Below are 113539 nucleotides of genomic sequence, written 5' to 3'. Positions count from 1 at the left end.
TACGAGCGGCGAGTCCCCGGAAGCGATCGCGGCCTCCGCCGTCGCCGCCACGCCGCTCGGGCGGTTCAGCACGCCCCAAGAAGTCGCTGACCTGGTGATGTTCCTGACCAGTGACCACGCGGCGAACATCACCGGCGCGGACATGACCATCGACGCCGGAATGATCAACACGGTTCGGTGAGGGTCTGACGGGCGCACGCTCCGCCTGAGCGGGAGCTGCTCACCGCCGATGCAGGATCCCTGATGACAGCGTTGACGCGGTCAGGTGTTTGTAGCCGACACTGTCGAAGTAGACCAGAAGCTCGTGGTCGTCTCGGCTCAGCATCTGTCCCTCTCCCCAGAGGCGATGGCGCACCGGAATCCCACCGGTGACCGAGGGACGGGAAGGTACCGTCGGTTTCGAGAACTGATCGTTGTCGCAGTTCTCGCAGGGAGGGGTATAGCTCTCGCCGAAATACGCGAGAAGTTCCGCCCGACGGCATCGCGTACTCTCCGCGTACTCTCGGGCGGCGTTGAGACGGCTGGACAGCACGGCTTGCCGCCGTTGATCCAGCGCCACCAGTTGATCGGTCAGATCGACGGGACGGGGTAGATCCTGCTCAGGCTCGACAACGCGCTGGTGACCAGATCCTGCAAGTCTGACGAATCCCAGCTCACTCAGTTCGTTGACCACGCGGTCGACAGCGTGCGCATGCACCTCGGAAGACTCGACCAGATCTGCAACTGCAACCTGCCCGCCGGCGTTCTCGATTGCATCGACGACCCGATGAAGTGTCTCTTCGCCCAGGTGCGTGCGCGCCGCGAGGCTTCGGGGTATCCGAATGGTCCGCGGGTCGTGCACCAGGATCGCAGCAGCCGGCTCTCCGTCCCGGCCGGCTCGCCCGATCTCCTGGTAATAGTCGTCGATGCTTGCAGGGACGCCCGCATGCACCACGGTCCGGATATCAGACTTGTCGATTCCCAGGCCGAACGCGCTGGTGGCGACCACGACATCCAGCCGTCCCGAGAAGAATCTGTCCTGAACGTCCGCCCTGGCGCCGGCAGCCAGACCGGCGTGGTACGGAGCCGTCCGGAAGTCGTCGAGCCGGAGCCTGTCGGCGAGCGACTCGCATCGTGCGTGAGTGAGCGCGTAGACCAGGGCAGGAGTCTCTTGCTGGATCACCACGTCGACGCAACGATCGTCGACAGCGCGGGCCTCCGGCTTGCTGGGCTGGGTCTGCCGCATGGCGAGCGATATGTTCGGTCGGTCGAAATCGGCGACCACTACTTCCGGGGACCGCATTCCCAGGCGGCGCGTGATGTCCGCCTGCACGGGCGGCGACGCCGTCGCCGTCAAAGCGAGGATCGTCGGTCGGCCGAGTTCGGCGATCGCGTCGACCAGCCTCAGGTACTCGGGCCTGAACTCCTGGCCCCACTCGCTCACGAGATGCGCCTCGTCGACGACGAACAGGCCGACGTCACGTGCGCCGGTACGTACCGCATCGCGCGTCTCGGAGTTCGTGAGTTGCTCAGGTCCGATGAGGAGAAAATCGAGGTCTCCCCTGGCCAGATGCGTAAGGGTGTCCTGACGCTCGTGCGCCCTCTGAGAGGAGTTCAGCAGCTCGGCTCCGATAGGCCGCGGCGCTCCGTAGCGGCGTCCGGCGATCGACCTGATCTGGTCGCGCTGCAAGGCGATCAGCGGCGAGATCACCAGCGTGAGACCGCCGAGAGAGAGGCCTGCGACTTGGTAGATGGCGCTCTTTCCGCTGCCTGTCGGCAGCACGGCCAGCGTGTCACGGCCCGCAACGACCGCATCGACCGCCTGTTTCTGGGAAGGCCGCAAACTGAAGTCGAACAGCGCGCTCGCTACCGCGGCAGGCGTGAGGCTTGGGCCGGACATACCTCGAAGATACCCAGGGAGTGGTTCGTGACGCTGTGACCTGCATCGATGATCACGCATCCGACCGCCCCGAGGAGAAGTCATTCTGTCGTGTTCGACGATCAGATCTACATCTATCTGGATCGAGGGAAAGAAAGAACCGGAATCGGTCGGGTGTGATCGAGCTGGGCCCCCGGACCGACTTACGCGTCGGGGTCGGCGAGGTGCACGGCGGCTTCCTCAGCAGACGCTCCCGCGCCATCCACTCCGACGTCGTGCGCGTCCAGCTCGCCGTCGATATCGCTGTCAGCGACGAGCCGGCCGGCTCGCGCATCGCCGACCTCGTCATCCCTCAGCTCTCCGTCAGTGTCGGATACATCGCCGAGGTTGTCCCACTCTTCCTCGCTCCCGGAATCAGGCAGTTCGCGAGCCAGCAGACGGTCCAGGCTCTCGCCCTCCGCCTCCTCGCGCGGCGTGGTTCCCCAATCATCCACCGCCCATGGGCGCTCGGGCGGCGACAATCCCTCGTCCAGTGGATCATCAGGTCCGCCGGTATCCAGGGTGTCCAGCTCGTCGAGCTGCTCGAACACGTCGTCGTCAACCTCGTCAGGGTCCACGTCATCCTCCCTGGTGTCGGCCCGGCCGGACATCCGAAGCCGTAACCGGACCAATTCCTGTGTCTTGCCGGCTTGTTCTTCCGATCAACGCCTCGGCTCCTCGACGGACATGTCCGCATCGGCAGCCGAATCTACATGCCCGCCCTTCGACCGGGAATCGTCGTCACCGACGCCGTCCGGACAGCCACCGTCAGCAATGATTGACAGGATCAGCACCCGAAGCCCTATATGTCGGTTTCTTGCCGTTTGTCGAAGTTATCAGCGTGCTCACGCCGGAGTGTGGCGAGGCCTAACGTGCCGTCCTTATGGTCATCCGCACGCCCGCGGCGGGCACACGGTCGCCAACGAGAGGGAGGCAGCGAACAGCATGGATCCAGAACAGACGTATCGAATCCATATCCACAGCGACGAATTTCAGTTCGAGAGCGAGATCCACGCCACCCGGATAGATCGGGAAGACGGATGGACGGTGTTCTGGCGCGGAAATGATGTCTTCCTGCGCATCCGAGACGAGCACATCGTGAGTCTCGAGCATCTGGTGTAGTCGGCTCGGGCATCAGGCCGACGCCAAGGTTTGCGCTGTTGACGCGCTTCCCTGGCCTCCCCGCTGTGTACCGTGGGGTCTCCCTGGTGCGACGCCGGCACTCGGCCCACGCGAGCTTAGCTGCCCTCTCACCAGTCGTAGCAGGGCGCTCGTCGTGTGGCTGCCGAAGCTCTGGACGTTGAAGCATCGATCGGTAACAGGCAGACCGGAATCGAGAGCGTGAGCCGACGGGACATGACCCGTTGCTCTCTCAGCGAACTGTGCCCGCACGGCAGTGACCGCACAGCACGAGAGGAAGCCACGATGACGAGATCTGACCTGTCGCAGCTACACCGGAGGACTCCGGAGGAGCACCTACGGCGCTCCGACCCCGTCCTGCGCGGGATCATCGACGGGATCGTGCGCGATGGCAACCAACCAGCACTGCGACCCGATCCGACGGCGCCACCCGATCCGAACATGCCGACGGATCGCTACGGCGTGCTCGTGCGCGCGATCGTCAGCCAGAACATTTCCAACAGCGCATCGCGCTCGATCTATCGAAGACTGACTGATCGCTTCGATGGGCACCCGCCGACACCGCGGGAGCTTCTCGACGACGATCCCGGCAAGCTGTGCCAGGCAGTAGGCCTGTCGAGAGCGAAGACGGCGTCCCTGCGCTCGCTCGCCGAGCACATCGATTCCGGCGACCTCGACCTCGAACGGCTGCACGAACTGCCCGACGACGACGTGATCGCGCAGCTCTCGGCCGTGAAGGGCATCGGCACCTGGACCGCCGACATGTTCCTGATGTTCCACCTCAACCGGCCGGACGTGCTGCCCGTCGGCGACCTCGGGCTCCGTCACGCCGTCGAGAAGGCGTACGGGTTGTCAGGACCGCCGGGCCCCGCCGAGATGGAGCGGATCGCGGAGCCGTGGCGTCCCCACCGGACGCTGGCGTGCCTCTACCTCTGGCAGGTGGCGGAGGCAACGCCGCAGGTCTAGATGCCCAGCGCGGACATCGGCTGACCCCACCCCTCGCGTCGTCACTCACCAGCCCTCACTCGCACACCGGAGACTCAGATGCATGGATCGAACAGCCCACCCGTCCCGATCGAGGTCCAGGTGACCGGTGTCCACAGCGACGCTTTCGTGGCCGAGGTATCGGAGCGCACGCGAGCCGCCCTGCGCCACGCCGGCCGACCGGTCCTGCACGCCCGCGTACGCATCACCCGGGACGGCGACCCCGAGCGGCCGATCGTCGCTCAGGCCAACATCGATCTCGACGGCCGTCTCGTTCGCGTGCAGGTACACGGCGGGACCGACCGGGACGCGCTCGCACGCCTCGAGGAACGCCTGCGCAACCGCCTGCAGCACGTGAGCCGGACCGCCGGGACCTGGGAGGACCGCCGCGGGCGAAGCGCGCCCTCGATGGCCGGGCCGCCGCCCGGCGACGAGCAGACCGAGTGGCGCCATGGCGACCTGCCGACCCGCCGCGGGCCCTCCTACCCGCGCCCGCCGGCCGAGCGGCAGATCATCCGGCACAAGTCCTTCTCCGTCGCCGAGTCGGAGATCGACGAGGCCGCGTTCGACATGGACTCGCTGGACTACGACTTTCACTTGTTCACCGAACTGGGGACCGGCCAGGACAGCGTCCTGTACCGCGGCGGCCCCACCGGCTACCGGATCGCCCAGGTGGAGCCGCACCCGGAGTCACTGGCTCCCCATGCGCTGGAGGTCACCGTGAGCACACAACCGGCGGCCGACCTCTCGACCGACGAAGCCATCGAACGCATGGCCGCACTCGATCTGCCGTTCCTGTTCTACCTCGACCGGGAGCGCGGCCGGGGCGCGCTGCTCTACCACCGCTACGACGGCCACTACGGCCTCATATCCCCCGCCGACAGCGAATGAGTCAGCAGCGCCGGGTGGGCGACTTGCGGGTTCGAGGGTGAAGGCCGTCGGGTACCTCGGCGGTATGAGTGCCCCCGAGCGGTTTCCTGCCACCGCAATCGTCACCGGTTCCGACTCCGGAATCGGCCGCGCTGTGGCTGTGGCGCTCGCCGCGGGTGGCTGCGACGTCGGTATCACCTTTCATTCGCACGACGCAGCGGCGCGGAGCACCGCCGAGCAGGTCCGTGCCCACGGACGCAAGGCCGAGATCCGTCGGCTGGACTTCGGCGTGTTGCCGGGCGCCGCTGACGTCATCGACGACCTCGCCGACGCGCTCGGCGGCCTGGATGTGCTGGTCAACAGCGCGGGCACGGGCACAAGCACCCCGTTCCTGGACACCGACTACGACGCCTGGCGGGAGGTGCTCGCAACCGATCTCGACGGTGCGTTCCTCTGCATGCAACGGGCTGCCCGCCGGATGATCGCCGCGGGGCGCGGCGGCCGGATCGTGAACATCACGAGCGTCCACGAGTTCCAGCCCCGCGTCGCCGCCGGCGCTTACGGTGCCGCGAAGGCCGGGCTCGGGCTGCTCACGAAGGTAGCCGCGCTGGAGCTTGCCGAGCACGGCATCACGGTCAACGCGGTTGCGCCGGGCGAGGTCGCGACCCGGATGACCGGGCAGGAGGCGACGGACCCGCACTCGGTCGACCGCCCCGGAGTGCCGCTGGGTCGCCCCGCGGACGCGCGCGAGATCGCCGCGGTCGTCGCATTCCTCGCGTCACCCGGCGCCTCGTACGTGACCGGTGCCTCGTGGCCCGTGGACGGCGGAATGCTGCTGATGGGACCGACAGCGGGTTCCGACCTCACCTCGAACGACTGGCGCCCGTCCTCGTGCTCCCATCCGTAGACACGTCGAGCTGAACGCGGGGTACCGGCGGCCGCCCGGCCGCCGGTACCGCGATCGGATCAGGCTCGGCGCTACGTCCGGTACCGGAACAGGATCCGGCCCCGGTTCAGGTCGTACGGGCTGAGCTCGACGAGAACCCGGTCGAGCAACACGATCTTGATGTAGTGCTTCCGGATCTTCCCGCTGATGTGCGCGAGCACCTTGTGCCCGTTCTCGAGCTCCACCCTGAAGGTGGCGTTGGGCAGGCAGTCGACGACGGTGCCCTCGACCTCGATCGCTCCTGTTGTCTTCGTCATACGCCACGCACCATTTCCAGGGCGCCGTTCACGCGCTGCGCGCCGATGCCCTCGAACAGCGCCGTCGCCGCGCTGTTGCGCTCGTCCACCTCGGCCGACGCCGCCTCGACCCCGCCGCGGTGCAGCGCACCCAGCACCTCTGCCAGCATCGCCCGGGCGATGCCGCGGCGGCGCAGACCCTCGCGAACCGCGACCAACCCGATCCGCGCGTGGCGACGGCGCGCCACCACCCGGACCAGCCCCACGTACCGATCGGCGGCCTCGGCCACCGCGAACTTCGACGGGTCCATGGGAGCCCCGTCCGGCCGGGCCAGCACCTCGACCGGCATCGAGTCCCAGCCCACGCCGGCGTCGACCTCGGCGCGGACCGCCTCGTACACCTCGCGCAGCGCGGGCTCCCGCGCTGCACCGAGGCCCAGGATCGTCACGTCCGGCGGCGCCGGCGTGGTGTCGAGCCCGGTGACCAGCGGGTCGGTGGCGACGAGGTACTCCCGTTCCCGGCGCCGGACGGTGAGGCCTGCCCGCTCCCAGCGGGCCGTCAGATCGTGGTCGGCCTCGTCGACCATCGTGTACAGCGGGCTCGGCAGGTCCGCCAGCATCGCGGTGGCGAGCCGGTCGAAGACCGCGCTGTGCCACGTGTCGATGCTGAGGAAGACCCGGCCGTCGGGTCGGCGGGATGCCTCGCCGTGGCCGATCACCTGGTCGTCCTCCACGGCCCGCCACTGCAGGTCGTCCCCCCGGGTGATCACCGCGTGCGTGCCGACGGTGGGGGGTGCGCCCGCGCTGAAATGCACGGATTCCATAGGTTTGCCCTCTCAGAAGTGCCTGGTGGGAGGCGCTCCTGGCGACACCTACGTCAATCGCCCGATCGAGACAGAGGGGGGAGCACCCACGTGCGTACAACGAGCATGGGTCTCACCTCCAACGGTCGGGTCGCGATCGCCCGCACGGTATCAGTGCGGGCGCCCTCGCCCGCCACCGATTTTCCGGAGCGAGTTTCCGGGAGCGCGAGCGGTCCCGCACGGCCCGGAAGTCGTGGAGCGTGCTTGCGGCCGGCGCCGACCGGGTGACGAGCACGGTCCAGCGGTGCCAGGAGGTTCCACCGACGGACGTGATGTCGGCAGCCGTGCAGGCCCTGGTCGATGAGGGCGTGAGCGAGTTCGGCCGCCTCGACATGGTGTGCGCCAACGCCGACATCGCCGGGATCGCGGAGAACACCTGGACCATGACCGAGGACGAGTGGAGCGAGATGATCGCGGTCGACCTCACCGGGGTGTGGAAGACCGTGAAAGCGGCCGCGCACCCGCGATGATCGAGGCAGGTAACGGGGGCCCGATCGTCATCACCAGCTCGGCGCGAGACATGAAGGGCGTGGCCGGAATCGCGCACTACGTCGCGGCGAAGCGCAGCGTCGTCGGTCTGATGCGCAGCCTCGCCAACGAGCTGGCCCCGCATTCCATCCGGGTCAACACCGTGCATCCCACGCGCGTCGACACACCGATGACCGCAAACGACGTCACCCACGCAGGCGATGTCTGCCGCCGCTTACTTGGTCAACATGCTGAACGCGCTGCCGGTCGAGATGGTCGAGCCGATGGACATCTCCGATGCCATCGTGTGGCTCGCCTCCGAGGAAGCCCGCGACGTCACGGGCGTGTCACTGCCGGTGAACGCCGGGTTCGTGCAGTGGTGACCACATCAACTCCGCCGACGTGGCCGGCAGATTCATACGACCAGCCTGGTTTCTCGCTGTTCCGCATGGATTCCGGCCCGTCGCCGCAGATTTCCTCGACAATGGCGCCATGCCCTCGTACTCCTTCAGCCTGGCTCAGATGAACCACTTCGTGGCGACGGCTCGGTCGGGGACCATGACACAGGCCGCCGACCGTTGCGGAGTCTCCGAGCCTGCACTCTCCGTCTCCATCCGTCGCCTCGAGCACCTGCTGGCGACTGACCTGTTCACACGTCATGCGGGCGCAGGCGTTGAGCTCACAGACACGGGTAGAGCTCTGCTACCCCTTGCCGAAGAACTGATTGCCGGTGCGGACCGAGTCAACAACTTCGCCGCCGAGCGGCACGGCACGGCCTCACTCCGGGTGGGCTGCACAGGTTCGATCTACCCATTCATCGTGCCCATGCTTCAGGCCGATGACCGCAGAATGCCGCTCGCCCACTACCGAAGGCTCGAACCGGTGGTCGCCAAGGATGAGGATCTCCGTCAGATGGTGGCCGGCGGGCGGATCGACATGTGGATCGGAATGAGCGCCGACCCTGATCCCGCAGCGCAGTCCGAAACGTTCCACCGGGCCATCTCCCTCGCTCCCTACGTGATCGGCAGCGCCCGCACGCTGCGCGGTCACGGCAGCACGATCAGGATGCGCGACGTGGCGCAGCACAGGATCTGCGTCCTCGAAGAGCCTGTCAGCGTCGAGTACGTCTCGCGGCTCTTCCGCGAGCACGGGCAGCGCGTGCCGCCCCTCGTGAAGCTTCAGACGTGGGAGTCGTTGCGTTCCGTAGCGGCTGCCGGGCCTGAACTCGGCATCCTCAGCATCCCTGCTCCGCCCGTGTCGATCTCCGGCGTCCAACTGGTGATCCGCCGGATCGCGGAACCGGTCGCCGACATCCACCTCGGGGTCTTCGCACATCCGGGGCGGGCGTCCGGACCCGTGGTCCACCGCGTTGCCGACCTCTGCCGACGCGCGATGCTGGCGAGTCTGGCCGCGGTCCCGGAACTGCGGGTGAGGTGACCGCCGCCACCTCACCCGATCACCGATCACAACCCGGTAGTCGGCGGGGTCCTTCACCCATACGCCCACGTTGTTGACTCCGCCCTTGTCACCGCTGCGCGCATACGCAAGGTCCCCGAGCCGAACGGTCCGCAGGTCCGGGGCCGCAGCGGGCGTCCCCGGTGATCTCGTCGCAGTAGTACCCCGGGACCCCGGAGAGGTACACGCTCGCCAGGTGCGCGCCGATGTTGTAGCGCTCCAACGGCTCGGCCTCGTCCGCCACGGTGATGACTCGCAGGACGGCGGTCGCCTCCCACTGCGAGCTCGGGTGATCCGCGGGCACCCCGAACCTGGTGATGTCGTAGCGGACTTCGGTGCCGGCAAGGAAATCCGCGAGCTGGCTCTCGACGAACGCCGTCTTCTCCGCTACCTGCAGTCCCGTGCGATAGGCCGTCGAGGTCGACTGATATCCGAGGCCGGAGAAGACGGACGTCGTCCAGGGTGTCGAACCCGGAGAAGTTGCCACCGACCGCCTGCGGCCCACACTCGGCGATGTGCGCCGCGGCCAGGGCGCCGGCCAGCTTGTCCCACTCGTCGTCCCGTCAGCCGTGGAACCACGCCGCGGAACCGACGACCAGAGAGGCGTCCGCGACCCGACCGGTGACGACGATCTGAGCGCCTTCGGCCAGCGCCTTCGCGATGCCTCAGCCGCCGAGATAGGCGTCCACCGAGATCGGGTCAAGTACGTCGGCCAGCGCGCGCCACCGGTCGGCCTCGTATCCTGAAAACCACATAATGCCATAAGCCCAGGTTACGAAGTGGCGTGTGATGCACACGTCCCTGCAGCTCGCCACGATCGCGCCACGGCCAGGCGGGGCGGTCGATCCCGGCTACTTCACTTATCGCACATCGAGCTCGCATGAACACTTATCACAACCTGCCGACGCCGAGCAGAAGGTAAGATCAGCGCCAAGCGCCACGGCCAGGAGGATCACTCAGCATGTTCGAAAGCACGGTCCGGACGCTCTCGGAAGAACTGAACAGCGTCGACCGAATCCTTGACGGGCTCACGAGCGAAGAGTGGGCTACTTCGACGAGATTGATACCCGTCGACGAGGAACTGGCGCACTGGACGATCCTCGAGCTGGCCGGACATCTCGAGTTCGCCATGAATATGGTCGACACGCTGATCGATGGCGAGATCGACGAGGAGCCACAACTGGATCCAGCCGGTTTCTTCCTGGTCCGACGGTCCGAGGTTGCTCCTATTGCCTATCAGCATGCCTACCAGACCGTCGGAGGCAGGAGCGCGGACCAGATGCGCGAAAGCTTCTCGGCAACCTGCGCCGCGACAGTGAAACGAGTAGAGGCCACGAGCCCCGATCTCGTCGGGCCGGCATTCTTCGGACCCATGCGCCTCGACGACTTCCTGGTGACGAGGGTGGTGGAGGCGGTGGTTCACGGACTCGACCTGACTCAAGCGCTCGGGCGGGAGCCGGTAGCTACTTCTGCCGGAATCGAAGCGACCGCCGCCGTCCTGGACCAGTTGCTCGCTCGGCGCTCCGCCGGGCAACGCCCCGCTGACCTGTCGGACGATTGGAAGTGGGTCGAAGCCGCTGCGGGCAGGGTCCCGCATGGTGATCAGCGGCTGCCTCTCCTCGGTTAGATCGTCACCTTTCCTGCTCGGCGGCCAGCTGGATGGCCACGTCGATGATCATGTCTTCCTGCCCGCCGACGTAGCCCAGCTCGCCGCAGCGCCGCAGGATCTCGTGCGTCGGCACCTTGTACCGCTCCCCCGCCCGCTCGGCGTGCAGCAGGAACGAGGAGTACACCCCCGCCCAGCCCTGCACGATCGCGTTGCGGTCCAGCTTCGGCCAGCGGCGCAGGTAGGGACGCACGACCTCCTCCGCGGCATCGAGCAGCGCACCGACATCGAGCCCTGTGTCCACCCCCAGCCGGTCGAACACAGCCGCCAGCACCTCCGTCGGCGAGTTGCCCGAACCCGCGCCGAGCGCGCACAGCGAACCGTCGATGTAGCGGACACCCGCCTCGTACGCCAACACCGAGTTCGCCACGCCGAGTGAGAGGTTCTGGTGGCCGTGGTAGCCGACCCACGCCTCGTCGCCGATCTCCGCGATCAGCGCCTCGAACCGCGCCGTGGCCTCGTGCATGAGCAGCGCACCCGCGGAGTCGGTGACGTAGACGGTCTGGCAGCCGGCGTCAACCATGATCCGGGCCTGCTTCGCCAGGGCCTCCGGCGGCGTCCGGTGCGCCATCATCAGGAATCCGACGGTCTCCATCCCCAGTTCCCGGGCCACCCCGAAATGCTGCGGCGACACGTCGGCCTCGGTGCAGTGAGTCGCGACCCGCACCATCCGCGCACCGGCGTCATGCGCCCGGCGCAGGTCGTCGGCGGTCCCGATGCCCGGGACGAGGAGCACCGCGATCATCGCCTGCCGGGCTTCCTCCCGCGCCGCGGCGATCAACGCCATCTCGTCGGTGTGCGAGAAGCCGTAGTTGAACGACGACCCGCCGACCCCGTCGCCGTGCGAGACCTCGATGACCTCGACACCGGCCCGGTCCAGCGCCCGGACGGTGTCGCGCACCTGCGTCTCGGTGAACTGGTGTGCCATGGCGTGGCTGCCGTCGCGCAGCGTCGTGTCGGTGATCCGCACGTCGTGCCGGAGTGCGGGCCGTTCGGTTCCGGTGGTGCCGCTCATGTCAGGACCGTCCCTTCGCGGCCGCCATCAGCTCGCCCACCTGGGCGGCCGCGGCGGTCATGATGTCGAGATTGCCGGCGTAGTCGGGCAGGTAGTCGCCGTTGCCCTTGACCTCGAGGAAGATCGCCACACGGGCCAGTGGGCCGTCCGGGCCGTCCCAGCCGGCCTGCGGGTCGTCGAACTGCGGCTCGGCCCGGAGCGTGTAGCCGGGCACGTACTCCTGCACCGCGTCGACCATCTCGTGGATCGACGCCGTGATCGCGTTCCGATCGGCGTCCGGGGAGATCGCGCAGAACACGGTGTCGCGCATGATCATCGGCGGCTCGACCGGGTTGAGGATGATCACGGCCTTGCCTCGGCGGGCGCCACCGACCTCCTCGACCGCCCGCGCGGTGGTCTGCGTGAACTCGTCGATGTTCGCCCGGGTGCCGGGGCCGGCGCTGCGGGAGGCGACCGAGGCGACGATCTCCGCGTACGGGACCGGGGTGGTCCGGGAGACGGCGTGCACCATCGGGATCGTCGCCTGGCCACCGCACGTGATCATCGAGACGTTCGGCGCGTCCAGGTGCGCCGCGCCGTTCACCGGCGGGGACACCATCGGCCCCACGTGCGCGGGCGTGAGGTCGACGGCCTGGATCCCCGCCTCGGCGTACCGCGGGGCGTTGGTGACATGCGCCCTCGCGGAGGTCGCCTCGAACACAAGCTGCGGGAGCGGGTCCTGCCGCAGCAGCCAGTCGACCCCCTCGGCCGACGCCGCGACGCCCTGCGCGCGGGCCCGGGCCAGGCCGTCGGACTCCACCACCCCGACGACGTACGCGACCTCGATCGCCCGGCTGCGCTGCAGCTTGGCGAGCAGGTCCGTGCCGATGTTCCCGGGGCCGACGATCGCCGCCGTCACCGTCGAACTCACCTCAACCATGCGCGGACCTTCGCACCGGTTCCGGGCGACGATGAAGCCGTGCGTTCCATTCAGCGAAACGGCGGACCGAGCTCCGTCCTCGGCCGTGCACTGACGCTGCTGACGGCGTTCCACCCCGGCGACGGCGACCTGAGCCTCGCCGAGCTGTGCCGGCGCACCGGGGTCAGCAAACCGACCGCGCACCGGCTCCTGCAGGAGCTGACCGCGTGGGACATCGTCGAGCGCACGGCGCGCGGCTACCGCCTGGGCATGCGCCTGTTCGAGCTCGGACAGCTCGCGCCCGGCCAGCGCAGCCTCCGCGAGACCGCGGCCCCGTTCCTCGCCGACCTCTTCGAGGCCACGCACGAGACCGTCCACCTCGCCGTTCCCGACGACACCGAGGTCGTGTACGTCCACAAGATCGACGGCCGCCACGGGCCCACCGTCGCTTCCCGCATCGGGGGGCGAATGCCCGCCTACTGCACCGGCGTGGGCAAGGCGCTGCTCGCGTTCGCCCCGCCCGGACGGCTCGCGGCCGTCGTCGCCGCGGGCCTTCCCCGGCGGACGCCGCGCACGATCATCGCCCCCGGCCTGCTGGAGAAGGAGCTCGCCCGGGTGCGCGAACGCGGCGTGGCCGAGGAGCACGAGGAGTCGACCGTCGGGATCGCCTGCGTCGCGGCACCCGTCCTCGACGCCGATGGCACGGCCGTGGCGGCCGTGTCGATCACGGGTTGGGCCAACCGCCTCGACACCACGCGGCTCGCACCCGCGGTGCGGACGGCGGTGCTGGGAATCTCCCGGTCACTCATGCCCGATCGGACGGCCCCGCTCGGTTGATCATGCCGGAACGTCGGGCAGGCGCGGCACCGCAATGAGGCTGCGCCGGGTCTGCAACCTGCGACTCACGATCGCGGCACTGTCCGACACGGCTCGGCCCAGGTCGCCCAGCCGCGACGGGGCGAAGGTGGAGGTGGGCCCGGCGATCGACAGCGCTCCGGCGGGCTGCCCGTCCGCACCGATGACCGCCGCCGCCACCGACGTACGCCCCGGCTGGAACGACCGGCACACGAGGTAGCCGCGGACGCGCGCGTGCGCGAACTCCTCCGCGAGAGCGCCCATATCGGGCAGGGAGATCTGCTCCTGCTTGCATACGCGACGAATCCGCAGGTCGGCGTCCTGCGGGTCGAGCGCCGCCAACGCGCTCCTGCCGCACCCGGACATGAACGCCGGCGCCCGCATGCCGACCCGGTTCGACATCGTGACCCGTCTGGGCCCCGACTCACGATGCACGTAGACGATCCATCCCTCGACGATCTGCCCCACGTGCAGCTCCTGGCCCGCGCTGCGCTGCAGGGCCGCAGTGCTGCCCTCGACCGCGTCGACGAGGCCGGTACGGTCGATGATGAGCCCGCCGAGCTCCAGCAAGAAGGGACCGAGGCGGTACCCGGCGCGGGGCACCACCTCCAGCAAACCCTCCGCCACCAGGGTCCGGCACAGCAGGTGGACGGTCGACCGCGGAAGCCCGGTGCGTTCCGCCAACGAGCGCAGTGACAGCACGTCCAACGTCGGGCGGAACGCCCGGAGGATCAGAGCCGCCTTTCCGACAGATGCGCTCATGACCGGAGTCTGCGTCGGGTCCCGAATCGTGTCCAGGCACAGTGTCCAGCACAGTTGGACACACTCCTGGCTGACTCGAATCAGACAGATCAGGATCCCTGGCCATGAGCCGCGTCTTCCAGGTGCAGGCCGGCAGCCCCGCCTCACGGTCGCGCCGGCCGGGACCATCACCGCCTTCGGAGCGGTCACCGCGGAGCGAGCGATCCGACGATTCCGCGAATCGGGGCCGGATCGTCGCGGGGTATCTGTCCCCGCATCCGCCCCACCTCGTCTACGCCGAGAACCCGCCGCAGAACGAGCCGCGGTCGCGCGGGGGCTGGGACGTGATGCGCTGGGGGTACGAGGAGTTGCGCCGCCGCATGAGCACACGGGCCCGGCCCGATGTCCTCATCGTGCACGCGCCCCACTGGATCACGATGGTGGGGCACCACGTGAACTGCGTGCCCAATCCCCGTGGGATCTCGGTCGAGCCGATCTTCCCCCACCTGTTCCGCTACCACTACGACTTCCGGACCGACGTCGAGCTTGCCGAGGCGATCGTCCACGAGGCCGACGACCTCGGGCTCGTCACGAGCGCGATGCGCGAGCCGGACGTCCGCGTCGACTACGCGACCATCGGGGCCCTGCACCTCGTCAACCCCGCGTGGGACATCCCGGTCGTGTCGCTCTCCGCGAACAACAACCCGTACTTCTACTCCGACGCCTCCCTCGACGAGATGGAGATACTGGGCGAGGCGACTCGCCGAGCCGTGGAGCGCACCGGACGCCGGGCGGTGCTCTTGGCCTCGAACTCGCTCTCGCACCTGCACTGGGACGTCGAGCCGGACCTGCCCGAGGACATGTCCCGTGAGCACCCGTACAATCAGCACCAGTACGAGTGGGACATGCGGCTCCTGCAGGCGGTCCGGGAGGGCCCCACGAGCCGGCTGCGCGCCCTGATCGGCGAGCACATCGAGCAGACGGAGTCGGAGACGAAGGCAGGCAGCCTCACCTGGCTGCTCTCCGCCATGGGCTGGCCCGAGGTCGCAGGCGACGTGCTGGCCTACGGCACGATCATCGGTACGGGGAACGCCGTCGTCGAGTGGATGCCCCGTGGCTGACGAACTGGTCGCGGCCGCGATCGTGCCGGGGATGCCGCACCTGCTGGCGACCACCGACGCGGCCCCGAGCTGGTCACGGCTGGCAGCGGCGGTGCGGACGACCGGGGACCGGATCCGGGCCGCGGGCGCCGAGGTCGTCGTGATGGTGTCGACGCAGTGGTTCACCGTGCTCGGCCACCAGGTGCAGCTCGACCCGCACCTGGTCGGCGAGCACTGCGACGAGAACTGGTACCGCTACCCGTTCGGGCGCCAACGCTACGACCTGCGGGTCGACACCGAATTCACGAGCACGTGGGCGGACGAGATCGACCGCGCCGGCCTGCAGTCCAGACGGACGCACTACGACGGCTTCCCGGTCGACACCGGGACGATGACGGCGATGAACCTGCTCAACCCGGAGCATCGGCTGCGGCTCGCGCTGGTGTCGTGCAACCTCTACGCAGGCCCCGAGGCGATGTCGACCGTCGGCGCTGCCGCCACCGCCGCCGCGCGCAGGCACGGCAGGCGTGTCGCCGTGGTCGCGGTGACAGGGTTGTCCTCCGCGCTGATCCAGCGCTGGATCTCCCCCGCCGAGGACCACGTCGCCCAACCCGGCCACGAGGAGTGGGACCGCCGGATGCTCGACCTCGTCGTCGCCGGCAAGCAGACGGAGGCGCTGGCGCAGCGTGCGGAATACGCCGCTCAGGCGCAGGCCGACAGTCAGTTCCGGGCCTACCCGTTCCTGACAGGCGCCGGGCTCGAACAGCTCGGAACAGGAGAGCTGCTCGCCTACGGACCGATATGGGGCACCGGCGCGGCGGTCGTGAAGTGGACGCAGGAGGAATGATGGCTCGGACTGCTGTGGGTTTCATCGAGGCCGAGGGCTTTGTGCCGGTCTTCGACGCGGTCGATGCGATGACGAAGTCGACGGAGGTCGACGTCCGCGGCGTCGTCCGACTCGGCGGCGGCCTCGTCGCCGTCGCCGTGTCCGGTGACCTCGCCACCGTCGAGGAGGCCGTGGAGATCGGTGAGGAGACGGCCCGGGCCATCTCAGGACGAGGCGTGAAGTCCGTCGTGTTCGCCAGCCCGGCCGAGCCGATCGTCGCGCTCGCCGGTGACATCACTCTGATCGGAAGCTGAGGACCAGAGCATGCCAACCTCCGAGCGCGCCATCGGGATCATCGAGACCCGCGGCGTCGTCGCCCTGACCGCCGGTATCGAGGCGATGATGAAGACCGCCGACGTCCGCACCATCGCCGTCGAGCGGGTGAGCAGCGGCTATCTGGCCGCGGCGGTGCAGGGCACGCTCGCAGCGGTGCGCTCCGCCGTCGACGCAGGCGCCGCCGCCGTGAAGCAGTACGGGGAGCTCCGTGCCGCCCAGGTCTACCCCAAGCCGCACCAACAGGCCGGCGCTTTGCTCGAGGGCGCCCCGAACCAGCGCCTGCGCACCGCGATCGCAGCACTCGAGCCGGGCGCGACGCCGTGATGCTCGGCACGGTGGTGGGCCGGGTGTGGGCCGACCGTCAGCTGCCGGGCCTCAACGGCCGCCGGCTTGTCCTCGTCGCGGTGATCGGGTCCGACCGCCGGGAGGTGGCGATCGACCTCGTGGACGCCGCTCCCGGCGTGGCCGTGCTGGTCGCGACGGACGAGGCGGCAGCAGCAGCGGCCGGTGACCCCACCGTCGACGCCGCGGTCGTCGCGCTGGTCGACAACTGGGACGCGGAGCGGTGAGCGGGCCGGGCAACGGGCCGGCCGAGGCGCAGGTCCCCGTCACCTCGGCGCCGGACGCGCCGGTCTCCCGGCGCCGCCACGCGCTCCGCCGGACCCGCGGACCATCGGTCACCACGCTCGTGCTCGACGTCGGCGGGGTGGTGATCCCGACGTTGTTCGAGACCGTGACCACGCGCGGCCTGCCCAGCGGCCCGTTCTCGACGTCCGCGGCGCCGGACCCGGAGTATCCGCTGGTGGAGAACGGCCGGCTGGCCGAACGCGACTACTGGGACCGGCTCGCGGAACGGCGGCCGGACCTCGACATCGGGGCACTCTGGCGCAGCTGTTCCGTGGTCCGTGCGGAGATGACCAGCCTGGTCGAGCGAATCGACGGACGGGTCCGGCTTGCCGCGTTCACCAACGACATGGCGCACTGGTTCGGCGCCGACTGGGAGGCGAAGTTCCCGATCATGCGCTGGTTCGACACGATCGTCGAGGCTGCCGCGCTCGGCGTGTTCAAGCCCGAGCCGGAGGCGTTCCGGATGGCAGCGGACGCCCTCGGCGAGGACCCGCGGCGCTGCCTGTTCGTCGACGACCTCGCGGCCAACCTGGGCGGCGCTGCGGCGGTCGGGATGCGCACGGAGCTGTTCGACGTGCGGGACCCGGCCGGGTCGATGGACCGCATCGCGGCCGCGCTGGCCCTGCCTCCGCTCCAGCGGCCCCGCCGCGTCTTCGCGCTGTCGCAGGAGCAGGGTTGAACGCCGACCTGGGGCTGCAGCGACTCGCTGAGCTCGGCCTCTCGCTGCCGGAGCTGCGCGCGAAGGCCGGCAACTACCTCGGGTGGGTGCGGTCGGGGGACCTGCTGTTCCTGTCGGGCCAGGGTGCTGACGGGTGGACCGGCCGCGTCGGGGAGACGCTCACCGTCGAGCAGGGCTACCAGGCCGCGCGGTCCTGCGGCCTGAACCTCCTTGCGCAGGTGCGCGACGCGGTGGGAGGGCTCGCGGCGGTGCGGCAGGTCGTGCAGGTGCGGGGGTTCGTGTGCTGCACGGACGACCTGCAGGAGATCCCGCAGGTCGTGAACGGCGCATCGGACCTGTTCGTCGCGGTGTTCGGGGAGCGGGGCCGGCACGCCCGCACCGCGCTCGGGGTGCGAGCCCTTCCCCTCGGGTTCGCTGTCGAGATCGACATGGTGGTCCAGCTCGGGTGACCGAGTCGCGACCGGGGAAGGCTGAGGCATGACCACTCCTACGCCCACGTCGGGCTCGCTGACCGTCCACCTGGTCCGCCACGGCCAGACCGCGAGCTACGCGCAGGACGCCGGGCTCACGGAGCTCGGCCGCAAGCAGGCGACGGACCGGGGCACGGCACTGGGCGCCGCGGTGGCCGACGGCGAGCACGTCACGTTCGGTTTCGCCCCGACGCTCCGCGCCCGCGAGACGGCGGAGTTGCTCCGCACGGCTCTACTCGAGCAGACGGCGGAGCGCGGGATCGCGCTCACCGGCACCGAGATCCGGGTCGAGCCCGGATACCGCAACCTCCAGGTGTGGGCGGACGGACGGCCTGCCGACCCGACCCAGGCCCGGCGGCGGGCCGCCGAGCTCGCCGGCGGGCCCGGAGTCCCGCCCGGGTGGGTCACCGAGGCCGCGCGGTTCTGGAACACCCACGAGACAGGTGACGCGATGGGGTTCTGGCTGTCCACGCCGCTGCTCTGGCACGAGCCCCCGGCGTCTGTCGTCCACCGGCTCATCCGCACCAGCGTCGACCGCGTCGTGGACGGCACCGATCGGCGGCTCGTGATCGGCTCCCACTCGGGTTGCCTGCGCGCGATGGTGATGTGGGCCGCCGGAGTGGATCCCGGCGAGCCCGGCAACGGCGAGGATGTGGTCCTCAGGGTGGCCGCGGGCAGCGACGTCGTGAGCGTGGCCTACGCCGAGCTGCAGTGGGAAGCCCGGGTGCCGGCCGCCCCGCTCGACTGGTCCCCGGGCTGCTAGCACCGCGAGCTAGTCGAGGATGGTGACCACGCCGGTGTGGCCGTCGACGCGCACGCGCTGACCGGTCTTGATCGCGGCGACGGCGTTGCCGGTGCCGACGACTGCGGGCATGCCGTACTCGCGGCAGACGATCGCGGTGTGGCTCATGATCCCACCGACATCGGACACCGTCGCCACGATCCGCGTGAAGATCGGCGCCCAGGCGGGCGAGGTCGCCGGGCACACCAGCACCTCCCCCGGCTCGACCGAGCCCAGCTCGCTGACGTGCCGCAGGACCCGGGCGGGGCCCTCGGCGACACCGGGCGACGCCCCGAGCCCACGCAGGGTCGCAGGCCCGTCGCCGTCGCCGTCGGCCAGCCAGTCCGCCACCGCGGAGGTCGTGATGCCCCAGAGCATCACCGTGAAGGGCTCGTTGATCTCGGCGGGCGGCGGTCCGAGCGCCGGAGGGGGCTCCCAGGCCTCCAGGGCCGTGAAGATCCGCCTGCGCTCCGCGACGGTCGGGCGCCAGTAGCTCGCACCCCGCGACTGCGTGCCGACCGACCATCCGATGACCGTGTCGTAGATCAGCTCGCTGACCTCGGTGCGCCGCAGGAAGAACATGTCCTCGGGCTCGTCGAGAGCGCCCATCGCGGCGAGCGCACGCGACAGCTCCTTCGACTTCGCCCAGAACGCCGCCCACATCCAGTGCTCGATGTAGAGCACGTGCTCCTCGATGTAGGTGAACACCAGACGGGCCAGCTCGACGGCCTGGTCGAATCCGGCGTGGTCCTCGAACGACAGGAGCTCGCGGTACTCACCCGTGATCCGGTCGCGCTCACGCAGCACGCCTGCCGTGTCGCGATCGATGTCCTCGCCGGCACGCAGCCGCCGCAGGTACTCGCGCACGGAGACGAGCGGGATATTCGGATCGTCCGCCCACGTGTCGTACGTGTGGTAGCCACCGGGGTGACCAGGGTCGGTGTTGATGACGAACCACGGGTCCGCGGTGGTCTGCCAGTCCGCGACCCAGGCCGCACCGGCCGGGTGGTCGGCGAGCGAGGCGAACAGCTCGGCGGCCGTGCTGTCGGCCAGCACCGCGTCACCGATGCCGAGTCGCTGGGCCTCCTTGGCGAGCCTGCGCAGCTCGTCGTCGGGCCGGTAGAGGTCGACGCGCAGGCCGCCGACCATGCGTGCGATCGACTGGTCGCCGATGCCGGGGAAAGCGGTCTTGCACAGCTGGAAGAAGTTCAGGTAGGCGGCGTAACCGATGTTGAGCAGCTCGAAGTGGTACTGGTACGTCTCGTACATCGACAGCACGAGCCGTTCGAAATCGCGAATCAACCGGTAGCCCGCCGAGTGCCCCACGTGCTCGTGGATCGTCTCGATCGGTTCGAGATCCGGGAGCGGGGCGAAGGTCAGGGAGCGGATCTCGGCGAGTTTCGCCGAGACCTTCTCCTTCCACTCCTCGTAGATCGCATCCCAGTTCTCGTAGTAGTGGCTCGCCCGGCTCGCGAACTCGCCGGCGCGTTCGGCGATCTGTTCCGGCGGCGCCGGCACCGGCGTGACATAGAGACGCCCGTTCAGGATGCGCTGGTCGACGCCGAACGCCGGCGGCATCGAGAAAACACGGGTGTTGAAGGCACCGAGCGCCTGCCACCAGCACTCGCACATGATTTCGTCGTACGGGTGAATGACCTCGGGATGGTGCAGACGGTCGGCGAACCAGAACCGCTCCTCGTCCTGCTGCTGCCGATCGGCCGAGAACAGGTGATACCAGTTGTACATCCGCTCCCAGCCCTCTGCGCCCTCGGGCGTCGGAATCGTGAACGGACTGGGGAACTTCGCATCTGCCATGTCGCGCTCCTGAGTCGGGGGAACAGCAGGCGGACCGGCCACGAGGAGTGGGCCGCCGGAGATCGGGAATGTGGTGGGTCAGGCCCGGCGGACGGACTCGGGAACCAGGTGCGAGAGGATCGAGTCGATCACCGATCCCTCGCGGGTGGCCCGGCCCGGCGACGTGCGCGACCAGACGGTCTCCGGTCGCGACTGCACGAGGTAGACGTTCTCCGGGCCCTCGCCGGAGCCGATCGCGAACTCGCCGTCCTGGGGAACGCCGAAGTGGCGCTCCACCAGCTTCGCAAGCCGCAGAAGCTCGGTGAGCTCCTCCTCGGTCACCGACGGGGCCTCGCGCAGCTCCGGCTCGACCTCCGCGCCCGTGGTGCCTTGACCGCAAGCGGCTCGCACGAGCTGAACGTCCTTCACGGCCAGGTCCCGCCGGACGATTTCGCCGGTGACCTTGTCGAGGTAGAAGCGGTCGGGGGTCACCGAGCCCGACACGAGCGGCTCGCCGAGCCCCCAGACCGACTCGCACACGACCTTCGAGCGGTCGCCGTTCTCGGGGTTGAGAGTCATGAAGACACCTGCGGCACGGGCAGGCACCATGAGCTGCACGACCACGGCCATCGAGGCTCCGGCGCCGCTCAGCCCGGCCTCGCGGCGATAGTCCATCGCTCGCGCGGTGAACAGGCTCGCCCAGCAGTCCCGGATGCGGTCGATCAGCTCTGCCTCGCCGCTCACCCATAGGTAGGTGTCGTGCTCCCCCGCAAAGCTGTGGTCCGCCGAGTCCTCCGCGGCCGAGCTGGAACGCACCGCGACCGCAGCGCCGTTGCCCAGCTCCGCGTACGCCTCGGCGACCGCGCCGGTCAGTGTGTCTCCGAGCTCAACCCCCCGGATGAGCTCGCGGACCTCGACGCCGACGGCCTCGAGGTCCGCGGCCTCGGCGTCGGGCGGCACGCCGCCCGCCAGGGTGTCGATCTTCGCCAGGAGGTCGGCGCCGACGGCCGCACGGAAGGCCGCTGTCGAGACCACGAACGCGGGCGGCACCCGAACCCCTGCCTCGGTCAGCCGGGCCAGGCCCGCGCCCTTCCCGCCGAGCAGGTCGCTGCCCGCGGCATCGGAGCGGTGGATCCAGACGATGTGCGGGGCGCTCACGTGCGGCTCCTTGGAGGAATGTGCGGGCAGGCCATGCGCGTGGTCACGGCTGGTGGATCTCGATGCAGACGTTGGTGGGCCTGCTGTAGAAGTCGACGGCCGCGTGGCCGCCCTCGCGGCCCACGCCCGATCGGCCGTTGCCGCCGAACGGGCTGCGAAGGTCGCGCAACCACCACGAGTTGACCCAGGCGAGGCCGACGTCGAGGCGCGGGGCCACCCTGTGGGCGCGGTCGACGTCACCGGTCCAGACGGTGGCGGCGAGCCCGTACGCGGTGTCGTTCGCAAGCGCCACCGCCTCGTCCTCGGTGTCGAACGGCGCCACGTGGCAGACCGGCCCGAACACCTCCTCCGTCGTCACCTGGGCGTGCTGGTCCAGCCCGGTCCAGATCGTCGGCGCGAAGTACGCCCCTTCGTCCAGCGCGTCACCGAAGGAGAGCGGGCCGCCGCCGGAGTGAACGGTGGCGCCCTCCTTGACCGCGATGTCGCAGTAGGACTGCACCTTCTCCCGGTGCTCACGGGAGATCAGCGGCCCCAGGCTGGTCCGCGGGTCCTCCGGACGGCCCGCCACCAGGTCAGCTGCGTGCTCCGCCAGGCCGGCGACGAACTCGTCGAAGATCGGCCGCTCGACGTAGACCCGCTCGGTGCACAGGCACACCTGGCCTGCGTTGGTGAACACCGATCCGGCGGTGCCACGGACGGCGCGGTCGAGGTCGGTGTCGGCGAAGACCAGCGCGGCGTTCTTCCCGCCGAGCTCGAAGGAGACCGGGGTGAGGTTCGGGGCGGCGGCAGCCATGATCGCCGACCCGGTCGCGGACTCTCCGGTGAACGTGATCGCGTCGACGCCGGGGTGGGTCGTCAGGAACTCACCGGCGGACGCAGGCCCGAGCCCGTGCACGACGTTGTAGACGCCGTCCGGGATGCCCGCGTCGACGATCACCTCGGCCAGCAGGGTCGCCGACGACGGGGTGAACTCCGACGGCTTCACGACGACCGTGTCGCCGGCCGCGAGCGCGGGCGCGACCTTCCACGTGAGCAGCAGCAGCGGCAGGTTCCACGGGACGATGACGGCCACGACGCCGACCGGTTTGCGGTAGGCGTAGTTGAGGGCGCGGCGGCCGTCGGCGGTCTCGGTGGAGTAGCTGTCCTGGTTCCCGGCGCCGTAGAGGAAGTCGGCCCCGTGGTCGAAGTTCGCGGAGGCACGGGCGACGTCGAGGCTGCGTGCCAGTGCGAGCGGCTTGCCCGTGTCACGCACCTCGGCGGCGACGAACTCGTCGGCCCTCTCCTCGATCAGGCGGGCCACCTTCCGCAGGAGTGCGGAACGCTCCGCGGGCCGGGTGCGGCCCCATGGGCCGGCCAGCGCGTCACCCGCCGCCCGCACGGCCGCGTCGACCACGGAACGGTCCGCTTCGTGGACCTCGGCGACGACGCTTCCGTCGACCGGGCTCGTCCTCACGAACGTCCGTACACCGTCGACGGTGCGGCCGGCGATCACGTTGAGCAGCGCAGGAGGGTTGGCCATGGATTCTCCGATTGCCGCCGACCCCTGAGGCCGGCGGGCGGTCATGGTTCGCTCTGGAGGCCCGCCCTGTGGACGGGTGCGGTGGGGTACAGATCAGCAGCCACGGAGTCGCCGGTCCAGGCTGGTGTCTTGCACTGCTGGACACCGGTAGCTCCCGGTGTCCGGGCCGTCGCGCTCACGTGCACTCGACGAACGGCTGCGACCGCACGTGGCCGTCATCGTCGACCGATTCGCCGACGTCACACACGGCCTGACCCCGCATTCCGGACAACTGGGAGGCCTCGTCGTGAGCCTCGGATTCTACGCCCCGGGACTTCTCGAGCCCCGCCTCGCGAAGGCGCTCACGGTGAGCGCGCGATCAGCAGGGGTTCGCGACGAGGAAGCTCTTACGCCAGGAGAGCGGATAACCTGAGGTGGGCCGTGCCGAACGAGGACGACGACCTCGTCTCCCGCACGCCGGGCGTGAGCGCTTCGACGATGTCCTGGCGAGTCGCCGTCGACCACGCGGTCGAAGTCCAGGCCCGCTGCTCATGGTCCGCCCGGCGCGACCGGACGCGGGCGGCGGCCGCTGGGCACTACGGAGCCGCAGCCGTCGTGTCAGGCATCGTTCCGCAGTCCGTCGTCGACCGGGGTGTCTTCGGCGACCAGTTCGAGGCCGGATCGGCGGGCCTGCTCGACCAGGAGCGTCGCGAAGTCCTCGGTGGTGTGTCCGGCTCCGATCGCGGCCGTGACGAGATCCGCGGCAGTGGCCGCGATCGGCATCGACACGCCGTGCTCCCGCGCTGCGGCGAGGCCGAGATCGAAGTCCTTGCGCAGCAGCGGGTTGGTGAAGGTCGGGGTGAAGTCGAGACCGACCATCGCAGGCGTCTTGTACCGGCTGAAGACGGAGCCCATCACCGAGTCGTTGAGGAAGCCGAGGAAGGCGGCACGGCTCACCCCGCCCTTCTCCGCGAGCACCGTGATCTCGGCGAGAGCCTGTATGACGACGCCCAGGTAGACGTTGTGCGCGATCTTGACCAGCCGGGCGGCCTCACCGTCACCGACGTAGGTCGCTCCACGGCCCAGCACGGCGAAGAGGGGTTCGACCTCGTCGAACAGGTCACGCGGGCCCGACACGGCGAAGGTCAGCCGCCCCGCGGAGACGACGGCCGGGTTCCCGCTGACAGGCGCCGCCAGGAAGCCTGTGCCGCGTCCGGATGCCGCGGCGCGGGCGGTCGCTGAGGCGTCCACGGACACGGTCGACGAGTCGACGACGATCCGCGGTGCCTTCACGGGGTCCGTGAGGAGGCCGTCGGGCCCGGTCAGGACGGCCGCGAGGTCGGCCGAGGCGGAGACCACCACGAAGACGACGTCGCGATCGGCGAGGTCGGCCGGGCGATCCACGACCTCGGCGCCGAGGTCCGCCAGCGGCTCGGCCTTGGCGCGGGTCCGATTGAAGACCGCGAGATCGTGGCCTGCACCGACCAGCCGGCGGGCGAGCGCGAACCCCATCCGACCGGTTCCGATCCATCCCACGCGCACCGCGGCGCGATCTTGCGGGTCACCCATGTTCATTCCTCCGATGTGACGGCAATCGATTGCACGTGGGGCGCCCCAGCGTCGCCGAGCAAGTGGCGAGCACGCGGTGACGTCACGGGTGGCTGGTGCCGACAAGAACCGTGCGCCGCAGGACGCCCGTCCAGCACTTCACCACGAGTGAGGTGCCCGGAACAAGCGATCGAACGCTGGCATTCGCCCGTCGCGGATGCCGGCCGGCCTCGTGTCCGAACTGCGAGATCCCGTACGCCCTGCGCTCCGCCAGCCGCTGCTGCTCGCGACGAGCATCCTCGCCCGGACGGACCGGGAGGTCTCGGACTCGCGGCTCGACCAGAGCAGATCGAGCAGACCGGTGACGTCCCGGAGTTCTTGCCTCGACGGCGCGTTCCACCGGCTACCGGAGGCTGCGGCCACGTCCACTCTCGTGCTGGAACGAGCCCACCATCCCGCCGGATGCAATCGATTGCATCCATTTCCGCTGGGCGCGCCGATTTCCTCGAATAAGCATGTCCAACTGTGCTGGACAATGGCATTTTTTCTGCGAAGAATTGGACGGCAATGGTTTGCGAAGCGGCAGATGGTCGGGGAAGACTCGCCCGCATGACCATCCCCATCAAGAAGCCCAGGGAGGCCCGTTCGCCGTCCGCAGCCGGGCCGGTAGCCCTCGCCGCGGCACTCCGGGGCCTATTGCAGGAAGAAGCGGCCGACCACGACCGCGAGCGCCGGCTGTCGGACCGGACGGTTGCGGCGCTGCGGGATTCGGGCCTGCTCCGCCTCACGGTCCCCCGCGCGCTGGGCGGCCACGAGGTCGACATGCGGACGCTGCTCGACGTCGCCGTCGAGCTCGGCAGGGGCTGCACGTCGACGTCGTGGGTCACCTCGGTCGTGAGCACCGGGAACTACCTCATCGGACTGTTTCCCGAGGAGACGCGAAAGGACGTCTGGGGCACGAACCCCGACGTGTGCGCGATCGGTGTCCTCACCCCGACCGCGCAGGTCGAGCCCGCGGAAGGCGGCGTGCAGGTCACCGGCAAGTGGGCCTACTCGTCCGGCTCCCAGATCGCCGACTGGGCCATGCTCGGGATCCCCTACGGGGGCACCGCCGAGGCACCCGAGATCAGTTTCGCGCTCATGCCGATGAGCGAACTGACGGTCCAGGACACATGGCATGTGATGGGCATGCGGGGCACCGCGAGCAACACGGTGTGCGCCGAGAACGTCTTCGTTCCCGAACGACGGCTGTTGAGTGTGCAGGCCGCGATGGGAGAGGCGTTCGCCGACCAGTTCCCCGACGAGCCGCTCTACCAGACCAACCTCGCGGGCATCCTCGTGATGGTCCTGCTCGGCTCGCAGCTCGGCGCGGTTCGCACCGCTCTCGACTACGTCCGCGAGAAGGCTCCGCAGCGCTCGATAAGCGCCACCTTCTACCCGAACCAGTCGGAGTCGGTGGCGTTCCAGATGGATCTCGCCGAGGCTGCCAACAAGATCGACACCGCCGATCTGCTGCTCCACCGACTCGCGGGCGTCCTCGACGACCACGCGCAGCGGGGTGAGCGGATCGACCTGGAACTGCGCGCCCGCAACCGGGTCGACGGCGCCACCGCGAGCCAGCTCGTCAAGGAGGCGATGGACCTCCTCGTGTCGGCCCACGGCACCTCGGCATTCGCCGACTCCAACCCGCTCCAGCGCATCTTCCGCGATCTCAACGTGGCAAGCCGGCACGCCGGCACTGGTGTTCGCGTCCCGCGGGAGCTCTACGGCAAGGCGATGCTCGGCAAGAACCCCTTCGAGATCACGTTCCTTCTGTGAGGCGGACATGGCCATGATCGACGTCCACGCCCACTACTTCCCTCCGACGTTCATCGACGCGTTCGCCCGGCACGGGAGCGGGCGCCGCGCCTGGCCGGAGCACCCGCGGGAACTCGACGCCCGGATCAAAGACCTGGACGCGGCCCAGCTGGACCACCAGGTGCTCGGGCTCGGACACAACCAGCCCTACTTCGAGGACGTCGGAGCGTCGCAGACGGTGGCGCGCCTCGCCAACGATCTCTACGCGGAGGTCACCACGCAGTGGTCGGGCCGGCTCGCCGCGTTCGGCGCGATCCCGCTGCCCCACGTGGACGAGGCCATGGCGGAGGCCGTGCGTTGCCTCGATGTCCTGGGGTTCGCCGGCATCGGCATCGGCACGACCGCACTCGGCCGTCCGTTGAGCGACCCGGCGTTCGAACCGCTGTGGGCCGAGCTCGACCGCCGGCACACCGCCGTCTTCGTCCACCCCGTCGGCACACCGGACACACTGACCCCGGGGATGGACGCCTACATGCTCGGGCCGAAGTTCGGCGGCCCGCAGGAAGCGGGGCTGGCCACAGCCCACCTGGTGATCTCCGGCGTCACCCGCCGCTTCCCCGGCATCGAGTGGATCATCGCGCCGATGGGAGGCACCCTCCCCTACGTCTGGCGACGCTTCGAGGAGATCAGCGAAAGCCTCGGCCAGGACGAGTGGCTCGCGGGTGATCCCGGTGGTGAGCTGCGCAAGCTGCACTACGACACGACGTTGACCGATGACCCCGACGTCTACCGGTTCATGATCGACAAGCTCGGGGCCGATCGCCTCGTGCTCGGCACCGACGCCCCCCGCGTCACGGCCACGGACTGGATCGCCCGGGTCAGGGCCGTACCGGGCTTCGACACTGCCGAAATGGACGGGGTGCTCGGCGGCAACGCCCGTTCGGTACTCCGACTCTGAGCGCTCCGCGCAAATTTTCGGCCGGCCCAACGCCGCGCAAGCGCGGGCCGGTGCGGATTCGGCAGGAACATCCATCGAGCTGGGAGCAGAATTGCCAGTGACAGACGCCCCTGCGAAAGCAAAGGCGCTCTACGACGCCCGCCGCAGCAAAGTTCCGATTCCGCCGTTCACCGACGCGGAGCCGGCACTCGACATGGCCGACGGCTACGCGATCCAGCAGGAACTCGTCTCCCTGCTGCTCGCCGACGGTGACCGGGTGATCGGCCACAAGGTCGGCCTGACCTCGAAGCCGATGCAGGAACTGATCGGCGTCGACTCGCCCGACTACGGACCGGTCCTTGCCTCCGCGCTGTACCTCGACGGCGACACGATCCCGCGCGCGGAGTTCATCGCGCCACGGATCGAGGCGGAGATCGTCTTCGTACTCGGGGAGCGGCTCAGAGGGCCCTGTGTGACGGTGACGGCCGCGCGGGCGGCGATCGCGGGTGCCGTCGCGGGCGTGGAGATCGTCGACTCGCGAATCGTGGACTGGCGGATCCGCCTGGCCGACACGATCGCCGATCTGGCGTCACAGGGTGCAGTGGCGGTCTCCAGCAAGATCGTGCCACTCGACGGGTTCGACGCCCGTTTCCTCGGCGTGACGCTCACCCGCAACGGTGAGGTCGTCGACACCGGTGCGGGAGCGGCGGCGCTCGGCGACCCGGTGGCGGTCGTCGCCTGGCTGGCCAACGTCCTGTGTGAGCAGGGCATCGCGCTCGAGCCAGGGCAACTGATCATGACCGGTGGCCTGCACGCGGCGGTTGAGATGAACGAAGGCGACGTCTTCCGGGCCGAGTTCGACCGCTTGGGCCCGATCACCGTCTGCGTCGGAAGGACGAGCGCGTGAGCTCCGAAGGGACGGCCCCTGACGTCGACGAGCTGGCCCGACGGCTCAGGAAGGCGACCGCCGACCGAACGTCGATCGGCCGGATCTCCGCCGACGTGCCGGGATTCGACCTCGCCACCTCCTACGCCGTTCAGCGGCGGCTGCGGCACAGCGCCGGTCCGCAGGTCGGCTGGAAGCTCGGTCTGACCAGCCGGGCGAAACAGGTCCAGGTCGGTGTCGACGAGCCCATCCACGGCTTCCTCACCGGCGCGCATGCCCTGGACATCGGTCAGCCCCTCGACACTTCGGCATTCATCCAGCCACGTTGCGAGGCCGAGTTGGTCTTCGTCATGGGCCGCGACATCAGTGGTCCGCACGTCACAGCGGCGGACGTGCTCGGGGCGACGTCAGGTGTGGCGGTCGGCATCGAGGTGCTCGACTCGCGCTTCCACGACTACCGGTTCACGACGCCCGATGTCGTCGCGGACAACGCCTCGGCCGCGAGGTTCGTCGTCGGGGCTCCGGTGGCCGTCGGGGGGATCGATCTGCGTCTCGCAGGAGTCGTGCTCGAGAAGAACGGCGACGTGATCGCCACCGCATCTGGTGCGGCGTCACTCGGCCACCCTGCGGCGGCGGTCGCATGGCTCGTCCGCGCACTCTCGGACGACGACGAAGGGCTGCAGGGCGGAGACATCGTCCTCTCCGGCGGGTTGACCGCCGCTACCCCGGTGGCCGCGGGCGACGTGGTCGTCGCGACCGTCGACCGCGTCGGCACCGTCTCGCTCGCCTGTCGTTGATCCGTCCTCCGCAGTCGCCGTTGTCCACAACCGATCCTGATGAGGCGATCCGTGCCACCCGATACCCCCACCGTCCTTCAGGTGCTGGCCATCTGCGGGAGTTTGCGCAGCGGCTCCTACAACGCCGGCCTCGTCCGTGAGCTCCTCGTGGCGGCGCCGGCGTCGATGTCGATCGACGTGCTCGACGGCATCGATCGGCTCCCCCTCGTCAACAACGACCTCGTCGTCGACGGGGCCCCACCGGAATCGGTTCTGCGACTCGACGATCGAATCCGCAGTGCGGACACCGTGATCATCGCCTCGCCGGAGTACTGCTACGGGATCCCGGCTCCGTTGAAGAACCTTCTGGACTGGATCGCGTCCCCACCCCACGTCAACTGCTTCCGGTTCAAACCCGTCGGGCTCATCGGCGCCTCGATCGGAGTGCACGGCACGTTGCGCGCTCAGCTCGCCCTGCGTCAGACACTGCTCTTCCTCGAGGCTGCCGTGCTGGCGAAGCCCGAGGTCTACATCGCCGATGCGGCCGCGAAGTACGACGGCGAGCTCGTCGACCAGAAGACCAAGGAGCTACTGCGGTTGTTCCTCGGCAACCTCGAGGAGTTCGCGCGGGCGACCCTGTCACGTCGCCTCGACCCGAATTCTCGCGAGTTCCTCTTCACCTGAACCGAGATGGGACCACCCATGTCCACCTCTGGCAGGCACCCGTGCGCGGCCTCGCCTCAGGGTGCTGGGGCCGGGCGTACTTCGGGATCGTCCATCCGCTGGCGGCTCGGTGAGGGCTCACCTGTGACACCCCACATGTCGGTTCACAGATCATGCGTCTGTGAATCCCGGCCTCACCAGCATTTCCGTGAGTCGCCGTTCCCGGTGATGATCCCGGCCGGCGCGCGGGTGCGGCGGTACTGCCCCTTGCACTCGGAAGACGCGGCTGATGCCGAACGATCCTGATCTGCCATTTGCCAATCGATCACATAAATATTTCCAGCGATACCGGACATCGCGCCTGGACATTTTCCAGTGACGCCCGCAGAATCGACTTATGAGCGCGTCCGTCGGGAAGGCAGCACGGATTCTTCGGGCATTTCGCCCGACGTTGGACGTGCTCTCCGTACGCTCGCTCGCGGAACGCACGGGGCTACCGCGATCCACCGTCCATCTGCTGTGCCGGACTCTCGTGGCGGAAGGCCTGCTGGAGGCGGTCCCCCGCGCCGGCTACCGGCTGGGGCCACTGCTGCTCGAACTCGGCGGCCTGATCATCGACCGTACCGGGCTCGTCGACGCGGTCGAGGGCAGCACCGCCGCCCTGCAGCGCACCCCGGGACAGGAACTGCATGTCGGACAGCTCGTCGAGGGCTGGGTCATCTACCTGCACCGGGAGTCCGGCCCCACCAGGGTCAGCATGACGAACCGGGTGGGCATGCGGGCTCCGGCGTTCATGTCCGGGTGCGGCAGGAGTGCGCTGGCCGCGCTCGACCCGGAGGACGCCGACATGCGCGTGCGGCGGGTCTGCAGGCAGGAGCAGATCTCGCTCCCCGACATGGCGGCGCTCGCGGACGAGTTCGCCGGGGCGCGCATCCACGGCTACCTCGTGTGCCGGTCGTTCCAGCCGGGGCGCACGTCGGTGGCGGCGGCGGTCCTCGGCGCCGACGGCCAGCCCGCCGGAGCGTTGTCGATAGCCGGGCCGAACTCCACGTTCGCCCCGGCGCGCGTGGCGGGCCTGGGCCGCGCCGTGGCGGATGCCGCAGAGATCGCGAGCCGCAGGCTGCAGACGCGCAGCTCCGTGGCCGGGCAGCGGGTACCGACCCCGGACGCGCCGGCCGCCCCGCTGCGTATGGTCGCAGGCTGACACGGCAGGCCTACTGATCTTCGTCGAACGGCCCGCTCGGGCGTGCCGGGAGATGGCACGGGCCCGAATTGCAAAAAAAGCCGAATGCCGTTCGTCTGTATCAGGGCGGGACGGAACCCCGGCCGGGCGGCGCCGCAGAGGCCCTGACCACAAGCACGGGGGCGAGAATCAGCGATCGATTGCGGCGTTCTGGCGCGTTGAGAATGTCCACCAGAAGGCGTGCCGCCTCCTGCCCGAGCTCGTACTGTGAGATTCGAATCGTGGTCATCGGCGGAGCGACCCGATCCATGAAGGGCGTGTCATCGAAGCCCACCACACTCACGTCCGCCGGACAGCTCAGCCCGCGATCCCGCAGAGCGTCGAAACAGCCGAGTCCGATGAGGTCGTTGCCTGCCAGTACCGCCGTGAACCGGCGCCGCGCGTCGAGCAACTCGCCGAGCGCGTACCGCCCGGCCTCCGCCGACCACGCCACGCAATGCGCGACCCGATCCGGCCCCGCCGGGAGCCCGAGGTCCTTCATGCTCTCCACGAACGCCCGCTTCCGGTGCAGGCCGGTGGAGAACTCCTGCGGACCCGCGACGTAGACGATCTCGCGATGGCCCAGTTCGTAGAGATGGGTGAGCGCGAGGACCGTGCCGTGCGCGTCGTCGGACGTGACTGCCGGGACGTCCGTGCGCGCGAGCCGCCGGTTCACCAGCACGAGCGGGGTCGACGTCCGGTACATCTCCTCGATCAGCGGGTGGTCGAGGCGGGCGGTCGCGAAGATGTAGCCGTCGACCGACCGCTGCCGAAACGACTCGATGGCGGCCGATTCGCGCTCGGCGTCGCCGTCGGTGTTGGCGATCCACACGCTGTATCCCAGGTCGCGCAGCACGTCCTCGGCGCCGCGAACCATCGGCGGGAAGATCGGGTTGGTCAGATCGGGCAGGAGCATCCCCACCGCCGACGACCGCTCGGTCCGCAGGGTTCGCGCGCTGACGTTGTGCGTGTATCCGAGCGCCTGTGCAGCCGCGAGCACCTTGCCGAGCGTCGTATCGCTGACCAGGTGGCGCGAGGACTCGCTGAGGGCGCGGGAGGCAGTGCCGACATGGACCCCGGCGCGCTCCGCCACGTCCTTCAGGGTGGGCCGCTGCACCACAGCACACTAGCCGGGGTTCGCCTACACCTACGGCGGTCGTCGTCGGGCGCCCACCGGACCGGAGGGCGATCACGCGAGCCGGCTGCGATGGACCCATCTCAACAGGTCGGGCGCGGCCAGTTCGGCCGCCCGAGCCGCGTACTCCCGCAGATCGTCGTCAGCGAGCACACCCCTCCACTGCCCACTCACGCCGCGGTTGAAGAACCGCCTCTCATCCCGCCAGATGGCCAGGCCGGACTCCGGGACGAGCCGGCCGGCGTTCGCTTGCATCTCCTCGAACGTCGCCGCCCGCTCCAGCGACGGCCACGCCGACTCCGGCACGGTGATGTCGAGGCGCTGAGCCAGGCGACGCATCTCGCCAGGCAGGTCGGCCTTGAGATCGTCGTAGTGCACCAGGATCACATTGGCCGAGTCACGCGCGTCCCAGAACGTGGCGAGGTGATGAAGGGTGAGGCGCAAGCTGGGACCGCTGTCCGCCACCGGGGTGTCGTCCAGAATCCAACGCCGGAACCCATCACGCTCGGATTCCTCCTGCGACGCCGACAGGTAGGCGGAGATCTCGTCCGTGGCCGGGCAGCCGGTCGCCGCCTCCCGAGCCCGCTGGACCGCCCGTGGGTCCATGTTGGCCGTGAAGTTGCCGAACGAGATGCCGACGTCCCGCGGGTCGCGGCCGACGCACACATAGGACACCCGGGCGTCGAACGGCAACCCGTCCAGCGGCGTGTGCGACTTGATGAACCGGCGGTGTCGCTGTGTTTCCAGATCGTTGACCATCGACGCATGCGGCTGCATGAGCGAGTCGAGCCACGGCGACAGCTCGTCGAGGCCCCTGCCGAACTCCGGTGTTCCCAGCACCAGCAACGCGCAGATCGTCTGCATCCAGGTGGTGCCGCTCCTTACCGGCGTGCTGATCACGATGTCGCCGTCGCGGAACGCGAAGCCGTCCCAGCGTGCGCTGTCCCAGAGGACGTTCTGGTATCGCCGCACATCACTCCTTTCCACGCTCCGAGCCGCGGCACGGGATGGGACCGCGGCAGGCTGACAAACCTGGAAATCACGAGGTCTCGCGGAGTGGGGCCAGTTTGTTCGGTGCGCGGATGATGTCGACGCGGGAGATGCGGTCGCCGTCGAGCGTCAGGGAGATGACGAAGTCGCAGTCGTCGCCCTGGAGGACAGCGAGGCCGGGTGCGCCGTTGACCATCACCGGGGCGGGTTGGCGCTCGGCTTTGAGGAATCTCGCCATGCCGACCAACATTCGTGCGACCCGGCCCGCTCCGTGTACGGGTCGCCGTGCCGCGCGGACCTGCCCGCCGCCGTCGCTGGTCAGTCGCACGTCGGGGTCGAGCATCGTCATGAGGGTGGGCAGGTCGCCGCCGATGGAGGCGCACCGGAACGCGGCCACCACCGCCTCGTGGGTGCCCCGGTCGACCTCCAGGCGGGGAGTGCCGGCCGCGACGCGCTTGCGGGCGCGGGCGGCGAGTTGCCGCACCGCGGCGGGGCTGCGCCCGACCACTCGCGCGACCTCGGTGAACTCCATGTCGAACAGGTCGTGCAGCACCCAGGCGGTGCGCTCGGGCGGGCTGAGCGTCTCCAGCATCACCATCAGCGCGAAGCTGACGCGGTCATCGAGGGTGACCCGCTCGGCCGGATCGGCCGGCAGCGGTGAATCGACCCACGGTTCGGGCAGCCATGGCCCGACGTAGGTCTCGCGACGGACCCGGGCGGAGCGCAGGGTGTCCAGCGCGCGGCGCGCCACGACAACGGTGCCCCAAGCCTCGATGTCCTTGATCGGTGTGTCGGCGTCCGCGGTGACCAGGCGCAACCAGCAGTCGGACACCACGTCCTCGGCTTCGGCATGGCTGCCGGTCACCGCGTAGGCAATCCGCACCAGCCGCGGCCGAGCCCGGGTATACGCGGCCGCCAGCTCCGCCTCATCGGTCACGACCGGCTCCCGACCGTGGTCCCCACCGCCGCTCTCTGCATTCCCAGCGTCACCGCCTCATCCCTCTCGGTGCCCCGACCGGTGCGGGATCCTCCGCACGCGTGATGAAGACGAGATAGAGCGCCGGCATGTGACGATCGAGAGAGTGTCGGGCCCCACATTTCACCGGCCCAGCTCTGATCGTCCTCATTCCGGGAATGAATCAGAGAAAACCGACGATCCCGCCGACGCCATCGGATCAGCCACGAAGCTGCTTCCGAGAGGTGACGTTGAGCTTGGCGAAGATCTTGTGCAGATGCCACTCGACGGTGCGCGGACTGATGAAGAGCCGGGCGCCGATCTCGGGATTCGAAAGGCCCTTGCCGGCAAGCTGGGCGATCTGCCTCTCTTGGCCGGTGAGCAGGCTACTGACCGGGTCAGCACCGGAACGTGGCTGCTCGCCGGTCGCCGACAGCTCGCGGGCGGCCCGCTGGGCGAACGCCTCGATCTCCATCTCGGTGAACATTTCATGAGCGGTTCGCAGCCGTTCGCGTGCGTCGCCGCGGCGGCCTTTCCGGCGGAGCCACTCACCGTAGACGAGATTGGCGCGGGCGAGTTGGACGGTGATACGGCAGCGGGCGAGCCGATCAATGGCCTCCTGATAGAGATTGTCGGCTTCGTGACCGTCGCTGAGGAGGGCACTGCATCGGGCCTCGATCCCGAGCGCCCATTCCGTATCGCTGGCGCGGGTACGTTCACAGAGTCGTCGCAGGGCATCAACGGCGAGCTCGGACCGGCCGCTACGGGCGCCTGCCTCGACCAGTTCGCTGAGGGACCAGCTGAGCAGCCCGAGATCGTCGTGGGCGCAAGCTTGTTGAGCGGCGACCAGCGCGGCCGGATATCGGCCGAGACCGTTGTGCAGGACAGCGGTCGCGTACTCGCACAGGGTTATCCCCCTCCCCTCGCCCCTGCCGGTGGCGTGCTGAACGCCGGCCTCGATCAGCTCCACCGTCTGGGCCTCCCGCCCGCGCCAGGCGGCGAGCATCAGCGACGACGACCTGAGGGAGGAGATGCCGGTTGCCTCTGTGATGGCGTCGGACTCCTCGATCAGCGTCGATGCTGCAGTCAACTCTCCGGCATGCACATGGACGGCGGCACGGTAGGTGAGCGCGATGGGCAGAACCTTGAGCGCGCCGACGCCGCGTGCGAGGCGGACATGGTGAGTGGCCAGCGCATGCCAGGTCTCGTCGTCACAGATGTCCTGCGCAACAAGGCACGCCAGCCACAGCCAGCGGCCGTTCTCCTCCTCGTGGGCCCGGTCGCGGCGAAACGCGTGCAGCGCTCGTCTGAGCATGGGCAGGCCTGCGGCGTAGCCCTCTGCGTACCGCATCGCGAGGCCGTCGAGAAGCAGGTCGAGCGGCCGAGGTGGCGACGACGGCGGAGGCGCAGCGAGCGCGGCTTCGGCCGCTTCGATCACCCCGGGCCCGCTGTTGGTACGACCGGCATAGATCGCTGCGGCGAGCGCTTCGAGATAGGTCTCACGGGCCTGCCGGGCGTCGAGTGGTGACAGGCGTACGGCCGCGTCGAGCAGCAACGGCGGTGCGTCGCTCCCGCGGTTGCGGGCGAATGCGATCTGGGCGCGCACCCGCTCCAGCCGCGCACGCTGGAGTTCGTCGAGCGAGCCCAACTCCGCGGTCGCGAGCAGCCCGCTCGCGGTGCACGGTGCGCCTGCCTCCAGCTTGGCCTGTGCCGCTGCAAGTGCACGCGCGCTCCGGCGCGCCGGGTCCGGTGTCAGTTGGGTCGCTCGCTCCAGAAACGCGGCGGCCGCTGCGACCCCGCCGCGACCCTGCGCCCGATGGGCCAAGCGTTCGAGTTCCGCGGCGACGTCCTCAACGGGCTCGTATGCGGCCTGTGCGGCGTGCCAGGCGCGCCGATCGGGGTCGACCTCGGGATCGGTTGCCGCCGCCAGCGCCCGGTGTGCGCTCTGCCGGTCCTCCGGCGACGCTGCCCGGTAGATCGCCGAACGCACGAGGGGATGGCGAAACCGCACCCGTGAACCGATCTCGACCAGCCCTGCCGCCGCTGCCGGCGCCGCCGCCTCTCCCCCGATCCCGAGGCGCTCGGCCGCCCGCCAGACCAGCACCGGATCACCGACGGGCTCCGCCGCGGCGATCAGCAGAAGCCCCCGCGTCCCTGACGGGAGCAGCGCAAGCTGCCGGCGATAACTCTCCTCGAGCCGAACCGGGAGCGCAGACCCGTCGGGAAGCCCGAAACTCCCTGCCAAGGTCGACGTGAACCCCCGAGACACTTCCAGCAGCGCCAGCGGATTGCCCTGCGTCTCGGCGACGATCCGGTCGAGCACCTGCTCGTCGACCGGACCGGGGAGTGCGGAGCGCAGCAACTCACGCGCGTCATCGGGAGGTAGCCCGGTCACGGTCAGCTCCGGCAGGCCCGCCAGCTCTGCCACGTCATCAGACCCCCGCGCCGCGAACACCAGGGCCACCGATTCCGCCGAGAGACGGCGCGCGGCGAACGTCAAGGCCTGCACGGAAGCTTGATCGAACCACTGCGCGTCATCAACCAGACAGACCAGCGGCTGCTCCTGGGCGACCTCGGCCAACAGGCCGAGCAGCGCCAGCCCGACCAGGAAGCGATCCGGTGCGGGACCACCCATCATCCCGATCGCTCTGCACAGCGCATCGCGCTGATGAGCCGGTAGCCGCTCGACTCGTCCCAGCACAGGCGCACACAGCTGGTGCAACCCGGCAAACGCCAGCTCCATCTCCGACTGGACGCCCGTGACGCGCTCCACCCGACATCCCGTTGCGCGCTCGGTCACGTACTCCAGCAGGGCCGTCTTGCCCACTCCTGGCTCGCCACGCACCACCAAGGCCCGGCTCTCACCCGCCCGAACAGCGGCCAGCAGCCGGTCGAAGACGTCGCGCTCGCTGCGCCGGTCCCGCAGCACGAGGCACCACCGCCACTCGTCAATTCACTGACGGGCCCAACCCGGCAGAAGCAGACATGAGCAACTGAAGCGGTCGTCACGCTACTCTGATCCGTTCGAGCGCCCTGCCGAGAACTCCAGGCGCGCGTTGGCGGTGAGGGCTGCCTGCCAACCCGGCAAGATCGTTATCCGCTCCCAGCCCACGGCCCGGCACATGATCGTTCCCAGATCCGGGTTTCGGCCCCCACGAGGGCGCACAGCCGCATCTCGCGGCGATCTTGAAGCGTTGATCGTTCCGAGATCAGGGTTCCCGCCCTCAGGAGGGCTGATCGGCCACACTCGCGGCGATCACTGGACGAGCGGTCCGTTCGTGCGGACCTATCGCGCGGGCGTGCCGCTCGTTGGAACCCCTTCGTTGGAACTGGAGCCGTGCTGTCGCGACCCTGCGTTCCGGGCTCGCTCCAGGGCGTTGGTCTCCTCGATCGGGTCGGGGGTGAGGAGCGAGCCGGAGGGTGGCCTACCGCCCACATCGAGTTGGTTCATCCGTTTGGGCACGGGTGCGCCCTGGTAGGTCAGGGGGACGGGTTTGCCGTTGCGGTTGGTGCCCGCGAGTGGTTGGTGGATCTCGATGAATTCACCGTGGGGAAGTCTGCGGATGATTCCGGTGGCGATGCCGTGCTGCAGGACGGCGCGGTCGTCGCGTTGGAGCCCGAGACAGATCCGGTAGGTGAGGTAGTAGGCGATGGGCGGGAGGATGAGGAGCCCGATGCGGCCTGCCCAGATGGTGGCGTTGAGGGAGATGTTGAAGTAGAAGGCGATCTGGTCGTTGCTGCCGCTGAGGGTGAGGACGGCGTAGAAGGAGACGGCCATGGCGCCCAAGGCGGTGCGGACGGGTGCGTCTCGGGGGCGTTGCAGCAGGTGGTGGTGGGCGTGGTCCTTGGCCAGTCTGCGCTCGAGCCAGGGATAGGCGGCGGCGATGAGATAGAAGACGGGGAGGAAGGCGGGGCCTGCCCAGAATGTGGGTGGGATGGTGTGGCCGGCGATGTGGACGTCCCAGGGTGGGAAGATTCGGGTCATTCCGTCGAGGTAGAGGAAGAACCAGTCGGGGGCAGCGCCGGATGAGACGTGTACGGGGTTGTAGGGCCCGTAGTTCCAGATCGGGTTGATCTGGAATATGCCGGCCATGATGGCGAGAACGCCGGTGGTCAGCATCCCGAACGCGGCGGTCCTCGCGGCGAATGTCGGGAGGGCTCGGACGCCGACGATGTTGTTCTCGGTGTGCTGCACCGCGCGCTTGTCACCGGCACTGGTTCTGGTGGTGGTGCCGGGGAATTGCGGGGAGCGCCGGCGCCAGGCGAGTCCGAGGTGCAGGGCGGTCAGGGCCAGCAGGATGGCGGGCAGCAGGGCGATGTGGATGAGGTAGAGGCGGGGGATGATCTCGGTGCCGGGGAATTCGCCGCCGAACAGGGCCCAGTGGGTCCAGGTGCCGATCACCGGGATCGACAGCGTGAGCGCGGAGGCGATGCGCAGGCCGGTGGTGCCGAGCAGGTCGTCGGGTAGGGAGTAGCCGGTGAAACCGGCGAAGCTGCCGGTGAGCAGTAGCAGGATGCCGATCACCCAGTTGGCTTCCCGTGGTCTGCGGAACGCGCCGGTGAAGAAGGTGCGCAGCAGGTGGGCGATCATCGCGGCGATGAACAGGTGGGATGCCCAGTGGTGGATCTGCCGGATGAACAGTCCACCGCGCACGTCGAAGGACAGCCGGAGTGTGCTCTCGTAGGCCTTCGACATGGTCACGCCGCGGAGGTTGTCGTAGCGGCCGTTGTAGGTGACGGTCTGCATCGAGGGATCGAAGAACAGCGCCAGATAGACACCCGACAGGAGCAGGACCAGGAAGCTGTAGAACGCGATCTCGCCGAGCATGAACGACCAATGCGTCGGAAAGACCCGATTGGCCACCCTCCGCAACCCGACCGCCACACGATAACGCTCATCGAGACGATCCAGGCTTCGTGACAGCTGTGTGGGCGCGCCGCTGGACGGCTCCGCAGGAGTCGTTGCACTCATGATTTCTTGGTCCCTGACAATGCCTACGTCAATGATCTCCGAGGGGCGCGACCGGAGTTGTATTGCGCGTGTCCGAGCCGCTGTCGAGTTGCGCTATCCATCGTCGTGTGTGATACGGCCAGGGTCCCTGTGTAAGTCCCCGGTCGGCACCCGGGTCGGCCACGGGACCCCGGTCCGGTCAGACCTCGGCGAGGGGCACTCGCTCATCGGCGAGCCGGCCGGGATCCACGGCCGTTCCGGATCGGATGAGGTGCTCGACGTCCTCGGTGACGTCCCAGACGTTGACGTTCATGCCGGCGCGAACGCGCCCGTCGGACAACCAGAACGCGATGAACTCGCGGGTGCCCAGGTCGCCGCGTACGACGACCTTGTCGTAGTCACCGGGTAGAGCGTGGCCCGTGTACTCCATCCCGAGGTCGTACTGGTCGGTGAAGAAGTACGGCAGCCGGTCGTAGACGACGTCCTGGCCGAGCATGGCACGGGCGGCGGCCGGCCCGGTGTGCAGCGCGGTGGCCCAGTGCTCCACACGCACGCGTCGGCCGATCGTCGGATGGTCGATGTTGGCGATGTCGCCGACGGCGTAGATGTGCGGGTCGCTGGTACGCAACCGCGAGTCGACCAGCACACCGTTGTCGATCATCAGCCCGGCACGTTCCGCGAGCTCGACGGACGGAATCACCCCGATGCCGACGAGAACGACGTCGGCCGGCACGGTCTCCCCGCTCGACAGCGCCACGCCGGACACCCGCCCACGGTCGCCCACGATCTCGCGGACCCCGTTTCCGAGGCGGAGGTCGACGGCGTGCGCCCTGTGCAGGTCGGCGAACACAGCGCCCATCTCGTCGCCGAGAACCTGACGCAACGGCTGGTCGGCACGCTCGACGAGGGTGACGGCACAGCCCCGTTGGCGGGCCGCTGCCGTCACCTCGAGCCCGATCCACCCCGCCCCGATCACGACCACTCGCGTTCCAGCGACCAGGGTGGCGCTCAGCGCGTCGGAGTCATCGATCGTGCGCAGGTAGGCGACGCCGGCCAGGTCGGCACCGGGCACGTCGAGTCGTCGCGGGACGGCGCCGGTGGCGAGCAGCAGTTCGTCGTAGTGCAATCTGTGGCCGCCGGCCAGCATGACGTCCTGGCTCGCCGTGTCGATGTCCTCGACTCGGCACCCGGGCCGCAGTTCGATCCTCTGCTTGTCGTACCAGGCAGGCTGGTGCACGAAGGCCGTTTCGCGTTCCTGTGTGCCGAGCAGATAGCCCTTCGACAGCGGTGGCCGCTCGTACGGGGGATGCTTCTCCTCCCCGAGAAGCACCACGCGGCCGGTGAACCCGTCGGCGCGTAGGGTTTCCGCCGCCTTCGCCCCGGCCAGTCCTGCTCCGGCGATCACGAATGTCCGGTCGTCAGTCACGTGTCAGCTCCTGGTAATCGGTCACAACCCGGCGGTCATCGGATGGATTGCTCCGGCGGATCGCGCGAAGAATCCGTGCTGCCTTTCCTGTGGACGCGCACATGAGTGGGGAGTGTGCGACCGGGTTCCAGATGTGTCGCGGTTCGTGTCCAGTCCTATGGGACTCGCTGCTGGATGCTCCGGGTTCTACCGATCAGGATCGCTGCCCATGAACTGGGTCTTCCATGTGCGGGCGGGCAGTCCTGTATCGCTGTGTGCAGCATGATGGCGCTGCGGGCTCATACTCGGGGTGGTCCCGAGGTTCTGGTGTACGAATCTGCGCCACTGCCGATCCCGGGAAATGGCGAGGTGCTGATCGCCGTCCACGCGGCGGCGATCACGTTCGATGAACTGACCTGGCCCGAGACGTGGGCCTCCGGCGATACCGACCGGACTCCCGTCATCCCGTCCCACGAGTTCTCCGGCGTCGTGGCCGAGATCGGCCACGGTGTCACCGGGTTCTCGGCCGGTGACGAGGTCTACGGACTGGTTCCGTTCGACCGGGACGGCGCCGCAGCGGAGTACGTCAGCCTGCCGGCAGGATGCGTGACCGGCCGGCCTCGCACGGCGTCGCACGTCGTCGCGGCGGCCGCCGTGCTTCCTGCGCTGACCGCGTGGGAGGCCGTCGTCGAACATGCGGCCGTTCAACCGGGACATCGCGTGATGGTGCACGGAGGGGCCGGCGGCGTCGGCTCCTTCCTCACCCAACTCGCGGCGGCGCTGGGAGCCGACGTCACATGCACGGTGCACACGGCTTCCGACGTGGGACACGTACTCGCCCTGGGTGCCGACCGCGCTATCAACACCGAACAGGAACCACTCGACGCGGAGACCGGTGCCTACGACGTCGTCATCGACGCCACGGGCCGGGACGTACCGGAAGCCCTGTTCGCAGCGCTCCGCCGTAACGGGCGCCTGATCACCCTCCAGGAGCCCCCGTCGCAGGAGATGGCCGACAAGCACGGCGTCACAGCCCTCTTCTTCATCGTGACGCCGGAACAGCACCGGCTGACCTGGATAGCGAACATGATCGACACCGGCGCGCTGAAAGTGAGCGTCGCCGCGACGTTTCCCCTGGCCGAGGGCCGAGCCGCCTACAAGAGCGGCGCCACCCGGAGACGCCACCGGGGTAAGACCGTGCTGATCGTCCGGGACTGACCGGTGCATCTCACGCAAAGGAGAGAGAAATGGCTGCTGTCAGCAACATGATGGAGAAGGATCTGCTGGAGGTTGTTCCGCCGTTCATCGTTCAGGGTTCCTCCGCGATGATCCGGCTGCTCGAACTGCCGCCAGGGGACCCTGGTCTCGCCCCGCACCGTCACTCCGGGCCTGTTTTCGGCTACATGCTCGAGGGAGAGATGCTCTTCGAGCTCGAGGGTGAGGCGCCGTATCCGATCACAGCGGGAGAGGCCTTCTGGGAACCGGGCGGCGAGGTCATCCACTACACGGTCGCCAACCTGCTCGCAGACAGGACGAGTCGATTCGTCGTGGTCATGCTGTGCGCTCCTGGAGTCGAGATGATCACGCTGGTCGACGACGAGGAACTGGCAGCCAAGGCACCGGAACGGATTCCCGCACTGCCGCGCTAGTTCTCGGGTGGCGACTGGTCCGGATGACCGACCATCGGCCGCTGCCGACCACCACAGGCGCGAGCGCACAACGGCGGGTCAGCCGGAACGGGTGCCCTCCTGCGCCGGCCGCGGGGCCGCAGTGTCCAGGGGCACGGCGGCCGACCGCACGAGTCCGAGCTGCACGACCTGACGGCCGCCCACGGCGTCGAGGATCCAGTCGATCGCCGTGCGCACGCGGTTGCCGGGCATGCTGAGCAGGTGATACCCCCGGGCGACGGTTTTCGCCGGCAGCCCGGAGATCGGGATTCGCAAGGGGTTGGCGGCAGCCTGCGTGCCACCGAGATCCACCACGAAGCCCAGGTCGTGGTGCTTGTACCTGCGTATTCGCCCGTAGCCGAGCGACGCCGCGACGTTGCGCCCCGCGAGCTTGCCCTGGCGAGTGGCGTGCTGCGCGGTCATCGCCGTCACCTGGCCCGGCCGCGTGAGGTCGGGCACCGCGGCGGCGTCCCCACAAGCGAAGACGTCGGGGTGCCCGGGCACCACGAGCGTCGGCTCCACCACCAGCCTGCCCTTGTGCGTCTCGAGGCCGCTCTCCTCGACCAGCGGGTCGGGGCGTACGCCCACGCACCAGGCGATGGTGCGCGTCGGCACGAACTCTCCGGTGGTGAGGAGCACCCCGTCCCTCGTGGCCTCCCGCACCGAGGTCTCGGTATGGATCTCGACGCCGCGCTCCCGCAGCACCCGGTCGGCCGCGCGGGACAGCCGCGGATCCAGCTCGGGGAGCACCTTCGGCGCGAGGTCGAGCAACAGCCAACGCACCTTCTGGTGCCGCAGGTGGGGATGGCCGGCCCGGATCGCGTCGGTGAAGAGCGGCCCGTGGGCCGCCACCTCGGTACCCGTGTACCCCGCGCCCACCACCACGAACGTGCACCGAGCGGTCCGCTCGTCGGCGTCGTCGGTGGAGTCGGCCAGCTCGAACTGCCGGACGACGTGATCACGCAGGTAGAGCGCTTCGGCCACACCGCGGAAGCCATGGGCGTGCTCGGCGACACCGGGGATCGGCAGCAGCTTGTTCACGCTGCCCACCGCGAGGATCAGGCGGTCGTAGCCGATGCTGTGTGAGCCGCCCTCGGGATCGGTGTAGGAGACAGTGCGCTCGGTGAGCGACACCGAAGCCACGTCCCCGAGCACCAGTCTCACCCCACGCAGCGTGTCGGGGATCGGCACGGTGATCCGCCGCGGATCGAGGATCCCCGCAGCCACCTCGGGCAGCAGCGGCAGGTAGAGGAAGTAGTCCACGGGGTTCACCAGCACGATCTCCACGCCGGAGCCCGGCGGCAGCGCTCTGGTGAGCGAGCGCGCCGCGTCGTATCCGGCGAAGCCCGCACCGACGATCACCACGCGCGAGCGGTTCACCGAGGACGCGCGCCCGTCGGACGACTCCGGCGGTTGGGTGGGCCAGATCTGCGTTCCGGACAATTCCCGTCTCCTTCGCCCTGCTCTTGTCAGGGGTATGACGAGATCGATCGACTGCCTGTGACAATGTGGCCGCATGATTATCTTCACCGGGCCGCGGAATCTGTCACATCACGGGCGTCCGGTCTCGTCTACACGCCGTGAGCGTGGCCTCCGTCAGGGATCGCCATGATCGGGCTGAAATCTAGCCCTCTGCGCAGGACCCCGACGACTCGCTTCATGAGCCACATCAACAAGGAGAAGCAGTGCCGGACGTTTTTGTTCATTGGTAGCGGGTTCGCGGGTGCAGGTGCGGTCGCGAGTAGCCGCGGAGAGGCAGCGCTGCGCGGGACCACGCTCGTGTTGCCGGTAGAGCCGACCAGTTCGAGACTCGCAAGGTGGAGCCGCAGATGGGGCCATCGGGAAACGAGGGGCCACCGCGGGACGGGGTCATCCGGACTCCGGACCGGCGTCTGCGGGTGTTCGTCAGTTCCACGCTGGGCGAGCTGGCGGATGAGCGGCAGGCGGTCTCGCACGCCATCTCGGCGCTGCGGCTGACACCGGTGACGTTCGAGGCGGGGGCGCGGCCATATCCACCGCGGGACTTGTACCAGGCGTACCTGGCGCAAAGCGATGTGTTCGTCGGGGTGTACGGGCAGCGGTACGGGTGGATCGGGCCGGGCATGGAGGTCTCGGGGCTGGAGGAGGAGTTCGAACTGTCGAGGTCATTGCCCCGGCTGCTGTATGTCAAGGCGCCCGCGCCGGACCGCGATCCGCGCCTCACCGATTTGCTGGCCCGCATCACGGAGGACGGCACAGCGTCCTACCGTCACTTCCGCACACCGGCGGAGCTGGGTCGGCTGGTGCGCGACGACCTGGCGATGCTGCTGAGCGAGCGGTTCGCCGCCGCACGCCCCTCGGCGACGGCCATGGCGCTTCCGCGCACTCCCGGGCCGCGCCCATTGCCGGTGGACGTGACCTCGCTGGTCGGACGAGAACAGGCCATCGAGGAAGTAGCCGATCTGGCCGGGCGCGCCGACGTGCGATTGGTGACCCTCACCGGGTTGGGTGGGATCGGCAAGACCCGGCTGGCGGTGGCGGTGGGCGAGCGACTGGCTGACCGCTTCGAGGCGGGCACCGCGTTCGTTCCCCTGGCGGCGATCACCCAGCCCGAGCTGGTACTGACAACCGTTGCCCGGGCGGTGGGGGCTGAGCTGGCGGGCACGGGCTCGCCGATGGAGACCCTGGTCGAGTACTTCGACGACGGCCGGTGGCTGCTCATCCTCGACAACCTCGAGCAGGTGGTCGACGCCGCTCGCGACATCGACGCGCTGCTGACCCGCTGTCGTGGCGTGGTGATCCTGGCGACCAGCCGAACGGAGCTGGGGCTGCGGGCGGAGCGGGTGTACCCGGTCCAGCCGCTGCGGCTGCCCGCTGATCCCGCCGGCGGGCTGGTGGCGGAGCTTGCGGCCTCGCCGGCGGTGGCGCTGTTCGTGGACAGGGCTCGCGCGGTGCGCCCCGGCTTCGCTCTCACCACGAGCAACGCGGCGGCGGTGGCGGAGATCTGCAGGCGGCTGGAGGGGCTGCCGCTGGCGATCGAGCTGGCGGCCGCCCGCACACGGCTGCTCGACCCGGACGCGCTGCTCGGCCGGCTTGCCAGGTCGCTGGACGCGCTGGGAGTGGGCGCGGTGGACATGCCCGAGCGGCAGCGCACCCTGCGAGCCACGGTGGAGTGGAGCGTGGGGCTGCTGGAGGATGCCGAGCGGTCGCTGCTGGAGGTCGCGGCGGTATTCGTCGACGGCTGGACCGTCGAGGCCGCTGCCCAGGTAGCCGGCCTGGATGAGGACCAGGCGCTGGAACGGTCCGAGGCACTGGCCCGCCACAGCCTGATCCACCTCGCCCCCGCCGGCGACGGCCCCCGGCCGCGGATGCTGGAGACCATCCGTGCGTTCGTGGCCGAACAGTTGGCGGCCCGGCCTGACGCCGCCGAGATCCGCTCGCGGCACGCCGGCTATTACCGGGAGCTGGCCGAGCAGGCCGACCGGCAGTTGCGCGGCGCCGGCCTGCGCGGGGGGTTCGAGCGCCTGGACGTCGAGGAAGGCAATCTGGCCGCCGCCGTGCGCTGGTACCTCGACCACGACACCGGGCCGCTTCCCCACATGTTCCGGGTCCTCTGGCTCTTCTGGTTCCTGCGGGACCATCTCGGCGAGGCCCACTCCTGGGTCGACCAGTTGCTGCCCACCGCTGACTCCTTCGACCTCCAGGCCCAGGTTGAACTGGCGTCGACGGCCGCAGCGACCGGCGTCGAGGTCGGCGACGACGAAGCGGCGCTGGCGGCCCGCGAGCGTCTGGCGCCGCTGCTCGACGGGATCGGGGACCCTTACCTCCGCGCTGTGTCCCAACTGGTCATGGCATGGACCTCGGGGGTCGTCGGCGACTTCGACGGCGCCCTACGGGGCGCGTTGGTCTCCCTGAAGCAGCTCCGTGGCCAGGACGAGCCGTTCTGGACAGCGCTGGCCGCCTGCACCGCCGGTTTCGTGGAGGTGACCGTCGGCCGCCACGACGACGCCCTGGGCCACCTGACCGAGATGCGCGACCTGGCGGAGCGGCTCGACAACCCCTGGCTCGCCGCCGTCTCCCGGGTGTATCTGGGCACCATGGCCGTCGCACAAGGCAGACCGGAGGAGGCCAGGGCGCAGATGGATGAGGCGCTGGAGCTGAGCCTGGCGGCCCACAGCACTCGCGGCCTCACTCTGTGCCTGGCCGCGTTCGCCCGGCTGGCGTTCGTGGAGGGTGACCCCCGAAAGGGCGGCACTTCTGGCGGGGGCAGTCGAGGGCCTGCGCCGCCGGGTCGGCCTGCGGGCCTTGCCGCTGCCGCTGCTCCGGCAAGACGAAGCCGAGTTGGTCGCCCAGGTCCGCCAGGCACTGGGCGCGGACCGGTTCAGCCGACCGTACGACGCCGGCTCCCGGCTCAGCCAGCAGGAGGCGGTGGCCGCCGTCCGCGACTGGCGCAGCGCCGGCACCGCGGCGCCCTGATCCGTAGCCGCAGCATGCAGCCGACAACACCGTGTCTGGGGCCGCGCACGTAGTCCCCGGTCAGGGAAGGTAGAGCCGAACGATGTGATAGTCCGCAGCGCTCCCACGCTCGGGGTGGAACTCGAAGTTCGCGGACACCAACCCGGTTGCACCGCTCAGCCGGCCCGTGCCCTCGACCTGCCAGTTCACTGCACCGCGCAACGTGCCCTCCTCGGCAGAGGGTTCGATGACCCCCGCACCGACCGTGGTCAGCCGAAGGCCGGCACCGTCGAAGATGATCTCGCCGTCCTCTACGAAGGTGGTCTCACCGGTGATCGTGACGCGGGTTTCGTAGGACGCCTCGGTCGGCACCCAGGAGCTGTCACCCTCGAGCAGGGTTATCGAGCCCGGACCCGATTTCACGGTCGAAGTGGGTGGGTCTCCCGACGGCGGCGTTGCCTGCGTTTCGAACCTCAGGCGCAGGATTTGTCGTCGCATGCTGTGCTCCTTGCACGGATTCGGGGTGTTCCACGACGTGCGTCTGCGCCGGCGGAAAGCTTCGGCGCGGGTGTCCCCCGCAGACCACTTGTCCGATCCGGCCGGCAGCTGCGCTACCTCACGTCAGCTCGTTGACGGCGTATTCGGGGCGCGCGCCGTCGAGGGCCTGGGCGATCTGGTCGACGGCTGCGTGGCTCATCGCGCGCCGCACGTCATCGACCCCCGAGCCCAGATGCGGGGTGAAGAGGGTGTGCGGGTGCTTGAGCAGGGTCGGGTCGATGCGACCGGGGCGGTCGGCGCGGGCCCAGTCCTCCACGGCGAAGACGTCGGCCGCGTAACCGCCGAGCCGTCCCGATTCGAGCGCATCGGCCACGGCAGCCTCGTCGACCACGGATCCACGGCTGATGTTCACCAGATACGCCCCGGTCCGCATCCGGGCGAGTGCGCTTCTGCCGAGCAGGCCTGCGGTGTCATCTCGGAGCGGAAGCAGCGGCAACACCACATGGCTCGCAGCGAGAAGCTCATCCAGCGACGCCCGCCGGACGTCCAGTTCGGCCTCGCGCTCGGGCGTCAGCGGCCGGACGTCGTGATAGAGCACGCCGGCGTCGAACGCGCGCAACCTCCGTGCCAGCGCCTGTCCGATCGCACCCATGCCGATCATTCCGACCGTCGACCCGGCCAGGCCGGATCCGTACAGCTCTGGTCGCCAGCCACAGAATGCGCCACTGCGGACGTGCCTGTCGCCGGCGGCCACGTGGCGCATCAACCCGATGATGAGCCCGACGCAGAGCTCTGCCGTCGGTGCGGTGAGCTGGTGGGGCAGCGCGGTCAGCCACACACCGTGCCGGGTGCAGGCGGCGCCGTCGAAGTTGTCGTACCCCTTCAGCGTCGCGCTGATGACCCGCAGGCGGGGACAGCGATCGAGAAGGTCATCGTCCACGCGGTCGGTCATGCACGCGAGCAGGCCGTCGGCATCGCGCGCGCGAGCCAGCACCTCGTCACGGGACAACACGGTGCGACTGGCCACCGGCACCGGCGTGGAGAACTGATGCAGGTGATCGATGACATCGTCATGGACCCAGTGGGTGATCACGACCCGGGGTTTGCTGCTGGCCACGCCCTTCACAGTTCATCTCTCGCGCCGGACCTTCTCCTGATCCGCGACGAACGTTGGCTTACGGCAGCGTTAATCGGCGGTGCCGCAGACGCGACCGTGAGGACGGTCGCCGCGGACCGAGGCGGCTCATCCCCCGCTTCCGTCAGGACGTCACGGGCGAGGTCTGGCGCCAGAACGAGAGGATCTCCGCGGCTGTCGGCGCCGGCGTCTCGAGCGGAGGGAGGTGCCCGGCGTTCTCGATCTCGGCGGTCCGGACGTGCGGGAGCCCCGCCGCGGTCGCTGCTGCCCGGGCCGGTGTCCACATCGGATCCCGGTCTCCGGCGATCAGCAGGACCGGTGCGGAGATCCGCTGGAGGCGTTCGGTGAGATCCGGCCGTTGGAGCATCATCGCGCGCATCACGCGCTGCATCCCGGTTCGATCGTTCGCGCGGAACGTGTCGCGGACCATGGCGACGGAATCTGCATCCGCGTCCGGACCGAGGAGGGCGGCGACGACCGCGCCGGTGAGTGGACGAGGGCCGACGGCCCGGTAGGCCGCGGTCAGTAGGGCGATCCGGCGCCGCTCGGCCGGCGGTAGTGGCGTCGGCGGTGCACCGATCGTCACCAGGCTTCGCGCCGGATACCGGGAGGCGTACGCGTAGCCGACGTGCCCGCCCCACGCGTTGCCGACCCAGTCGACGTCCGGCCCGAGACCGAGGGTGCCGAGAACGAGCGCGGCGGCGTCGGCGCAGTCGTCGAACGTGAACCGGCGGGGTGGCAGGCCGCCCCGCCCGTGCCCGGGGCCGTCGACCAGCACGAGTGTGCGATGGGCTGCCAAGGTGTCGCGGACGCGGTCCCACTGATGTGAATCCAGGAACAGGCTGTGCCACAGCAGCGCAGCCGGCCCGCCCCCGACGACCTCCGCATGCACGGTGCCGATGCCCGTGTCGACCTGCACGTCTCCTCCAGATACTTCGGAATCCGATGCTTCGGATTCCGGAGTATCGTGCTCGATCGTGGGATCGTCAACCCGGCCACTGCCGACCGACCGCCTGGCGGTGGGGCAGCTCCTCGTCCGCCTCCTCCAGCGCTTCCGGCGGGAGGTCCTCGCGGTGGCGGCCGAGAACGGTGTCACCGATATGCGGGACGCGCACCTGCACATCTTCGGGAACGTCGGCGTGGACGGCGTCCGCCTCACGACGCTGGCCCGCCGGGCACAGCTGAGCCTCGCGGCCTGTGCCGAACTGGTCGACGACCTCCAGCGCAAGGGCTACCTCGAGCGTCGCCGCGACCCTGCCGACGGACGCGCCAAGCTGATCTTCCCCACGGTCCGCGGGCGGGAGGTCCTTGCACTGGCCGGGAAGAGGGTCGCCGAGATCGAGACGGCGTGGGGTGACCACGTCGGCCCTGAGGAGTTCGACAACGCGATGCGCGTGCTGGATCGGCTGGTCAGCGCCCTCGACGAGGAACAAGGCGGGCGGGACGCATAACGCGTTCCGACGTGGTCCGTGGACGCAGGCGAAGAGCGCACCTTCCGTAAAACGTCAGGGCGCGGTCCAGCGATAGACCTGGCCGTCGCGCAGTTCGTAGGTCGCCGGTGCGGTCAGGTGTGGCTGTGCTGTCAGTCGGGCCATCACCGTGGTGCGGCCGCGGAGTGCGACGCCGTCCTGAGTCCAGTGCAGGTAGGGATGCAGCAACAAGCGCACCGTCGGCCAGTCCTGACGCTCTGCAGCGGCGAGCACGGCGAGCACGACCTGGTCCACGACGACATTCCTACATGGCCATCGAGGGGATCAACCCGGATTCGTTCGGCCCGCCGCGTGAAACGCGGCCGCGGGTCAGTGCCCGCTCGGTAGCCGGAACTCGAGCGGGCCCGTCAGCGCGTGCAACTCGGATGCCTCCCCGTCGATGCTGACGACGCACGGGGCGGGCATCTCGCCTCCGCCGAGCGTGCCTCCGATCTCGACCCAACCGACGACCAGCATCCGTTCGCCCTCGGGTGTCACGCATTCCAGTGGATAGCCCTGCACCTGCATGATCGATTCGCCTCCCTGTTGTCGAGCAAGCCGGCGATCGATTCGTCACCCGGCTCGGCATACCAGGCGCGAACTGGTCGACAGCCGTCACGCGGCCCTCCTGACGGGCGCGGGTACAGCGAAACGCCGAGGATAGGCGAGTTCAGCTCACCGGGCAGGAACGCGGCTTTCCCGAACTCGACGGTGACCCGCCTCGGCGCCGTTGTCCACGCCGTCGAACAATGCTGCGGCCCGCAAAGCCGTGGCCGAGGCCCAGCGCCCGGTGCTGAGCAGCCCCAGGGCAAGGATCCCGACGCCGAGCCCGAGCACCAACCACCACACTCCGTGCTCCGCGCTGATGAACGCCGTCCCGCCACGGGCCGAGGCCGATCCCACGATGGTTCCGGAGATCGCGACGCCCAAGGTCGTGCCCGTCTGTCGGCCGGCGGAGGCCAACGAGGTGGCCACCCCGGACATCGAGCGGGGCATTCCGGAGACCGCCGTGTTGGTGATCGGCGGGTTGACGGTGGCGAGGAACACGCCGAACAGCAGATAGATCGCAAGCACGGCCGGCAGCGGAGTGTCCGGTACGAGCCAGATCGACGCGCCGCCGCCGAACGCCAGCGCGACCCCGGAGATCACCAGCGGCAGTCGAGAGCCACGCGAGCCGACGAGTCGGCCGATGAATGGCGACAACACCACGACCAGCACCCCGACCGGGAGCAGGCACAGCCCGGCCGTCAGCGCCGACATGCCGCGCACGTCCTGCAGATACTGGGTGGTCACGAACAGGAACGCGCTGAACCCGCACAACGCAAAGAGCGCCATCAGGATCGCCGAACTGAACGGCACGCTGCGAAACAGGCGTAGCTCCAGCAGCGGGTCGATACGGCGCGGTTCATAACCGAGGATGCCCAGCGCGCTGAGCACCGCGATGGCGAGTAGACCGAGGATCACCGGCGAGGTCCAGCCCAGCCTGGTCGACTCGATGATCGCGTAGACGACGCCGCTCAGCATGAGGATCATCAGGATCTGGCCCACCGGGTCGAACCGGCGCGCGCGGGCGGCACAGGATTCGGGCACGAACAGCGCGGTGCACGCGATCGCGGCTGCCACGATCGGCACGTTGATCCAGAAGACGGAGCGCCAGCCGAGGCCGTCGACCATGGCGCCGCCGAGGATCGGACCCAGCGCCAGCGCCAGCCCGGATACGGAGCCGAACACGCCGATGGCCCTGGCCCGCTCGGCCGGATCCGGGAACGTGGTGGCGACGATCGCCATCGCCACCGGGTTGAGCATCGTTCCACCGACGGCCTGCAGCGCACGCGCCGCGATCAGCCAGTCGATGCTCGGCGCCAGGCCGCACAGCAAGGAGCCGAGCCCGAACGCAGCGAGTCCGACCTGGAGGATCCTCCGGCGGCCGACCCGGTCGGCGATGGACCCTGCCAGCACCAGGAAGCCGGCCAGCACCAGCGTGTAGGCGTCGACCGTCCACTGCAGCCCGGACACCGAGGCGCGTAGATCGTGACGAATCGCCGGCAGCGCGACGTTGACGATGGAGATGTCCATGACCACGACGATCACGCTGGCGCAACAGATCGCGAGAACCAGGAATCGTCGGCGTCGGCCGAGATCGCCGGCAGTGGTCCACTGCAGCAGTGAAGCAATCATGATTGACGACGCTAAGATTTAGAGCGTGCTCGAAGTCAAGCCACAGACGGCACCCGAGCCCGCTCGCTCCGACTCCCAGTCGGGCCTGAGCATCGCCGAGGCCGCGCGCCGCACAGGGGTCAGCGTGCACACCCTGCGCTACTACGAACGTGCCGGCTTGGTGGTCACGACCATCGACCGCACCGACGGCGGCTGGCGGCGCTACCACCAGCTCGACCTCGACTGGATCGTCGTCTGCACCAAGCTGCGGGCCACCGGTATGCCCATCAAGGCGATCCGTCGCTACGCCCAGCTCGTATCCGCTGGGCACGGCAACGAGCAGGAACGACTCGCCCTCATGGAAGCCCACCGTGCCGACGTGATCGCCAAGCTCGCTGAGATACAGGAAAACCTCAAGGTCATCGACCACAAGATCGACGTCTACCGAGGCCGGCTCGCCGCAGGCGACGCCGACCAACTATGGGCGCCCAACCGCCAAGCGGCTGCGCGCTGAGCGATCCCTGCCTGAATGGCCGCTCGACGCCGGCCGTGCGAGGCCGCCCGCACGCGCCGCGTCGAGATCCTCAGCCTGCGCTGACCGGCGCGTCAGCGGAGCGGAGCCGGGCGTTCTCGGCCCGCAGTTGCTCCAGCTCCGCCACCAGCGGAGCCACGACGTCCCGTAGCTCCTCGGCGGTGTACCGGGGCGTGATGTGCTGCGGGCAGTTCCAGTCGAATGCCGCCACCGTCACCACCACGACCCGTTCCACGACCGCGCGGTAACCAGGCACGGTCACCCGCGCTGTGAGCTCGGGGTCGGCGTCGGCATCGATGATCCGCGCGGTGCCGAGCAGCTTGATACGCATTTGCCGGGCGTGGTCCATGGCGATGATCGCCACCCGCGCCTCCCCTGCCGGATCAAGGTTGCCGGTGCTCACGTACTGGCGGTTGCCGCGGAAGTCGGCCCAGGCGATGGTCCGCTCGTCGAGCACCTGCAGGAACCCGGGCGGCCCTCCACGGAACTGCACGTACGGCCAGCCGGTCTCGCCGACCGTCGCGAGGTGGAACCCGTCGCGGGTCTGCAGGAACTCCACCTCGTCCGGCCCGAGCCGGTCCCGCGGGTCGGCAGCGGTGAGCAGGCGGTCCGCCCTGCCGCCGTATCGGGCCTGCGCGGCGCGGACGGCCCGCGTGAACAGCAACTCGGCGAACTTGAGGGCCATCATCGCTCCCCTGTAACCTCTAAACGTCTAGTCAGAGGTTAGGAACGCGGCCCTCGCCTGTCAAGTGGTTGAAAGGACCGTGCCGGGCTACCGCTGTCGGCGGTAGCGCACGGTGCGGTTGTTCAGTGGCTGCAGCTTGCGGGCGTTGCCTTTGGGGAACAGGTCCTCGAAGCCGTGGACGGTGGCGTCGGTGACGGCGTGGTGCTGGCGCAGGATGAGCCAGGAGACGCCCTCGGTGTAGGGGGCGGTGGTGAGTGAGCCGGTGTAGCGGAATGTGGACAGGTCGGCGGGCAGTGAGTTCTTCAGGTTGACGGTGATGTCGCGGTCGGTGCCGCACTCCTGGGGAAGGGTGTGCAGGACCGCGTCCTGGGGGGTGCCGCCGCGCCCGCCGTGGGTGAGGAACAGGGCGATGACGAGGGTCTGGCCCTGTGGTCCGCGGTGCACGTAGTGCTGTTCGAGGGAGTAGTGGTGGCCGTCCAGGACGTGCTCGGAGCGGGTGTGGAAGTGGAACTGCAGCAGCTCGTAGCGCGCGCCGGCGAGGTGGATGGCGGCGGTGTCGGCGGGGACGTCGGCTTGGATGGTTTCCTCGGGGCCGCGGATGGTGCAGCCGGCGGGGTTGTTCATGTCGTGTCGGACGTAGTGGACGTGCAGTTTGACGTGGTCGGGGTAGTCGACGACGAGTGCGGGGAGCTTCGGGTCATCGACGGCGGATCGGGACCGGATGGCGATCGGGCTCTGGTGGGCTGGGGTGGCCATCGCCGGTGTGGACGTTGCCACCACCGCCGCCGCAGCCACGACGGGCACGCCGATCAGGAAGGACCGTCGGGAGTGGGTCACGTAGTTCCTCCAGCTTTTCGAGGCTCGCCCGGGTTCGTCTCCGAGCGCTGCCCATTCGATTCGCAACTCGGATGGCCGCGGCAGGGTGGGCCGCGAGCAGGGTGCAAGCGGTCCGCGTCCGCAGGTATCGCAGCGTGAGTACGCCCACGATCTCGGCGAACCGGGCCACAGCCGTGGGCGCGGTGGATCAAGCGAAGAAGGCAGTCTGATCCGGCAGTCGGGCAGCGAATCGAGCCACGTGCGTCGCGGCGCCGACGAGGACGCAGCCGGAGGCGCCAGAGCGTCTACGGATGGACTGCAGGGGCGGTATCAGCGGTGGACGTGCCGGATCTCGGATTTGCGCGTAGAACGTCCTTCTGCCGACGCAGTCGCCGTATCTGCTCAATCTTCATTGATGTCATCCGCGCACACCCACACTTCAGTCACGAGGAGGTGGAACTCCTCGTCGTCCGCCACTCCGCCGGGACGGTTGGTGCCGTACGGCCCCAACTCGCCCAGATCACGCCATTCCTATTCGTTGCCGTGATCTCGGGTGTTCAGTCCCATCGTGGACCGTTGCCCCTTCCGCTGTACTCGCTCGGCACGAGACGCCTCCAGGATACGTGGCGACTCGGGTCTACTGTATACCGATTTCCGGTTGATCATCGATCGATTCTTGCCGCGAGCCGATCAACCGGATTATGCCGACAGACACTCGACCACGGCGGGGAGCACCACTTTCACGACGAGACGGGGGTTCTCCACAAGAGGTATATATGTGGACCATCCGGCATGTCGATGGCAACCGGCGATGCCAGTCGTGGCGCACGAGCCGGCGGGGTACTGCGCCGCAGGTACCGCCACCATGGTTCGAACCGAGTCACGTGTCAAATTCAGGTCCCGGGAGATCGTCAGCGAAATTACTCATGGGACCACCAGCACCATGAGTGCCCGCGCCGTGGTAATTTCGACCATTACCAATTTCCTGGTCGTCGCGCCATTCGGACGAATTCACCGAAATTCGCACGTACAGAACCAAGGGGGAAGGTCGGTGCGGTCCTGAGGATTCGACCCGCGACGGCAGCCCAGCCGTGGTATCGAGGGGTGACCACGGCATGTGTGCCACGAGGAGACGTTTGGATGCCTGACAGCTGCACGTTGCCCAGCGGGCGTATCGGCTTCCTCCGCAAGCGTGATGGCGTCGACGGGTTCGAGAGGGCGACGGACAGCGCGCCGCGAATTTTCCGCGCACCCTCATTCAAAAAACTCATATTCAAGGCGTTGCCGGCAGGCCGTTTCCGTGTTTCAGTCACCACCGTGGATTCGAGCATGGAATCAAACGGCTTGGAATCGACCGCCGGCGACGCTGCGGTCCCCGGGCGTGTCGAGACGTCGACGCTCCCGTTCGGTGACCACTCGACATGGGTGCGGGTGTTTCATCCCGCAGAGCCGAATGACGACCGCCGTCCGGTCGTGGTCCTGCACGGCGGCCCCGGCATGGCGCACAACTACATGCTCGCCACAGGAGGCCTCGGGCACGACGGGCGCCGCGTGGTGCACTACGACCAGATCGGCTGCGGCAACAGCAGCCACCTGCCCGATGCGCCGCCGCAGTTCTGGACCGTCGAGCTGTTCGTCGCCGAGCTTCGCAACCTCGTGGAGCGGCTGGGTCTCACCGACGGGTTCCACCTGCTCGGACACTCGTGGGGCGCAATGCTCGCACCGGAGTACGTGCTGAGGCACCCCGACGGGGTGCGGAGCATGACCCTGGCGAACGGTCTGGCATCGATGCCGCTGTTCGCACAGGGCATCACCGAGCTGCTGCGTGCCATGCCGCGTGAGACCCAGGAGCTCATCGCCGAGCAGGAGCGGGCCGGCACGACGGACAGTGCCGAATACCTCTCCGCGGTGGATCAGTTCTACCGACGGCACATCTGCCGGCTGGATCCGTGGCCCCAGGACCTGCAGGACAGCTTCGCGAATGTGGAGCACGACCCGACCGTCTACGGCACCATGTTCGGACCCAGCGAGTTCACGATCACCGGCACGCTCGTCGGCTGGTCCATCGTCGACCGTCTCGGCGGCGTGGCCGCCCCGACCCTCGTGCTGAGCGGCGAGTACGACGAGGCCCGCCCCCAGGCGTGGGCACCGTTCGTGGAGCGCATCAGGGACGTTCGCCACCACGAGTTCGCCGGCGCCAGCCACATACCGCACCTCGAGACGCCGGCGGAGTTCACCCGCGTCGTGGGCGCGTTCCTCCGCCGGCATGACTGAGCCCGGCCACGCCGGCCCGAGCCGCGGAGCCGCTGGCCCCGCGCAGCAACTTGGCGCGCCCACACTGGAGGAGTTCGGCTACCGGCAGGAACTGCGCCGGTCGATGTCGCTGACCGACGTGGTCGTCTACGGGCTGGTCTACATGGTGCCGATCGCACCGCTTGCGGTGTTCGGGCTCATCTTCAATTCCTCCGCGGGCATGGTGGGGCTGGTCTTCCTGGTTGCCGCGGTCGCGATGCTGTTCAGCGGCCTGTCCTACCGCGAGATGGCGCTGCACTATCCCATTGCCGGGTCGGTCTACTCCTATGTGCGGCTGGGGCTCAACAGCTTCGTGGGGTTTCTCGCCGGTTGGGCGATCCTCCTGGACTACCTGCTGTTGCCGGCGCTGGCGTCGGTGTTCGCGGCCGCCGCGATGGTCAGCGTGTGGTCCGCGGTTCCCGCCTGGGCCTGGATCATCGTCTTCGTGGCACTCGCGGCCGGCATCAACCTCGGCGGTATGGCCGTCACCGCGACGATGAACAAGGTGTTCCTTCTCATCCAGCTCGTCGTGCTCGCCGTCTTCGTGGTCTGGACGCTGGCCGACCTCGTCCAATTACGGGCCCACCTGGTGCTGTGGCCGTTTTACGACCCGGACCGGTTCTCGTGGGGCATCGTGTTCGGTGCCATTCCGATCGCCGCGCTGGCCTTCATCGGATTCGACGCGATCTCGACGCTGAACGAGGAAGCCCGCGGCGGGGGCCGTGCCGTGGCAAAGGCGACCATGATCGTGCTGGTCTCCGTGACGATTCTGTTCGTGCTGCAGGTGTATCTGGCGGCGATCTACGTCCCGCAGGGCACCACCTTCCCTGACGGAGACGCCACCAACAGCGCCTACTACGACCTCGCAGGCCGAGTCGTCGGGGGCTGGTTCAAGGTGCTGGTCACGCTCACCTCGGCCCTGATCGCGATCTTCGCCAACTCGATCGCCTCGCAGGCGACGTCGTCCCGGCTGGTGTTCAGCATGGCTCGGGACCGGCAACTGCCCCGGTTCCTGTCGACGGTGAGCGCGAACGGAGTGCCGCGCAACGCGATGCTGTTCATCGCCCTGCTGTCACTGGTGATCGGAATAGCCGGCACCCAGGAGGAAGAACTACTCACGACGCTGGTGACCTTCGGCGCGCTGACCGCCTACATCCTGCTGCACATCGCGGTACTCGTGCACTTCGGCATCCGCGGCCGCAGCCGCAAGGTGCTCGTCCACTGGATCTCCCCGGTCATCGGCGCCGCGGTGCTGCTCTACGCACTGTGGAGCGCCGACACCAACGCCAAGATCCTCGGCCTCGGCTGGCTGACCATCGGCATTATGATCGCCGCTTACTTCCGCTTCAGCGGGCGGCTCGTGGTCGAACGTCGAGGATGATCGTGGATCATCACTGCGACGGTCGAGGAGAAATGCGCTAAGCGGTCGGCGGCGGGTAGATGGACTTGATCTCGGTGTAGGCGGACAAGCCTTCGGGACCGAACTCGCGGCCGATGCCGGACGCCTTGTAGCCGCCGAATGGGGCGGCATAGTCAGGCATGAAGCCATTGATGCCGACCATGCCGGTGCGGACTCGCCGGGCGACGGCATTTCCGGCGTCCGAGTCACTGGTCCACACCGATCCGGCAAGGCCGTACTCGGTGTCGTTGGCGATGCGCACCGCGTCGTCGACGTCGTCGAACGGAATCACGGTGATCACCGGCCCGAAGATCTCCTCGCGGGAGATGCGCATGCTGTTGTCCGCGTTGCGGAACACCGTCGGGCGCACGTACCAGCCTCGGTTCAGGCCGTCCGGCCGACCGGTTCCGCCGTACACCAGCTCGGCGCCCTCCTTCTCGCCGAGCGCGATGTAGCCCTCCACCCGCTCCTGCTGGCGACGGGTCGTCATCGGGCCGATCTCGGTGGCCGGGTCGGCCGGGTCACCCACCGGCATCGAGCGCATGGTCCCCACCACCGCCTCGACCACGTTGTCGTAGTTGGCCCGGCTGGCCAGCACCCGGGACTGGTTGACACAGCCCTGCCCACTGTTGAGCAACGAGGTGGCCTTCAGACCCTGCGTGACCACAGCCAGGTCGGCATCGTCGAGCACGATGGCCGCGCTCTTGCCGCCCAGCTCCAGGCTGCACCGCTTGAGCTGCTCGCCGCAGATGCCGGCGATGATCCGCCCGGCGGCGGTGGAACCCGTGAACGCGACCTTGTCCACGTCGCGGTGGCGGACAAGGTGCTCGCCGACCTCCCGCCCGCCCGGGACCACGTTGACCACGCCGGCCGGCAATCCGGCCTCCACCAGCGCCTCCACCATGACGAACGCGTCCAGCGGGGTCTCCGGGGCCGGCTTGAGCACGACCGTGCACCCGGCCAGCAGCGCCGGCACCAACTTGGACAGGGTGAGGACCAGCGGCACGTTCCACGGCACGATGGCCGCGACCACTCCGACCGGCTCGCGGCGCACGGTCACCGACACGTGCGTCGCCCCCGGCCGCCGGCTCTCCCACGGGAACTCCTTGGCCACCGTCAGGAAGCTCTCGACGATGGCCAGCGGGCCGGCCGCCTGCAGGTGGCCGGACAGCGTGATCGGGCAGCCGTTCTCCGCGCTCACCACCTCGGCCACCTCGGACAGCCGCCGCCGGAAGGCCTCGGCGAACCGCTCCACGGTGGCGATCCGCTCCTCGGGCGTCAGCCGGGGCCACTCGCCGTGGTCGAACGCCTGCCGCGCGGCTGCGACCGCCCGATCCATGTCGTCGGCGGTGCCGTCGGGCACGGAGGCGATCACCTGCTCGGTGTGCGGCGAGATCACCTCGATCCGCCCCGGCCCGGTCGAGTCCGACCATTGGCCGTCGACGAACAACTTGTCGAAACTACGAACTGCCACCCCGGAGCACCCCAATCGGTCGAGCGCTGAATCTTTTCTTTGCTGCAGCGGCCCATGTGCCAATCAAACACACCGTAGACAGCGCCGCTCGGGGGTGGAAAGGATTTCTCGTTGATAGAGATATTGTCGTTGATGGATGCGGAACGTAGCTGTCGATCAGCCGAGCCGAGCGAAGTCGATGACCGCCTCGAAGTCGACGTCGCGCAGCGTGCCGTAGCCAGGTCCCCAGTTGGTCCCCAGCCGGGAGGCCACGAACGCGTCGGCGACGACCGTGGGCGCGTGCTGTACGAGTAGCGCCGCCTGCACCGCGAGCGCAATTCGGGTCACCACATAGCGGGTGGTGTCCTCGGGCGCCATCACGAGTTCGTCGATCTCGGCGAGGACGTCGGCCAGCAACGGGTGCTCCGCCGCGACAGGGCGGATTTCGTCGAGCACCGGCTCGATCGCCTTCGGCTCGCGGGTGAGGACGCGCCCGACGTCCATCACCATCATGTTCGAGGTGCCCTCCCAGATCGCGTTCAGCGGTGCCTCCCGGTAGTAGCGGGGGCAGGGGTGCTCCTCGATGTAGGCGTTACCGCCGATGGACTGGATGACCTCCTCGGTCACGCTCGATACACGCCGGCAGTTCCAGAACTTCGCCACCGGGGTCAGCAGACGGCTGACCAGCTTCTCGGACACGTCGTCCTGGTGGTCCTCGGCGCGGGCCACGCGGAACCCGAGGTGAGCGGCCCCGGCCCATTCCAGCGCGAGGTCGGCCAGCACCGGCGCCTGGATCGGCAGCTGCGACAGCGGAGCGCCGAACGCGGAGCGATTGTCGTTGTGGTGCAGGCACTGCGACAGAGCCGCCCGCATCAGACCGGCGGAACCGACGGCGAAGTCCAGCCGCGTGTACTCGGCCGAGGACAGGATCGTCCGCACACCCTTGCCCTCCTCACCGACGAGGAAGGCATGGGCATCGCGGTACTCGATCTCCGAGGAGGCGTTCGCCTTGTTGCCCAGCTTGTCCTTGAGCCGGTTGATCGCGATCCCGTTGAGACTGCCGTCCGGACGTCGGCGCGGAACCAGAAGGCAGGACAGCCCGCGTTCGGTCTGGGCGACGGTCAGATACGCATCCGACATCGGCACCGACGCGAACCACTTGTGACCGTTGACCAGGTAAATCTCACCCGGGCCGCGGCGGCCGACCGGGCGCGCGACGGTGATGTTGGCCCGCAGATCGGAGCCGCCATGCTTCTCGGTCATGAAGTAGCCGATCGTGCCGGCGGACTTCTGCTCGATCGGCACGTCCGCCGGGTCGTAGCCCTCCGTCGCGATCGCCTCGGCCCACGGCGCCAGCTCGGGCCGGCTACGCAGGACCGGGATCGATGCGTACGCCATGCCGATCGGGCAGGCGGTCGAGCCGTCGATCTGGTTCCACAGGTAGGACAGCACAGCGCGGGCCGAGTGCGCACCTGGCTGATCCGCGGTCCACGCCAGCGAGTGCACGCCGGAGCCGAAGCCCAGCGACATCAGCTCGTGGTAGGCGGGGTGGAAGTCGACGTCGTAGACCTCGTTGCCGAGCCGGTCCAGGGTCCGTAACTCGGGGACGTACCGCTGCGCGTCGCGTGCCGCTTTGAGAACCCGGGGATCCCATACCCGCGAGCCGAGCTTCTCGGCTCGAGCCCAGGCCCAAGGGGCGTACTGCCGGACGAGCTCGGAGGCGAGCTTGTCGTGGGTGAAGGCGTTCACGTCGTTGAGATCCGGAACCAGGTTGTCCGGGATCGGGCGCTGCCGGCTGAAGTCAGCGGGGTCAGCCGCAGTGTTCTCGCTGGTGATGGTCATGTTGCCTCCACGTGATCACTCACCGCGGTGAGCGATGGATCGGTTGTGAGAGTCGGTCTGATGTTGAGGGTGGGACGCGGGCGGCGCAGCGGTGGCGTCCGGGTCGACCTCGCGGAGGTCCAGGGCACGTCACCGATCAGACGTAGGCGCCCGGCGTGTGTGTGCTCTCGGGGAAGTCCACGCTGCGGGAGACGGGTTCCCAGGCCCGGATCTCGGTCAGCATCGCCTCGAGCTTCCCGGTGACCTGCTCGAACCCCAGGTTGCCCAGCACGAGGTGGTGTGGCGGGTTGCCTCCCACCACCGCGTGGACGACGGCCTGAGCGGCCCGTCGAGGGTCACCGGGCTGCCTGCCGTTCATGGCGACGAGCGCGTCACGCAGTACACCCACGGTGCCGGCGTAGTCCTCGAGCACCGGGGTGGCGGAATCCGAATAGCCGGCGCTGTCGGACCTGGTGCGGAACGCCCCGGGCTCGACCACCAGAACCTTGATTCCCAGCGGCTCCACCTCTTGACGCAGCGACTCCGAGAGCCCTTCGACGGCGAACTTGGCCGCGTTGTAGTAGCCCACTCCCGGAAAAGCGCGCAGGCCACCGACCGACGAGATGTTCACGATGCAACCGCTGCGACGGGCTCGCATCCCGGGCAGAACCGCGCGGATGACCCTGACCGTCCCGAAGAAGTTGGCCTCGAACGTCGCCCTGATGTCTGCCTCGTCCGTGTCCTCAACAGCTCCGTGCGAGCCGCCGCCGGCGTTGTTGACCACCACGTCGACCGCACCGAACCGGCCGTGAGCGGCAGCGACCGCGTCGGTGACCTGGGCCGGATCGGTGACGTCGAGTGGCACGACCAGCGCCTGCTCTCCGTGATTCTGTGCCCAATCGTCGAGCTGCTCGACCCTCCGCGCCGTCAGTACCACCTGATCACCCTGCGCCAGGACCGCCTCGGCATACGCCCGGCCGAAGCCGGAGGTCCCTCCCGTGATCAACCAAGTCCTCATCGTCCGCCTTCCGTCGATCCTGCGGCGTTGTCTCGATAAATTGAAGAATCAGAAATCTGTTCCGGTTACGCCCGGTGTACCGGCACGGCTTGCCGAGTCATGCGGGAGAACTGTGCCACCAGCCATTCCACAGGCCCGCCTGTCGGGATCCATCGCCAGAGCGCGGCGAACAGCAACGCACCGATCACCAACGCCAGGTATTGCTGGCCGGGGTTGTTCCCCAATACGCCGGTGGCTCGCACCACGACGTACCCGCTGTAGAGCGTGAGCATCATGGTTCCGGCAGTAGTGAGCGGTCGCAGCAGACGTTCGGTCGTGGGAGTGCGTGCCAGGAGTAGCGCGAACGCGACGACCAAGACCGCGGAGCCGAGGCTGTTGATGCTGCGGACGAGGTAGACCCAGCCGTGCGTTCGGGATGCCGGGAGGGCGAGCCACCATATCCAGGAAACGGCGACGATTGCGGCGGCGCCGGTCAGCAGCTTGCGGGTGGACTGCGGCGAGGACAGGTCCATGCGGCCGATCGCGAGCCCTACGCAGGTGTAGGCGAGATAGATCAGCACGGGGTAGGCCCCCGTGACGAACAGGGTGATGATCAGCCCGGAGGGGTCGGTGACCAGCGTCGAGAAACTGGGATTCCCGTCGAGCCGGAGGGCCGTCCTGTCCATGGTCGAGGTCACGATGATGGGTGCGACGAGCAGCACCACGACCGCGATGCGCACCAGAAACCACGGCCGACGACCGAGAAAGACGGTGGTGACCAGGCACAACACGCCGTAGTACGAGAGCAGAGCGGTCGCGCGGCCGGCGAGCCCGAGCGCGAGACCGATCGCAGCGATCAGCACGGCCTGCACAGCGATGTCCGCACGGACACACGCGCGGCACCGACCTCCCGCAAGTGCGAGGCTCGCCCCTGCGACCAGCGCAAACGTCACGGCGGGGCAGTCGCCTGCGCTCATCGGTCCGAGTGCCGACGGGCCGTTGCCGGGGGCGGCGTGGAAGACGTCCGCAGCCATCACGCCGAACAGAGCAAGTCCTCTAGCCAGGTCGAGACCCGATGCGCCTCCCCCGGCTCCGGGGGCGCGCTCAGACACGTGCTGCTCCCTCGGGCACCTGCCGAACAGGGTGGGCGACGTCGCGGTCTGCTCGAACCTCGGCTGCCGGATTGCCGCTCCAGCGAGCGCCCGGAGAGATCTCCTCACCCTTCATGACGTAGGAATGTGGCTCGATGGTGACGTCGTCACCGACCGTCGCGCCGTAGTTGATCCATACGCCCGCGCCGAGGGTGACGCGAGACCCGATGGTGATGTAGTCGGACTTGAAGGCGCCGTCCTCCTGGGAATGGCCCTGAATCACGCTCGTCTGGTTGGCCGTGCAGTCATCTCCGATGGTGACGAGTGAGCGCTCGGTCATGCTGAGGCCGTCGTCGAAGAAGCGGCGGCCTATCCGCACACCGGCCAGCCGCCATAGCACGTTCTTGAACGGAGTGCCGTTGAACAGTGCGTAGTAGTCCTGCCAGTTGACCTTCCAGTAACGCTCGTGCTTCCGGAAGTACGGGTCGTAGATCGAACAGTGCTGCGGCCGCAACCGCCGGAACCGAGGTGTGACGAGACGTTCGGTGAGCGCCCAGACGAGAATCATCCACAGTGGGTAGACCAGGCCAGACAATACGAGTGCCGCCAGTGGGTTCCACTCCTCGTAGGCCTCGGAGAAAGCACCGGTGAGCACCAGCACGGAAAGGAGGAAGCACCACCGCAGGAGAAGGAAGAACGCCATCGTCACGATATTGTGTCTGTTTTTGGCGCGCAGGCGGTGACGCTGCTCGGCCCGGCCCAGGCGCTGCGCTTTGTCCCGTGCCACGGTTCGCGGGATCGGGAAGGTCGGGGATCCCAGGAGTCCGGTGCCCTCGCGGGTCCGGCCGTCGATCGGAACCATGGCCTTGGAGGCGAGGAGGCAGTTGTCGCCCACCCTGCTCTGCGCGGGGTAGTAGATGCTGTTCCCCAGAAAGCTGTCGGCGCCGATCCTGGCCCGCGAAAGGCGGAAAGCGCTGTTCGAGAAATCGGCGTTGAGGATGGCCAACCCGTCAGCCACCATCGTCCCGCTCCCGATCGTGACCAGATAGGGGCTCTCGTGCCTGACCGCCGCGCCGAAGTTTGACCCGGTCTGCACCACGGTGGAGAGGTCGTACCCGATCCAGCGCAAATAGTGGACGATGTAGGAGCTGTCACCGAAGAGGCTCCCCATGAATTGACTGTTGGTCAGTCGTGCGATCGTTGCATGGATCCCGTAGTGGAACCCGTACAGGGGGTACACCGTGTCCGGTTTGATCATGCGATTGAGCAGGCGCGGAATCGTACCAACAGCCGGCAGTCCGAGAATAAGGGTGGTCCCGACGACCACTGCGGAGATGATGGACACGTCGCGATAGAAGGACCCGGTGGTGAGCGCCCCCGGCTCGGGACTCAAGAGCCTGTCCAACTGCGGGAAGTCCTCGCACGCCAGAGCGAGCACGGCGACCGAAAGCGGAACAGTAACGACGAACGTATTCAGCAGTTGCGTTGCTCCGAAGAACACGGCTCTTCGTCTCGCGCCCGCGACTTGCCCGATTATCCGATAGTTGACGTTCGTGGGCTGCGCCGGGCATCCGTGCCAGCTTTCGCCGGCGGGCACCGTCTGTCCGGTGTGGAGCGAGGAGACGTGTCCGAGTTGGGCGCGGTCGCCGATCGAGGCTCCGATGTCGATCACTGCGGCTTCGCCGACGAACACGTCTTCGCCGAGATGCACCGGGCCGGTCTGGATCTGGCCGTCGTGGGCGCGGTAACAGGTGATCATGGCTTCGTTCCTGATCACGGTGCCGGCGCCGATCGTGAGGAGGTCGGTGCAGACGGGCAGGATCCGGGTGTAGATCGTGACGCCGGGGCCGATGTTCGCGCCCAGTGCTCGCAGGTAGATGGTGATGATCGGTGATGTGGTGTTGGATCGTGACCGACCGCCGACCAGCAGTAGCAGGGGGTTGGCCCGGACCAGGGTCTTGACGAGCCAGAAGCGGATGTAGGCCAGGCTCCAGACCGGGAACTGTTGGGTCGTCCAGCGTCCGATCAGCACCCATTTCGCCGCGATCGGCAGGATGCACATCGCGAGCAGAGCGGTGTCGCCGTACACGGCCGCGCGCAGGAAGAGCTCGCTGACGTCCGCGGCAGCGGAGATCCACTGGTCTCCGACAACTGCGGCGACCTCTGTGACGGCGAGGTACACGGCGAAGAACAGGAGCTGGATCACCCCGCACAGCACGTACATCGGGGTGCCGGCCCGCCGCCGCGCCGCGGGCTCCGGCGCGGGCTCCTCGCGCGGAACCGCCGTCACGAGGGGATCGGGCGAGGGTTCGCCAAGTGCCTCGGCCAGTCTTCGGACCGTCGGATGCGCGTAGACGTCCTTGATCGTTACGATCGGAAGATCCGGTCGTTTCCGGACCCGGGCGCAGAACCGGGCCATCACCATCGAGTCCGCACCCAGGGCGTTGAAGAAATGACTGTCGACCGACGCTTGCTCCACACCTACGACATCCGTCAGGATTTCCAGGAGCGCCCTTTCCGTGCCGGCCGTCGGACCAGCTGCACCGGCAGCCGTCCCGACAGATAATCCGAGCATTTTCGGCCGCACTTCTCTTTCGGTTTCGGACATATCTCCTCATGTGAATAGATCGTCTACACGGGCCGCCACCGGCCGCAGATCGTCATGAAGGGTTCTCCAGATCCACCGCGCCGTTCAGCCAGGACCGGAGCAGGTGCTTCTGGATCTTTCCGGTCGAGTTCCGCGGCAGTTCGTCGAGTCGTTCGAGCCGGGTCGGCAGATACCATTCGGTCATGCCTTGGGTGGTGAGGTACTCGCGTAACTCGTGGAGGGTCGGTGAGGTCTGGCCCCGCACGGTGATCACGGCGCAGGCGAGTTCGCCGGCGTGTTCGTCGAGGTAGCCGACCACTGCGACGTCGGCGACGGCGGGATGTTGGGTCAGCAGGTCTTCCACGTCGGCGATCGGAATCATGAACGCGCCGCCCACCCGGTCGGCGACCCGCCCCCGCAGCCTGATTCCGCCGCGCTCGTCCCAGGCCGCGAGGTCGCCGGTGTCGTACCAACCCTGGTCGTGCTCGCTGGTCACGGTCAGCTGGTTGCCCTCGCCCCGGACGGTGGCCAGGCACACCGCCGGGCCGCGGACGAAGAACCGGCCCGGCTGCTCCGCGGTGACCGGGTCATCGGAGCGGATGTCGAGCTCGTAGCCCGGGAAGGGGCGCCCGTCGCTGTGCAGCGTCCAGTCCAGGGGGTCATCGGCCCTGGTCATGGTCGCGCAACCGACCTCGGTCATGCCCCACTCCGACCGCAGGCCGAGTCCGAAGGTCTCGATCACGCTGTGCACGACCCGGCCGGGGATCGTCGTGCCGGTGGCGGCCATGACCCGCAGCGACGGCAACAGCGTCGAACGCTGCGAAGCCGCGGTGACCAGCTGGTCGTAGAAGCTCGGTGCGGCCATCATGACTGCGACCCGCGCCCGCTCGAGCACGTCCAGCCCCGCCGCCCCCGACCAGGTGTCCAGCAGGACCGCACGGGCACCGGTCTGCAGCGGGACGTAGAGGCCGAACACGGTTCCCAGGCTGTACATCGTGCTGTGCGGGGTGAACACGGCGTCGTCGCAGGTGATCGACTCGGCCCGGCTCAGGCCCGCGGAGCCCGCGAACCACGTGTTCTGCGTACCCAGCACTCCCTTCGGCTGGCCCGAGGTGCCCGAGGTGAAAAGGACGATGGACACCGCGTCCGGGTCCTCCTCCGCGGTATCCAACGCAACGGGATGCCGATCTTCCCACGCAGTGTTCTCGAAGAACTCGCTGAAATCGATCTCGGCTGGCGATTCGGTCCGTCCGAGTACGACGAGCGTGCGCAGCTGCGGCAGATCCGGAACGATCGACCGGGCCAGGCCGGCATGGTCGAACCCGTCCCACTGGTCGACCGTCACGAACACCCCGGCACCCACACGCGCAAGAAGCCGTTCGAGCTCACGCCGGCGGATCGTCGTCATGACCGGAGCGATGACCGCGCGGAGCCGGATCGCCGCCAGATACAGCACGCAAGACTGCCACCGGTTCGGCAACTGCATGGCCACGACCTGCCCCGGCCTGACGCCGAGCTCGTACAACGCACCGGCGAATCTTTCCACCAAATGCGCATACGCACGGTAGGTGACAATCGTTCGCAGCCCATCGGATCCGAAGGCGTCGATCGCCACCGCATCAGGAGTGGCGTCACGCCACTTTCGAAGATCAGTGATCAGACCGGTATCCCGCCACCAACCATTGACCCGATACTTCTCCCCCAGCTCCGCCGAAGCGCGCACGGTGTGGACTCCCAGCCGATCCGGGTTCATAGACTGCTCCTCCAATGACCAGCGCGATTGCTGTCTGCCAGGGATCTCAGCTGCGCCGCAGGATGGGACGAATGGCGTCGAGGACGCTCACGTCGTCGATGGTCGAGGGGACCGGATCCTCCACGCCATCGGCGATTGCGCGCATGGTCTTGCGCAGGATCTTTCCGGAGCGGGTCTTGGGCAGGCCGGGCACGATCGCGATGTCTCTGAGGGCGGCGACGGCACCGATCTGTGTGCGCACCCGTTGGACCAGCTCTGCCGACAGGTCAGTTTCGTCGGTGTCGACATCATCCTTGAGTACGACGAATCCGCGTGGGATCTGTCCTTTTATCGGGTCCGCCACGCCGATGACTGCGCACTCGGCGACGGCCGGATGCCCGGCGAGAGCCTCCTCCATCGCTCCCGTCGAAAGCCGATGGCCGGCGACGTTGATGACGTCGTCGATGCGGCCCATGACGAACACGTAACCGTCCTTGTCGATGTGGCCCCCATCGCCGGTGAGGTAGTAGCCGGTGTAGCGAGACAGGTAGGAGGACACGAAGCGGTTGTCGTCGTTCCACAACGTCGTCAGGGACCCGGGTGGCAGCGGGAGCTTCAGGACGAGCGCGCCGTCTACTCCGGTCTCGACGGGGCGGCCGTCGATGTCGAGCACACCGATGTCCCACCCGGGAACCGGAACGGTCGGCGACCCCGGCTTGATCGGCATGGGCTCGAGGCCCATGAGGTTCGCCGCGACAGGCCAGCCCGTCTCGGTCTGCCACCAGTGATCGACCACCGGGATCCCGAGCAGATCCTGCGCCCAGCGCAGTGTCTCGGGATCGAGCCGCTCGCCCCCGAGAAACAGGTATCTCATTCTGGAGATGTCGTGGTCGGCAAGGAACGCACCAGCCGGGTCTTCCTTCCTGATCACCCGCAGGGTGGTCGGGGCGGTGAACATCGTTCGCACGCCGTGCTCGGCGACCACCCGCCAGAGCTGTCCGGGATCGGGAGTGCCCACGGGTTTGCCTTCGTAGAGCACGGTGGTCGCGCCGACGAACAGGGGTGCGTAGACGATGTAGGAGTGTCCGACGATCCAGCCGACGTCGGAGGCGCTGAACATGACGTCCCTGGGGGCGACGTCGTAGACGTTGCTCATCGTCCAACACAGGGCGACTGCGTGGCCGCCGTTGTCACGGACCACGCCCTTGGGCTTTCCGGTCGTTCCCGAGGTGTAGAGGATGTAGAGCGGGTCGGTGCTGGCCACCGGGACGCAGTCGGCGGGGGTGGCGGCCGCAATGGCGTCGGACCAGGCGATGTCGCGTTCGCCCATCTCGGCGGCGGCCTGGGGGCGCTGCAGAATCACGCAGAAGGCCGGCTTGTGGTGGGCTTGTTCGACGGCTCGATCGAGGAGTGGCTTGTACTCGACGATCCGTTTGCCTTCGATTCCGCATGAGGCGGCGACGACGACCTTGGGGGTCGCATCGTCGATTCTGATGGCCAGTTCGTTGGCGGCGAACCCGCCGAACACGACGGAGTGCACGGCCCCGATCCGGGCGCAGGCGAGCATGGCGATCGCCGCTTCGGGGATCGTCGGCATGTAGATCACCACCCGATCGCCGCGGGTGACCCCGAGTTCGGCCAGGGCGCCGGCGAACTGGGCGACGTCGTGCCGCAGCCGGGCGTAGCTGTAGGTGGTCTTCGTCCCGGTGACGGGACTGTCGTAGATCAACGCATCACAGTCACCACGACCGGCCTCGATGTGCCGGTCCAGCGCGTTGTAGCAGGTGTTGAGCTCCCCGTCGGGAAACCAGCGGTAGTGGGGCGGGTTCGACGAGTCGAGCACCCGGGTCGGAGCCCGATACCAGTCGATCTCTGCTGCGGCCGCGGTCCAGAATGCCTCCGGCCAATCGAGGCTTGCGCGGAACGTAGTGCGGTAGTTGATCACTTCTCTGCTCCGATCGTCGTCAACACATGACTCCGTCGCCGCGGGCACTGACGGCCACGTCAGCGCGCACCGGCCCGGACGGCGCGAGCTCGTCGGGGTCAGGCAGGGGCCCGTGCGCCGGCAACACGAGCGCTGCAAGTAGTGGATGAACCGACTGACCGCGATCAAGAACCGGCTCTCGGCCCGATGGTGATGCACCTCGGCACCGGGCTAGCCGATGATCTGTTCCATCAGCAGCACAACACCGATCGCGACCATCGCGGCGCCGGAGATGCGGGAGACCATTCGCGCCGCCCCGGGCCGCGCAAGCAGCACCAGCCGGGCACCCGTGCCCACTCCCGTGTAGACCACGGCACAACTGAGGGTGTGCACCAACCCCAACAACACGATCTGCATCCCGAGCGGCCAACCGGCGGCCGGGTCGGTGAACTGCGGCAGCAATGCCACGAACAACAACAACGCCTTGGGGTTCAGGCCGCTGATCCCTGCCCCTTTCAGCGCCCGCCACACCCACAAACCGGGCGCGGACTCAGCAGCGGCCGCCGGAGCTGACGGACTTGCGATTGCCGTGACACCCAGCCACATCAGGTACACCGCACCCACCCCTGTCAGCACCGTGAGCATCAGCGGTGAGCGGGCCACCAGTGCGGCGACCCCGGCTGCCACCACAACCGTCAGCGCCACATAGCCGGCGAGCAGCCCGCCCACGGCGGGCAGCACCGTGCGGTCCCGAAGTCCGGCCCGGATCGCGTACGCCCAGTCGGCACCCGGTGTCAGCACCAGCAGGAACGACACTCCCCAGAACGCGACGACCGTCCCGATCGCCATGACGTGCATCTCCCTCCACAGACCTCGATGGCTTGAGGGAAAGACTAGGTACGAATCGCGAGGAAGTGCTTCCAAACTTGCGCTGATCACGGCTGTCTAGGGGATAATCTGCCTCGTGGACGACGTGGATCGGAAGATTCTTGCGGAGCTGCAGCGGGACGGTCGGCTCACCGTGACCGAGCTCGCCGAGCGCGTCCGGCTCAGCGTCTCGCCCTGCCACCGGCGTCTGCGCGCCCTGGAGCACTCGGGGGCGATTGCGAGCTATCGGGCACACCTGGATGCCCACGTCCTCGGGTTCGGCTTCGACGCCCTCGTGTTCGCCACCATGCGCGACGCCGACCGCGACACCGTCGACGCCTTCGAGAACGCTGTCGCCGCCATCCCCCACGTCCTGCAGGCCCAACGGCTCTTCGGCGACCCCGACTACCTGCTGCGCGTCGTCACCCGCGACCTGCACGCCTTCCAGCAGCTCTACGACGACCGCCTCGCCACGCTCCCCGGTGTCCAGCGCCTCACCTCGACCCTCGTCATGAAGAGCATCGTGGACAACCGGCCGCTGCCTCTCTAGCGGGCCGTGGCGGCGGCCATGCCGCCTCGCGTCGGAGTCGGTCGCCCGCACCGGACGCGACCTCGCGTGCCGGATCACAGAGAGGTGGCGTTCTTCCCGGCCCGCCCCTTGTCGGACTTGTCGTAGAAACTCCTGAGTCGGTCCGGGATCCACTCGTTCCCCATCAGGGCGTAGCCATACCAAGTCTCCACAGCCAGCTGCTCATCGAGCGGTCGGCCGATGACGTCGAAGATGGTCTCCTTGGCCGACTCGAGCGCGGTCTGGTCGTTGCGCAGGATGGTGGCCATCATCGCCTCGGCTACGTCGAGCAGCTGGCCGTGCGGCACCACCTTCGACACGAGGTTCGCACTGAGCGCGCGCTGTGCGTCTACCGGCTCGCCGGTGAGCAGCATCTCGGAGGCGAATGTCCGCCCACGTCTGCCGCAGCAGTTGGTGGGTCTCGAGATCGATTGCGTTCATCACCTCCGGCCGGTTCAGCGTGATGTAGGCGACCTCGCCGCGTTTTTCGTACAGGACCTTGGACATGGATTACCTCGAGTGTCAGAGAGACGAAAGAACGACCAAGCCCATTCCTTGAGAACGTTCTTTTGCACCTTTCCGGTGACGGTCATGGGGAACTAGAAAATGGACGCGCTTCGGATCGTCATAGTCGGCCAGATCCGGCAATCGCTGATCTTGCGCTGTCGTGCGCTGATCAGGATTCGGCTTCCCGACCGACCCGGCACGTAGGCCAGCTCGCTCGGCCGGTAGGCCGGGTTCACCGAGACCAGGATCGCGCCGATCTTTGCGGTCGCGTACTGGATGATCGCCCGACTCCAGGCAGTTCGGCGACCACAGCGCGCCCCGGTCACCTTGCCAGACCCGAGCGCGACCATGACGCGTCGAGCCGGGCGTAGCTGAACCGCGCATCCCGATGCACCGACACCAAAACCTCGTTGTCCGGGAACCGGTGCGCCGCAGCCTCGAACGCCGCACCGATGGTCAGGCCCCGCCGCGGCTCGATGCGCGCGCCCAGCCGGTAGGACGTCTCCGTGAGATCCACGCTCATGTACAGCCAACCCCTCTCCCACCCGAGCAGCGAATCAGGATTCACGATTCACCACAACGTGGCGCCTGGCACGTTTGCCGACCGGCCACGAGACCCGCCGGCTACGGACCCGAGACGTCGACAGCGCTGCTCGTAGAGTGGCGACGTGCCGGGCCGGTCAGGCCGCGGGCAGGACGACAATGCACATGTCCGTGACGCGAGGGAGCCGCTGCCGTGCAGCCACAGCAGAGCGACGTCGCAGCTGCCCAACCTGCCCCGCCCGAGAAGCTGACCGCCGCCCAGGCCCGCCGCGTCGCAGCGCGGGATTCCATCCTCGCGGCGGCCCGCGAGCTGATCGCCGAGGACGGTTTCGCCGGAGCCCAGGTCTCGCTGATCGCCGTCCGCGCCGGCGTGGGCGTCGGCTCGATCTACAAGCACTTCCCGTCCCGGGCCGAACTGTTCGCCGAGATCTACCGCGACGTCGCCGCGCGAGAGTTCGCCCACGTACAGGCCGCAGTGGCCGAGACCGGCGGCGGAGCCGGCGCGAGGATCGCCGCCGCGGTCGCCACCTTCTGCGCCAGAGCGCTGCGAGGCGGTCGATTCGCCTACGCACTCCTCGTGGAGCACAGTGAGCCCGACGTCGACGAGCACCGCCTCGCTTTCCGGGAGGGTTACCGGACCCTGTTCCGGGAGGTGCTCGACCAAGGAATCGACGCCGGTGAGATTCCTGACCAGGACACCGACACGGCAGCTGCAGCCCTGCTGGGGATCATGACCGAAACCCTCGTACGCCCCTTGGCCGATCCCGGCAAGAACAGGGACTCAGAGGCGCTGATCAGGCAGGTCGTCGACCTGTGCTTGGCCACGGTGCGAGCCCGCAAGCTCGGCCGACCCGACGTCTGACCAACCGCAGGCCTTAGCCCGTCAGGCATCTACTCAGCCCGGCAGACCGTCGGGCGGCGAATTCCGCAACGCCTTGGCGGGGCTTCACGCGACGCCGTACGGACTCCGGCTACCGTCGTACCCGGGTTCTACTTGATCGGCGCTGCTGAACACAGACACCAGCCACCAACGCCACCGACTGGACATAGGGCGTTGGGAAATTGAGTCCGCTGAGCGAGCATCGACCAAAAGGGGCGGTAATGCTGCCAATATCTGTGATGCCGGAAGATCTGCGCTGCGGGGTCTTCATCCCGCCGTGGTCACTTCCGTTGACACTGTCCCCGACCGCGGCGATCCGTCGAGAAATCGAGTTCGTCGAGTTCCTGGACCGGATCGGCTACGACGAGGCATGGATCGGCGAGCACCATTCGGGTGGGATGGAGATCATCGCGTCACCCGAGCTGCTGATTGCTGCGGCGGCCGAACGCACCAGCCGCATCCGGCTCGGCACCGGCGTGATCTCGCTGCCGTTCCACAACCCGTTGATGACAGCCGACCGAATCGTGCAGCTGGACCATCAGACTCGCGGGCGAGCGATGTTCGGCTTCGGGCCCGGCCTGCTCCCGGCGGATGCGTGGAGGCTCGGAATTCCAGCCGACGAGATACGTGGCCGGATGGCCGACGCGGTGGATGTGATCGTGCGCCTCCTTGCCGGCGAGATGATCACCCAGAGTACCGACTGGTACACCCTGCGGGAGGCCGCGCTGCACGTCGGACCGTTCACTCGGCCGCGTCCCCACTTGGCGGTAGCAAGCTCGATCACGCCCTCGGGTGGGCGAGTCGCCGGTCGCCATGGGCTGGGCATGCTGTGTCTCGCGACCAGTAGCAGCCAGGGATACGAGGTCCTGGACGTCAACTGGCGCGTCGCCGAGGAGCAGGCCACCGAACACGGGCAGACCATGGACCGCTCCGCGCTGCGGCTCGTCGCGCCGTTCCACATCGCTGCGTCCAGGGACCAGGCCCTGAGCGAGGTACAGGCGGGACATGAGCGGTGGTGCAGCTATATGGACGACACCAACGAAGGCGGCGCCGCGTTGATCGGCCTCGACAGCCTCGAGAAGATCAACGAAGGGCGCGGCGCCATCGGGACGGTGGAGGATGCGGTGAACGCCCTCGACGGCTACTGGACCAAGTCCGGGGGCTTCGGCTGCATCCTCATTCAACAGACCTATTGGGCCGACGAAGAGGTCAGCCGACGGTCCTACCGGACGTTCGTCGAGGAAGTCATGCCGGCGTTCACCGGTTCGACAAAGCCACGGCACGAGTCCTGGGAGTGGACGCGAAACCGTCGAGCGGACCTGAGCGCGGGCAGTCGCCAGGCTGCCACCAAGACCATCCAGGACCACTTCGCCGCAACGGGCGCCGGCACGGCCGGGCCGGCGCCGGTGTAGCCGGACGGCTAGCCGACTGGATTCGCCCGCGATGATGCGGCGCTCGGCCCGGGATCACGTGCGGCCCCCATCGTGAGCGATCGCTATCGGACCCGTCCGGCATCACCGAGTCGCGATTCGCCCTCCTCCAGCAGCACTCGTAGTGCTCGCAGGGCATGGTATGTCCGCGATTTCACGGTGCCGGAAGAGACGCCGAGCCGTCGCGCCGTTTCGGCGATCGACCGACACTGAAAGTACCGCTCCATCAACACGTCGCGGTGCTTGGGCGTGAGTTCATGGATCGCGTCGGTGAGCACCCGACGCTGCACGATGCGGTCGACGTCGTCCACCACATGTGCCGCAGCCGCCACGTGCTCGCAGTATGTGGTCATCGACAACTTGGTGCGTGCGCGCCAGACATCGATCAAGTGGTTACGGGTCGCGGCGAACAACCACCTGCGCAGCGCATCCGACGTGGGTTCGAGATGACCGGCTCGTCGCCAGGCACGGACGAACACTTCCTGGAGGACATCCTCGGCGAGAGCACGGTCCCGAGTGAATCGATAAATGAATGCGTACAGCGACGGAGCCGCCTGCTCGTACAGCGATCGAACGAAGACCTCGGAATCGTTCTCACCTGGAAAGCAAGGCGCGACATTCGACTTCCCCTCATGGCTACCCATAACGGTAGACGGTCCTCCAAACAATATTTCAACCAGGACAAGCGCTCGCGGGAGACACCGCACCACCGATCGAAGATCCTCTACAAAATCTCGATATGCGACCGAGAATCGATAACAGAACAGCGCTGCGCGGCCGGAGATTTCCAGCAGCCCACGGCCTCCGCAACGGGACAGCCGGGAGTGGGGCGCAGCGTCGCGCGCCTCCCTCCTCCCCGCTCCGGCGCGTTGTGCCGGATCGCCCCACGTTCAAAGATTCTCTATGGCAGGCGTGTAACCCCAGTTGACCGCACAGAACTCCAGCGGGGGCGGCATTTTCTACTCAGCGTTGAGGCATTTCCTGCTTCAGGGTTGCGGGAGCGGATCCGACGTGGGGCGCTCCTGGCGCCAGCCGCCCGGCGTCATTCCGTACCGCCGCCGGAACGCCCGCTCGAACGTACGGAGATCGAGAAACCCGACGGCCGCCGCGATGTCCGATATCTTCCGCCAGTTCTGCCTCCGGTCGGACAACATGGCCTGTGCCGCTTGCAGCCGTTCCTCGCGAAGGTACGCACCAGGCGTGGTCCCGATCCGCTCGAACAGGGTGTACGCGTGGCTGACCGACACGTGGTGGCGCCGCGCCAGTTCCTCGACCCGCAGGTGCGGGTCGGCCAGACGTTCGCGGACGTGCCTGCGCATCATGTCGAGCAACACCTCCTCGGGGCCGCCCCCGCCCGGCACGGAGGGCGTGACGTCTCGCAGCGCCATCGCGAGCAGAGCAATCGCCGCGTGCCCGGCGTCCGTCCGTTGCCGGTCGGTGAGGTCGTCGGCCACGTCGAACAGGCGATCCAGGTAGGCGGACAGCATCTGCATGGCCGGGGCCGTGGCAGCCACGCTGCGTGCGCACGCCTCGGTGATCTCCGCGGTCAGGAGCGGGAGCATTTGGCGCGGGAAACGCAGGGTCAGGCTCCAGGTCTCGGTCGACGAGACCCGCTCGAAGCGGCTACGCGACTCGCACAGCACTCCCGTACCCGCCGGCTGCTCGGCGCTGCGGTCGTGCTGGCGGACGCGGCCCCGTCCGGCGCTGTATACGCAGAAGAGCAACCGGTCGCATGTCGACGCCCTTGCTGCCATCCGGTCCGTCCGGAATGTCATCATCGGCTCTCCCCAGTGTGACCGAGAGAGCGTGAGAGCCTCCCCCAACTCCTGGACCGCCACGCGCCCACGGAAACCGGGACCCGTCCGGGCGATCATCGGTAGGAAGAACTCACCGGCAACATCTTCCAACTCCTCACCGGAGAACTCGCGGATCTGCACGGCCCTGAGGCTAGTTCCGGGCCATCCGCCCAGGTAGGAGCGGTACGAGTGCTCTTACTACTACCATCTGGACGGCCAGCGCCGCCCGCACGGCTGGTGTCGTGATCAGCAGAGTCGGACCACGGACGAAGGCTGCCCGGTTAGACCCGCGGCGGGCGATCTGACCCTTTCGAAATGCAATAAAGATCGCCCACAGTTGCCGGTGGCGGAGTTAGCCTCGTGTCGTGCAGATTTACGAGTACGCAGGTGAGGAGTATGAACACGTCGCCAGTGAGTTCTCCATACCGTTGATCGCACGGACGGGCCCCGACTTCCGCGGGTGGTCGGCGGTTCAGGAGCTGGGCGAGGCTCTCACGCTCTATCGATCGCATTTCCGAGGGCCGATATCGGCGGTCCGGACCAACCGGATGGCGGCGAAGGCTTCGGCGGACGACGGGATGCTCTTCTGCTTACAAGAGATGATCTGCCAGGGTTACATGCGTCAGCGCGGCCGTTGCGCCGAGCTGGTGGCCGGCACGGGGGTTCTGATCGAGGCGCGGAGTCCCTCCGAACGGACCTCGCAATCCGAGGCCCAATTGCTGACCTTGCGTTTCTCGCGCGAGCTTCTTCCGCTCCGCACCACCGAGATCACCGAGGCCTGTGCGCGCAGCGCGGACCCGGCGGCACCGGCCATGCAGATGCTGTCCGGCTACCTCGGACGACTCCTCGATGTCGCCGACCGCCTCAGCGAGCCGCAGCGGCTGGACGCCGGGCGGGCCGCGATCGAGATGCTCACGATGGTGCTGCGGGACGTCGCTCCGTCGGTACCCGGCGGGGACGGCCCCGAGGATGTGCTGCTCGACATGATGCGGACGCACGTCCGCGAACACCTCGCCGACCCGCAGCTGCGGGTCGAGGAGCTCGCGCGCCGGCACCACGTATCGGTCAGGCACGCGTATCGCCTGTTCACCCGGATCGGGACCACCCCCGGTGCATACCTTCGCGAGCAACGGCTGCTCGCGGCACAGGTGATGCTCGCCGACCCGCGACACGCCCAGCTCAGACTGTCGCACGTCGCGGCTGCCGTCGGGTTCCTCGACATCCGGACGTTCGAGCGGGCGTTCCGGCGGCAGTACGGGATGACGCCGTGCGGCTGGCGCCGTGAGCGCTGCCCCTCCCGAGCCGCTCCGCAAGCCTGAAGCAGGAAATGCCTCAACGCTGAGTAGGAGACGCCGCCCTCGTTGCGGGGCTGGTGCGCTCAACTGGGGGACCCACCGTCGGAAGGACGTTCATACCTGATGACCTTCGAAGTCACCGCCGACGCCTACGGGCGCCACATGGGTCGCTTCTCCGAGCCGCTCGCGGGCCGATTCGCGGACTTGTTGCAGCTACGGCAGGGCCGGCGCGTGCTGGACGTCGGCTGCGGACCAGGCGCACTCACCGCCGTGCTCACCGAACACCTGGAGGCCGGCGCCGTCGCCGCAGTCGACATGTCCGAGTCGTTCGTGGCCGCAGTCCGGACGCGCCTGCCCGGGGTCGACGTCCGTCGCGCCGCCGCGGAGCACCTGCCGTTCGATGACGCCGAGTTCGACGTCGCAGCCGCACAGCTCGTCGTGCATTTCATGACCGATCCTGTCGGCGGCCTGACCGAGATGGCCCGCGTCACGCGACCCGGCGGGCTCGTCGCCGCCTGCGTCTGGGATTACGGGGGCGGTCGAGGCCCGCTGACCCCGTTCTGGCGGGCGGCGCGCGACCTCGATCCGGACGTAGCCGACGAGTCCGATCGCGCCGGGACGCGTGTCGGCCAGCTCGCCGAGATGTTCGCCGCAGCGGGACTGCGGGACATCCAGTCCTCGGAACTGGCCGTCACGGTTACCTACCCGACTTTCGAGGACTGGTGGGAACCGCTGACCCTCGGCGTCGGCGCCACCGCCAAGTACATGGCCGGGCTCGACGACGCACGGCAGGCGGCGTTGCGGGCCCGCTGCGCCGCGCAGCTTCCGCCGCCGCCGTTCGAGATCACGGGCGTCGCGTGGGCGGCAGTGGGTGTGGCGGGCTGATCCCAGCGGCCGGGCTCAGACGTCACAGGAGTGGTGACGGAGAGTTCTGGCCGAAATACATCGCACCAGCCCATTCCCACATTCGACTCTTCCCCAATGTGTGCTGAGCGATGGTGTCCAGATCCCGCATCTGTCGCCCTAATGAGCATTCGTCCTGAACGGCGACACTGCCGACCGTATCGACGAGCAACCGAACAGCAGTGCGGCATTCCGACACCGTGTGGACGAATAGGCCTGCGAGCTGGGCCCGCTGCCCGATCGACGGGTCATCGCCTGCCACGATCACACTCCACACGGTGCTGACGGTGTCGTACGCATAGCTGCGCGCCGCGCCGACCATCGCCCGCGCCCGAGCGACAGCAGCCCGGACGCGCGGTGCATCCCTCGCAGGAATCATCTCCGGCATCAACACCTTGGCGTCGAGAATCGAGGTGGCCACGTCGCAGGCGTCGAGCGCAGTGCCCAGAGGGACGCCGACGAAGTTGACCACGACCATTCCACGCCAGCTGTAAAGCGGCCCGGACCGATAGCTCCGACCATGGTCCCAGGTGTTCTCGGCCGGCACGAACGTGTCGGTGATCGTGTAGTCGTGGCTCCCGCTTCCGGTCAGTCCCAAGGACCGCCAGGTGTCCAATACGTCCCACTGGGCTGCAGGCAGCATTGCTATACGCCTCTCCGGCGTGCCGTCAGCCAGTAGCCGAGGCGACCCGTTTTCCGTCACCCGAGCACCGCCCACGATGACGTCCGCGTGGGTCACCCCACTACCGAACGACCATCGGCCTGACAGGCGGTAGCCGCCGTCGCACACCTCGAGGGTCCCGGCCGGGGTGAGCCACCCGGCGGTCACCGCATCCAGATCGGGGTAGAGCGACCGGGCGGTGGCTTGTTCGATGTTGGCGCTGTAATAGCCGCTGTCGGCGCCGATCTGCGCGCACCACCCGGCTGAGGCATCAGCACGAGACAACGTTTCGACGATTTCGATCTGTCGGCAGATGTCGACTTCGGGTCCGCCCCACGTGGCGGGCATGGCCATTCGAAACACTCCGGCCGACCGCAGTGCGTTCACAACCGGCCCGGTCAGGCGGCGAGCGGCTTCCACCTCGGCGGCGTGCTCCCGCAACAGCGGCCCGATCCTGACGGCGTTGGCGAGGATGGTGGCGCCGTCCAACGCCGGCCCGCTATCAACCTTCATCAGCACGATCCTTCATCCCGTCGAATGTCTTCTTCGATGACCTGGCCACGGCTTCCGGCGCCGGCGAGGTAGGGCGTCGATCCGGGCAGACGGGGCCCTCGAGCACGTATCCGCACGGAGGACGAGAATCCGCAGTGGCATCGGGTGCCTTCAGTTGACCGCACCGGGCTATCTCGGGGCAGGCTTTTTCTCGTCAGCTGTGCGGCATTTCCCGACTGAAGGTTGCCGAAGCGGATCCCGGGTGGCAATGCTCACGGCGGCAGTCACCCGGCGACATCCCGTACTGCTGCCGGAACGCCCGCTCCAACGTCCTGCGATCGAGGAACCCCACCGCAGCCGCGATGTCCGTCGTCCCGAGCCGCGAGTACCGCGGGTCGGACAGCATCGCCCGCGCCGCAAGCAACCGCTGTTCCCGGAGATACGCAGCGGGCGTGGTTCCGATCCGCCCGAACAGGGTGTATACGTGCCTGACCGACAGATGGTGCCGGCGCGCCAGCTCCTCGACCCGCAAGTGTGGTTCGGCCAGGTGTTCGCGCACGTGCGTCTGCATCATGCCTAACAACACCCCCTCCGGGCCGTCTCCGCCGGGCACCGTGGGTGCGACGTCCCGCAGCGTCATCGCGAGCAGATCGATAGCGGCCCGCCCGGCGTCCAGCCGCTGCGACGCGGTGAGCTCGTCGGCCATCTCGAACAGTCGACCGAGGTAGCCCGACAGCAACCGCATGGCGGGCGCTGCGGGGTTCACGCTGCGCGCACAGACGTCGGTGATCTCGGTAGTGCGGAGCGGGAGCAGCTCGCGGCAGAACCGCAGGTTCATGCACCGGGTCTCGGTCTGCGAAACCCGCGCGTAGGGCCTTCGTGCCTCGACCAGAATGCCCGTGCCTGCCGCCAACTCGACAAGGCGGTCATGCTGCCGGACTCGGCCCCGGCCGGCCAGGTATACGCAGAAGACCATCACGTTGTCTGCCGACGCGCTCGTCGCCATCCGGCCGGTCCGGACCAGCGACACCGGCGCTCGGAAATGCGACCGAGAAAGACTGAGGGTCTCGCTCAGCTCGTGGACCGCCGACCGCCCGCGGAAGTCGGGACTCGGCCGGGCGATCATCGGTACCCAGATCTCCCTCGCGACGTGTTCGAACTCCTCACCGGAGTACTCGCGAATCTGCACGGCCCCGAGGCTAGCGCCGGCACCGTCCCAGGTCAGAAGCATTCACTTGAGGAGTGCGCCGAGCACTGGTGGTGAAACCACTACCGCCGTGACGAGCAGGAGCCGCAGAACGGCACGCTCGTGTGACGACACGAGACACAGGTCGACCGGCACAGCCGGGCTGCCGGCGTCAGCAGGGCCGCTTCGGATCCACTCCCCCGCACTCTCGGGCAAGAAACGCCGCACGGCTGGCGAGAAAATGCCGCATCCGAGATGGGAAAGTGAGGTCAGCTGAGATGACCTGTTGTCCCCCTTGCCCGTACAGCTCGTTCGTCAACCGACGACAGAAAATCCTGTTCATGTCGGCGTTTCGATCGTGACCATCAGCCCGGTGTGCGAAAAGGAATGATTCTGTGGTGCGATATCGGAATGTCGTCTGGGACAGCGCGCGCTGGGACGGCTTCACGTTCCGCGACGACGACATCGTGATCAGCACGCCGCCCAAGAGCGGCACTACCTGGCTGCAGATGATCTGTGCCCTGCTGGTGTTCGGAACACCGGAGTTCGACGGGGACCTGGGCGAGGTGTCGCCGTGGCTCGATCTGGTCATGCAGCCGCGAGAGGCGGTGGTGGCTTCCCTGGAAGCTCAGCGGCACCGCCGGTTCATCAAGACGCACACGCCGCTGACCGGGGTGCCGTTCGACCCCCGGGTGTCCTATCTGTGTATCGGCCGCGACCCGCGCGACGTCGGCATCTCATGGGGAAACCACCTGGCGAACATGGACCTGCAAGCGGTCCAGCAGGCACGGGACGCGGTCGACCTCGCGACGGCGGACGACCTCTTGCCCGCCGTACCGCCGCCTGAGGCGACGTCCCGACGCGACCGGTTCCGGCACTGGATGCTGGACGCCACGCCGGTAGCGGACAGCGGTTCCAGCTTGCGCTTCACCCTGCATCACCTCGCCACGTTCTGGGACACGGTCGACTCGCCCAATGTGGTCTTGGTCCACTACGACGACCTCAAGGCCGATCTGCCCGGCGAGATGCGGCGGCTGGCTCAGCGACTGGACATCACCGTGCCGGAGTCGGCCTGGCCGTCGCTGGAGCGGGCGGCGACGTTCGACGACATGCGAGAGCACGCCAACCGACTCGTCCCGGACTCCGGCCTGGCCAAGCGGGACAAAAAGCAGTTCTTCCACCGCGGCGTGAGCGGGCAATGGACACAGGTGCTGGAAGACACCGATCTACGGGAGTACTCGGCGCGCGCGGCCGAGCTGGCCGGGCCCGACCTGTTGGGATGGGTCCACCACGCGCCGGTCACTGTCTCGTCAGCCGAACCGCCACGGGCGAAGCCGCGCGGGGCGAGTTCGTAGATCGTGGGTGGCGATGCTCACGCCGCCAGCCGGCCGGCGTCGTCCCGTACTGCCGCCGGAACGCCCGCTCGAACGTGGTGAGGTCGTGGATCCCGACAGCAGCCGCGATGCTCGCCATCCCGAGCCCGGCGTACCTCGGGTCGGACAGCATCGATCGCGCCGCGAGCAGCCGCTGCTCGCGAAGGTACGCACCGGGCGTGGTCCCGATCCGCTCGAACAGGCTGTGCAGCCGGCGAACCGACACGTGGTGCCGCCGCGCCAGCTCCGCGACCCGCAGGTTCGGGTCCGCCAGGTGCTCGCGGACGTGCGTCCGCATCATCTCCAGCAAGACCTCATCAGGGCCGTCCCCGCCCGACACGGAGGGGGCGACGTCTCGCAGCACCATCGCCAGCAGATCGATCGCGGCTCGCCCGGCGTCCAGCCGCTGCCCCGCGGTGAGCTCATCCGCTACCTCGAACAGCCGACCGAGATAGCCGGCCAGCACCCGCATGGCCGGCTCTGTGGGGTCGACGGGGCGCGCACACGCCTCGGTGATCTCGGCAGTACGTAGTGGGAGCAACTCGCGGGAGAAACGCAAGGTCATGCCCACAGCCTCGGTCGACGAGATCCCCTCGTAGCGACTACGAACCTCGGCAAGCACTCCCGTACCGGCCGTCAGCTCGACGCAGCGGTCGTGCTGGCGAGCGCGGCCCCAGCCGGCCATGTATATCCAAAAGGCCATCAGATTGTCGGCCGACGCTCTCGCTGCCATCCGGTCGGTCCGGACCGCCGACATCTGTCCGGAATGCGACCGGGTGAGTGTCAGGGTCTGGCCCAGTTCCTGGATCGCCGCCTGCCCGCGGAAGCCGGGACACGTCCGGACGACCACCGGAATGAAGAACTCTTCGGCGGCGTCTTCCAACTCCTCACCGGAGAACTCGAGGATCTGCATGGCGCCGACGCTAACTTCGACCCTCCGCCCCGGGGAGGTTCTCGTCATACCCGTGAGCCAGGGCCGCCCCGGGCCCGGCAGTCCGTCACATGTGGTCGAGATCGAGGTCGACGGCAGGGTCGGCGCGCCCGAGCGCCGAGGCCAGTGAGCTGTCTGCTCCCGGCCCCGGCCGCGCGTCAGGGCGACGTGGTGGCGGTGACGACTGCGAGCGAGTCCATGTAGTCACGCCAGTGGACGACCTTGCGGTTCTCGACGGGACCACCTCTACTCCGTGGCGTGACAGATCAGGCAGCCGAGTAGAGCGCGGTGAGGTCGTCGGCCGGGAGCGCTTCGTTGCCGTAGAGCTCCTGCACCCAGTTGGTCTGGTACACGGTGTCGAGGTAGCGCTCACCCATGTCGGGGGCGAGTGTCACGGCGGTCATGTCGGGCGTGCCGTGCTGCTCGAGCCAGCGGACCGCTCCGGTGACCTGGGTGCCGGTGGAACCGCCGAACAGGAACCCGTGCCTGGCCAGCGTGTGGCAGGTGCGGACGGTGTCGGCCTCGTCGACCATGACCACCTCGTCGACGTAGGACTCGTCCAGCAGCGGCGGCCGCACGCCCATGCCCAGGCCGGGGATCATCCGGCGCCCGCTCGGGCCGCCGAAGGACACCGACCCGACACTGTCGACCGCGACGATCCGCACCGGGCGGTGCCACTCCTTGAAGAAACGAGCGCAGCCCATGAGGGTGCCGGTGGTGCCGGCACCGACGAACAACACGTCCAGCTCCGGGAACTGGCGGGCGATCGCCGGGGCCGTCCGGCGGTAGTGCGCGCCCCAGTTGGCCGGGTTGGTGTACTGGTTGAACCACACGTAGCGCTCGTCGGAGGCGCACAGCGCACGGACGTAGTCGATCCGGGCCCCGAGGTAGCCGGTGGTCGGGTGGGGCTCGGTGATGATGTGCACCTGGCTGCCCAGCGCCTCCATCAAACGGCGGGTGGCGAGGTTGCAGCGCGAGTCGGTAACACACACAAACCGGTAGCCCTTGCTCGCCGCGAGCATGCTCAACGCCACACCGAGGTTGCCCGACGAGGACTCGATCAGAATCGACCCAGGGCGCAGTACCCCGTCCCGCTCCGCCGCCTCGACCATCTCGGTGGCCGCCTTCACCTTCACCGAACCGGCGAAGTTAAATCCCTCACACTTCAGGAAGAGCTGCTGACCGAAGATGTCCTTCACGTCGACATAGAGCTCGTCCTCGTTGAACTGGTGAGGAGCGGAAATGACTGGCATCGGGATCCCCCTCGTCAATGCTGGCGGCCACTCGGCGCCTGCAGGTTTCAACGACTATCCCGCGCAACCGGTTCAACGGACCGGAGATTCCCCGGACTTCTGTGATCGAAGCCGCCGAAGGACGTGTGACGAAACCTACAGCGAAAACGTGAAACGTACAGGGCAGGCCGCCGCTGCCGTTGCTGTTGGCAAAGAACTGAGCGACGAAAAAACCGATAACGTGATCATGTGTACCAGTATTACCATTTTATGGTATTTCCGAACTGATCGTCACGAGTATGCCGGTTTGACTCGATGATCGACGCGTGCGATGCGCATCACGGACGCGCCCCGTCGTCGACGGGTCCTCTTCGGTGAGCGCTCCGGGCCACTGCACCGACGAGACCGAGACCCGCAGTTCAGACCGGCGCTCGGTCACGTCCTGGCGCCGACTCAGCCCATGCCCAGGATCTGACGGAGCCCGGCGGGGTCCCGGTAGAACGGGCGGATCTCGGTGATCCTCCCGTCCTCGATCCAGAAGTGCTCCGAGACGCGCATGGTCCACTGCTCGCCCGATACCGGAGCCGTGCCGTGTGCGTCCACGATCGCGACGACCCGATGGGGTCCGTCGGCCACCATCTCGAGAACCGTGACACCGGATGTCCCACACGTCCGGAAGACCTCGACGCCGGCATCGGTCGCGTCCGCGCCCGTCCAACTGCCGGGCACCGGATGCGACGGAGACCGGGACAGCCGGTAATCGTCGGAGGAGAACGGGGCGACGGCCTCGAGGTCCCCGCGGCGGCGAGAGCGTGGACCTGACGGATCAGCTCACGATTGCGCTCGGTAGTGGTCAGCGTGCTCATCGTCGATCCTTTCCGGGCCGACGCCGGCCGGGGTCGTCGCGCAATCGCTACGTGATGTCGTGCATCTCCCAGCTCGCCCCATCGTCGGACAGGCTCATGAATAGAGTCCTGGGCTAGGTGGAGTTCACGCTTGCCGGATCAGGTCGGCGGCCTTTTCGGCGATCATGATCGTGGGCGCGTTGGTATTGCCATGTGGTGAGGACGGCATGGTGGAGGCGTCGATGACGCGCAGCCCGTCGATGCCGCGGACGCGAAGTGCGGGGTCGACGACCGCGTGGTCGTGGGTGCCCATGGCACACGTACCCGTTGGGTGGTACAGGGTCTGGGTCCAGCGGCGGATGTGCGCGGTGAGTTCCGTGTCGGTGGGGTCGGTCGGCTCCGGCAGGTGGGGCTTGGCCAGGAAGTGGGCGAGAGGGTCGAGGCGGCTGATTTCCAGGAGGATCTTGGCGCCGGCCAGTAGGTCGTCGAAGTCGGATCCTTCGTCGTAGAAGCCGAGATCGATGACGGGTTTGCTGGTCGGGTCGGCGTCGGCCAGAGTGATTCGGCCTCGGCTGCGGGGCGCGACCAACGTGACGAGAGCAGTGAAGGCCGGCGGGGGTACGGGGTGTTGGGCGTTGTCGTTGTATCCGGTGGCCGCGGTGTACAGCTGGATGTCGGGTGGGCCGTCGGTGCCGTCGGTGGACAGGAATCCTCCGGTGTCACTGAAGTTGGAGGCCAGCGGCCCGCGGCGATCGTGTGCGTAGCGCCGGGCCGCGTCCTCCGTGGCGGCCAGTTCGCCCAGGTCGGTGGCACCGGTGGTGACCCACGAAAGTCCGACGCCCGGGTGCTCCTGCAGGTTTTCCCCGACGCCCGGCAGGTCGACCAGCACGTCGATACCGTGTTTGCGCAGGTGTGAGGCCGGCCCGATGCCGGAGAGCATCAGCAGTTGGGGCGAGCCGATGGCGCCGGCGCAGACCAGCACTTCGCGCTCGGCCAGGGCTGTATGTCGGCGTTGGCGGTCCTGGTGGACCACGCCTCGTACCCGGCCTTTGTCGGCGAGGATGCGGGTTGCCAATGCCGCAGTACGCACCGTGAGGTTCGGACGGATCATGGCCGGCCGTAGGTAGGCGTCGACGGTCGACCATCGTCGGCCATCGCGGCAGGTGAGCTGGTAATGCCCGACCCCGTGCTGGTTGCCGGAGTTGAAGTCGTCGTTGCGTGGGAGGCCCCACGCGGTAGCTGACTCGAGCCAGGCGCGTTGCAGCAGGTGTGGCTCGACCGGATCCTCGACGCGCAGCGGCCCACCTCGGCCGTGGATCGGGCCGCCGAGCCGCGCATTGTCTTCCGAACGCCGGAAATACGGCAGGACGTCGTGGTAGCCCCAGCCGTCGGCGCCGAACTCGTCACGCCAGTGGTCGTAGTCCGCCGGCGCGCATCGCATGTAGATCATCGCGTTGATCGAGGAGGAGCCGCCGAGTACCCGTCCTCTCGGTATGTACTGCGCCCGGCCGGTTGAGGCCACCGGCAGCGTTGTGTAGTTCCAGTCCAGCTCCGACTTGAACAGCGAGAAGCACCCGGCGGGCATGTGAATCCTCGGGTCGTCGTCGGTGGGACCGGCTTCCAGTAGCAACACGCGCACGTCGGGGTCTTCGGTCAGCCGAGCCGCCAGAACACAGCCTGCGCTGCCGGCGCCCACGATGATGTAGTCGAACGATTCCACTTCGGCCGGCTGCACGATCAACGGCTCGCCCTCGTCGTGACAGCACCGCGCGTAGCAGCCCGTCTCAGCTCGTCCACGCTTCGAGAATCCAATTCGAGACGCTGAACAGCAAAGAGAGATACCAGTACCAGGCCCAGCAGCAGCTGGCCGATTGTGGGCAACCAGTCTTTTCGTCAGAAATCGCGAGATGAGTCCGGTTTCACGGTATTGCGATCAGGGTCGTCGGCACACACTGATGGCGAAGCCGGCTACGACTCCGGTCTCACCTGGCCGGGGCGGGATGCGGGTCGGGAGGCGTACCGCGATGCCGCGACGGGACGAGCACCTCGATCTCACGGACCCTGCCCAGCCACCGGCCCATCCGGGCGCGGACCAGATCGCCCTCGGCGAGCCGGTCGAAGTCCTTCTCCTCGAGAGCGAACGCCCGCCCCGCGCGGCTGCGCCCGTCGTCGATCGCGATCCAGTACGTGTACGTGACGGGCGAGTCACCGCTGCCGCCGACCTGGTGCCGGCGGCAGCGCACGAGCTGCCCCTGCACCGTCAGCTGCGCGGCGCGGTCGGCGAGTACCAGCGCGATCGGGACGGCGGCGACGATCACGCCGGCAGTCAGCGCGAGGGCGATGGGGTTGCTCACCTCCCACCCGAGCAGCACGCTCACGAGGATCACACCGACGATGGCGAGCGTGAACGCACCGCTACCGGCCAGCAGCCCGTTGCCGACGACCGCCCACGAGGTGCGACCCCAGATCAGCCCCCACGGGCCGGGTGCCCCGTACCGGACCTCGACGAGGTGCCACCGGCCCCCGTAGTCGGACCACGCCCGCGATTCGTCGGCCGCGACGGCGATCGGCAGGCCGGCCACCGCGCGGGGCGCGAGCCCCATGGCCGCGGCGTAGGCCAGCGTCTGCCCCCACACCGTGACGGCCGCGGCGGGCTGCTCGGCGAACCTGCCGCCGGCCAGGTGTTCCCGCACACCGAGCCAGCGACCGGCGACGAGGGCACCGGCCGCGGTGCCACGCTCGGTGTTGAGCCGTTCCACGAGGCTCGCCAGGCCGACGAACACGAGCATCCCGATGCCGTACGCGGCGCCGGCCCCGTCCTCGGGCACGTTCAGCCCCAACAGCGCGGTGGCCGCCGCCGGGACGGCCGCGCTCGCGAGCAGCAACCTGCGATTCGCGCGGCCCCACCGGCGCTGCGAGAACCCGAGCCGTCGCGACTCGTCGATCACCGCCTTGCGGAAGCGCTTACGCCACCTGTCCAGGTTGCGGTTGCCCTCGGCGAGCGCTCCGGTGGCCACCACCCCGTCGACGGCCAGCGCACGGACGTGGTCGAGCACCATCTGCTCGTAGGGGCGCAGGGCGGGGGCCTCGCCTCGGCCCAGCCGCACCAGCGCGAGCTCCGGGCCGATCTCCTCGATCGACACCAGGCGGCGGGCGGCGAGGTCGAGCAGCGTCGCGGCGACGGCATGGCCGGTGAACCGCCAGCCGTTCGTCATCAAGCCGGCGAGTGCGGGCGACTCCGGCCCGAACTGCCCGGTCGGCGGGCCCGGCTGTGGCGTCGCGCCGCGGGTGGCCATTGCCATCAGCCCGAACAGGAGGAACCACAGCGCCGCCGCAACCGCGGCGGCGCTCCCGGCGAACACCGGGTGGGCCAGCACCTCCATCGCCTAGAACCGCACCTGTACCGGGCCGCGCTCGACGCCGGCCGGCTGGAAGAACTCCCGCTGCCAGAACCCGGTCGTCGCGGCGACGAGCGCCGTCGGGACCGTCTGCACGGCGTTGTTGTAGGTGAGGACCGCGTCGTTGTAGTACTGCCGCGCGTAGGCGATCCGGTTCTCGGTGTCGGCGAGCTCGGCCTGCAGGTCGGCGAAGTTCCGCCCGGCCCGTAGCTGCGGGTACGCCTCGGCCACCGCGATCAGCCCACGCAGCGCCCCCGACAGCATCTCCTCGGCCTGTGCCTGCTGCGCTGGACCGTGGGCGCTGATCGCCGCCGCACGCGCAGCGACAACCGAGTCGAGCGTGGCGCGCTCATGCGCCGCGTAGCCGCGGACGGTCTCGATGAGATTGGGCACGAGGTCGTAGCGGCGCTTGAGCTGCACGTCCACCTGGGCCCAGGCGTTGTCAGCGGCGTTGCGCCCGCGGATGAGCGAGTTGTACGTAGCGACGAACCACACGACCAGCAAGAGGGCGACCACCAGTAGGGCGGACGCGACGACAAGGACAACGTTCACAGGTGCTCCGGGGATGAGGGCCGGGTGTCGGCCGCCTCACGACGTGCGGCCTGCCCGTCACGATCACGCCACCAGCGTAGGAACCGGTGCCCTCAGGACATAGTGGACAGCCACGGAATTAACCGAGCGGACGGCCCGTGGTAGGCCTGCGGAGGGCGAAGGGCCCCACCAGCGCCGATCTCGTCCCCGTGGTGCCGTCGGACACTCAGCGCCGAGTCGCCTCGCCCTGACGGCCGGAATCCATCGCACGATCGATCTCGAGGAGACCTGCAGCGACGACGTCCGGTGAGAAGGCGACGGCGTGCAGATCCGCGACGATCACAACACCTCCGGCGTACCGGTGCTGCCCGGGAATGGCATGGAACCCGTCGGGGATCGCGAAGCCGTGCGGCAGGCCGGTCGGGAGCAACGTGAGCGCCCCGACGTCGAGAGAGGCCCCCGCCCTACCCAACGCCCTCGACAAGGCGCGCGTGGTGATCTGTCCCCGATCGGCCTCGAGCGGATCTGCGACGCTGCACAGCAGCTCAGCAAGCCACTGCGGTGAGCGGTCCTGAAGCGGACCGCAGATGCCACTGTCGAACCGGGCGCGCATCGAGCCGGTCGATGACTGCCCACCGAGCTCCCAGCTCAGCGTGACTACCGGGCGATCGCCCGGCAGCTCGCCGCGCAGGTCACCGACTGACGACGCACCCGAGACCAGGTCGCCGTCATCGTGTCGCTCGCGGCGCGACAACACGAGGTCCACCAGCGGGGGCGTCCACTCACGGTCGCCGTCCGACCATCGCAGTGCCGCCGTGCCGAGGGTGGGCCGCAGCGCGCTGTCCACCGCGTCGATCACGCCCTCCATGGCACGCGCCGTGACGGCCCACGCGACGGCGTGACCCGGTGGATACCGGGTGAGCACCTGCACGGTCCAGTCGTCGGCGGCCACCGCGGTTCCTCCGTCGGGGGTGCGCACCCGAATCCTTTCGAACGAGCCACGCCCACTGCTACGGATCCCAGCCGGGCATGGGCGCGAACTCTGCGGAGACCCTACCGGACAGCGCAGGCGACGCTCGGAACTCGTCCCCCAGTAGGTCCGCCACCACCGACTCGGCGCAGAGCCAGCGCACCGGCCGACCACGCGCCGCCTCCATCTGACGCCGCGCCTGGCCGATCAGTGCCCGGAGGCCGGACCCGGCCGACCATCGGTACCAGTCATGCCAGTCCTCGCTCTTCTGATCGACGAAGCAGGCGTAGTGCCCTTTGGCCTCCAGCAAGGTCTCCGTGTCGATGCCGTCGAACCAGATGTCCTTGCCGTCGGGGTGCCGGACGACGTACTCGAGGTTCGGCGGCCCCCCGCCATAGGACTGCCGCACCCAGCGCTCGTACCGACGTGACGCGGCGCTCATCGACCGCTTCGGTGGCGTCCCCCACCTGCCGATGGGAACGAGGCGGCCCTGGCCCTCTGCCGGAGCTCCTGCCACGGTCACCCGCCCGGGTTCGCCTCGTTACAGTAACATCACGGTAAGTGAGCGAGGTGGCCAGCGAAGAATCACCCGGTGTCTGCGAAGCAACAGTATGTAATCGGTCAACCGACCGAACATCGCATGCAACCGACCGTTCATCGCACATTGCGTCGCCAACCGGCCAATTGGCTGACCGGACTACTCCGAATCACGGCCGAACGAGCGACACGCTCGCTGCGCTCCGTCATCGGTCGTCGCGCGACACAGGCCAGAGCCGGGCCGCTTTCGAGCACCACGACAGCGCAATCCGACGACGGCCTGTCACCGACGGGATACCGGCCCCGCCGCTGCGGTCGTGGTCGCCAGTTCGACTGCCACGTATCGCGTCCCCCGCGACAGGCTCGCCACCGCGGCGATCAGGCACGCCGCGATGGCGAACCCGAACGCGATGTGGAGTCCGGCCTCGAAGGGTCCGGCGATCAGGCTCGGGAAGAACGCGTTGCCGGTGAGCACCGCAGTATCGGCGGGTGGAACCTGGGCGATGACCGCTGGTCCGAGAAGGTGCTCGATGGGGTTGTAGCCGAGGAACGCGGCGAAGAGCACCGAGACCGGCGGGCTGGCCGCGACAGCAGCAGTTGCGTCAGCCGGCACGTGGTGTGCTTCGAGGCCGGAGGTCAGGGCCGCGGGCAGAGCGGCGGCCAGGCCACTGATCATGAGGGTGAAGAAGATCCCGATCGAGAACACCTGCGCGGAGTTCTGGAAGGTCGAGTTCATCCCGCCCCCGGCGCCCCGGTCGCCGATCGGCAGGCTGTTCATCACCGCGGCCCTGTTCGGCGAGGCGAAGCAGCCCATCGACAGCCCGTTGAGCAGGAGGATTCCTGCGAAGGCCCAGTACGGGAAGTCGATCGGGAGCAGCTCGAGAAGGACGAACGTGAGCGCGGCTCCGACCATCCCCCCGGTGGCGAACGGGCGGGCGCCGAACCGGTCCGAGAGCGCACCGGACAGCGGACCTGCCACGAGGAACCCGACCGTCAGCGGGAGCATGTAGATCCCGGCCCAGAGCGGCGTCTCCTCGAACGAGTAGCCGTGCAGGGGCAGCCAGATCCCCTGCAACCAGATGATCAACATGAACATCAGGCCTCCCCGTCCGAGCGCGGACAGGAAGGTCGACAGCGTGCCGAAGGTGAACGCTCTGATCCGGAACAGCGGGAGCCGGAACATCGGGAAGCGAACCCGCGTCTCGATCACTGCGAAGGCGAGCAACAGCACGACTCCTGCGGCGAGCGAACCGACCACGACCGGGCTCGTCCAGCCCATCGTGTGGCCCCCGTAGGGCTGGATACCACTGGTGATCCCGATCATCACGAGCACGAGTCCGACGGCGAAGGAGATGTTGCCGAGCCAGTCGATCGGCTCACGGGAGCGGGTGCTGATGTCGCGGAGCCGCAGGTAGGACCAGATCGCACCGAAGAGTCCTGCCGGCACGGAGATCAGGAAGACCAGCCGCCAGCTGACCGGGGCCAGTAGTCCGCCGAGGACGAGACCGATGAAGGTCCCGCTGATCCCTGCGACGTTGTTGATCCCCAGCGCCAGGCCCCGCTGGTGCGCGGGAAAAGCGTCGGTGAGGATCGCGCCCGAGTTGCCGACGAGAAACGCCCCACCGACACCCTGGACGATCCGCCAGGCCAGCAGCCAGATCGCGCCTGCGTGTCCGCTCATCCAGGTGATCGTGAGCATCAGCGAGGCGAACGTGTAGATCGCGAAGCCGAGGTTGTACATCCGGACCCGACCGAACAGGTCGCCGAGCCGGCCGACGCTGACCACGAGCACGCTGCTCGTGACCAGGTACCCAAGGATCATCCACAGGAGGTAGAAGCTGTTCTCCGGCAGCAGAGGGTCGAGCTGGATGCCGCGGAAGATGTCGGGCATCGCGATCAGCATGATCGAGGAGTCGATGGTCGCGAGCAGCACGCCGACGGTCGTGTTGGTCAGGGCGACCCACTTGTAGCGGTCGTCGGTCGCGCTCTCACTCGTCGTGGTTCCGGGGGATAGGCCACTGCGCATACGCACAGGCATACCATTGCCTGCCGGCAAGCAACGGAAGAGGGTCGGACGGACGGTGCAGGCGCCCGGTGCCGGGGCCTGATTGGATGGCGGCGATGGGCGATGCAGGAGCAGATGAGTCAGCGGACGCCGCTCCGCGGGCAACCTTCGACGCGGAGGCGGCAGCCAGGATGCGCCGCATGATCGGGAGGCTCGCGCGGGCGATGAACCAGTCCGCATCGAGCGAGGACCTCACCCCGGCACAGGCATCCGTGCTGGCGGTCGTCGTTGCCCGGCGCCGGATCCGGCTCTCCGTACTCGCCCAGGTCGAGGGGCTCAATCCGACCATGCTGTCACGTGTCATCGGCAGGCTGGACGATCTCGGACTCATCGAGCGTGTGGTCGACGAGCGCGACCAGCGCGCAGTCATCGCGTGCGCCACGCCCGCAGGCAAGGCGAAGAGTCAACGCATCCGGGAGCAACGCACGAGGGAACTCCTCGCGGTCATCGAGCTGTTGCCGGCCTCGACGTCGGAGATCCTGCTGACGGCACTGCCCGCGTTCGAAGAGCTCACTGATGCGATCCGCTCACCGGCGATGTCGGGGTTGTCGGACGCCTAGGATTTCCTCCCGCTTCCGCGATCGCGCCCGTACCCGGCCGACGTACCCGCACCGCGGTGTCCCGTGGAAGGGACGGATCGGCGATCAGTCGCCGTCGGGGTAGGTGAAGCGGTGCAGGAGGTCGAGGAGTCGCGCACCCTCGCCCGGTCCCAGGTGCGACGTCAGGCGTTCGGCGATGGGCACGGCGGCGATGTGGGCCCGGTCGAACACCTCCAGGCCGCTCTCGGTCATCTCGACGGCGTGCGTCCGCCGGTCGCCGGGCACCGGCTTGCGTTCCACAATGCCGGCGCGTTCGAGATCGTCGACCACGCGCACCATCGACGCCTTGTCGCTGCCGGTGTACTGCACCAGCGCGCTCTGGCTGAGTGGGCCGCGCGCGTTCAGCGCGATCATGACGGCGAAGTGGCGCAGTTCGAGGCCCTGCGGCCGCAGTGCCTCCACCAGCGCGCTCGCGGCACGGTCGTGGGCTCGGCGCATCAGCAGGCCGAGGGCGAACGGGGACGCGTCGCCGGGAGTGTCGGTGGCTCGTTCGGCGCGGGCCCTGGTGGTCACGGGTGAGACAGTAACAGGCAACACTGATTCGACTGAGACTGTTTCATGTGGCACCATCTAGACCGTGCCTCGGACACCGCCCTCAACGCCGGCCCATCCGGTCACGGCGAGCCGGTAGCCGTGTTCGAGACCGTGGCCGCCACCGCCGCCGAAAAGCGGGAACGCCGTCCTGGCGACGAGTTGGTGCCGGCCGCCGACGTGGTCATGGACCGCGGTTTCACGGTCGCGGGTCGGCCGGAGAGCGTCTGGCCGTGGATCGTCCAGCTCGGCAAGCGGCGAGCGGGCTGGTACCTGCCACGGCGGGTCGAGCGACTGCTGCCGCCGTCACGACGGGCGACGCGGGAGATCGTCCGCCGCTGGCAGCAGCTCGGCCCTGGCGACGTCATCCCTGACTACGGCGGACGCCACGAGACCTTCACCGTGGTCACGATCGAGCCGCCGACCACGCTGGTCTACCGCTCGCGGCGCGGCCTTATCGACGTGAGCTGGTCCATCGTGCTGCGTCCCGACGGGAAGCAGACGCGGGTGCTGTTGCGCCTGCGGCTGGGCTCCGTCCGCCGGAAATGGCTGGCCGTGACGGCCGGTGAGCTGCTCGACCTGCTCACCATCGCCGGGCTGGCCGCAGGCCTCCGGGAACGCCTCGCCTCGCCGTCATGATCGACACCGAATCAGGGGGACCTTGTGAACGCCTCGCAGATCGACCAGATCGGCACCACCGCCTTCTTCGTCGCCTCCCTCCGGGCCGCCGAGAGCGCGCGGCCTGACCGGCTCGCCGACGATCCGCACGCCCAGACATTGCTGGCAGCGGCCGGCATCTCCACGATCCCCGGCGATGTCGCGGAGTTCGTCGCGATCATGGGCGACCAGGTCGCCGTGCGAACCCGCTACCTGGACGAGGCCCTGCTCGCCGCGACGGCGGGCGGGTGCCGCCAGGTGGTGCTGATGGCATCCGGGATGGACTCACGCGGCTACCGGCTGCCGTGGCCCGACGGTACGGAGCTGTTCGAGCTGGACCAGCAGCCGGTGCTCGCGTTCAAACAGGACGTGCTCGCCGACGTGACCACCCGGTGCCCGATCCGTCACGTGGGCATCGACCTGCGCGACGACTGGGCCAGCGGTCTGCGCGCAGCCGGGTTCCGAGACGATCGTCCCGCGGCATGGCTCGTCGAGGGACTGCTCTACGCACTCGACGCCGCCACCGCGGACGGGCTGCTCGAGGCGATCAGCCGACTGAGCGCCCCGGGCAGCACGATCGCCTTCGACCATGTGGAGATGGGCCCCGTGCTCACCGACGCCCTCACGGCGATCGACCCCGGCCTGCTCGACCTGTGGCAATCCGGCCCGCTCGACCCCACCTCCTGGCTGAAGCGCCACGGGTGGGAACCGCACGTCGTCGAGCTGGCGGCGCTCGAGCGCGAGCACGGGCGACCGGTCCACCCCGCCTACGACCCGGCCGTCGCCGGGAGCGCGCACAGCTGGCTGGGAACCGGCCGCCGCCCCGCCTGAGATACCCGGTGGTCACGCGGCGGACGGGCGTGTAACTCCCCTGCTGATCACGACCGCTCTGCGGCGAACCTCACCACCGCTGCGGCCAGCGCCTCGGTCGCCTGGGCGGTGTCGGCCAGCGCGTCACCGCAAACCCGCGGCGGTGGCGCCGTGACCTGACCGCCGGGGAGCACACCGGTCTCTGCCGTGGTGGCGACGGATCGCATCACGTCGTCGAAGTAGGTGACGTAGCCGGCTGCCGCTGGGCACGCCTCGGCTCCGTCGTGCGGGGCCAGGGCCGCGAGCGTCGAGGAGCGCCTGCTCACGTCGTGAACCAGGCCCAGCAGCTCCCCGAGCGGCTCGTCGTCGAATGCGACGTGATGGCGCGTCGGCTCGTGAAGCGCGTGCTCGGCGGTCTCGGCGAACTCCAGCCGCGCGTCACGCGTCGCCCGGCGCTGCTCGGCGAGGTACGCGTCGTCGGCGCTTCCGGGCGCGACCCAGGCCGTCGCCGTCGTCGCGAGCACGCTGCCCTGTTCCCGAGCCCACGTGGCGAAAGCGGCGGGTAGCCGATCCCGGTGCCAGGTGGGCCACACCAGGAAAACAGCCAGCGCGATCACGGCTCCGCCCACCGTGTCGACCAACCTGGTGAAAGCCGAGCCGCCACCCAGCAGGTACGAGACCCAAGCCGCGATCCACATGATGAGCCACAGCTGACCGCTTCCGCGAAATACGAGGTAGCCGGCCAGCAGCCCGCACAGGATGACCGCGTGGACGAGCGGGCTGGTGGGCACCTGCGCGAGCCCCCAGCCCACCAGGGCGCCGACAAGGGTTCCCGCGGTGCGTGCCACGCCTCGGCCGATCGTCTCCGCGTAGTCGGGGAAGAGCACGAGCGCCGCCGTCAGACACATCCAGAAGCCGTGCCCGGCGATGCCGATCCCGCCCCAGTCCCCGGCCGCCCGGCCGACCCACTCGGCAAGGGTCGCGGCGACCGCCAGTCGCATCGCGTGCCGGAACACGGGGCTCTCCCAGCGGAGCTGGGCACGAACGGTCGCGATCGTTCGGGCGAGCGAGGCACGCAGGTCGACGAGGACGCCCGTGTGCTCGGGTTGTGCGGACTCGACCGGTGATCCCGACGCCAGGCGCCGTGCCACCGCGACCGACTCCCCGAGCGGTCCGGAGCCGGCCGGTGGCGTCGGTCCGGTCGGTGGCTCAGCCGTGCGGACCGCCGTCGCGACGACCCGCAACTGCTCGGCCGACGCCCGAAGCGTCGGCTCCCCGGTGCGCATGGCATGAAGGTCACCGGCAATTCGCTCGCCTTCGGTCAGCAGGCCCAGCAGGTCGGCGACATGCGCCTGCCTGCGAGCGGGCAGGAGCGAGACGGCGCGCCACGCGGCCCGGAGCGGGGCGGCGTACGACCGCCGCTGGTCGATCCCGCCCGCCTTCTCCTGGGCACCCAGCGCCAAAGCGTCGTACAGGCCGGACACCGCGAGGCGCTGAGTGCCGTGGCGGGGACCGTAGGGCGGCAGGAACTGGCAGGCGGCACTGATCGCCGCGCCCAGCCCGATCCAGCCCACCGCCTCGCCCGCCGTGGCAACCGCCGGCACCGTCTCGGCCACGATCAGCATGACGATGCTCGCGAAGAGCAGTCGCACACCGAGGCCGACACTCACCACTCGTAGCAGGCCGGATGCGAACATGCCGGCGAACAGAACCACGTAGACGGCGGGCCACACGGCATGAAGGGCCGCACCGACAGACGCCGCGATGGTGAACATCGCCGCGCTCGCCCACGCCACAACGAACCGGTGTCGCTCGTGGGGAATCAACGAGCCCACCCCACCGAAGAACGCCCCCACGCACAGGAGCGTCTCGACGAGCTCGTCGCCGAGTACGAGACCCAAGGCGGTGGCGAGGCAGATTCCGAGCGCGACCCGCAGCAAGCGAGCCCGATCCTGCAGGACCGGCCCGAAGGCAAGCCCCGCCCGGACGGCCCGGCGCAATGCAGCTCGATGTGTGGTCGACGTCATCGGTGCCCATCCCCGTCTCGGCCCGCGCACCTCCTTCGCCGGCCGCTAGCGGGTCCGCAGCGGAGTCTGCCGTGGTGGCGGCTCCCGTGAAAGCCGGCCGCGCCGACACGAGCAGGCACGGCGCTGCCGAGCTTCCGAAGAGTCCGACGCCATCGGAGCAAGCGCTCCGTGATCAGAGACGTGCACTGATCCGGCCCGCCGGGACCTCGGACAGCCGGGCGAGGGCGGCCGCCACCGTCCGCGGCTGCGCGGCCAGCAGCGGCAACCGGACCGCCGGTGAGGCGATTCGCCCCTGCTCGTGCAGCACGGCCTTGAGCACGCACGGGTTGGGCTCGGCAAAGAGCGCTGCGGCCAGGCGCGTCAGCGGTCTGGTCAGGTCCCGGGCGCGCTCGGCGTTCCCGGCCTGCCACGACGCCACCACTTCCGCCCACCGCTGCGTGCGCAGATGCGCAGACGCCAGCACCGCGCCCGCTGCGCCGACGGCCAGCAATGGCCCGGCCACCACGTCGTCTCCCGCGAGCACGGCGAAGCCGGGCGGTGGGTCGGACATCAGGTCCACGACGTCTGCGTCCACGGCTTGCACGGCGTGCTTCATCCCGATCACGCCCGGCAGCCCGGCCAGTTCCCGCAGCGTCGCGGCGGTGAGCGTCCGGCCCGTGCGGTGCGGAACGTGGTAGACGATGAGCGGGACGGTGGACCGGGCGCTCAGCTCCCGGAAGTGCTCGACCACCCCCGCCTCGGTCGGCCGAGCGAACGCGGGCACCGGCACGAGGGCCGCTTCCACCTCAGGCCACCGAGCCAACTCGGCCACAGCCGTGACGCTACGTGCGGTCGCGCTGGTGCCGGCACCGACGACCAGCGCAGCGCCGGTGTCCCGACGAACCCGGGCGCAGACATCGATCACGGCGACGCGCTCGGCGTCGTCGAGAACGGCGAGCTCCCCCGTGGTGCCGAGCGCAACGATTCCGGCGGCGCCCTCGGCGAGGGCGTCGCGGGCCAGTTGCTCCAGCGCTACCGCGTCCACCTCACCGTCCGGCGTGAACGGGGTGACCAGCGGGACGAACAAGCCTCCGAGTTCCACGCCGCTGAGCCTCCGCCCAGCCACACGTCAGGTCCAGTTCACGTAATTGAACCTGAGCATAAGCTGATCTGATGCTCGACGTCCGTCGCCTACGCCTGCTGCGCGAGCTGGCACACCGCGGCACCATCGCGGCAGTCGCCCGCGCGCTCGCCTACACCCCGTCCGCCGTGTCGCAGCAGCTCAGCACCCTGGAACGAGAGGCGGGCACCGTCCTGCTGGAACGCACCGGCAGGCAGGTGACGCTCACCCCAGCCGCGCTCACGCTGGTCGCCCACGCCGAGGTGGTGCTGGAGCGGCTGGAGCAGGCCGCCGCCGACCTCGCCGCGACACGGGAGGGGCCCTCGGGCCCGCTGCGGATCGGCGCGTTCCCCTCCGCGGCGCGGACCATCCTGCCTGCCGCACTCGTAGCGCTGGCGGAAAGCCACCCGCGGCTCGAACCGCACGTGCACGAACTCGATCCCGCTGAGGTCGCCGCAGCACTACGGACGGGCGAGGTCGACGTCGCTCTCGTCCACACCTACGACTTCGTCGCCGCGCTGCCCGAACCCGGCCTGGACACGATCCACCTGTTCGACGAGCCGATGTTCCTCGCCGCGCCGCGGACCATGGAACCCCTCCCCGACGACGACCCATTGCGCCGCTGGCAGGAGGCGCCCTGGATCGTCGCCCCCACCACCACCCGTTGCGGAACCATGACCATGCGCGCATGCGAAGCTGCCGGATTCGTGCCGCGGGTGCGGCACGTCATCGACGATTTCCCCACCGCACTCGCGCTCGTCGGGGTCGGCAGCGGGGTGGCGCTCATCCCCCAGCTCGGCGTGGCCGACCCCGCGCCGGAGATCATGCTGGCGCCGTTGCCGATGCAACGCAGCACGTGGGCGGCCTGCCGACGCGGAGCCCTGACTCGTGCCGCCATCACCGCCTTCGCATCAGCGGTGCGCGCCACAGCGTCGAACCTGCTACCACTGCAGCCGTAGAGCCGAGCACTCACTCGAGGTCGGGGCCCGATCACTGCTCCCTTCTTTTCGTTCGCCGATGCAACCTTTTCGCGCGATCGATTTCCGTGCGCTCCGCAACATATTTTCACTCTTTCGGTTTATCGACCAACGCCGATGGCCCTTCGACTCGAAGTATGCCGGCAGCGCCGTGGCCGGCTGCTGGGCGAGGAGCCACCCGCAGTGCAGTCCTGACTCGACGCTGTCGGACATCTCCAACACGTGGATATCGTCATTCTGTGTTGTCGCGGACTCTGGGCTGGTTGACGTTGTTCCTGGTCGGCACCGACCTGTTCGTGATGTCGCCGCTGCTGCCGGAGATCAGTCGTGGGTTCGCCGTCGGTACTTCCGCAGGGGGCTGGGCGGTGAGCGTGTTCGCCGTCGCCTACCTGGTAGGCGGTCCCACCCTCGCGGCACTCGCCGATCGCGCCGGCCGCCGCGGCGTTCTGATCGCGGCGCTGGCGGTGTTCGCTGTGGCCAATATGGCAACGGCACTGGCGCCGAGCTTCGCGGTGCTGCTGGGGGCGCGCGGCATGGCCGGGCTGGCCGCATCAGGCATCACACCTTCGGTGTACGCGCTGGTCAGCGCGGCGGCCCCGCCCGCTGCCCGAGCCACGTGGTTGGCGGTCGTGACCTCCGGGCTGCTGATCGCCCTGACCATCGGCGCTCCGGCCGGCTCGTTGTTGGCGTCAGCTGTGGGCTGGCAGGGTGTGTTCGTCGTCCTGGCCGTGGCGGCCGCGCTCATCCTTGCGAGCACAGCGGTCTGGACCCGACGCGCGGCGCCGCCGCCCACGGCTGGAGCAAACCCCCTCGGCGCCACGACCATCGCCGGCACGAGCGATCAACACCGGTTGGAGCCTGCGCCTGCTGTGGTGACGAAAGTACGAGCGGTGTCGGTGACCGCCTTGTGGGCCCTCGCGGTCTACGGCCCTTACACCTACCTGGGGACCATTCTGCGAGAGCACCTCGGATTCCCGCCGAGCGTCGCAGCCGGCGCGCTCGTCTGCTTCGGGGCCGGCGCGGTTATCGGCAATCTCGCCGGCGGGCGCCTCGCCGATCGGTTCGGGGGACGGCTGACCAGCGTGATCACCCTGGTCCTGCTCGCCGGTGCGGAGACATGGTTCGGCCTCGCCCTGCACGCTGGGCCCGTGCTACTGCTGGCGTCGCTCGCCGGGATGGCGCTTGCGGCCTACCCGTTCTTCTCCGCTCAGCAGGCTCGTCTCATCGCACGCTACCCCGCGGCCGCCGGCTCGCTGATCGCCTGGAACAACACCGCCATGTACGCCGGGATACTGCTCGGTTCCGCGATCGGGGGGACAGCACTGACCCACTTCGGGCCCGCGCTGCTGGCGTTCGCCGCCGCCGGTGTCGCCCTCCTCGCCGCACTCGTCGCTACCAGCAGCATCACCACGCCGAGCTGACCACGCTGTAGAGGCGTTCATCCCGCTACGAGCGGGAGCGCCGGCCATCTCACCTCCCAGCACCCACCGGCTCCGGCCGTAGCCGCACCGCAACCGCCGGGGATTGACTGCCGTGCCGGCTGCTTTTTCGTTCGCTGGTGCAACCTTTTCGCGCTCTCGACTCCCTTCCACTCCGCAAGATATTTTCAGTCTTTCGGGTTATCGACCAACGCCAATGGCCCTTCGGTCGAGAGTATGTCGAGGACGAACTACGCAATCGCCGGTACCCGACAGAAGATCGACATGGTCCAGCGCTCCGCCTATCGGGTGGAAAAGCACGTCAGCATCGTCACGGAATGCATTAACACGATGAGAGATACGTCATGCCAATTTGGTGAAACGCCTTCGTAGCGTCTCGGACGGCCCTGCTGACATCGCTGCTCACCCGGAGTGGCGGGCGCGGGGCCACCGTCTGACGGGCGGGATGCGGCACGGCCGGGACATCGACGGCCGAGCGCACTCGCTTCGACGCCGCCGTGCTCCCCCGCTTCGACGGCCGTACGTCGGATGGTGCTCACCCCGAGGAACCGCATCCGTGCCCATGCACATCCCCGCTCTGACCACCCGCGTCGCCGTCACGGCCACCGCCGCCGCTGCCGCCGCCCTCGTCGGCTTCCTGCCGGCCCTCAACGGCGCAACCACCTCCACGAAAGCACAACCAGCCGCACCCGCAGCCCCGGTGACCACCCCGACCACCGTCGAGCTACCTGCGCCCCCAGTGGCCCCGTTCATGCCCGGATCGTCCGCCCGCTTCGTGAGCAAGATCGTCGACGCGCACGCCGGGGCCGCCAGGGCGAAGCCTCGGGCATCTGCCCGTGGCGCAGTCCAGATGGTCACCGGACGGGTCTCATCCGGATTCGGCCGCCGCTGGGGTTCGTTTCACGAGGGACTCGACATCGCCGCCCCGATCGGCACCCCGATCCACGCCCCACTCGCCGGCACCGTGATCAGCTCCGGTCCTGCCCGCGGCTTCGGCCTCTGGGTACGGCTGCGGCACCTCGACGGCACGATCACGGTCTACGGGCACATCAACCGCTCTCTGGTGAGGGTCGGCCAGAAAGTGTCCGCCGGGCAGGAGATCGCCGAGGTCGGCAACCGAGGTCAGGCGACCGGGCCGCACCTGCACATCGAGGTCGTCACGCCGGGCGGCGTGAAGATCAATCCGCAGCCGTGGCTCAACCAGCACAGGATCGTCTACTAGCGGCAACGATTCACGACGCCAGTTCGTCCAGCGCCGCCTGCCGACCGGCATCCACAGCTGCGCGAAGCAGGCGCGGGCGTCGCTCGGTACGGCCGATCCTCGCGCTGCCGATCGGAGGGCGGATCTGCAAGGTCGCGGGGTGCGACGCCAGAAGCTGCTCTTCCTCCGCTCTGATGGCCTCGCGGCGCAGCCACGTCTCCAGGGCGCCCGGAGCGCGCCGGGCGAACCATCGCGACATCACCAGACGTTCGCCGCGGGACGGGGCCGACGAGGTCTCGTCCACACGTCGGGTGCGAAGCGCAACGATGTGCGTGGCCTTCTGAGCGAGTGCCGTTCGTACGGGGACCGCTTCGCTCACCCCGGCGTCGACGAACGGTCGCCCGTCGATCTCGATCGGATCGCCCGCGAGAAGCGGCATCGCAGCCGACGCGCGGAGTGCGGCCTGCAAGCTCGACTGGTCACTGATCGTCGTGTGCAGATCGACGGCCTGCCCCGTGAGAGCATCTGTGGCGATCGGGTGGAACTCGACGGTGCTGTCGAGGATCTCCTGAAACCCCATCGGCATGATCTCGGTGTACACGGTGTGGACAAGGAAACGGGTGTCCACGACCGGCTGCCGACGTAGTGCGCGCCTCGGGTCGATGGTCGTCCGCATGATGATCGGGTCCCACCACGCGTGCATGCTGCTTTCGGCGCGACCGCACAGCAGCCACGCTGCGTTCAGCGCTCCCGCGGAGCTGGCGTAGACGGCATCGAACATCGGCAACAGCGCCAGTTGTTCGATGGCGATCGCCATGCCGCTCGAGTAGGCGCCACGGGAGCTTCCGCCTTCGACCAGCAGCACCAGGCGCGCGTCGTCGCTGCGGTCTCCGGGAGTACTTCCTTGTTGCCTGCGGTCACGCAGCAGCTGAAGGACGGTGTCGGTCACCGTTGGAGTCTCCGTCTCGCTCACGATGTCCGGTGCAGCCGGGCGGGCTCGGCGCCGTCCAGCCCCGCGAGTAGGTGCGGGATCTTTGCCGCAGCCTTGGCCGCACTCTCGCGGAAGAGGTCACGCAGCTGACGGCGACGCGGGTCGGCGGGATCGAGACCGCGCTCAGCGGCGGCGCTCGCGTTGAGCCGGCTCCGGGAGATCCAGCGCCTCACATCAGGCCGCTGCGCCCACTCAGCAGCGTTCGCCAGAGTGGGCTGCCACGTCACCAGCCAGTCGAGCGGGACTTCCGGGTACGGCACGACCCGGCACATCGCGTTCTTCTCGTCATCATCGTCGAACCGACTCTCGATGAAGGCGGTCAGGGCTGCACTGAAAACCGGTTGGACTCGGCGCGTCGGCAGAAGAGTGATGACGTCGGGTTCGAACACCACAGCATCTGGCGGCGGCTGGTGAAGGGCGGCTGCGCTGCAGTCGATGTAGAGCGTGTCGGGATCCGCTTCGACGAATCCGTCGTCGAGGACGACGCGGTTCGTCTCGATTGTGGTGACGTACCCGAGCCGAACGACGTCCTTGATTCGCCGGAGTTGCTCGAGCTCGCCCCGGGAGAGGACGGCGGCGCGGAAGGCACGCGGTTCGACGTCGGGATCGAACCGCATCAGAATGCTGTACGACTCCAACAGCTGGAACAGGTGCGCAGGCGACGTCGCTTCTACAATCGCGCGGAAACTGTCGATGCCTCCCTGCATCGTGAGTTCGAAGTTCTCGGCGAACGGCTGCAGGTACGCGCGGTCCATGACCCAGGGATCACGCGCCCTGATCCAGCGGATGCGCTCCGGCTCGACCCCGTTCGCCAACAGCCACAGGCATGCGTCCATACCGGTCTTGCCCGCGCCGACCACCGTGTAGCAGGGATGCCGCCGGCGCATCTCCGGCAGCCCGTTGACCGGTATCAGCTGGACCTGGGACATCACGCTGTACCGCGGTCCGTGCGTCGCCGCAACCTCGGTCCGCACCTGCGTCGCGTCGACCAACTTCTTGGTCACCACAACCTCGACCCGCGACTCGCCGACCAGGGACGCCACGTGATGGTCGCCGTGCGGCCCTCGCCGATATTCGCTCATCGGCAGCCACGTCACACGACCCGACGCCAGGAATCGCTGCCGCATGACCTGGTCGTAGTAGTCGAGGATCTCGGCTTTCGAGGCCAGTTCGTAGCCGCCGGCGTTCGGGCCGCTCAGGTACTTCACACCGCAGCCGAGCTCCCGCGAGCCGACACCGTAGTAGGCCGAAGGCTGGTGGAGGCGGACGAAGGGGTATGCGTCGTTCCAGTGGCCACCGGGATGGTCATGGCGGTCGACCATCACGATCCGGTGGTCGGTCTCATCCAGCAGTGTGTCGACGAACGCCATGGCGGTCGCGCCACCCCCGATGACCAGGTAGTCGGTTTCAATCTTGCCGTCCGGCACGAAAGGGCTCTCCTCGGGACCGAGTTGGAAGTGGTCATGATCGTGCGAATTACAGCATTCCATTCAACCGAGCCCGGTGCGCAGCGGCCGTCCGGTTGTGGACCGCCAACTTGCGCATGGCCGACCGCAGGTAGGCCTTGATCGTCTCCAGGCTGAGCCCGAGTCGGGCGGCGATTTCCAGATTACTCGCGCCCACTTCCGCCAACCGGAGCACCTCTATCTCTCGAGGCGCCAGAATTGACTTCACCTCGATACGCATGGATTGACCGGAAAGATCCTGCTGGATCCGAACCAACCGTGCCCGCATCCCGGGATCTGTCGTGTCGCGAATGACAGCGGCGAGCTCAGCCAGCGCGCCGCGGGCCCGGTGGGCCGTTTCGCCGGGATTGCGACGGAGCCGGTTCTCCACGTCACGCTGCAGTTGGTCGGCCACCACGACGGCACTCCGAACGGTCCGGTCGTCGATGGGCCGGCGGTCGCGCACGGCTCCGTACAGGACGCTGCGGACCTCACCCCAGAGCAGCACGGGCACGGCGAAGACGGACGTCAGCCGTTCCGCCTGCACCGCCTGGTCGTACTCGTGGGTGATCGCCATCGTGGTGGCGTAGTCATTCACCCGCAAGGGGGCGCGACGGCGCAACACGCACCCGCCGAGGCCCTTTCCCGGGTGCACGACGAGGCCGCGCAACGAGTCCCCGAATGTGCCCATGAGGCGATCGAGGACCAGTTGCACACCGTCGGCGCCGTGGCGTGTGGCGCCACCGAGCACGACCGGTACACCGGTCACCTTCCGCAGCCGCTCCAGCCGCTCGGGTAGCAGTTCGGCGATCAACTGCTGGGCCGCGAAGCCGTTATCCATCTGCCCTCCCGCCGTCGTTGGAAGGAACCAGCCCATTCCCGCCACCGAGCGGTCTGGTTGCTACGCCCACAGATCTGTGGACAGGTACTTCAGGCCGGAGTCGGGAATGACCAGCGCGATGGTGGCGCCGGACAAGTCGTTTCGCAGCAGGCTCAGGGCCGCGGCGACATTGGCACCCGCGGAGAAGCCGGCGAAGATGCCTTCACGTGTGGCGAGCAGGCGAGAGGCCGATCGTGCCTCATCGCCGGTGACCTGCACGTACCCGTCAAGGGGGACATCACGCAGATGCGTGAGGTCGGACCGGGCGAAACCACCGCCCTGGATCGGATGGTTGGGCTGGGAAGCGGCTTTCCCCGCAAGAGCCGCGGCGCCCTCCGGCTCGACGGCGAGACACGTGATGGTCGGCTCGCGTTCCTTCAGAGCACGCGTCACGCCCGCCAGGCATCCGCCGGTCCCGACGAAGTCGAGGAAGGCATCGATCTTGCCACCCGCCTGTTCCCAGATCTCCGGTCCCGTGCCTCGGTAGTGGGCGTCCACATTGCTGCGGTTCTCGAACTGGTCCGAGCGGAACGCGCCACGGTCCTCGGCGATTCGCCGGGCCTGCTGTTCGACCAGTTCGAGGTCGCCTCCCGATACGCGGCCGGGGACGGAATCGGGCAACTGGTCCACGAGAACGACCTCGGCCCCCAGCGCGGCGATCATCCGCACCCGCTCGGCAGAGCTGCCCTTCGACAGCACCGCCACGAACGGATGGCCAGTGACCGCGCAGGCGATTGCGAGTCCCGCGCCTGTGTTCCCGCTGGTGAGTTCGACCACGGGCTGACCGGGACGAAGCAGGCCGGCGCGCTCGGCGTCCTGCACGATCCACTTGGCCACCCGATCCTTCTTGGACCCGCCCGGATTGAGGTATTCCAGCTTGGCGAGAATCGTGCCCTCCACTCCGGCGGTGAGACGGTCCAGCCTGACCATCGGAGTCGAGCCGATCGCATTGATCACAGACGGCAGGACCCCACCGCTGACCGCTACCCACTGCTTAGCAGTAGCGCTACTATCGCTCCTCATGTCCAACGGTAGCAGTTCGCGAAACCTCGCAGACGCCCTGCGAAGTGAGCTTCAGCGCTACTTGCCAGGACAGAAGCTGCCGTCGAGCCGGGCTCTCGTCGAACGCTTCGGGGTCAGCCCGGTCACCGTCTCGCAAGCGTTGGCCGCGCTCGTCGCCGAGGGACTGGTGACCACGCGACCGGGCGCAGGCGCCTACCGCGCGCACCACAGCACGGAAGAGATCAGGACCATCGACACGTCCTGGCAGCAGGTCGCGCTCACCACGGAAGACCAGCGAGCCGGCGAGCCCGGGTCGCGGATCGTCGACGCTACCGGCATCAGCACCAATCTCGCGGTCCCGCCTCCGAACGTCATCGCCTTCAACGGCGCCTATCTGCACCCCTCGCTCCAGCCTGAGCAGGCCATCGGCGCTGCGTTCGCGCGGGCCGCCCGCCGCCCCGGCGCCTGGCAGCGGCCGCCGCTGGAAGGCCTGACCGAGCTGCGCGCCTGGTTCGCCCGCGAAATCGGCGGCGGCATCACCCCCGCCGAAGTGCTCATCACTGCGGGCGGCCAAACCGCGCTGACCACCGCACTGCACGCACTCGCCCCGCCGGGCTCCCCCGTGCTCGTGGAGTCACCTACCTACCCGGGAGCGCTGGCCGCCGCCCGGGCCGCGGGACTGCGTCTGGTGCCGATACCCATGGACGACGGCGGCGTGCGCCTCGACCTCCTGCACGGCGCCCTCATCGCCACCCGCGCCCGGGTCTTCTACTGCCAGCCGCTCTTCCACAACCCGACCGGTGCTGTCCTCGCCCACGACCGCCGCCGGCAGATCATAGAGATCGCGCACGCCGCAAACGCCTTCGTGATCGAGGACGACTTCGCGCGCCGCGTCGGCCACGGCGGGCCACTCCCACCACCCCTGGTCGCCGACGATCCTTACGGCACCGTCGTACACATCAGCTCGCTGACGAAACCCACCTCGCCCAGCTTCCGGATCGCCGCCATGGTCGCTCGCGGCCCGGTGATGGAACGCCTGCGCGCGATCCAGATCGTCGGCAGCTTCTTCGTGCCCCGCCCGCTCCAGGAGGCCACCCTCGACCTCGTCGGCTCTCCCGCCTGGTCGCGTCATCTACGTACCATCGCCGCCGGCCTCCGTGACCGCCGCGACGCCATGGTCAGCGCGCTCCACCGCGAGTTGCCCGGCCCCGCCGCCTCCGTCCGCGCACCCACCGGCGGCCACTACCTGTGGCTCCGCCTCCCCGGTGGCACCGACGAGACGGCTCTTACGTCCGCCGCCCTACGCGCCGGCGTTGCCGTGTCCCCCGGCCGCGCTTACTTCGCCGCTGAGGCGCCGGCCCCGCACCTCCGCCTCGGCTTCGCCGACACCGCCGGCACCGACGAGATCGCCGAGGGCGTACACCGCATCGCCGCCGCCTTCGCCGAGACGGGCGTCACGGCCGCCTGATGGAGATGGCGCCTCTTGTTCCTACGGCTGCTCAGCGTTCGCTTCCGCCGACGGGCCGAACCACCTCCGCACGTTCTCCGGCTTCTCGCGACGAACCTTCGGGCTGCTCACCCCTGCTGACCATGATTCGTCGGGCTGGCGGGCCGCCGAACATCATGAGCGGAATGGCGGCCAACGCGACGAATGCCGCGACCAGGAGCCATCGCGCGTACGCGACCCCGCCGGCGAGCGCCGCGACCAGATAGGGCGCCCCGAACCCCAGATAGGCCAACGCATAGAAGATGCTCACCAGCCCGGCGAACTCGTGCCGCTCGGCGAGCATCTCGACCCTGGCCAGGCCGGTGACCATCAGGACGCCGTAGCCCGTACCGAGGACTACTGCCGTCGCCAGGATCAGCGGTATGTCGGGCCGCCATGCCACCGCTGCCGTGCCGGCCAGGCCCAGTGACGCGAGGAGCACGCCGGCCACCGGAGCGTGGAGGTGGCCGGCCTGAGCGAGCCGTCGCGCGACCGGTTGAACGAGTGCACCGAGGGGCAGCGTCAGCCCACCGAGCAGACCGCTGAATGCGACCGGAGTGCTGATGGCGCCTCCCGAATGATCGGGCAGCAGCACGGGAAGCGTGGCGATGCTGATCGCGACGGTCCCGAAGACCCACGGTGCCCACGGAACCACGCCGAGCAGGAAGTGACGCGAGACGGCTGGACGCGGAACCCACTGACGTCGCTCGGTTCGCCTGGTTGCGGGCGCGGTCTCCGGCACGCGCCAGGCGAGGATGACGACACCAGCCATAAGAGCCAGGTGCACGACATAGGACACCTCGGTCGGCAGTGGGAGCCACTGGGCGAGGGCGCCCGCCAGAAGCGGTCCGATGCCGAAGCCCAGGGAGAGCGCGGCCGCCGAACGCCGGGCACCGAGGCCACGGGCGGAGAGCTCCGACACCCAGGCGGTGCCCGCGCTGTACGCCGCTCCGGAGGCCACCCCGGCCAGGAGCCGGCCGGCATAGAGCAGAGGCCACCAGACCGGGCCGATCATCAGGACGACCGAGGCAAGTACCGAGACCAGCATGGCCGGCCGGAGCACGGCGCGACGCCCGTACCGGTCAGCGGCTCGCCCGCTGAGGATGAGTGCCGGAACCAGGCCCACCGCGTAGATCCCGAAAATGCCCGTGACCGCCGAGTCCGGCAGCTTCAGCTCGGATCTGTAGACCAGCAGCAACGGTGTGAAGTGGTTCGCACCCCACGCAACACCGAACAGTGCTGCCGCCACTCGAATCCAGGCCGTCCGTCGTTGCGCGGAATCGTCCACAGTAGAGCTCCCAAGCGATTTCGTGATTGACGGTCGGACATGCCTCCGGCGGTCAGCGCGACGCGGAATCAACGGAACCGCCACTGCCGACGGCGGAAATTCGTCTCGCGAATACCCGGAGAGTCAGGGCAGCTGCACGGGTTTCGTCGAGGTCGGTTGCGCCACCGGCCATGCGCTGGGCGGCGGCAGCAGAAGTGATTCGGGCGCGACCGGGCTGTGCTCACTTGCGGTGTGGAGTCGTTCGTCCCGCTGGACGACGGAGCCGGCACGCAGCATTGCGTCGATCAGTTCGGCGGCGAACGCCTCGGGAGATCTGTTCAACAGCCGTGCCGCGTCGGTCAGCCACGCCCGGCCGTGGAGGTATGGCTCCACGGCATCAAGCGGCATGCCACCCCGGATCATCAGGGCGTAGGCGAAGACCCGCCGCGCGCCGTACCACACCGCGCCGTCGGGATCATCGACCAGGCGCTGGGCGCGGCGTAGCGCGTTGGCGAGCGCCGCGCCGGTGTCAGCGGGAATCGGCCCGTGCGACGGCAGCAGCACTCGCGGTGCGAAGTCGACCAGGCGCTGAAGGGAGGCGAGCGCGGTGGTCGTCGCGTCAGGGCCGTCGAGGGCGAGGTTCACCCAGCCGACGTCGTAGTCGGACAGCGCGTCCCCTACCGCGAGCAGCCGCTCCTCGGGCTGCCAGAGCGCCAGGTGGCCGGGGGTGTGCCCGGGCGTGCGGACGATCTCCCAGTCGGTGTCGCCGAGCCGGACCACCTGACCGTCGTCGAGCGGTTCGTCGACGGTGTACGGGGCGACGGGTTGGTCGAGGTACTCCATCTGACAGCAGCCGGGGTCGCGCCGGGCCACGGCTGCCGCGTCCGGGGCGCTGGCGGCGATGCCGGCACCAGCCGCCTGCAGCAGCGCGTTGCCCCCGACGTGGTCGCAATGCCAGTGCGTGTTCACGACCAGGTGGAGCTGCCGGGTGTGCGCGCGTACCCACTCGGCGGTCTCAGCCGCGTGACCGACGAAACCACTGTCCACAAGAGCCGGTTGGCGCCCCTCCAGGAGGAGCAGGTTGGCGTCCGGGAACGGCCGCTGCTGCCAGGCCAGCCAGAGTGGAAGTCGCTCGGTGTCGAGAGACAAGGATCCTCCTCAGGGGCAGGCTTGATACCCGACCCGTGACGTCACTGTCGCAAACCAGCAGTCGCCCATCAATACAGTTGCCCCCATTCAAGGGTAGCGACGATACTGCCGCCGTCACATTATGAAACCAACGGCGTCGAGCCTCACGCCGGCATTTCGATCGGAAGATCGCAACGTTTGAGTACGAGCGACGCATATCGGGCCCATATAGCAAGCCGGGCAGCACGCCCTGGGCAACCGAGACACCAATCCTGAACAACATCGATCCGAGGGAAACCGTCATGGTTGGCTCCGAGACGTACGAGCGCTTTCTCGCCCTGCACACCCGTGCCGAGGGCCTCGTCATGCCGAACGCCTGGGACGGGCTCTCCGTCCTGCTGCTGGCCGATGCAGGCTTCGAGGCGATCGGCACATCATCGGCCGCCTTCGCTGCCACGTTGGGCCGTCTCGACGGGCGTCACGCGGTCAGTCGTGAGGAGCATCTCGACCACGCGAAGCTGCTCGCACGACTCACCGGCCTGCCCATCAACGGTGACTTCGAGGACGGCTACGGGCAGACCGGTCAGGACGTGGCCACCACGGTCGAGGCGGCCATCGATGCCGGGCTAGCCGGAATCGGCATCGAGGACACCACCGGCAACCCCCAGGAACCGATCCGACCGTTCGACGAGGCGGTGGACCGGGTCCGCCACGCCGTCACCGCGGCCAAGCGCCGCATCGTCGTGACGGGCCGAACCGACAACTTCATCCAGGGCCGTCCCGACCTGGACGACAGCATCCGACGCCTGACCGCCTTCGCCGAAGCCGGCGCAGACGTGCTGTACGCCCCTCGGCCCCCTGACCTCGCCGCCGTGCAAGCGATCGTCAAGGCTGTGGCCCCCAAGCCGGTCAACGTGGTGGTCTCGCCCGCGGACGAGACGTTGTCCGTGGCCGAGCTGCAGCGGGCCGGGGTCAAGCGGATCAGTCTCGGCTCTGCCCTCTACGCCCACGTGATGGCCGCCCTCGACCAGGCCGCTGCCGCACTCATCGCCGGCGACATCGCCTCGGCGACCACCGGTATGAACCTCAGGTTCGGCCGCCTGCTGCGCCAGGCCGAGGCCTGACCGACCGGACGAGCCGGCTCCGCGGTCTACGGCGTCCAGGCCGGCTGAATCCGGCGTGGTACCTCGAGGGAAGTAGCCAAGTCGCTCCGCCGCTCCCCACGAAGAAATCCCCCGACCCGGGTTAATCCCTGCCCGGGTCGGGGGATTCGTCGCCCTGGAGAGTCGGTCCGTCAGAAGTGGTCGACGTCGATGACGGCCTGTGCGAAGGCCTGTGGCGCCTCTTGCGGGACATTGTGTCCGATACCCGCGAAGATCCGGTGCTCGTACCTTCCCGTGAACTTGTCGCGGTAGGCGTTCCCGTCCGCAGCCGCACCGTCGAAATCACTGCCGATGGTGATCGTCGGCACGGCGATGGCCGGAGCCATGGCGAGCTTCTGCTCGTAGCCGTCGTACTGCGGTTCGCCGGGGGCGAGGCTCATCCGCCAGCGGTAGTTGTGGATGACGATGTCGACGTGGTCCGGGTTGCTGAAAGACGTCGCTGTGCGCTCGTAGGTGGCGTCGTCGAAGTTCCAGTTGGGTGACACGATCTTCCAGATGAGCTTGTTGAAATCGTGGCGGTTCCGGCCATAGCCGAGGACACCACGTTCCGTGGCGAAGTAGTACTGGTACCACCAGCCGTATTCGGCCGCCGGAACCAGCGGTTGCAGGTTCGCCTCGAGATCGTTGATCCCGTAGCCGCTCACCGCGACGAGCGCCTTGCTGCGTTCCGGCCACAGCGCCGCGATGATGTCCGCCGTGCGCGTGCCCCAGTCGAATCCGCCGAGGATCGCATTGTCGATTTCGAGGGCGTCCATCAGGGCGATGACGTCGAGGGCCACCGCGGATTGCTGCGCGTTCCGGACCGTGTCCTTCGACAGGAAGATCGTCGGACCGAACCCGCGCAGATACGGGATGATGACGCGGTACCCGGCCGCCGCGAGCAACGGGCCGACATCGACGTAGCTATGGGGGTCATAGGGCCAGCCGTGGAGCAGCACCACCGGCGGACCAGTAGCCGGTCCGAACTCGGCGTATCCGATGTCGAGGACGCCCGCCCGGATCTGTTTGACGGGGCCGAGCGAGGTGTTCTTCCCGGAACCCGCCCGGAGGTCGTTCGTGGGGGGCGGAGCGGGCGGCAGGGCGGCCTGTTTCGACGACCAGCCGCCCAGCGATGTGGCCGCCACGGACGCGGCGAAGGCCTGGGCGAATCGTCTCCTGCTGATCATCGAAAAACTCTCCTCGGGTTCAGCGGCGCGCCGGAATTGCGGCTGTCCGCACCGAGCCCAGGCCCTGTACGCAACAACGGTCGCCGCCGCGGCGATCGTCGTGCGATCGCCCTGCGCGGTCCTGTCACGCGGGTGGGAAAAGCATGCAGGAGCTGGTCGCGTGGGCCAGAAGTCGATCCGCCGGATCCCGCAGCTCGACCTGCGCCAGTGCGGTTCGGCGTCCGCGATTGATGAGGGTGCCGATGGCCCGGATCGGGCCGGTGTCGGCGGTGATCGGCCGCAGGTAGTGCACCGACAGGTCGACGGTGGTGTAGCCGGTGCCGGCGGGCACCGTCGAGTGCACGGCGCTGCCGGCTGCGCTCTCCAGCATTGTCGCGGCGAATCCGCCGTGCACGAAGCCGATCGGGTTGTAGAGGTGTTCCGCAGGTACGCCGACGTACACCGCGTGTCCGTGATCGACCTCGGTGAGCGCGTAGCCGAGAGTGGCGAAGATCGGTGTCGGCCCCTGCGCGCCGGAGGCTAGTTGGCGGGAGAAGACAAGCCCGTCCGTATTCTCCGCAGCCGCTGCAAGTTCCACCGGGTCCACCCAGCTGTACGTCCGCGTGCGATCCATGGTCCATCCCTCCATGCTGTATTCCCCAGGCGGCGGCCGTCGTGGTCAGGTGGCGTGCGCGATGAGGCTGCCGTGCACAGTCGTCGTCTCACCGCTGCGCTCGACCCGGATGTCCGATAGCGAACGCCGCAACCAACCCAGGACGAAGTAGTTCTCGCTGAGCACGTCGCAACGCAGCTCGGTGGCGCCGAAAGCACCGATGGAGTCGGCCATTTCGTGCACCAGCCGTCTGCCGATTCCCCGGCACCGGTACGCCTCAGCAACGACGATCCCCACGTCGACGGTGTGTTCACCGGCGCGGGCGGCCATGACGTGCCCGACCACGGTGTCACCGTCAAGCGCGAGCAGCGCGAGTCGGCTGGGCGTGACGGTGACCATGCCCCGGATCAGGGCCGGGCTCACATAACCGACGCCGCTCGACAAGAACCGTTGGTAGCGGTTTTCCGGAGACAGCCCGACCAGGAAGCGGCCGACCGACTCACAGTCCCCGTGGCACGCCTGCCGCACCACGATCTCGGTCCTGGCCTCAGAATCCGCAACCGCCGAATTCGATCTCATCGACGAGGACTATGAGGCGACTGGCAACATCGCCGCTACCCTTGAATGGGGGTAACCGCATTGTTGGGCAGAGCGCCGCCTGCGACAGTGGCCTCGGGGCAGACACGGCGCTGCGGTTCGGCGGCAGCGCCGTCATTCTCGTGCTCGTCCTGTGTCCGAGGACCGGCTCGACGGCATTGTCCTGGCGGGACCCGGGCCGGACAATTTACTGCCACGGGAGTCGGAGCGCCGGC

At 68.6% G+C, this 113539-nt stretch carries 107 protein-coding genes and 3 pseudogenes (1 of these 110 only partly in view); 47 read left to right on the top strand and 63 right to left on the bottom strand.

The genetic code is table 11. The features are described 5' to 3' along the window. Nucleotides 1-181, top strand: the end of a protein-coding gene (locus tag ACQPZQ_RS17875; RefSeq protein WP_433299267.1) for an oxidoreductase. It extends 608 nt beyond the left edge of the window; 181 of the gene's 789 nt are visible here — the last part of the coding sequence; the start codon falls outside the window, past its left edge; it ends in the stop codon at nt 179-181. A gap of 39 nt (nt 182-220) precedes the next feature. Here ACQPZQ_RS17875 and ACQPZQ_RS17870 read toward each other — a convergent pair whose 3' ends face one another. Together ACQPZQ_RS17870 and ACQPZQ_RS17865 are read right to left on the bottom strand one after the other, a co-directional pair. Beyond that, nucleotides 221-1879: a RecQ family ATP-dependent DNA helicase gene (locus ACQPZQ_RS17870; RefSeq protein ID WP_433297145.1), complete on the bottom strand. Its 1659-nt coding sequence runs from the start codon at nt 1877-1879 to the stop codon at nt 221-223. A 182-nt stretch (nt 1880-2061) separates the two neighbouring features. Continuing rightward, entirely contained in the window at nt 2062-2508 is a 447-nt protein-coding gene (locus ACQPZQ_RS17865) for a DUF5709 domain-containing protein (protein WP_433297143.1), read from the bottom strand. A gap of 334 nt (nt 2509-2842) precedes the next feature. Between ACQPZQ_RS17865 and ACQPZQ_RS17860 the strand changes: the two genes are divergently transcribed. The 4 genes from ACQPZQ_RS17860 to ACQPZQ_RS17845 all read left to right on the top strand — a co-directional run bounded on the left by ACQPZQ_RS17860 (nt 2843) and on the right by ACQPZQ_RS17845 (nt 5798). Beyond that, on the top strand, nt 2843-3019 hold the full coding sequence (locus tag ACQPZQ_RS17860; protein WP_433297142.1) for a hypothetical protein: 177 nt from the start codon (nt 2843-2845) through the stop codon (nt 3017-3019). A gap of 303 nt (nt 3020-3322) precedes the next feature. After that, the gene (locus tag ACQPZQ_RS17855) at nt 3323-4003 is read left to right on the top strand and encodes a DNA-3-methyladenine glycosylase family protein (RefSeq protein WP_433297140.1); all 681 of its coding nucleotides are present in this window, start codon (nt 3323-3325) and stop codon (nt 4001-4003) included. Between the two features lie 78 nt (nt 4004-4081). Then, a complete protein-coding gene (locus tag ACQPZQ_RS17850) occupies nt 4082-4912 on the top strand; it encodes a sigma 54 modulation/S30EA ribosomal C-terminal domain-containing protein (RefSeq protein WP_433297139.1) in 831 nt (276 codons plus the stop codon). A gap of 64 nt (nt 4913-4976) precedes the next feature. Next, entirely contained in the window at nt 4977-5798 is an 822-nt protein-coding gene (locus ACQPZQ_RS17845) for an SDR family oxidoreductase (protein WP_433297137.1), read from the top strand. A gap of 71 nt (nt 5799-5869) precedes the next feature. Here the strand turns inward: ACQPZQ_RS17845 and infA are convergent, their stop codons facing one another. Continuing rightward, entirely contained in the window at nt 5870-6094 is a 225-nt protein-coding gene (gene infA / locus ACQPZQ_RS17840; protein ID WP_241042759.1) for a translation initiation factor IF-1, read from the bottom strand. Further along, nucleotides 6091-6897 carry a GNAT family N-acetyltransferase gene (locus tag ACQPZQ_RS17835; protein ID WP_433297135.1) on the bottom strand — a complete coding sequence of 269 codons (807 nt, stop codon included), beginning with the start codon at nt 6895-6897 and terminating at the stop codon, nt 6091-6093. The genes infA and ACQPZQ_RS17835 overlap by 4 nt, the downstream gene beginning before the upstream one ends. 263 nt (nt 6898-7160) lie before the next feature. Between ACQPZQ_RS17835 and ACQPZQ_RS17830 the strand changes: the two genes are divergently transcribed. The 4 genes and pseudogenes from ACQPZQ_RS17830 to ACQPZQ_RS17815 all read left to right on the top strand — a co-directional run bounded on the left by ACQPZQ_RS17830 (nt 7161) and on the right by ACQPZQ_RS17815 (nt 8841). Beyond that, entirely contained in the window at nt 7161-7406 is a 246-nt protein-coding gene (locus tag ACQPZQ_RS17830; protein WP_433297133.1) for an SDR family oxidoreductase, read from the top strand. After that, nucleotides 7403-7561 (top strand): annotated as a pseudogene (locus ACQPZQ_RS17825) (SDR family NAD(P)-dependent oxidoreductase); the annotation flags it as partial. The gene ACQPZQ_RS17830 and the pseudogene ACQPZQ_RS17825, both read left to right, overlap by 4 nt. Before the next feature lie 64 nt (nt 7562-7625). Further along, complete coding sequence (locus tag ACQPZQ_RS17820; RefSeq protein ID WP_433299732.1) at nt 7626-7787, top strand: hypothetical protein; 162 nt, start codon at nt 7626-7628, stop codon at nt 7785-7787. Nucleotides 7788-7896: 109 nt separating this feature from the next. Beyond that, nucleotides 7897-8841 carry a LysR family transcriptional regulator gene (locus ACQPZQ_RS17815; protein ID WP_433297131.1) on the top strand — a complete coding sequence of 315 codons (945 nt, stop codon included), beginning with the start codon at nt 7897-7899 and terminating at the stop codon, nt 8839-8841. An 88-nt stretch (nt 8842-8929) separates the two neighbouring features. Here the strand turns inward: ACQPZQ_RS17815 and ACQPZQ_RS17810 are convergent, their stop codons facing one another. Both ACQPZQ_RS17810 and ACQPZQ_RS17805 read right to left on the bottom strand, forming a co-directional pair. Further along, nucleotides 8930-9346, bottom strand: coding sequence for an acyclic terpene utilization AtuA family protein (locus ACQPZQ_RS17810; protein ID WP_433297129.1), 417 nt, complete (start codon nt 9344-9346; stop codon nt 8930-8932). A 27-nt stretch (nt 9347-9373) separates the two neighbouring features. After that, nucleotides 9374-9491, bottom strand: a pseudogene (locus ACQPZQ_RS17805) (acyclic terpene utilization AtuA family protein); the annotation flags it as partial. 329 nt (nt 9492-9820) lie between these two features. On the opposite strand from ACQPZQ_RS17805, the gene ACQPZQ_RS17800 reads away from it, so the two are divergent. Beyond that, the gene (locus ACQPZQ_RS17800) at nt 9821-10486 is read left to right on the top strand and encodes a maleylpyruvate isomerase N-terminal domain-containing protein (RefSeq protein WP_433297127.1); all 666 of its coding nucleotides are present in this window, start codon (nt 9821-9823) and stop codon (nt 10484-10486) included. Nucleotides 10487-10490: 4 nt separating this feature from the next. On the opposite strand, the gene dmpG is transcribed toward ACQPZQ_RS17800, so the two are convergent. Then, the gene (gene dmpG, locus ACQPZQ_RS17795) at nt 10491-11540 is read right to left on the bottom strand and encodes a 4-hydroxy-2-oxovalerate aldolase (protein WP_433297125.1); all 1050 of its coding nucleotides are present in this window, start codon (nt 11538-11540) and stop codon (nt 10491-10493) included. Between the two features lies 1 nt (nt 11541). Then, the gene (locus tag ACQPZQ_RS17790) at nt 11542-12459 is read right to left on the bottom strand and encodes an acetaldehyde dehydrogenase (acetylating) (protein WP_433297123.1); all 918 of its coding nucleotides are present in this window, start codon (nt 12457-12459) and stop codon (nt 11542-11544) included. A gap of 39 nt (nt 12460-12498) precedes the next feature. Here ACQPZQ_RS17790 and ACQPZQ_RS17785 point away from each other — a divergent pair, with 39 nt between their 5' ends. Further along, complete coding sequence (locus tag ACQPZQ_RS17785) at nt 12499-13275, top strand: IclR family transcriptional regulator (protein ID WP_433297121.1); 777 nt, start codon at nt 12499-12501, stop codon at nt 13273-13275. Here the strand turns inward: ACQPZQ_RS17785 and ACQPZQ_RS17780 are convergent, their stop codons facing one another. Next, nucleotides 13276-14055 carry an IclR family transcriptional regulator gene (locus tag ACQPZQ_RS17780; RefSeq protein WP_433297119.1) on the bottom strand — a complete coding sequence of 260 codons (780 nt, stop codon included), beginning with the start codon at nt 14053-14055 and terminating at the stop codon, nt 13276-13278. Between the two features lie 104 nt (nt 14056-14159). Between ACQPZQ_RS17780 and ACQPZQ_RS17775 the strand changes: the two genes are divergently transcribed. From ACQPZQ_RS17775 to ACQPZQ_RS17740, 8 genes are read left to right on the top strand one after another with little or no spacing between them, the layout of a single operon-like run. After that, nucleotides 14160-15155: a hypothetical protein gene (locus ACQPZQ_RS17775; RefSeq protein ID WP_433297117.1), complete on the top strand. Its 996-nt coding sequence runs from the start codon at nt 14160-14162 to the stop codon at nt 15153-15155. Then, entirely contained in the window at nt 15148-15981 is an 834-nt protein-coding gene (locus ACQPZQ_RS17770) for a hypothetical protein (RefSeq protein WP_433297115.1), read from the top strand. Before ACQPZQ_RS17775 ends, ACQPZQ_RS17770 begins: the two co-directional genes overlap by 8 nt. Further along, nucleotides 15981-16274: a BMC domain-containing protein gene (locus tag ACQPZQ_RS17765; RefSeq protein WP_344723410.1), complete on the top strand. Its 294-nt coding sequence runs from the start codon at nt 15981-15983 to the stop codon at nt 16272-16274. Before ACQPZQ_RS17770 ends, ACQPZQ_RS17765 begins: the two co-directional genes overlap by 1 nt. A 10-nt stretch (nt 16275-16284) precedes the next feature. Further along, nucleotides 16285-16620 (top strand): BMC domain-containing protein, encoded by a 336-nt coding sequence (locus ACQPZQ_RS17760; protein WP_344723409.1) that lies wholly within the window; start codon nt 16285-16287, stop codon nt 16618-16620. Further along, nucleotides 16620-16865: a EutN/CcmL family microcompartment protein gene (locus ACQPZQ_RS17755; protein ID WP_433299265.1), complete on the top strand. Its 246-nt coding sequence runs from the start codon at nt 16620-16622 to the stop codon at nt 16863-16865. The genes ACQPZQ_RS17760 and ACQPZQ_RS17755 overlap by 1 nt, the downstream gene beginning before the upstream one ends. Further along, entirely contained in the window at nt 16862-17602 is a 741-nt protein-coding gene (locus ACQPZQ_RS17750; protein WP_433297113.1) for an HAD-IA family hydrolase, read from the top strand. Before ACQPZQ_RS17755 ends, ACQPZQ_RS17750 begins: the two co-directional genes overlap by 4 nt. Continuing rightward, nucleotides 17599-18051: a RidA family protein gene (locus tag ACQPZQ_RS17745; RefSeq protein WP_433297111.1), complete on the top strand. Its 453-nt coding sequence runs from the start codon at nt 17599-17601 to the stop codon at nt 18049-18051. The genes ACQPZQ_RS17750 and ACQPZQ_RS17745 overlap by 4 nt, the downstream gene beginning before the upstream one ends. Before the next feature lie 28 nt (nt 18052-18079). After that, on the top strand, nt 18080-18835 hold the full coding sequence (locus ACQPZQ_RS17740; protein WP_433297109.1) for a histidine phosphatase family protein: 756 nt from the start codon (nt 18080-18082) through the stop codon (nt 18833-18835). 9 nt (nt 18836-18844) lie between these two features. On the opposite strand, the gene ACQPZQ_RS17735 is transcribed toward ACQPZQ_RS17740, so the two are convergent. The 4 genes from ACQPZQ_RS17735 to ACQPZQ_RS17720 form a co-directional block, all read right to left on the bottom strand. Continuing rightward, on the bottom strand, nt 18845-20668 hold the full coding sequence (locus ACQPZQ_RS17735) for a PEP-utilizing enzyme (protein ID WP_433297107.1): 1824 nt from the start codon (nt 20666-20668) through the stop codon (nt 18845-18847). Nucleotides 20669-20746: 78 nt separating this feature from the next. After that, on the bottom strand, nt 20747-21805 hold the full coding sequence (locus tag ACQPZQ_RS17730) for a PEP/pyruvate-binding domain-containing protein (protein ID WP_433297105.1): 1059 nt from the start codon (nt 21803-21805) through the stop codon (nt 20747-20749). 43 nt (nt 21806-21848) lie between these two features. Further along, complete coding sequence (locus ACQPZQ_RS17725) at nt 21849-23324, bottom strand: 2-hydroxymuconic semialdehyde dehydrogenase (protein ID WP_433297103.1); 1476 nt, start codon at nt 23322-23324, stop codon at nt 21849-21851. 597 nt (nt 23325-23921) lie between these two features. Further along, nucleotides 23922-24872, bottom strand: a complete 951-nt coding sequence (locus ACQPZQ_RS17720) for an NAD(P)-dependent oxidoreductase (protein ID WP_433297101.1) — start codon at nt 24870-24872, stop codon at nt 23922-23924. Between the two features lie 588 nt (nt 24873-25460). Here ACQPZQ_RS17720 and ACQPZQ_RS17715 point away from each other — a divergent pair. The 6 genes from ACQPZQ_RS17715 to ACQPZQ_RS17690 all read left to right on the top strand — a co-directional run bounded on the left by ACQPZQ_RS17715 (nt 25461) and on the right by ACQPZQ_RS17690 (nt 31114). Beyond that, on the top strand, nt 25461-26669 hold the full coding sequence (locus ACQPZQ_RS17715) for an acyl-CoA dehydrogenase family protein (protein ID WP_433297099.1): 1209 nt from the start codon (nt 25461-25463) through the stop codon (nt 26667-26669). A gap of 7 nt (nt 26670-26676) precedes the next feature. Further along, nucleotides 26677-27606, top strand: coding sequence for an amidohydrolase family protein (locus ACQPZQ_RS17710; RefSeq protein ID WP_433297097.1), 930 nt, complete (start codon nt 26677-26679; stop codon nt 27604-27606). Between the two features lie 97 nt (nt 27607-27703). Further along, a complete protein-coding gene (locus tag ACQPZQ_RS17705; protein WP_433297095.1) occupies nt 27704-28492 on the top strand; it encodes a 2-keto-4-pentenoate hydratase in 789 nt (262 codons plus the stop codon). Beyond that, a complete protein-coding gene (locus ACQPZQ_RS17700) occupies nt 28489-29268 on the top strand; it encodes a 2-keto-4-pentenoate hydratase (protein ID WP_433297093.1) in 780 nt (259 codons plus the stop codon). The genes ACQPZQ_RS17705 and ACQPZQ_RS17700 overlap by 4 nt, the downstream gene beginning before the upstream one ends. Nucleotides 29269-29319: 51 nt before the next feature. Continuing rightward, nucleotides 29320-29931, top strand: a complete 612-nt coding sequence (locus tag ACQPZQ_RS17695) for an NADPH-dependent FMN reductase (protein ID WP_433297091.1) — start codon at nt 29320-29322, stop codon at nt 29929-29931. Between the two features lie 376 nt (nt 29932-30307). Then, a complete protein-coding gene (locus ACQPZQ_RS17690; protein ID WP_433297089.1) occupies nt 30308-31114 on the top strand; it encodes an IclR family transcriptional regulator in 807 nt (268 codons plus the stop codon). A gap of 100 nt (nt 31115-31214) precedes the next feature. On the opposite strand, the gene ACQPZQ_RS17685 is transcribed toward ACQPZQ_RS17690, so the two are convergent. The 6 genes from ACQPZQ_RS17685 to ACQPZQ_RS17660 all read right to left on the bottom strand — a co-directional run bounded on the left by ACQPZQ_RS17685 (nt 31215) and on the right by ACQPZQ_RS17660 (nt 40589). Continuing rightward, nucleotides 31215-32249, bottom strand: a complete 1035-nt coding sequence (locus ACQPZQ_RS17685) for a LacI family DNA-binding transcriptional regulator (RefSeq protein WP_433297087.1) — start codon at nt 32247-32249, stop codon at nt 31215-31217. A 72-nt stretch (nt 32250-32321) separates the two neighbouring features. Then, nucleotides 32322-33239, bottom strand: coding sequence for a sulfotransferase domain-containing protein (locus ACQPZQ_RS17680; protein WP_433297085.1), 918 nt, complete (start codon nt 33237-33239; stop codon nt 32322-32324). A 67-nt stretch (nt 33240-33306) separates the two neighbouring features. After that, nucleotides 33307-34194: an RNA polymerase sigma factor SigJ gene (gene sigJ, locus ACQPZQ_RS17675; RefSeq protein ID WP_433297083.1), complete on the bottom strand. Its 888-nt coding sequence runs from the start codon at nt 34192-34194 to the stop codon at nt 33307-33309. A 238-nt stretch (nt 34195-34432) separates the two neighbouring features. Continuing rightward, on the bottom strand, nt 34433-37141 hold the full coding sequence (locus ACQPZQ_RS17670) for a helix-turn-helix transcriptional regulator (RefSeq protein ID WP_433297081.1): 2709 nt from the start codon (nt 37139-37141) through the stop codon (nt 34433-34435). Between the two features lie 357 nt (nt 37142-37498). Then, the gene (gene qcrB, locus ACQPZQ_RS17665) at nt 37499-39187 is read right to left on the bottom strand and encodes a cytochrome bc1 complex cytochrome b subunit (protein WP_433299263.1); all 1689 of its coding nucleotides are present in this window, start codon (nt 39185-39187) and stop codon (nt 37499-37501) included. 175 nt (nt 39188-39362) lie between these two features. After that, on the bottom strand, nt 39363-40589 hold the full coding sequence (locus ACQPZQ_RS17660) for an NAD(P)/FAD-dependent oxidoreductase (RefSeq protein WP_433297079.1): 1227 nt from the start codon (nt 40587-40589) through the stop codon (nt 39363-39365). A 306-nt stretch (nt 40590-40895) separates the two neighbouring features. On the opposite strand from ACQPZQ_RS17660, the gene ACQPZQ_RS17655 reads away from it, so the two are divergent. After that, nucleotides 40896-41786 (top strand): NADP-dependent oxidoreductase, encoded by an 891-nt coding sequence (locus tag ACQPZQ_RS17655; RefSeq protein WP_433297078.1) that lies wholly within the window; start codon nt 40896-40898, stop codon nt 41784-41786. Nucleotides 41787-41815: 29 nt separating this feature from the next. Next, nucleotides 41816-42217 carry a cupin domain-containing protein gene (locus tag ACQPZQ_RS17650; protein ID WP_433297076.1) on the top strand — a complete coding sequence of 134 codons (402 nt, stop codon included), beginning with the start codon at nt 41816-41818 and terminating at the stop codon, nt 42215-42217. A 78-nt stretch (nt 42218-42295) separates the two neighbouring features. Here the strand turns inward: ACQPZQ_RS17650 and ACQPZQ_RS17645 are convergent, their stop codons facing one another. Beyond that, entirely contained in the window at nt 42296-43615 is a 1320-nt protein-coding gene (locus tag ACQPZQ_RS17645) for an NAD(P)/FAD-dependent oxidoreductase (RefSeq protein ID WP_433299261.1), read from the bottom strand. A 449-nt stretch (nt 43616-44064) separates the two neighbouring features. On the opposite strand from ACQPZQ_RS17645, the gene ACQPZQ_RS17640 reads away from it, so the two are divergent. After that, nucleotides 44065-46743 (top strand): DUF4062 domain-containing protein, encoded by a 2679-nt coding sequence (locus tag ACQPZQ_RS17640; RefSeq protein WP_433297074.1) that lies wholly within the window; start codon nt 44065-44067, stop codon nt 46741-46743. A gap of 7 nt (nt 46744-46750) precedes the next feature. Here the strand turns inward: ACQPZQ_RS17640 and ACQPZQ_RS17635 are convergent, their stop codons facing one another. From ACQPZQ_RS17635 to ACQPZQ_RS17625, 3 genes are all read right to left on the bottom strand, one after another. After that, entirely contained in the window at nt 46751-47092 is a 342-nt protein-coding gene (locus ACQPZQ_RS17635) for a hypothetical protein (RefSeq protein WP_433297071.1), read from the bottom strand. Between the two features lie 193 nt (nt 47093-47285). Next, on the bottom strand, nt 47286-48284 hold the full coding sequence (locus ACQPZQ_RS17630; protein ID WP_433297069.1) for an NAD(P)-dependent oxidoreductase: 999 nt from the start codon (nt 48282-48284) through the stop codon (nt 47286-47288). Between the two features lie 142 nt (nt 48285-48426). Next, nucleotides 48427-49221, bottom strand: a complete 795-nt coding sequence (locus ACQPZQ_RS17625) for an alpha/beta fold hydrolase (RefSeq protein WP_433297067.1) — start codon at nt 49219-49221, stop codon at nt 48427-48429. Between the two features lie 58 nt (nt 49222-49279). On the opposite strand from ACQPZQ_RS17625, the gene ACQPZQ_RS17620 reads away from it, so the two are divergent. Beyond that, complete coding sequence (locus tag ACQPZQ_RS17620; RefSeq protein ID WP_433297064.1) at nt 49280-49753, top strand: MarR family winged helix-turn-helix transcriptional regulator; 474 nt, start codon at nt 49280-49282, stop codon at nt 49751-49753. Nucleotides 49754-49807: 54 nt separating this feature from the next. On the opposite strand, the gene ACQPZQ_RS17615 is transcribed toward ACQPZQ_RS17620, so the two are convergent. The 3 genes from ACQPZQ_RS17615 to ACQPZQ_RS17605 form a co-directional block, all read right to left on the bottom strand. Further along, nucleotides 49808-50026: a hypothetical protein gene (locus ACQPZQ_RS17615; RefSeq protein ID WP_433297062.1), complete on the bottom strand. Its 219-nt coding sequence runs from the start codon at nt 50024-50026 to the stop codon at nt 49808-49810. A gap of 75 nt (nt 50027-50101) precedes the next feature. Beyond that, complete coding sequence (locus ACQPZQ_RS17610) at nt 50102-50299, bottom strand: hypothetical protein (protein WP_433297060.1); 198 nt, start codon at nt 50297-50299, stop codon at nt 50102-50104. A 147-nt stretch (nt 50300-50446) separates the two neighbouring features. After that, the gene (locus ACQPZQ_RS17605) at nt 50447-51949 is read right to left on the bottom strand and encodes an MFS transporter (protein ID WP_433297058.1); all 1503 of its coding nucleotides are present in this window, start codon (nt 51947-51949) and stop codon (nt 50447-50449) included. A 25-nt stretch (nt 51950-51974) separates the two neighbouring features. Here ACQPZQ_RS17605 and ACQPZQ_RS17600 point away from each other — a divergent pair, with 25 nt between their 5' ends. Further along, nucleotides 51975-52442, top strand: coding sequence for a MerR family transcriptional regulator (locus ACQPZQ_RS17600; protein WP_433297056.1), 468 nt, complete (start codon nt 51975-51977; stop codon nt 52440-52442). A 70-nt stretch (nt 52443-52512) separates the two neighbouring features. Here the strand turns inward: ACQPZQ_RS17600 and ACQPZQ_RS17595 are convergent, their stop codons facing one another. Beyond that, nucleotides 52513-53148 carry a pyridoxamine 5'-phosphate oxidase family protein gene (locus ACQPZQ_RS17595; RefSeq protein WP_433297054.1) on the bottom strand — a complete coding sequence of 212 codons (636 nt, stop codon included), beginning with the start codon at nt 53146-53148 and terminating at the stop codon, nt 52513-52515. An 84-nt stretch (nt 53149-53232) separates the two neighbouring features. Then, the gene (locus ACQPZQ_RS17590; protein WP_433297052.1) at nt 53233-53982 is read right to left on the bottom strand and encodes a carbonic anhydrase family protein; all 750 of its coding nucleotides are present in this window, start codon (nt 53980-53982) and stop codon (nt 53233-53235) included. Between the two features lie 1308 nt (nt 53983-55290). Between ACQPZQ_RS17590 and ACQPZQ_RS17585 the strand changes: the two genes are divergently transcribed. After that, on the top strand, nt 55291-56235 hold the full coding sequence (locus ACQPZQ_RS17585) for a proline iminopeptidase-family hydrolase (protein ID WP_433297049.1): 945 nt from the start codon (nt 55291-55293) through the stop codon (nt 56233-56235). After that, nucleotides 56228-57634, top strand: coding sequence for an APC family permease (locus ACQPZQ_RS17580; RefSeq protein WP_433297047.1), 1407 nt, complete (start codon nt 56228-56230; stop codon nt 57632-57634). The genes ACQPZQ_RS17585 and ACQPZQ_RS17580 overlap by 8 nt, the downstream gene beginning before the upstream one ends. Before the next feature lie 37 nt (nt 57635-57671). On the opposite strand, the gene ACQPZQ_RS17575 is transcribed toward ACQPZQ_RS17580, so the two are convergent. The 8 genes from ACQPZQ_RS17575 to ACQPZQ_RS17540 all read right to left on the bottom strand — a co-directional run bounded on the left by ACQPZQ_RS17575 (nt 57672) and on the right by ACQPZQ_RS17540 (nt 70106). Then, on the bottom strand, nt 57672-59126 hold the full coding sequence (locus ACQPZQ_RS17575) for an aldehyde dehydrogenase (protein ID WP_433297045.1): 1455 nt from the start codon (nt 59124-59126) through the stop codon (nt 57672-57674). Nucleotides 59127-59282: 156 nt separating this feature from the next. Then, the gene (locus tag ACQPZQ_RS17570) at nt 59283-60947 is read right to left on the bottom strand and encodes an acyl-CoA dehydrogenase family protein (protein ID WP_433297043.1); all 1665 of its coding nucleotides are present in this window, start codon (nt 60945-60947) and stop codon (nt 59283-59285) included. Between the two features lie 136 nt (nt 60948-61083). Then, nucleotides 61084-61944, bottom strand: a complete 861-nt coding sequence (locus tag ACQPZQ_RS17565; RefSeq protein WP_433297042.1) for an oxidoreductase — start codon at nt 61942-61944, stop codon at nt 61084-61086. Nucleotides 61945-62009: 65 nt separating this feature from the next. Further along, nucleotides 62010-63035, bottom strand: coding sequence for a hypothetical protein (locus ACQPZQ_RS17560; RefSeq protein WP_433297040.1), 1026 nt, complete (start codon nt 63033-63035; stop codon nt 62010-62012). After that, on the bottom strand, nt 63028-65622 hold the full coding sequence (locus ACQPZQ_RS17555; protein WP_433297037.1) for a Pls/PosA family non-ribosomal peptide synthetase: 2595 nt from the start codon (nt 65620-65622) through the stop codon (nt 63028-63030). The genes ACQPZQ_RS17560 and ACQPZQ_RS17555 overlap by 8 nt, the downstream gene beginning before the upstream one ends. 52 nt (nt 65623-65674) lie before the next feature. Further along, nucleotides 65675-67354 carry an AMP-binding protein gene (locus tag ACQPZQ_RS17550; RefSeq protein ID WP_433297035.1) on the bottom strand — a complete coding sequence of 560 codons (1680 nt, stop codon included), beginning with the start codon at nt 67352-67354 and terminating at the stop codon, nt 65675-65677. 46 nt (nt 67355-67400) lie between these two features. Next, complete coding sequence (locus ACQPZQ_RS17545; protein ID WP_433297033.1) at nt 67401-69278, bottom strand: propionyl-CoA synthetase; 1878 nt, start codon at nt 69276-69278, stop codon at nt 67401-67403. A gap of 210 nt (nt 69279-69488) precedes the next feature. Then, nucleotides 69489-70106, bottom strand: coding sequence for a LysE family translocator (locus ACQPZQ_RS17540; RefSeq protein ID WP_433297030.1), 618 nt, complete (start codon nt 70104-70106; stop codon nt 69489-69491). 115 nt (nt 70107-70221) lie between these two features. Between ACQPZQ_RS17540 and ACQPZQ_RS17535 the strand changes: the two genes are divergently transcribed. After that, on the top strand, nt 70222-70674 hold the full coding sequence (locus ACQPZQ_RS17535; RefSeq protein ID WP_433297028.1) for an Lrp/AsnC family transcriptional regulator: 453 nt from the start codon (nt 70222-70224) through the stop codon (nt 70672-70674). 74 nt (nt 70675-70748) lie between these two features. Here ACQPZQ_RS17535 and ACQPZQ_RS17530 read toward each other — a convergent pair whose 3' ends face one another. After that, entirely contained in the window at nt 70749-71120 is a 372-nt protein-coding gene (locus ACQPZQ_RS17530; protein ID WP_433299259.1) for an enoyl-CoA hydratase/isomerase family protein, read from the bottom strand. 401 nt (nt 71121-71521) lie between these two features. Continuing rightward, nucleotides 71522-71722: a hypothetical protein gene (locus ACQPZQ_RS17525; protein WP_433297026.1), complete on the bottom strand. Its 201-nt coding sequence runs from the start codon at nt 71720-71722 to the stop codon at nt 71522-71524. A gap of 213 nt (nt 71723-71935) precedes the next feature. Here ACQPZQ_RS17525 and ACQPZQ_RS17520 point away from each other — a divergent pair, with 213 nt between their 5' ends. After that, complete coding sequence (locus ACQPZQ_RS17520) at nt 71936-72604, top strand: TetR/AcrR family transcriptional regulator (RefSeq protein ID WP_433297024.1); 669 nt, start codon at nt 71936-71938, stop codon at nt 72602-72604. Nucleotides 72605-72861: 257 nt separating this feature from the next. Further along, complete coding sequence (locus ACQPZQ_RS17515) at nt 72862-74034, top strand: LLM class flavin-dependent oxidoreductase (protein WP_433297021.1); 1173 nt, start codon at nt 72862-72864, stop codon at nt 74032-74034. Between the two features lie 83 nt (nt 74035-74117). Here the strand turns inward: ACQPZQ_RS17515 and ACQPZQ_RS17510 are convergent, their stop codons facing one another. Continuing rightward, on the bottom strand, nt 74118-74696 hold the full coding sequence (locus ACQPZQ_RS17510; RefSeq protein WP_433297019.1) for a sigma-70 family RNA polymerase sigma factor: 579 nt from the start codon (nt 74694-74696) through the stop codon (nt 74118-74120). Between the two features lie 342 nt (nt 74697-75038). After that, nucleotides 75039-75989, bottom strand: a complete 951-nt coding sequence (locus ACQPZQ_RS17505; RefSeq protein WP_433297016.1) for an AraC family transcriptional regulator — start codon at nt 75987-75989, stop codon at nt 75039-75041. 224 nt (nt 75990-76213) lie between these two features. Here ACQPZQ_RS17505 and ACQPZQ_RS17500 point away from each other — a divergent pair, with 224 nt between their 5' ends. Both ACQPZQ_RS17500 and ACQPZQ_RS17495 read left to right on the top strand, forming a co-directional pair. Continuing rightward, nucleotides 76214-77167 carry a helix-turn-helix domain-containing protein gene (locus ACQPZQ_RS17500; RefSeq protein WP_433297014.1) on the top strand — a complete coding sequence of 318 codons (954 nt, stop codon included), beginning with the start codon at nt 76214-76216 and terminating at the stop codon, nt 77165-77167. A gap of 99 nt (nt 77168-77266) precedes the next feature. After that, entirely contained in the window at nt 77267-78028 is a 762-nt protein-coding gene (locus tag ACQPZQ_RS17495) for a class I SAM-dependent methyltransferase (protein WP_433297012.1), read from the top strand. A 22-nt stretch (nt 78029-78050) separates the two neighbouring features. Here ACQPZQ_RS17495 and ACQPZQ_RS17490 read toward each other — a convergent pair whose 3' ends face one another. Both ACQPZQ_RS17490 and ACQPZQ_RS17485 read right to left on the bottom strand, forming a co-directional pair. Beyond that, complete coding sequence (locus tag ACQPZQ_RS17490) at nt 78051-79220, bottom strand: acyl-CoA dehydrogenase family protein (RefSeq protein ID WP_433297009.1); 1170 nt, start codon at nt 79218-79220, stop codon at nt 78051-78053. A 193-nt stretch (nt 79221-79413) separates the two neighbouring features. Further along, nucleotides 79414-80388: a helix-turn-helix domain-containing protein gene (locus ACQPZQ_RS17485; protein WP_433297007.1), complete on the bottom strand. Its 975-nt coding sequence runs from the start codon at nt 80386-80388 to the stop codon at nt 79414-79416. A gap of 395 nt (nt 80389-80783) precedes the next feature. On the opposite strand from ACQPZQ_RS17485, the gene ACQPZQ_RS17480 reads away from it, so the two are divergent. Continuing rightward, a complete protein-coding gene (locus tag ACQPZQ_RS17480) occupies nt 80784-81740 on the top strand; it encodes a sulfotransferase domain-containing protein (RefSeq protein ID WP_433297005.1) in 957 nt (318 codons plus the stop codon). Here ACQPZQ_RS17480 and ACQPZQ_RS17475 read toward each other — a convergent pair. Together ACQPZQ_RS17475 and sbnA are read right to left on the bottom strand one after the other, a co-directional pair. Beyond that, nucleotides 81685-82671: a helix-turn-helix domain-containing protein gene (locus ACQPZQ_RS17475; RefSeq protein ID WP_433297003.1), complete on the bottom strand. Its 987-nt coding sequence runs from the start codon at nt 82669-82671 to the stop codon at nt 81685-81687. The two genes, ACQPZQ_RS17480 and ACQPZQ_RS17475, sit on opposite strands and share 56 nt — an antisense overlap. Before the next feature lie 284 nt (nt 82672-82955). Continuing rightward, on the bottom strand, nt 82956-83942 hold the full coding sequence (sbnA, locus tag ACQPZQ_RS17470) for a 2,3-diaminopropionate biosynthesis protein SbnA (RefSeq protein WP_433297000.1): 987 nt from the start codon (nt 83940-83942) through the stop codon (nt 82956-82958). On the opposite strand from sbnA, the gene ACQPZQ_RS17465 reads away from it, so the two are divergent. After that, on the top strand, nt 83932-84240 hold the full coding sequence (locus ACQPZQ_RS17465) for a hypothetical protein (RefSeq protein ID WP_433296998.1): 309 nt from the start codon (nt 83932-83934) through the stop codon (nt 84238-84240). The genes sbnA and ACQPZQ_RS17465 overlap by 11 nt on opposite strands. A 134-nt stretch (nt 84241-84374) precedes the next feature. Here ACQPZQ_RS17465 and ACQPZQ_RS17460 read toward each other — a convergent pair. The 7 genes and pseudogenes from ACQPZQ_RS17460 to ACQPZQ_RS17430 form a co-directional block, all read right to left on the bottom strand. After that, nucleotides 84375-84710, bottom strand: a pseudogene (locus tag ACQPZQ_RS17460) (nuclear transport factor 2 family protein); the annotation flags it as partial. A gap of 201 nt (nt 84711-84911) precedes the next feature. Continuing rightward, nucleotides 84912-86486 (bottom strand): GMC family oxidoreductase, encoded by a 1575-nt coding sequence (locus tag ACQPZQ_RS17455; RefSeq protein ID WP_433296996.1) that lies wholly within the window; start codon nt 86484-86486, stop codon nt 84912-84914. Nucleotides 86487-86748: 262 nt separating this feature from the next. Further along, nucleotides 86749-88149 carry a DUF2207 family protein gene (locus ACQPZQ_RS17450; protein ID WP_433296994.1) on the bottom strand — a complete coding sequence of 467 codons (1401 nt, stop codon included), beginning with the start codon at nt 88147-88149 and terminating at the stop codon, nt 86749-86751. 3 nt (nt 88150-88152) lie between these two features. Next, entirely contained in the window at nt 88153-88716 is a 564-nt protein-coding gene (locus tag ACQPZQ_RS17445; protein ID WP_433296992.1) for a LemA family protein, read from the bottom strand. Between the two features lie 205 nt (nt 88717-88921). Next, nucleotides 88922-89674: a hypothetical protein gene (locus tag ACQPZQ_RS17440; RefSeq protein ID WP_433296990.1), complete on the bottom strand. Its 753-nt coding sequence runs from the start codon at nt 89672-89674 to the stop codon at nt 88922-88924. Between the two features lie 31 nt (nt 89675-89705). Then, nucleotides 89706-90107: a Tox-REase-5 domain-containing protein gene (locus ACQPZQ_RS17435; protein WP_433296988.1), complete on the bottom strand. Its 402-nt coding sequence runs from the start codon at nt 90105-90107 to the stop codon at nt 89706-89708. A gap of 378 nt (nt 90108-90485) precedes the next feature. Continuing rightward, nucleotides 90486-92228 carry an MFS transporter gene (locus ACQPZQ_RS17430; RefSeq protein WP_433296986.1) on the bottom strand — a complete coding sequence of 581 codons (1743 nt, stop codon included), beginning with the start codon at nt 92226-92228 and terminating at the stop codon, nt 90486-90488. A 179-nt stretch (nt 92229-92407) separates the two neighbouring features. Between ACQPZQ_RS17430 and ACQPZQ_RS17425 the strand changes: the two genes are divergently transcribed. Next, nucleotides 92408-92827 (top strand): MarR family winged helix-turn-helix transcriptional regulator, encoded by a 420-nt coding sequence (locus ACQPZQ_RS17425; protein WP_433296984.1) that lies wholly within the window; start codon nt 92408-92410, stop codon nt 92825-92827. Nucleotides 92828-92911: 84 nt separating this feature from the next. On the opposite strand, the gene ACQPZQ_RS17420 is transcribed toward ACQPZQ_RS17425, so the two are convergent. Further along, a complete protein-coding gene (locus tag ACQPZQ_RS17420; RefSeq protein WP_241043173.1) occupies nt 92912-93379 on the bottom strand; it encodes a MarR family winged helix-turn-helix transcriptional regulator in 468 nt (155 codons plus the stop codon). Between the two features lie 45 nt (nt 93380-93424). On the opposite strand from ACQPZQ_RS17420, the gene ACQPZQ_RS17415 reads away from it, so the two are divergent. Both ACQPZQ_RS17415 and ACQPZQ_RS17410 read left to right on the top strand, forming a co-directional pair. Further along, complete coding sequence (locus tag ACQPZQ_RS17415) at nt 93425-94036, top strand: hypothetical protein (RefSeq protein ID WP_433296981.1); 612 nt, start codon at nt 93425-93427, stop codon at nt 94034-94036. 24 nt (nt 94037-94060) lie between these two features. Beyond that, nucleotides 94061-94885, top strand: a complete 825-nt coding sequence (locus ACQPZQ_RS17410) for an SAM-dependent methyltransferase (protein WP_433296980.1) — start codon at nt 94061-94063, stop codon at nt 94883-94885. Nucleotides 94886-94932: 47 nt separating this feature from the next. On the opposite strand, the gene ACQPZQ_RS17405 is transcribed toward ACQPZQ_RS17410, so the two are convergent. After that, nucleotides 94933-96891: an FUSC family protein gene (locus tag ACQPZQ_RS17405; RefSeq protein ID WP_433296978.1), complete on the bottom strand. Its 1959-nt coding sequence runs from the start codon at nt 96889-96891 to the stop codon at nt 94933-94935. A 172-nt stretch (nt 96892-97063) separates the two neighbouring features. Then, nucleotides 97064-97972: a dihydrodipicolinate synthase family protein gene (locus tag ACQPZQ_RS17400; RefSeq protein WP_433296976.1), complete on the bottom strand. Its 909-nt coding sequence runs from the start codon at nt 97970-97972 to the stop codon at nt 97064-97066. Nucleotides 97973-98043: 71 nt separating this feature from the next. On the opposite strand from ACQPZQ_RS17400, the gene ACQPZQ_RS17395 reads away from it, so the two are divergent. The 3 genes from ACQPZQ_RS17395 (at nt 98044) to ACQPZQ_RS17385 (ending at nt 101628) form a co-directional block, all read left to right on the top strand. Continuing rightward, nucleotides 98044-98949, top strand: coding sequence for a LysR substrate-binding domain-containing protein (locus tag ACQPZQ_RS17395; protein ID WP_433296974.1), 906 nt, complete (start codon nt 98044-98046; stop codon nt 98947-98949). Between the two features lie 257 nt (nt 98950-99206). Continuing rightward, complete coding sequence (locus ACQPZQ_RS17390; protein WP_433296971.1) at nt 99207-100388, top strand: MFS transporter; 1182 nt, start codon at nt 99207-99209, stop codon at nt 100386-100388. Between the two features lie 580 nt (nt 100389-100968). Continuing rightward, nucleotides 100969-101628, top strand: coding sequence for a M23 family metallopeptidase (locus ACQPZQ_RS17385; protein WP_433299257.1), 660 nt, complete (start codon nt 100969-100971; stop codon nt 101626-101628). 10 nt (nt 101629-101638) lie between these two features. On the opposite strand, the gene ACQPZQ_RS17380 is transcribed toward ACQPZQ_RS17385, so the two are convergent. The 4 genes from ACQPZQ_RS17380 to ACQPZQ_RS17365 are packed head-to-tail and all read right to left on the bottom strand — an operon-like array spanning nt 101639 to nt 105946. Continuing rightward, the gene (locus ACQPZQ_RS17380; protein WP_433296968.1) at nt 101639-102556 is read right to left on the bottom strand and encodes a patatin-like phospholipase family protein; all 918 of its coding nucleotides are present in this window, start codon (nt 102554-102556) and stop codon (nt 101639-101641) included. 20 nt (nt 102557-102576) lie between these two features. Further along, entirely contained in the window at nt 102577-104025 is a 1449-nt protein-coding gene (locus ACQPZQ_RS17375) for an NAD(P)-binding protein (RefSeq protein WP_433296965.1), read from the bottom strand. Between the two features lie 49 nt (nt 104026-104074). Continuing rightward, nucleotides 104075-104884, bottom strand: a complete 810-nt coding sequence (locus ACQPZQ_RS17370) for a helix-turn-helix transcriptional regulator (protein WP_433296963.1) — start codon at nt 104882-104884, stop codon at nt 104075-104077. Between the two features lie 60 nt (nt 104885-104944). After that, a complete protein-coding gene (locus ACQPZQ_RS17365) occupies nt 104945-105946 on the bottom strand; it encodes a PLP-dependent cysteine synthase family protein (protein ID WP_433299255.1) in 1002 nt (333 codons plus the stop codon). Here ACQPZQ_RS17365 and ACQPZQ_RS17360 point away from each other — a divergent pair. Beyond that, the gene (locus ACQPZQ_RS17360; RefSeq protein WP_433296960.1) at nt 105945-107393 is read left to right on the top strand and encodes a PLP-dependent aminotransferase family protein; all 1449 of its coding nucleotides are present in this window, start codon (nt 105945-105947) and stop codon (nt 107391-107393) included. The genes ACQPZQ_RS17365 and ACQPZQ_RS17360 overlap by 2 nt on opposite strands. Before the next feature lie 31 nt (nt 107394-107424). On the opposite strand, the gene ACQPZQ_RS17355 is transcribed toward ACQPZQ_RS17360, so the two are convergent. After that, a complete protein-coding gene (locus ACQPZQ_RS17355; RefSeq protein WP_433296957.1) occupies nt 107425-108699 on the bottom strand; it encodes an MFS transporter in 1275 nt (424 codons plus the stop codon). Between the two features lie 123 nt (nt 108700-108822). Beyond that, nucleotides 108823-109827 (bottom strand): MBL fold metallo-hydrolase, encoded by a 1005-nt coding sequence (locus ACQPZQ_RS17350; protein WP_433296955.1) that lies wholly within the window; start codon nt 109825-109827, stop codon nt 108823-108825. 281 nt (nt 109828-110108) lie between these two features. Here ACQPZQ_RS17350 and ACQPZQ_RS17345 point away from each other — a divergent pair, with 281 nt between their 5' ends. Then, complete coding sequence (locus ACQPZQ_RS17345; protein ID WP_433296953.1) at nt 110109-110930, top strand: isocitrate lyase/PEP mutase family protein; 822 nt, start codon at nt 110109-110111, stop codon at nt 110928-110930. Between the two features lie 170 nt (nt 110931-111100). Here the strand turns inward: ACQPZQ_RS17345 and ACQPZQ_RS17340 are convergent, their stop codons facing one another. The 3 genes from ACQPZQ_RS17340 to ACQPZQ_RS17330 form a co-directional block, all read right to left on the bottom strand. Then, the gene (locus ACQPZQ_RS17340) at nt 111101-112135 is read right to left on the bottom strand and encodes an alpha/beta fold hydrolase (RefSeq protein ID WP_433296950.1); all 1035 of its coding nucleotides are present in this window, start codon (nt 112133-112135) and stop codon (nt 111101-111103) included. A gap of 124 nt (nt 112136-112259) precedes the next feature. Then, nucleotides 112260-112748 (bottom strand): PaaI family thioesterase, encoded by a 489-nt coding sequence (locus ACQPZQ_RS17335; protein ID WP_433296948.1) that lies wholly within the window; start codon nt 112746-112748, stop codon nt 112260-112262. A 45-nt stretch (nt 112749-112793) separates the two neighbouring features. Continuing rightward, nucleotides 112794-113306: a GNAT family N-acetyltransferase gene (locus ACQPZQ_RS17330; protein ID WP_433296945.1), complete on the bottom strand. Its 513-nt coding sequence runs from the start codon at nt 113304-113306 to the stop codon at nt 112794-112796. Between the last annotated feature and the right edge of the window lie 233 nt (nt 113307-113539).

The sequence above is a fragment of the Pseudonocardia sp. CA-142604 genome, from assembly GCF_050948475.1.
In the GTDB taxonomy this organism is placed as follows: domain Bacteria; phylum Actinomycetota; class Actinomycetes; order Mycobacteriales; family Pseudonocardiaceae; genus Pseudonocardia; species Pseudonocardia alaniniphila.
Note: the sequence above shows the minus strand (reverse complement) of the source record. Positions and strands in the feature narration are given on the sequence as shown.

Coding starts and splice junctions, on each gene's coding strand:
- dmpG (WP_433297125.1), bottom strand. CDS start 11,540: ATGAGCGGCACCACCGGAACCGAACGGCCCGCACTCCGGCACGACGTG.
- ACQPZQ_RS17555 (WP_433297037.1), bottom strand. CDS start 65,622: ATGTCCGAAACCGAAAGAGAAGTGCGGCCGAAAATGCTCGGATTATCT.
- ACQPZQ_RS17475 (WP_433297003.1), bottom strand. CDS start 82,671: ATGCAGATCCTCGAGTTCTCCGGTGAGGAGTTGGAAGACGCCGCCGAA.
- ACQPZQ_RS17720 (WP_433297101.1), bottom strand. CDS start 24,872: ATGGGTGACCCGCAAGATCGCGCCGCGGTGCGCGTGGGATGGATCGGA.
- ACQPZQ_RS17430 (WP_433296986.1), bottom strand. CDS start 92,228: ATGCGCAGTGGCCTATCCCCCGGAACCACGACGAGTGAGAGCGCGACC.
- ACQPZQ_RS17450 (WP_433296994.1), bottom strand. CDS start 88,149: ATGGAGGTGCTGGCCCACCCGGTGTTCGCCGGGAGCGCCGCCGCGGTT.
- ACQPZQ_RS17465 (WP_433296998.1), top strand. CDS start 83,932: ATGACTGGCATCGGGATCCCCCTCGTCAATGCTGGCGGCCACTCGGCG.
- ACQPZQ_RS17710 (WP_433297097.1), top strand. CDS start 26,677: ATGGCCATGATCGACGTCCACGCCCACTACTTCCCTCCGACGTTCATC.
- ACQPZQ_RS17760 (WP_344723409.1), top strand. CDS start 16,285: ATGCCAACCTCCGAGCGCGCCATCGGGATCATCGAGACCCGCGGCGTC.
- ACQPZQ_RS17610 (WP_433297060.1), bottom strand. CDS start 50,299: ATGCAGGTGCAGGGCTATCCACTGGAATGCGTGACACCCGAGGGCGAA.
- ACQPZQ_RS17370 (WP_433296963.1), bottom strand. CDS start 104,884: ATGGATAACGGCTTCGCGGCCCAGCAGTTGATCGCCGAACTGCTACCC.
- ACQPZQ_RS17425 (WP_433296984.1), top strand. CDS start 92,408: ATGATCGGGAGGCTCGCGCGGGCGATGAACCAGTCCGCATCGAGCGAG.
- ACQPZQ_RS17820 (WP_433299732.1), top strand. CDS start 7,626: ATGTCTGCCGCCGCTTACTTGGTCAACATGCTGAACGCGCTGCCGGTC.
- ACQPZQ_RS17815 (WP_433297131.1), top strand. CDS start 7,897: ATGCCCTCGTACTCCTTCAGCCTGGCTCAGATGAACCACTTCGTGGCG.
- ACQPZQ_RS17775 (WP_433297117.1), top strand. CDS start 14,160: ATGAGCCGCGTCTTCCAGGTGCAGGCCGGCAGCCCCGCCTCACGGTCG.
- ACQPZQ_RS17605 (WP_433297058.1), bottom strand. CDS start 51,949: ATGATTGCTTCACTGCTGCAGTGGACCACTGCCGGCGATCTCGGCCGA.
- ACQPZQ_RS17525 (WP_433297026.1), bottom strand. CDS start 71,722: ATGAGCGTGGATCTCACGGAGACGTCCTACCGGCTGGGCGCGCGCATC.
- ACQPZQ_RS17515 (WP_433297021.1), top strand. CDS start 72,862: ATGCCGGAAGATCTGCGCTGCGGGGTCTTCATCCCGCCGTGGTCACTT.
- ACQPZQ_RS17765 (WP_344723410.1), top strand. CDS start 15,981: ATGGCTCGGACTGCTGTGGGTTTCATCGAGGCCGAGGGCTTTGTGCCG.
- ACQPZQ_RS17735 (WP_433297107.1), bottom strand. CDS start 20,668: ATGGCAGATGCGAAGTTCCCCAGTCCGTTCACGATTCCGACGCCCGAG.
- ACQPZQ_RS17790 (WP_433297123.1), bottom strand. CDS start 12,459: ATGGTTGAGGTGAGTTCGACGGTGACGGCGGCGATCGTCGGCCCCGGG.
- ACQPZQ_RS17335 (WP_433296948.1), bottom strand. CDS start 112,748: ATGGATCGCACGCGGACGTACAGCTGGGTGGACCCGGTGGAACTTGCA.
- infA (WP_241042759.1), bottom strand. CDS start 6,094: ATGACGAAGACAACAGGAGCGATCGAGGTCGAGGGCACCGTCGTCGAC.
- ACQPZQ_RS17340 (WP_433296950.1), bottom strand. CDS start 112,135: ATGATCAGCAGGAGACGATTCGCCCAGGCCTTCGCCGCGTCCGTGGCG.
- ACQPZQ_RS17640 (WP_433297074.1), top strand. CDS start 44,065: ATGGGGCCATCGGGAAACGAGGGGCCACCGCGGGACGGGGTCATCCGG.
- ACQPZQ_RS17385 (WP_433299257.1), top strand. CDS start 100,969: ATGCACATCCCCGCTCTGACCACCCGCGTCGCCGTCACGGCCACCGCC.
- ACQPZQ_RS17650 (WP_433297076.1), top strand. CDS start 41,816: ATGGCTGCTGTCAGCAACATGATGGAGAAGGATCTGCTGGAGGTTGTT.
- ACQPZQ_RS17540 (WP_433297030.1), bottom strand. CDS start 70,106: ATGGCGATCGGGACGGTCGTCGCGTTCTGGGGAGTGTCGTTCCTGCTG.
- ACQPZQ_RS17550 (WP_433297035.1), bottom strand. CDS start 67,354: ATGAACCCGGATCGGCTGGGAGTCCACACCGTGCGCGCTTCGGCGGAG.
- ACQPZQ_RS17330 (WP_433296945.1), bottom strand. CDS start 113,306: ATGAGATCGAATTCGGCGGTTGCGGATTCTGAGGCCAGGACCGAGATC.
- ACQPZQ_RS17345 (WP_433296953.1), top strand. CDS start 110,109: ATGGTTGGCTCCGAGACGTACGAGCGCTTTCTCGCCCTGCACACCCGT.
- ACQPZQ_RS17585 (WP_433297049.1), top strand. CDS start 55,291: ATGGAATCAAACGGCTTGGAATCGACCGCCGGCGACGCTGCGGTCCCC.
- ACQPZQ_RS17435 (WP_433296988.1), bottom strand. CDS start 90,107: ATGAGCGCCGCGTCACGTCGGTACGAGCGCTGGGTGCGGCAGTCCTAT.
- ACQPZQ_RS17580 (WP_433297047.1), top strand. CDS start 56,228: ATGACTGAGCCCGGCCACGCCGGCCCGAGCCGCGGAGCCGCTGGCCCC.
- ACQPZQ_RS17360 (WP_433296960.1), top strand. CDS start 105,945: ATGTCCAACGGTAGCAGTTCGCGAAACCTCGCAGACGCCCTGCGAAGT.
- ACQPZQ_RS17740 (WP_433297109.1), top strand. CDS start 18,080: ATGACCACTCCTACGCCCACGTCGGGCTCGCTGACCGTCCACCTGGTC.
- ACQPZQ_RS17565 (WP_433297042.1), bottom strand. CDS start 61,944: ATGAGGACTTGGTTGATCACGGGAGGGACCTCCGGCTTCGGCCGGGCG.
- ACQPZQ_RS17870 (WP_433297145.1), bottom strand. CDS start 1,879: ATGTCCGGCCCAAGCCTCACGCCTGCCGCGGTAGCGAGCGCGCTGTTC.
- ACQPZQ_RS17715 (WP_433297099.1), top strand. CDS start 25,461: ATGACCATCCCCATCAAGAAGCCCAGGGAGGCCCGTTCGCCGTCCGCA.
- ACQPZQ_RS17800 (WP_433297127.1), top strand. CDS start 9,821: ATGTTCGAAAGCACGGTCCGGACGCTCTCGGAAGAACTGAACAGCGTC.
- ACQPZQ_RS17495 (WP_433297012.1), top strand. CDS start 77,267: ATGACCTTCGAAGTCACCGCCGACGCCTACGGGCGCCACATGGGTCGC.
- ACQPZQ_RS17395 (WP_433296974.1), top strand. CDS start 98,044: ATGCTCGACGTCCGTCGCCTACGCCTGCTGCGCGAGCTGGCACACCGC.
- ACQPZQ_RS17405 (WP_433296978.1), bottom strand. CDS start 96,891: ATGACGTCGACCACACATCGAGCTGCATTGCGCCGGGCCGTCCGGGCG.
- ACQPZQ_RS17850 (WP_433297139.1), top strand. CDS start 4,082: ATGCATGGATCGAACAGCCCACCCGTCCCGATCGAGGTCCAGGTGACC.
- ACQPZQ_RS17690 (WP_433297089.1), top strand. CDS start 30,308: ATGAGCGCGTCCGTCGGGAAGGCAGCACGGATTCTTCGGGCATTTCGC.
- ACQPZQ_RS17835 (WP_433297135.1), bottom strand. CDS start 6,897: ATGGAATCCGTGCATTTCAGCGCGGGCGCACCCCCCACCGTCGGCACG.
- ACQPZQ_RS17490 (WP_433297009.1), bottom strand. CDS start 79,220: ATGAAGGTTGATAGCGGGCCGGCGTTGGACGGCGCCACCATCCTCGCC.
- ACQPZQ_RS17365 (WP_433299255.1), bottom strand. CDS start 105,946: ATGAGGAGCGATAGTAGCGCTACTGCTAAGCAGTGGGTAGCGGTCAGC.
- ACQPZQ_RS17595 (WP_433297054.1), bottom strand. CDS start 53,148: ATGATGGCCCTCAAGTTCGCCGAGTTGCTGTTCACGCGGGCCGTCCGC.
- ACQPZQ_RS17865 (WP_433297143.1), bottom strand. CDS start 2,508: ATGTCCGGCCGGGCCGACACCAGGGAGGATGACGTGGACCCTGACGAG.
- ACQPZQ_RS17860 (WP_433297142.1), top strand. CDS start 2,843: ATGGATCCAGAACAGACGTATCGAATCCATATCCACAGCGACGAATTT.
- ACQPZQ_RS17755 (WP_433299265.1), top strand. CDS start 16,620: ATGCTCGGCACGGTGGTGGGCCGGGTGTGGGCCGACCGTCAGCTGCCG.
- ACQPZQ_RS17510 (WP_433297019.1), bottom strand. CDS start 74,696: ATGGGTAGCCATGAGGGGAAGTCGAATGTCGCGCCTTGCTTTCCAGGT.
- ACQPZQ_RS17845 (WP_433297137.1), top strand. CDS start 4,977: ATGAGTGCCCCCGAGCGGTTTCCTGCCACCGCAATCGTCACCGGTTCC.
- sbnA (WP_433297000.1), bottom strand. CDS start 83,942: ATGCCAGTCATTTCCGCTCCTCACCAGTTCAACGAGGACGAGCTCTAT.
- ACQPZQ_RS17725 (WP_433297103.1), bottom strand. CDS start 23,324: ATGGCCAACCCTCCTGCGCTGCTCAACGTGATCGCCGGCCGCACCGTC.
- ACQPZQ_RS17415 (WP_433296981.1), top strand. CDS start 93,425: ATGTGGCACCATCTAGACCGTGCCTCGGACACCGCCCTCAACGCCGGC.
- ACQPZQ_RS17855 (WP_433297140.1), top strand. CDS start 3,323: ATGACGAGATCTGACCTGTCGCAGCTACACCGGAGGACTCCGGAGGAG.
- ACQPZQ_RS17780 (WP_433297119.1), bottom strand. CDS start 14,055: ATGAGCGCATCTGTCGGAAAGGCGGCTCTGATCCTCCGGGCGTTCCGC.
- ACQPZQ_RS17570 (WP_433297043.1), bottom strand. CDS start 60,947: ATGACCATCACCAGCGAGAACACTGCGGCTGACCCCGCTGACTTCAGC.